This window comes from Bradyrhizobium icense (genome assembly GCF_001693385.1).
Classification (GTDB): Bacteria; Pseudomonadota; Alphaproteobacteria; order Rhizobiales; family Xanthobacteraceae; genus Bradyrhizobium; species Bradyrhizobium icense.
Genome location: NZ_CP016428.1, coordinates 2,715,951 through 2,831,293 on the forward strand (window position 1 = coordinate 2,715,951; position 115,343 = coordinate 2,831,293).

General features: G+C 61.1%; 87 protein-coding genes and 7 pseudogenes (2 of these 94 cut by a window edge). 43 read left to right on the forward strand and 51 right to left on the reverse strand.

Annotated features, from left to right (window positions below):
- Positions 1-820: the 3' end of a PBP1A family penicillin-binding protein gene (locus LMTR13_RS12735; protein WP_065728180.1), read on the forward strand. It extends 1,658 nt beyond the left edge of the window; the window shows 820 of its 2,478 coding nt (coding positions 1,659-2,478); the start codon falls outside the window, past its left edge; it ends in the stop codon at positions 818-820.
- A 163-nt stretch (positions 821-983) separates the two neighbouring features.
- Positions 984-1,588, forward strand: a pseudogene (locus LMTR13_RS43660) (class I SAM-dependent methyltransferase).
- A 322-nt stretch (positions 1,589-1,910) separates the two neighbouring features.
- Here the strand turns inward: LMTR13_RS43660 and LMTR13_RS12750 are convergent.
- Together LMTR13_RS12750 and LMTR13_RS12755 are read right to left on the reverse strand one after the other, a co-directional pair.
- The gene (locus LMTR13_RS12750; RefSeq protein WP_065728183.1) at positions 1,911-4,982 is read right to left on the reverse strand and encodes an efflux RND transporter permease subunit; all 3,072 of its coding nucleotides are present in this window, start codon (positions 4,980-4,982) and stop codon (positions 1,911-1,913) included.
- 6 nt (positions 4,983-4,988) lie between these two features.
- Positions 4,989-6,143 carry an efflux RND transporter periplasmic adaptor subunit gene (locus LMTR13_RS12755; protein ID WP_335622081.1) on the reverse strand — a complete coding sequence of 385 codons (1,155 nt, stop codon included), beginning with the start codon at positions 6,141-6,143 and terminating at the stop codon, positions 4,989-4,991.
- Between the two features lie 1,756 nt (positions 6,144-7,899).
- On the opposite strand from LMTR13_RS12755, the gene LMTR13_RS12760 reads away from it, so the two are divergent.
- The 7 genes and pseudogenes from LMTR13_RS12760 (at position 7,900) to LMTR13_RS12785 (ending at position 14,984) form a co-directional block, all read left to right on the forward strand.
- Entirely contained in the window at positions 7,900-8,256 is a 357-nt protein-coding gene (locus LMTR13_RS12760; RefSeq protein ID WP_156795599.1) for a hypothetical protein, read from the forward strand.
- A gap of 295 nt (positions 8,257-8,551) precedes the next feature.
- Positions 8,552-11,734, forward strand: a complete 3,183-nt coding sequence (locus LMTR13_RS12765) for a formate dehydrogenase subunit alpha (RefSeq protein WP_083219010.1) — start codon at positions 8,552-8,554, stop codon at positions 11,732-11,734.
- Between the two features lie 3 nt (positions 11,735-11,737).
- A pseudogene (gene fdh3B / locus LMTR13_RS12770) lies at positions 11,738-12,313 on the forward strand (formate dehydrogenase FDH3 subunit beta); the annotation flags it as partial.
- Between the two features lie 93 nt (positions 12,314-12,406).
- On the forward strand, positions 12,407-13,639 hold the full coding sequence (locus LMTR13_RS12775; protein ID WP_065728186.1) for a formate dehydrogenase subunit gamma: 1,233 nt from the start codon (positions 12,407-12,409) through the stop codon (positions 13,637-13,639).
- 13 nt (positions 13,640-13,652) lie between these two features.
- Positions 13,653-13,820: a hypothetical protein gene (locus tag LMTR13_RS40695; RefSeq protein WP_156795600.1), complete on the forward strand. Its 168-nt coding sequence runs from the start codon at positions 13,653-13,655 to the stop codon at positions 13,818-13,820.
- 122 nt (positions 13,821-13,942) lie between these two features.
- Entirely contained in the window at positions 13,943-14,392 is a 450-nt protein-coding gene (locus LMTR13_RS39180; RefSeq protein WP_083219012.1) for a DUF3305 domain-containing protein, read from the forward strand.
- Complete coding sequence (locus tag LMTR13_RS12785; protein ID WP_083219013.1) at positions 14,355-14,984, forward strand: DUF3306 domain-containing protein; 630 nt, start codon at positions 14,355-14,357, stop codon at positions 14,982-14,984. Before LMTR13_RS39180 ends, LMTR13_RS12785 begins: the two co-directional genes overlap by 38 nt.
- A gap of 418 nt (positions 14,985-15,402) precedes the next feature.
- On the opposite strand, the gene LMTR13_RS12790 is transcribed toward LMTR13_RS12785, so the two are convergent.
- The 3 genes and pseudogenes from LMTR13_RS12790 to LMTR13_RS40700 all read right to left on the reverse strand — a co-directional run.
- Positions 15,403-15,939 carry a LabA-like NYN domain-containing protein gene (locus LMTR13_RS12790; protein WP_065728189.1) on the reverse strand — a complete coding sequence of 179 codons (537 nt, stop codon included), beginning with the start codon at positions 15,937-15,939 and terminating at the stop codon, positions 15,403-15,405.
- Positions 15,940-16,607: 668 nt separating this feature from the next.
- Positions 16,608-17,099 (reverse strand): PRC-barrel domain-containing protein, encoded by a 492-nt coding sequence (locus LMTR13_RS39185; protein ID WP_083219014.1) that lies wholly within the window; start codon positions 17,097-17,099, stop codon positions 16,608-16,610.
- Between the two features lie 589 nt (positions 17,100-17,688).
- Positions 17,689-17,775, reverse strand: a pseudogene (locus LMTR13_RS40700) (BA14K family protein); the annotation flags it as partial.
- 947 nt (positions 17,776-18,722) lie between these two features.
- On the opposite strand from LMTR13_RS40700, the gene LMTR13_RS39195 reads away from it, so the two are divergent.
- Positions 18,723-19,130: an SPW repeat domain-containing protein gene (locus LMTR13_RS39195; protein ID WP_156795601.1), complete on the forward strand. Its 408-nt coding sequence runs from the start codon at positions 18,723-18,725 to the stop codon at positions 19,128-19,130.
- Positions 19,131-19,202: 72 nt separating this feature from the next.
- Here the strand turns inward: LMTR13_RS39195 and LMTR13_RS12810 are convergent, their stop codons facing one another.
- On the reverse strand, positions 19,203-19,853 hold the full coding sequence (locus LMTR13_RS12810) for a response regulator (RefSeq protein ID WP_065728191.1): 651 nt from the start codon (positions 19,851-19,853) through the stop codon (positions 19,203-19,205).
- Between the two features lies 1 nt (position 19,854).
- Complete coding sequence (locus LMTR13_RS12815) at positions 19,855-21,891, reverse strand: sensor histidine kinase (RefSeq protein WP_065728192.1); 2,037 nt, start codon at positions 21,889-21,891, stop codon at positions 19,855-19,857.
- Positions 21,892-22,107: 216 nt separating this feature from the next.
- On the opposite strand from LMTR13_RS12815, the gene LMTR13_RS12820 reads away from it, so the two are divergent.
- The 3 genes from LMTR13_RS12820 (at position 22,108) to LMTR13_RS12835 (ending at position 24,441) form a co-directional block, all read left to right on the forward strand.
- Positions 22,108-22,905, forward strand: coding sequence for a Crp/Fnr family transcriptional regulator (locus tag LMTR13_RS12820; RefSeq protein ID WP_065728193.1), 798 nt, complete (start codon positions 22,108-22,110; stop codon positions 22,903-22,905).
- 443 nt (positions 22,906-23,348) lie between these two features.
- Positions 23,349-24,065, forward strand: coding sequence for a PRC-barrel domain-containing protein (locus LMTR13_RS12830; RefSeq protein ID WP_065728195.1), 717 nt, complete (start codon positions 23,349-23,351; stop codon positions 24,063-24,065).
- A 163-nt stretch (positions 24,066-24,228) separates the two neighbouring features.
- Positions 24,229-24,441 carry a hypothetical protein gene (locus tag LMTR13_RS12835; protein ID WP_065728196.1) on the forward strand — a complete coding sequence of 71 codons (213 nt, stop codon included), beginning with the start codon at positions 24,229-24,231 and terminating at the stop codon, positions 24,439-24,441.
- 598 nt (positions 24,442-25,039) lie between these two features.
- Here the strand turns inward: LMTR13_RS12835 and LMTR13_RS41690 are convergent.
- Positions 25,040-25,381 carry a folate/biopterin family MFS transporter gene (locus tag LMTR13_RS41690; protein ID WP_197521092.1) on the reverse strand — a complete coding sequence of 114 codons (342 nt, stop codon included), beginning with the start codon at positions 25,379-25,381 and terminating at the stop codon, positions 25,040-25,042.
- Positions 25,339-26,667 (reverse strand): MFS transporter, encoded by a 1,329-nt coding sequence (locus LMTR13_RS12840; protein ID WP_197521093.1) that lies wholly within the window; start codon positions 26,665-26,667, stop codon positions 25,339-25,341. The genes LMTR13_RS41690 and LMTR13_RS12840 overlap by 43 nt, the downstream gene beginning before the upstream one ends.
- Positions 26,668-28,603: 1,936 nt before the next feature.
- Here LMTR13_RS12840 and LMTR13_RS42445 point away from each other — a divergent pair.
- Positions 28,604-29,005: pseudogene (locus LMTR13_RS42445) on the forward strand (four-helix bundle copper-binding protein).
- 134 nt (positions 29,006-29,139) lie between these two features.
- On the opposite strand, the gene LMTR13_RS12845 reads toward LMTR13_RS42445, so the two are convergent.
- From LMTR13_RS12845 to LMTR13_RS42450, 3 genes and pseudogenes are all read right to left on the reverse strand, one after another.
- Complete coding sequence (locus LMTR13_RS12845; RefSeq protein ID WP_418219772.1) at positions 29,140-29,448, reverse strand: hypothetical protein; 309 nt, start codon at positions 29,446-29,448, stop codon at positions 29,140-29,142.
- Positions 29,449-29,577: 129 nt separating this feature from the next.
- Entirely contained in the window at positions 29,578-29,799 is a 222-nt protein-coding gene (locus tag LMTR13_RS12850; protein ID WP_065728198.1) for a hypothetical protein, read from the reverse strand.
- 126 nt (positions 29,800-29,925) lie between these two features.
- A pseudogene (locus LMTR13_RS42450) lies at positions 29,926-30,185 on the reverse strand (hypothetical protein).
- 879 nt (positions 30,186-31,064) lie between these two features.
- On the opposite strand from LMTR13_RS42450, the gene LMTR13_RS43665 reads away from it, so the two are divergent.
- Entirely contained in the window at positions 31,065-31,562 is a 498-nt protein-coding gene (locus LMTR13_RS43665) for a hypothetical protein (protein ID WP_418219794.1), read from the forward strand.
- A gap of 869 nt (positions 31,563-32,431) precedes the next feature.
- Positions 32,432-32,827: pseudogene (locus tag LMTR13_RS39210) on the forward strand (aminotransferase class III-fold pyridoxal phosphate-dependent enzyme); the annotation flags it as partial.
- 48 nt (positions 32,828-32,875) lie between these two features.
- On the opposite strand, the gene LMTR13_RS12870 reads toward LMTR13_RS39210, so the two are convergent.
- The gene (locus LMTR13_RS12870; protein WP_083219017.1) at positions 32,876-34,198 is read right to left on the reverse strand and encodes a tyrosine-type recombinase/integrase; all 1,323 of its coding nucleotides are present in this window, start codon (positions 34,196-34,198) and stop codon (positions 32,876-32,878) included.
- 216 nt (positions 34,199-34,414) lie between these two features.
- Between LMTR13_RS12870 and LMTR13_RS12875 the strand changes: the two genes are divergently transcribed.
- Together LMTR13_RS12875 and LMTR13_RS12880 are read left to right on the forward strand one after the other, a co-directional pair.
- The gene (locus LMTR13_RS12875) at positions 34,415-35,905 is read left to right on the forward strand and encodes an ATP-binding protein (RefSeq protein ID WP_065728202.1); all 1,491 of its coding nucleotides are present in this window, start codon (positions 34,415-34,417) and stop codon (positions 35,903-35,905) included.
- A 71-nt stretch (positions 35,906-35,976) separates the two neighbouring features.
- On the forward strand, positions 35,977-38,913 hold the full coding sequence (locus tag LMTR13_RS12880; RefSeq protein ID WP_065728203.1) for a bifunctional [glutamine synthetase] adenylyltransferase/[glutamine synthetase]-adenylyl-L-tyrosine phosphorylase: 2,937 nt from the start codon (positions 35,977-35,979) through the stop codon (positions 38,911-38,913).
- Positions 38,914-38,944: 31 nt separating this feature from the next.
- On the opposite strand, the gene LMTR13_RS12885 is transcribed toward LMTR13_RS12880, so the two are convergent.
- From LMTR13_RS12885 to LMTR13_RS12895, 3 genes are read right to left on the reverse strand one after another with little or no spacing between them, the layout of a single operon-like run.
- Positions 38,945-39,310, reverse strand: coding sequence for a hypothetical protein (locus LMTR13_RS12885; RefSeq protein WP_065728204.1), 366 nt, complete (start codon positions 39,308-39,310; stop codon positions 38,945-38,947).
- Between the two features lie 28 nt (positions 39,311-39,338).
- Positions 39,339-42,467, reverse strand: coding sequence for an efflux RND transporter permease subunit (locus LMTR13_RS12890; protein WP_065728205.1), 3,129 nt, complete (start codon positions 42,465-42,467; stop codon positions 39,339-39,341).
- A 12-nt stretch (positions 42,468-42,479) separates the two neighbouring features.
- The gene (locus LMTR13_RS12895; protein ID WP_065728206.1) at positions 42,480-44,141 is read right to left on the reverse strand and encodes an efflux RND transporter periplasmic adaptor subunit; all 1,662 of its coding nucleotides are present in this window, start codon (positions 44,139-44,141) and stop codon (positions 42,480-42,482) included.
- A 764-nt stretch (positions 44,142-44,905) separates the two neighbouring features.
- Here LMTR13_RS12895 and LMTR13_RS12900 point away from each other — a divergent pair.
- Positions 44,906-45,100, forward strand: coding sequence for a hypothetical protein (locus LMTR13_RS12900; RefSeq protein WP_065728207.1), 195 nt, complete (start codon positions 44,906-44,908; stop codon positions 45,098-45,100).
- A gap of 33 nt (positions 45,101-45,133) precedes the next feature.
- On the opposite strand, the gene LMTR13_RS12905 is transcribed toward LMTR13_RS12900, so the two are convergent.
- The 3 genes from LMTR13_RS12905 to LMTR13_RS12920 form a co-directional block, all read right to left on the reverse strand.
- A complete protein-coding gene (locus tag LMTR13_RS12905) occupies positions 45,134-45,355 on the reverse strand; it encodes a hypothetical protein (protein WP_065728208.1) in 222 nt (73 codons plus the stop codon).
- A gap of 731 nt (positions 45,356-46,086) precedes the next feature.
- Positions 46,087-46,875: a methanethiol S-methyltransferase gene (mddA, locus tag LMTR13_RS12915; protein WP_083219018.1), complete on the reverse strand. Its 789-nt coding sequence runs from the start codon at positions 46,873-46,875 to the stop codon at positions 46,087-46,089.
- 54 nt (positions 46,876-46,929) lie between these two features.
- The gene (locus LMTR13_RS12920; RefSeq protein WP_065728210.1) at positions 46,930-47,124 is read right to left on the reverse strand and encodes a hypothetical protein; all 195 of its coding nucleotides are present in this window, start codon (positions 47,122-47,124) and stop codon (positions 46,930-46,932) included.
- Between the two features lie 349 nt (positions 47,125-47,473).
- Here LMTR13_RS12920 and LMTR13_RS12925 point away from each other — a divergent pair, with 349 nt between their 5' ends.
- A complete protein-coding gene (locus LMTR13_RS12925) occupies positions 47,474-49,129 on the forward strand; it encodes a winged helix-turn-helix domain-containing tetratricopeptide repeat protein (protein ID WP_065728211.1) in 1,656 nt (551 codons plus the stop codon).
- A 9-nt stretch (positions 49,130-49,138) separates the two neighbouring features.
- Here LMTR13_RS12925 and LMTR13_RS12930 read toward each other — a convergent pair whose 3' ends face one another.
- Positions 49,139-49,984: an HD domain-containing protein gene (locus LMTR13_RS12930; RefSeq protein ID WP_065728212.1), complete on the reverse strand. Its 846-nt coding sequence runs from the start codon at positions 49,982-49,984 to the stop codon at positions 49,139-49,141.
- A gap of 218 nt (positions 49,985-50,202) precedes the next feature.
- On the opposite strand from LMTR13_RS12930, the gene LMTR13_RS12935 reads away from it, so the two are divergent.
- The 3 genes from LMTR13_RS12935 to LMTR13_RS12945 all read left to right on the forward strand — a co-directional run bounded on the left by LMTR13_RS12935 (position 50,203) and on the right by LMTR13_RS12945 (position 54,124).
- Positions 50,203-51,174: an ABC transporter substrate-binding protein gene (locus LMTR13_RS12935; RefSeq protein WP_065728213.1), complete on the forward strand. Its 972-nt coding sequence runs from the start codon at positions 50,203-50,205 to the stop codon at positions 51,172-51,174.
- Between the two features lie 46 nt (positions 51,175-51,220).
- Positions 51,221-53,020: an adenylate/guanylate cyclase domain-containing protein gene (locus tag LMTR13_RS12940; protein ID WP_236843461.1), complete on the forward strand. Its 1,800-nt coding sequence runs from the start codon at positions 51,221-51,223 to the stop codon at positions 53,018-53,020.
- Positions 53,021-53,233: 213 nt separating this feature from the next.
- Complete coding sequence (locus tag LMTR13_RS12945) at positions 53,234-54,124, forward strand: LysR family transcriptional regulator (protein ID WP_065728215.1); 891 nt, start codon at positions 53,234-53,236, stop codon at positions 54,122-54,124.
- Between the two features lie 2 nt (positions 54,125-54,126).
- On the opposite strand, the gene LMTR13_RS12950 is transcribed toward LMTR13_RS12945, so the two are convergent.
- A complete protein-coding gene (locus LMTR13_RS12950; RefSeq protein WP_065728216.1) occupies positions 54,127-56,448 on the reverse strand; it encodes a PAS domain-containing sensor histidine kinase in 2,322 nt (773 codons plus the stop codon).
- Positions 56,449-56,639: 191 nt separating this feature from the next.
- On the reverse strand, positions 56,640-58,019 hold the full coding sequence (locus LMTR13_RS12955; RefSeq protein WP_065728217.1) for a cation-efflux pump: 1,380 nt from the start codon (positions 58,017-58,019) through the stop codon (positions 56,640-56,642).
- A 1,177-nt stretch (positions 58,020-59,196) separates the two neighbouring features.
- Here LMTR13_RS12955 and LMTR13_RS12960 point away from each other — a divergent pair.
- The 5 genes from LMTR13_RS12960 to LMTR13_RS12980 all read left to right on the forward strand — a co-directional run bounded on the left by LMTR13_RS12960 (position 59,197) and on the right by LMTR13_RS12980 (position 66,039).
- Complete coding sequence (locus LMTR13_RS12960) at positions 59,197-61,605, forward strand: AI-2E family transporter (RefSeq protein WP_065732643.1); 2,409 nt, start codon at positions 59,197-59,199, stop codon at positions 61,603-61,605.
- Positions 61,606-61,804: 199 nt separating this feature from the next.
- A complete protein-coding gene (locus tag LMTR13_RS12965; protein WP_065728218.1) occupies positions 61,805-62,647 on the forward strand; it encodes an amidohydrolase family protein in 843 nt (280 codons plus the stop codon).
- A gap of 253 nt (positions 62,648-62,900) precedes the next feature.
- Positions 62,901-63,884, forward strand: coding sequence for a putative zinc-binding metallopeptidase (locus LMTR13_RS12970; protein ID WP_236843368.1), 984 nt, complete (start codon positions 62,901-62,903; stop codon positions 63,882-63,884).
- The gene (locus LMTR13_RS12975) at positions 63,881-64,915 is read left to right on the forward strand and encodes a D-alanine--D-alanine ligase family protein (protein WP_065728220.1); all 1,035 of its coding nucleotides are present in this window, start codon (positions 63,881-63,883) and stop codon (positions 64,913-64,915) included. The genes LMTR13_RS12970 and LMTR13_RS12975 overlap by 4 nt, the downstream gene beginning before the upstream one ends.
- A 125-nt stretch (positions 64,916-65,040) precedes the next feature.
- Positions 65,041-66,039 (forward strand): aldo/keto reductase, encoded by a 999-nt coding sequence (locus LMTR13_RS12980; protein WP_065728221.1) that lies wholly within the window; start codon positions 65,041-65,043, stop codon positions 66,037-66,039.
- Positions 66,040-66,150: 111 nt separating this feature from the next.
- Here the strand turns inward: LMTR13_RS12980 and LMTR13_RS12985 are convergent, their stop codons facing one another.
- The 6 genes from LMTR13_RS12985 to LMTR13_RS13010 form a co-directional block, all read right to left on the reverse strand.
- A complete protein-coding gene (locus tag LMTR13_RS12985; protein ID WP_065728222.1) occupies positions 66,151-66,990 on the reverse strand; it encodes an SMP-30/gluconolactonase/LRE family protein in 840 nt (279 codons plus the stop codon).
- Between the two features lie 3 nt (positions 66,991-66,993).
- Positions 66,994-67,962, reverse strand: a complete 969-nt coding sequence (locus tag LMTR13_RS12990) for a zinc-binding dehydrogenase (RefSeq protein ID WP_065728223.1) — start codon at positions 67,960-67,962, stop codon at positions 66,994-66,996.
- Between the two features lie 31 nt (positions 67,963-67,993).
- Positions 67,994-68,989: an NAD(P)H-dependent flavin oxidoreductase gene (locus tag LMTR13_RS12995; RefSeq protein WP_065728224.1), complete on the reverse strand. Its 996-nt coding sequence runs from the start codon at positions 68,987-68,989 to the stop codon at positions 67,994-67,996.
- Between the two features lie 192 nt (positions 68,990-69,181).
- The gene (locus LMTR13_RS13000) at positions 69,182-69,538 is read right to left on the reverse strand and encodes an Mth938-like domain-containing protein (RefSeq protein ID WP_065728225.1); all 357 of its coding nucleotides are present in this window, start codon (positions 69,536-69,538) and stop codon (positions 69,182-69,184) included.
- Positions 69,539-69,661: 123 nt separating this feature from the next.
- Positions 69,662-70,849 (reverse strand): 6-phosphofructokinase, encoded by a 1,188-nt coding sequence (locus LMTR13_RS13005; RefSeq protein WP_065728226.1) that lies wholly within the window; start codon positions 70,847-70,849, stop codon positions 69,662-69,664.
- A gap of 21 nt (positions 70,850-70,870) precedes the next feature.
- Complete coding sequence (locus LMTR13_RS13010) at positions 70,871-72,016, reverse strand: fructose-1,6-bisphosphatase (protein WP_065728227.1); 1,146 nt, start codon at positions 72,014-72,016, stop codon at positions 70,871-70,873.
- 630 nt (positions 72,017-72,646) lie between these two features.
- Here LMTR13_RS13010 and LMTR13_RS13015 point away from each other — a divergent pair.
- The gene (locus LMTR13_RS13015; protein WP_065728228.1) at positions 72,647-74,116 is read left to right on the forward strand and encodes a type 2 periplasmic-binding domain-containing protein; all 1,470 of its coding nucleotides are present in this window, start codon (positions 72,647-72,649) and stop codon (positions 74,114-74,116) included.
- A gap of 389 nt (positions 74,117-74,505) precedes the next feature.
- Here the strand turns inward: LMTR13_RS13015 and LMTR13_RS13020 are convergent, their stop codons facing one another.
- The 8 genes and pseudogenes from LMTR13_RS13020 to LMTR13_RS40705 all read right to left on the reverse strand — a co-directional run.
- The gene (locus LMTR13_RS13020) at positions 74,506-75,594 is read right to left on the reverse strand and encodes a ketopantoate reductase family protein (RefSeq protein WP_065728229.1); all 1,089 of its coding nucleotides are present in this window, start codon (positions 75,592-75,594) and stop codon (positions 74,506-74,508) included.
- A gap of 158 nt (positions 75,595-75,752) precedes the next feature.
- Positions 75,753-76,184, reverse strand: a complete 432-nt coding sequence (locus LMTR13_RS13025) for a CBS domain-containing protein (protein WP_065728230.1) — start codon at positions 76,182-76,184, stop codon at positions 75,753-75,755.
- A 272-nt stretch (positions 76,185-76,456) separates the two neighbouring features.
- The gene (oxlT, locus tag LMTR13_RS13030) at positions 76,457-77,752 is read right to left on the reverse strand and encodes an oxalate/formate MFS antiporter (protein WP_065728231.1); all 1,296 of its coding nucleotides are present in this window, start codon (positions 77,750-77,752) and stop codon (positions 76,457-76,459) included.
- A 214-nt stretch (positions 77,753-77,966) separates the two neighbouring features.
- On the reverse strand, positions 77,967-79,466 hold the full coding sequence (locus LMTR13_RS13035) for a tripartite tricarboxylate transporter permease (RefSeq protein WP_065728232.1): 1,500 nt from the start codon (positions 79,464-79,466) through the stop codon (positions 77,967-77,969).
- A gap of 33 nt (positions 79,467-79,499) precedes the next feature.
- Entirely contained in the window at positions 79,500-79,997 is a 498-nt protein-coding gene (locus tag LMTR13_RS13040) for a tripartite tricarboxylate transporter TctB family protein (RefSeq protein WP_065728233.1), read from the reverse strand.
- 80 nt (positions 79,998-80,077) lie between these two features.
- The gene (locus LMTR13_RS13045) at positions 80,078-81,028 is read right to left on the reverse strand and encodes a Bug family tripartite tricarboxylate transporter substrate binding protein (protein WP_236843370.1); all 951 of its coding nucleotides are present in this window, start codon (positions 81,026-81,028) and stop codon (positions 80,078-80,080) included.
- 600 nt (positions 81,029-81,628) lie between these two features.
- Positions 81,629-81,766, reverse strand: coding sequence for a hypothetical protein (locus LMTR13_RS41695; RefSeq protein WP_197521094.1), 138 nt, complete (start codon positions 81,764-81,766; stop codon positions 81,629-81,631).
- A gap of 211 nt (positions 81,767-81,977) precedes the next feature.
- Positions 81,978-82,195 (reverse strand): annotated as a pseudogene (locus LMTR13_RS40705) (formyl-CoA transferase); the annotation flags it as partial.
- Between the two features lie 192 nt (positions 82,196-82,387).
- Between LMTR13_RS40705 and LMTR13_RS13055 the strand changes: the two are divergent.
- The 4 genes from LMTR13_RS13055 to LMTR13_RS13070 all read left to right on the forward strand — a co-directional run bounded on the left by LMTR13_RS13055 (position 82,388) and on the right by LMTR13_RS13070 (position 87,887).
- The gene (locus tag LMTR13_RS13055; RefSeq protein WP_065728236.1) at positions 82,388-83,629 is read left to right on the forward strand and encodes a hypothetical protein; all 1,242 of its coding nucleotides are present in this window, start codon (positions 82,388-82,390) and stop codon (positions 83,627-83,629) included.
- 271 nt (positions 83,630-83,900) lie between these two features.
- Complete coding sequence (locus tag LMTR13_RS13060) at positions 83,901-84,416, forward strand: hypothetical protein (protein WP_065728237.1); 516 nt, start codon at positions 83,901-83,903, stop codon at positions 84,414-84,416.
- A gap of 118 nt (positions 84,417-84,534) precedes the next feature.
- Positions 84,535-86,328 carry a type I secretion system permease/ATPase gene (locus LMTR13_RS13065; protein WP_083219021.1) on the forward strand — a complete coding sequence of 598 codons (1,794 nt, stop codon included), beginning with the start codon at positions 84,535-84,537 and terminating at the stop codon, positions 86,326-86,328.
- 50 nt (positions 86,329-86,378) lie between these two features.
- On the forward strand, positions 86,379-87,887 hold the full coding sequence (locus LMTR13_RS13070) for an HlyD family type I secretion periplasmic adaptor subunit (protein ID WP_083219022.1): 1,509 nt from the start codon (positions 86,379-86,381) through the stop codon (positions 87,885-87,887).
- A gap of 32 nt (positions 87,888-87,919) precedes the next feature.
- Here LMTR13_RS13070 and LMTR13_RS13075 read toward each other — a convergent pair whose 3' ends face one another.
- The 5 genes from LMTR13_RS13075 to LMTR13_RS13095 form a co-directional block, all read right to left on the reverse strand.
- Positions 87,920-88,693 carry a helix-turn-helix transcriptional regulator gene (locus tag LMTR13_RS13075; protein WP_065728239.1) on the reverse strand — a complete coding sequence of 258 codons (774 nt, stop codon included), beginning with the start codon at positions 88,691-88,693 and terminating at the stop codon, positions 87,920-87,922.
- 200 nt (positions 88,694-88,893) lie between these two features.
- Positions 88,894-89,502 (reverse strand): hypothetical protein, encoded by a 609-nt coding sequence (locus LMTR13_RS42455; RefSeq protein ID WP_236843371.1) that lies wholly within the window; start codon positions 89,500-89,502, stop codon positions 88,894-88,896.
- Positions 89,503-90,072: 570 nt separating this feature from the next.
- Positions 90,073-91,350 (reverse strand): formyl-CoA transferase, encoded by a 1,278-nt coding sequence (gene frc / locus LMTR13_RS13085; protein ID WP_065728240.1) that lies wholly within the window; start codon positions 91,348-91,350, stop codon positions 90,073-90,075.
- 59 nt (positions 91,351-91,409) lie between these two features.
- Complete coding sequence (oxc, locus tag LMTR13_RS13090) at positions 91,410-93,140, reverse strand: oxalyl-CoA decarboxylase (protein ID WP_065732645.1); 1,731 nt, start codon at positions 93,138-93,140, stop codon at positions 91,410-91,412.
- 66 nt (positions 93,141-93,206) lie between these two features.
- The gene (locus LMTR13_RS13095; protein WP_065728241.1) at positions 93,207-93,902 is read right to left on the reverse strand and encodes a GntR family transcriptional regulator; all 696 of its coding nucleotides are present in this window, start codon (positions 93,900-93,902) and stop codon (positions 93,207-93,209) included.
- Between the two features lie 219 nt (positions 93,903-94,121).
- On the opposite strand from LMTR13_RS13095, the gene LMTR13_RS13100 reads away from it, so the two are divergent.
- The 3 genes from LMTR13_RS13100 (at position 94,122) to LMTR13_RS13110 (ending at position 98,480) form a co-directional block, all read left to right on the forward strand.
- Entirely contained in the window at positions 94,122-96,287 is a 2,166-nt protein-coding gene (locus LMTR13_RS13100) for an acetate--CoA ligase family protein (protein WP_065728242.1), read from the forward strand.
- A 122-nt stretch (positions 96,288-96,409) separates the two neighbouring features.
- The gene (locus LMTR13_RS13105; protein ID WP_065732646.1) at positions 96,410-97,258 is read left to right on the forward strand and encodes an IclR family transcriptional regulator; all 849 of its coding nucleotides are present in this window, start codon (positions 96,410-96,412) and stop codon (positions 97,256-97,258) included.
- A gap of 160 nt (positions 97,259-97,418) precedes the next feature.
- Positions 97,419-98,480 (forward strand): ketopantoate reductase family protein, encoded by a 1,062-nt coding sequence (locus LMTR13_RS13110; RefSeq protein ID WP_065728243.1) that lies wholly within the window; start codon positions 97,419-97,421, stop codon positions 98,478-98,480.
- A gap of 8 nt (positions 98,481-98,488) precedes the next feature.
- Here the strand turns inward: LMTR13_RS13110 and LMTR13_RS13115 are convergent, their stop codons facing one another.
- Complete coding sequence (locus LMTR13_RS13115; protein ID WP_065728244.1) at positions 98,489-99,907, reverse strand: APC family permease; 1,419 nt, start codon at positions 99,905-99,907, stop codon at positions 98,489-98,491.
- A gap of 179 nt (positions 99,908-100,086) precedes the next feature.
- Between LMTR13_RS13115 and LMTR13_RS13120 the strand changes: the two genes are divergently transcribed.
- The 5 genes from LMTR13_RS13120 to LMTR13_RS13145 all read left to right on the forward strand — a co-directional run bounded on the left by LMTR13_RS13120 (position 100,087) and on the right by LMTR13_RS13145 (position 104,623).
- On the forward strand, positions 100,087-100,338 hold the full coding sequence (locus LMTR13_RS13120) for a PepSY domain-containing protein (protein ID WP_156795605.1): 252 nt from the start codon (positions 100,087-100,089) through the stop codon (positions 100,336-100,338).
- 256 nt (positions 100,339-100,594) lie between these two features.
- Positions 100,595-102,394, forward strand: a complete 1,800-nt coding sequence (gene gcl, locus LMTR13_RS13130) for a glyoxylate carboligase (protein WP_065728246.1) — start codon at positions 100,595-100,597, stop codon at positions 102,392-102,394.
- Positions 102,395-102,409: 15 nt separating this feature from the next.
- Complete coding sequence (hyi, locus tag LMTR13_RS13135; RefSeq protein WP_065728247.1) at positions 102,410-103,195, forward strand: hydroxypyruvate isomerase; 786 nt, start codon at positions 102,410-102,412, stop codon at positions 103,193-103,195.
- Between the two features lie 27 nt (positions 103,196-103,222).
- Positions 103,223-104,110: a 2-hydroxy-3-oxopropionate reductase gene (locus tag LMTR13_RS13140; RefSeq protein ID WP_065728248.1), complete on the forward strand. Its 888-nt coding sequence runs from the start codon at positions 103,223-103,225 to the stop codon at positions 104,108-104,110.
- A 129-nt stretch (positions 104,111-104,239) separates the two neighbouring features.
- Complete coding sequence (locus LMTR13_RS13145; RefSeq protein WP_065728249.1) at positions 104,240-104,623, forward strand: DUF1236 domain-containing protein; 384 nt, start codon at positions 104,240-104,242, stop codon at positions 104,621-104,623.
- A gap of 63 nt (positions 104,624-104,686) precedes the next feature.
- On the opposite strand, the gene LMTR13_RS13150 is transcribed toward LMTR13_RS13145, so the two are convergent.
- The 3 genes from LMTR13_RS13150 to LMTR13_RS13160 all read right to left on the reverse strand — a co-directional run bounded on the left by LMTR13_RS13150 (position 104,687) and on the right by LMTR13_RS13160 (position 106,288).
- Positions 104,687-105,040: a VanZ family protein gene (locus LMTR13_RS13150; protein ID WP_065732648.1), complete on the reverse strand. Its 354-nt coding sequence runs from the start codon at positions 105,038-105,040 to the stop codon at positions 104,687-104,689.
- A gap of 76 nt (positions 105,041-105,116) precedes the next feature.
- A complete protein-coding gene (locus LMTR13_RS13155; protein ID WP_065728250.1) occupies positions 105,117-105,725 on the reverse strand; it encodes a thiamine pyrophosphate-dependent enzyme in 609 nt (202 codons plus the stop codon).
- 8 nt (positions 105,726-105,733) lie between these two features.
- Complete coding sequence (locus LMTR13_RS13160; RefSeq protein ID WP_065728251.1) at positions 105,734-106,288, reverse strand: thiamine pyrophosphate-binding protein; 555 nt, start codon at positions 106,286-106,288, stop codon at positions 105,734-105,736.
- Positions 106,289-106,609: 321 nt separating this feature from the next.
- Here LMTR13_RS13160 and LMTR13_RS13165 point away from each other — a divergent pair, with 321 nt between their 5' ends.
- Positions 106,610-107,659: a hydroxyacid dehydrogenase gene (locus LMTR13_RS13165; protein WP_065728252.1), complete on the forward strand. Its 1,050-nt coding sequence runs from the start codon at positions 106,610-106,612 to the stop codon at positions 107,657-107,659.
- A gap of 31 nt (positions 107,660-107,690) precedes the next feature.
- Entirely contained in the window at positions 107,691-108,569 is an 879-nt protein-coding gene (locus LMTR13_RS13170; RefSeq protein WP_065728253.1) for an alpha/beta fold hydrolase, read from the forward strand.
- A gap of 464 nt (positions 108,570-109,033) precedes the next feature.
- Here the strand turns inward: LMTR13_RS13170 and LMTR13_RS13175 are convergent, their stop codons facing one another.
- The 6 genes from LMTR13_RS13175 to LMTR13_RS13200 all read right to left on the reverse strand — a co-directional run.
- Positions 109,034-109,969, reverse strand: coding sequence for a 2-hydroxyacid dehydrogenase (locus tag LMTR13_RS13175; RefSeq protein ID WP_065728254.1), 936 nt, complete (start codon positions 109,967-109,969; stop codon positions 109,034-109,036).
- Positions 109,970-109,984: 15 nt separating this feature from the next.
- Positions 109,985-111,592, reverse strand: coding sequence for an ABC transporter ATP-binding protein (locus LMTR13_RS13180; RefSeq protein ID WP_065728255.1), 1,608 nt, complete (start codon positions 111,590-111,592; stop codon positions 109,985-109,987).
- A gap of 2 nt (positions 111,593-111,594) precedes the next feature.
- A complete protein-coding gene (locus tag LMTR13_RS13185) occupies positions 111,595-112,434 on the reverse strand; it encodes an ABC transporter permease (RefSeq protein WP_065728256.1) in 840 nt (279 codons plus the stop codon).
- Complete coding sequence (locus tag LMTR13_RS13190) at positions 112,431-113,402, reverse strand: ABC transporter permease (protein WP_065728257.1); 972 nt, start codon at positions 113,400-113,402, stop codon at positions 112,431-112,433. Before LMTR13_RS13190 ends, LMTR13_RS13185 begins: the two co-directional genes overlap by 4 nt.
- Before the next feature lie 74 nt (positions 113,403-113,476).
- Positions 113,477-115,030, reverse strand: coding sequence for an ABC transporter substrate-binding protein (locus tag LMTR13_RS13195; protein ID WP_065728258.1), 1,554 nt, complete (start codon positions 115,028-115,030; stop codon positions 113,477-113,479).
- A gap of 59 nt (positions 115,031-115,089) precedes the next feature.
- Positions 115,090-115,343, reverse strand: the final stretch of a protein-coding gene (locus tag LMTR13_RS13200) for a class II aldolase/adducin family protein (RefSeq protein ID WP_065728259.1). Its footprint extends 535 nt past the window's final position; only the last 254 of its 789 coding nucleotides appear in the window; the start codon falls outside the window, past its right edge; its stop codon occupies positions 115,090-115,092.

A 115,343-nucleotide genomic window follows, 5' to 3' on the forward strand; every position in this document is an offset into this window, starting at 1 on the left:
AGCAGTGCCAAGTCTGGCGCTCGGCACTGCCGAGCTGACGCTCGTGGACCTCACTGGCGCCTTTGCATCGGTGCAGGCGGGCCGGCGGGCGGACCCGTTCGGTATCATCGCATTCGGTCCGGAGAAAGAAGGCCTACGTACACTGGGTACACCCACGGGCAAGGCGCTGGAGCATCACCACGAGCTGACGGCGCTCCTGCGCCGGGTTGTGACGAGCGGTACCGGCCGCAGCGCAGATTCCAGCGGCTTTGTCGCCGGAAAAACGGGTACCAGCCAGGATCATCGCGACGCCTGGTTCATAGGCTTCAACGAATCGCTGGTAATTGGGGTGTGGGTCGGCAATGACGACCACTCGCCGATGCGGGGCGTGACCGGTGGGTCCGTGCCGGTGCAGATCTGGCGCCGCTTCGTCGAGGCGGCAGGAGCGGTGGCGTGGACGGGACCGCACATTGCCGCAGAACCAACAGCCGCACCATTAGAGACCGCCGGCACGGACGACCGAGGCAATATGTCTGACCTCCTTGGATTCTCCGGCACCGCCATGCGTGTGTCGCCGGAATGCGATCGTGAGGCCTGCTCCGATGCTTACGAATCGTTCCGCGCGTCCGACTGCACGTATCAGCCGTATCAGGGCGAACGCCAAATATGCAACATTCCGCCAGCGAGAGGTACGCCTGACGCATCGATGGCGCAGATCCCGGCCAACTCGTCTTGTAATGTCGGCGTATGCTCGCGCCGTTATCGTTCGTTCGACTCGACTGACTGCAGCTACCAGCCTTATGGGGGTGGTCCACGCCGGTTCTGCGACGCGGATCAATAGGGGCCAGGCAGCAAGGAAGCGCCCAGCGCAAGAAACTCGACGGCATGGGTGCTGCAAAAAACAATGGTGCCGGATCCTACATGAATCAATCCCGGACCACGGAATGAGCTATGGCTTCCTTTGACAGGATTGATCGGGCTAGAGCGGCATTCGACCGTCAGCAATGGGCCAGCGTCCTCGCCGAGCTGGCGGCGTCCGATCAGATATCGCCGCTCCAAGCCGACGATCGGCGCGCTCGACGAGGCCGCTCGCTGGGCGTTCTGGCTCAGCCTGTCTCATCTTCTCGCTGGCGAACCGGCGCACGGCGTCGAAAGGGTCTCCTAGCGGCCGCCCAACTCAAGCCGGGGAGCGTGTCCTCGAGGTTGCCTGCGGCACCGGAGTTGTCGCCCGCTCAGCGGCCAACGCTGTCGGGCCTACGGAGACCGTTGCCGGCCTCGACGTTAGTCCGGGAATGCTGACCAGGCCCGCAAGCAGGTCCCGTCCGGCAATTCGATCCATTGGTACGAGGCAAGTGCCGAAGCGATGCCACTGCCGGACGATTCCTTCGATGTCGTGCTATGCCAAATGGGACTGCAGTTCATGGCCAATAAACGGGCAGCCATTAGCGAAATGCATCGTGTTCTGGTGCCCGGCGGACGAGCGCTTGTTACTGTACCGGGACCAGAGCCCGATCTCTTTTCCGTCATGGGAGACGCGCTCGGTCGCCGAATCGGTTCCGGAAGTGGCGGCGTTCGAGCGCACCGCTTTTTCGCTCCACGACGAATCTGAGATCTGCAAGCTGTTGGAGGAGGCCGGCTTCGGCAGGGTAGAAGTGGAAGCCGCCACGGCCCGGCTCGAGGTACCTGAGCCGCGGGAATTTCTATGGCAATACCATTACTTCGACGCCGATGATCGGCGGGGTGATGAAGGTCGATGAAGCAACGCGAACCGCCTTCGAGCGGGAAGTGACGAACAAATGGCAACCGTTCCGGACCAACGGCGGCATGAATCTTGAAGTGCGGATCACAACCGCCATTGGCTGGGCTAGCCTCGCCATGGTGGGATCACCGGCGCAGGGGGATCGTCTCCTCGCTCGCGCCGGTACCGTTGATCAGCCAGTCAACTCGGCCGTGCGTCGTTCTTGTGGTGCCTCAACGTGCCTTGCGGCAAGCAGCGTGTAAGTTGCGGGAACGACGAACAGCGTAAACGCGGTTCCGATCAGTAGGCCGCTACCGATCACAAGGCCGATATTGAAGCGCGAGACCGCTCCGGCTCCGCTGGCAAGGACGAGCGGTACAACCCCGAAGACCGTCGCCGCTGTCGTCATGAGGATCGGACGCAAGCGGACCGCGGCCGCCTCCTCAATGGCCTCGCGCTTGGATCTGCCCGCAAGCCGCAGGTCGTTGGCGAATTTGACGATCAGGATCGCATGCTTGCTGACAAGCCCCATCAACGTGACCAGACCAACCTGCGTGTAGATATTGATCGAGGCGCCGCCGAGTCCAATGAAGATGAAGAGCAGTGCGCCCGCAATCGACATCGGCACCGAAACGAGGATGGTGAGAGGGTCCCGGAAGCTCTCGAACAGGGCCGCCAGCGAGAGGTAGATGGTCAGCAGGGCAAACGAGAAGGTCAGGAGGAAGCCGGTGGATTCCTGAATGTACTGCCGGGAGAGACCGCTATAGTCCACACGATAGCCCTGCGGCAAAGTCTCCTTCGCGAGGTTAGTTAGGTACTGCAGTGCATCGGCTTGTGCGACGTTTGGCATTGCGACACCCTGGATCGTCGCACTGTTTAGCTGCTGGAAATGGTCCAGGGACTGCGGTACCGTTTTCGTGACAATACGCGCGACCGACGAAAGGGGGACGGGAATCCCGTTCGTGTTGATCACATTGTAGTCGAGCACCTGGCCGGGATCTTGCCGGAGACTCTGCTTGACTTGCGGTATGACCTTGTAGGAGCGGCGATCGAGCGAGAAGTAGTTGATGTAGCCACCGCTCAGCATGGTGGCCATCGAGCTGCCGATGTCAGCCATCCTTAAGCCGAGTTGCGCAGCCTTGTCCCGGTCGATCTCGACGATGGCTTGCGGGTTGTCGATCTTGAGCGTCGTGTCGAGAAAAATGAACAGGCCGCTCTGCCGCGCGCGCTGCAGGAATTCCTGGGCAATCGCGTTCAAGCGATCGAATGAATCCGTGGTCGTAAGCACGAACTGGACGGGCAGTCCCTGGCTGCCGGGCAGTGGAGGGAGCTGAAAGGCAGCGATACGCGCACCGGCCACATCATTGAGTCTGTCCTGCACAAGCGGCTGCAACTCGTTGCTAGTCCTTTCGCGCTCATCCCACGGCTTCAGCACCATTCCGGCAATCGTGTTGCCGGGAGCGTCGATTTGAAAGACGTGTGCGGTCTCCGGGAACTCCTTGAAGATGTTGTAAACCCGCTCGGCATACAGGAGCTTCTGCGCCAGTGTGGCGTTCGGCGCCAACGTCGAGGAGGCGATGATCACGCCCTGGTCTTCCTGTGGCGCCAGCTCGCTCTTCGCGCCGGCGTAAAGGAAATAGATGCTGGACAATACCAGCCCGGCAAAGGTCAGGGTAACCGGCAAATAGTTGAGGCTCCCATGAAGCAACCGCCGGTATCGGCGACGAATAGAATCGAAGACTCGGTCGATCAATTCAGTGAACCGGAATCCACGCCGCGCAGTCGTCTCCGGGGACCGCAACAGCCTCGAGCCCATCATGGGGGATAGCGTCAGCGCGACGACCGCGGAGATCGTCACTGCACCCGCAAGTGTGAAAGCGAACTCCGTGAACAGAGCGCCGGTCAGGCCGCTCTGGAAGGCGATAGGAACATAGACCGCGATAAGCACGACCGTCATGGCAATGATTGGCGTGCCAAGTTCGCGAGCGGCAAGAATTGCCGCCTGCATCGGCCGCTCTCCGCGCTCCAGATGCCTGTTCACGTTCTCGACGACGATGATTGCGTCGTCGACCACGAGGCCGATCGCCAGAACCAGTGCGAGAAGCGTCAGCAGATTGATGGAGTAGCCAAGCGCCAGCATCATCGTGAAAGTGCCGACCAGCGAGAGCGGTATGGCGACGGCGGCGATGAACACCGAGCGAAGGGAGCCGAGAAAGAGAAACACGACACAGTTGACGATGATCAGCGCCTCGACGAGCGTGCGGAGCACGTCATCAATCGCGCTGTTGACGAAGTCGGTTGAATCATAAACGATCTGGCCGCGAAGTCCGGTGGGAAGCTGGGCGACGATATCCGGAAACACCTTGTGCACGCCGGAAATGACCTCCAGCAGATTGGCGTTGGGCGCCACCTTGATGCCGATGTAGACGGCCGGCTTGGCGTCGAATGCAACCTGCGTGTCGTAACTGTCTGCGCCCAGAACGACATGCGCGACGTCCTTCAGGCGAACGATGGCGCCGCCGGAATGCTTCAACACCAGATTGGCGAATTCCTCGCGTGAATGAAGTCCGGTGGTCGCCGAAAGATTCACCTGAACCATCTCGCCTTTGGTGGTGCCGAGGCCGGAGATGAAATTGTTCTGCGCCAGCGCATTTCTGACGTCCGCCGGTGTCAGGCCGTACGCGGAAAGTTTTGCCGGATCGAGCCAAGCGCGCAGAGCGAAATTCTGGCCTCCGAGAATCTCGGCGGTTTGTACGCCGGGCAGGGCCTGAAGCCTGGGCTGAACGACCCGTGTCAGGTAGTCGGTGATCTGGTTGCGTTCCAGTACCTCGCTGTCGAAGCCCAGATACATGGCGTCGATCGTCTGCCCGATCTCGACGGTAAGGACTGGCCGCTGCGATCGCTCCGGGAGCTGGTTGAGTACCGAGCTGACTTTGGTATTGATCTCCGTGAGCGCCTTGTTGGGGTCGTAGTTCAGGCGGAGATTGATCGTGATTGTACTGACGCCGGTCGTGCTCTTGGAGCTCATGTAATCGATGCCGTTCGCCTGCGCGATCGCGTTCTCGAGGGGAGTCGTGATGAAGCCGGACACCACGTCGGGATCGGCGCCGTAGTAGGTCGTTGTTACCGTGATGACGGCGTTCTCTGTTCTTGGATACTGCAGGATCGGCAACACGCCCATCGCGCGCAGACCTAACGCGAGGATGATCAGGTTGACAACGATCGCAAGGACCGGCTTGCGGACGAAGAGATCGGTGAATTTCATGACCCGCTATTCCTCGGTCAGTTTCGGATTCCGTTCGTCAGGAAGCTGCACCTCGTTGTTGATCTTGACCGGTGAGCCATGACGAAGCTTCATTTGTCCGGCCGTGACGACAGTATCGCCGCTTTCGACACCGTCGAGGAGGGCGACCTCGTTGCCGCGGATGGGTCCGGTCTTGACGAAGGTCTGCCTGGCAACGCCGTCAACCTCGCCTGCCTTTCCCTGCTCGTGCTTCTCGACCAGATACACGATGTCTCCGTACGAGTTGTAGGAGATCGCAGTCCTGGGTAACGTGACGTAGCGCTTGGGTTCTCCCGTTTCGATGGTGACGTTGACAAACATGCCGGGCAGCAGCCGTTCTGAGGCGTTGCCGACGGTGGCGCGAACCAGCACGGTGCGTGTTTCGGTGTCCACCTCCGAGTTGATCGAGGATATCTTTCCGTCAAAGGAAGCGTCCGGATAAGCGTCGGTCGTGACATCGACGGTCTGGCCCACGCTGATGTTCGCAAGCGATTGTTGGGGAAGGTGGAAATCCACGTGGATCGGATCGAGCTGCTGCAGCGTCACGATCGGCGTGCCGGCCGCAATATATTGTCCGAGATCCACGCGGCGAATGCCAAGGCGCCCGGAGAACGGGGCGCGGACGGATTTGTAATCGAGCAGGGCCTGCTGTTCGGCAACCTGGGCCTCGGCGTTCTTCAGCGTCGCCTGATCCGAATCCAGCGTCTGCTGCGTGACCGCATTGGTACTCAGCGAGGAGTGACGTTCATACGTCAGCTGGGCCAGCCGGGCCGTCGCTTTCAACGCATTGAGGCGGGCAATATCCGCGTCCGCGGTAAGTTCGACGAGAAGGTCACCCTTCTTGACGTTGGTCCCGGACCGAAAGTGCAGAGCTGATACAGTCCCGGAAGCCTGAGGACTGACGTCGGTACCGTTGATTGCGCGGACGCTGCCGACGGCGTTCAGCGTGCTTCGCCAGTCTTCGAAATGGGCGACGGTGGTCGAGACCGACTGCGGCGGATTTTGCAGGGCAGCAATAGCCTTTTCGATCATTCGCTGCTTGAAGGCTTGAAAGCCGAACACCGCGGCAAAAACGATGCCCACGGCCACCAGCATGATCAACATTCGTTTAATCATGTCTGCACGACCGAACTGAAGTTCCACACGATGTCGAGCGAATTCTCTCGGATCTGATCCTGTCCTTCACGAGATGATGTCGGCGCACCGGAAAGCTCCACGACACGAGGACTCCGACGATGAACCGGCCCGCAAGATCGTGCAGATCCCCGGCAAATACGCCGTGGCGACAAAATAGTTTCAGTCGCGCTGCGCTGCGGGATGCGGACATGAGCCGTCTTACTTGCTTACTGGACCGGCAACGCTGCCGTAGCCGTGTCGATCCTCGGGAGCAATCACATTTCTCGCCTTTTGGGAGAGAGTAGAAAGACGGTTGAGGAAAGGGGTGGTCTCGTGCGCTGATCGGCTATTCCATTCGGCGTTCGCCGGTACAGACCGGTACAAAGAGCAAGGAACGGTCTGGTCGCGGGCGGTTCTCGCCGCTCTTACGGTCGATCGCAAATGAGCCGGTGGCGCTTTCGACACTTTGCCGCGTTTCTCTCGCGGTCACTAATAGGCCTACGTGCTAAAGTGATCGTGCCCATGTGGGAGGGCTGCTTCCGTGGCTTCTTCTTCCGTTTTCTGCCAGCGTTCGGCGCTCTCCGCTATCCGGTCATACTCCTCAGCAACCCTGAGAAGGTCCACCCTCGAATCGCGATCATAGCGACTGCCCATCTTGGCACGGGTCTACGCGGCGCGCTTACGCCAGAAATTGGGATCACGAACGGGTTCATGTTACGCTCCTCCACACAATTTGCAGTTAGTTAGCAGAATTGTTGCGTATTCGACATTGACTGAGCGGTTCTCGAGCTCGAGAAAATTGCTCGCGCCCGGCTGCAGAGGGGGCCTGCAGGTGGCCTCCCTTGTGAGCGACTGCTCAAAGGTCCCAACGAGCTGTACGCATTAAAGATTGGCTACGCCATAGGCCATGCGTTTCCTTCGCTGTTCTACGATCTCGCGGCCCCTGTTTACATGATGCAGCCGCGGCGATCTTGTCGTCCAGGCCCAGCATGAATTCGCGCATCGCAAGTAGCCACGCTTGATCGCCAGCTCAGAGCTGGCACCCGGGGCGCCAGCTAATAGCTTATTGGAATCTGACGCCGATCAAATCGTCCATTCGCCATATCACCTTGCACCCGCAGCGCAAACCATCGGGTGCGATCTCGAGGATGAATTTCGTTGGGATGCCAGTTGGCTAGCCACCTCCAGCAACCGCTCCAGTCTCGGATTGGCTACGAGTAAGGTAGGTCATTGTGCGCCAGCTGAATTCGATACTCCCCGATTTCAAGTTGCTTCTCCAGCGGGGCCGTCACCTCTTCACGTTATTTCAATCCGACGCATGGTCACGCACCGTCAGTACGCCAGCGGACCAACAAAGCGCTGTCCTGATTTCTCACACAATGGCCAGCGGCGGCCGAGCTGCGTTACCTGGCAAAGGCGAGGTGGGACAACAGGGATTGACGAGATATCACGGCGGCTGCGGCCGTCGCGCCGCGCGATCCTGACATGACTCGTCCTGCTCAACTTTCCTGGCTGATCGGCAGCGCTGCCGCTGGCATCCGAATCCTCGGGAGCGATTATATTTCTCGCCACGCCCGGGAGGATGCAAGAGGTCCGGGAAAAAACGGCTTCAATCGACTGGCTCATCGGGCGTCCGGTTGGTACGGTAACGGCCAATAAAAACTAGGAACGATCTCGGAACGATCTCAACGTGCATAGGTTGAGATCGTGATCGCCTGAGAAAATCAGGGACCGGCTATGCCGCTGACGGGCTGGGTCTCGCCACCTCGTCGGAGGATCGAACATGTACCAGTCCGTCCGATATTGCTTCGTGATCGCGAGTGCCTGCCTCCTGCTAATGACGCATGTCGACGCGCAGACGCAACCCAACAATTCCACGCGGCAGGCGGAGCGAGATGGTGAACTGTGCCGGCAGGACCTCGCGGCGTTGGATCCTCAGTTCGAGCAATACCGCAAATCCAGCGCGAACGCCGGAACGGAAGAGGCGACCAGTCGCTTGCGCAAGTATGAACATCTTCGCGAGGCGGCGCGCATTCTCGGGGAAGATGGCCGTTTCGACGCTTGCCGGATGGTGACCTTCGAAATTCGGGAGATGTGGGATTACGAGAAATCGCCCATGCGAGGCACGAATACGCCATGAAGATGCGAGAACCTTGAAGATGTCCAACAACGATCAAACGGCAGGTCGCGAAAGCCTTGGCAAGGCATGCTCGCAGACTGACACGCACAAAGGCGATCCAAATACAATGGATCGAGGGCGCCGCGGACTCCTCGTAGGGGCGATCGCGGCTAGCGCCTCCGCGACGTTGCCTTTGGTTGAAGGCGTGCCGAACGCAGAGCCCTCGTCCGATCGTCGATCAGTGACCTATCGGGAAACGGAACACATCCGCCAAGCCTATCGACGAATGCGGTTCTGAGAGCCAAGGGGAAGAGTAATGTTGCGCAGAGCAGATTCCGAGCGGAAACGGGCACAAAGGTTGGCCGTCCCCGCTGGTGTGCCTGGTGGTGTATCCCGGCGGGACTTTCTTCGTCGTTCGGGGCTCACCACCGGAACGCTCGCGCTGGCAGGCACCATACAACCAGCCTTCGTCCGCAGGGCAAAGGCACAGGCCGCGCCGACCGGCGGCGGGTTCGAACTCAAGAAGACGGTTTGCCCGTTCTGTGCGGTGGGTTGCTCGATTTGGGCCGAGGTCAAAAACGGTGTCTGGATCGGCCAGGAGCCGACCTTCGAAAGCCCCATCAACATGGGTACCCATTGCGCCAAAGGGGCGGCGACGCGAGAGCTGGTGATCGGCGAGCGGCGGCTGAAGTACCCGACGAAACTCGTCAACGGAAAGTGGGAGCGCATCAGCTGGGATCAGGCGATAAATGAAATCGGCGACAAGCTTCTGCAGATCCGCGAACAGTCCGGTCCCGATTCAGCTTACTGGCTTGGATCCGCCAAGTTCAGCAACGAGCAAGCCTACCTGATGCGGAAGTTCGCTGCCTTCTGGGGCAGCAACAACGTCGATCATCAAGCGCGCATTTGTCACTCGACGACCGTTGCCGGCGTTGCCAACGTGTTCGGCTATGGGGCGATGACAAACAGCTTCAACGACATCCAGAACAGCCGCTCCATTTTCCTGATCGGCGGCAATCCAGCTGAAGCCCATCCGGTCTCCATGCTTCATTTGCTCAAGGCGAAGGAGGACGGCGCGAAGCTCATCGTCATCGATCCGCGCTTTACCCGCACGGCACGCCACGCGAACGAGTACGTTCGGCTGCGCACCGGAACCGACGTGGCATTCATGTACGGCGTGCTTTGGCACATTTTCGAGAATGGTTGGGAAGACAAGGATTTCATCAAATCGCGCGTCTACGGAATGGATGCAGTTCGAAAGGAAGTCAAGAAATGGAACCCGGTGGAGACGGAGCGCGTCACGGGAGTACCCGGGGAGCAAGTGCTGCGGGTCGCCCGCACCATGGCAGAAAATCGGCCTGGAACGCTGATCTGGTGTATGGGGCTCACTCAATCGCACATCGGCAACAACAAGACGCGCGCCGCGACCCTTGTGCAAATGGCGCTCGGAAACATGGGCGTTCCCGGCGGCGGCACCAACATCTTCCGCGGCCACGACAACGTACAGGGCGCGACGGATCTCGGCCTGCTCTGCCATGATCTGCCAGGCTATTACGGTCTCGCCGAAGGCGCTTGGCGGCATTGGGCACGTGTTTGGGACGTCGACTACGAATGGTTGAAGGGCCGTTTCGCCAGCAAGGAGCTTATGGAGCAGAAGGGTATCCCGGTATCGCGCTGGTTCGACGGGGTGATCGAGAACAAGGAGAACGTCGATCAACCCAACAAGATCAGGGCAATGGTTTACTGGGGCCACGCGCCGAACTCGCAGACCCGGTTGCCCGATCTCAAAAAGGGCATGGAGCAGCTGGATCTCATGGTCGTCATCGATCCAGTGCCGACACTCTCGGCCGTGCTGTCGGAGCGGCGTGATGGCGTGTTCCTGTTGCCGGCTGCGAGCACGATGGAGTGCGCCGGATCCGTCACGAACTCGCAAAGGGCACTTCAATGGCGTGAGAAGGTTGTCGATCCTGTTTTCGAATCCAAGACCGACTACGAGATCACGCATCTGCTGGCAAGGAAGCTTGGTTTTGTCGACCAACTCTTCAAGCACATTTCGATGGAAGGAAATCAACCCCTCGCCGAGGACATCACGCGTGAGTTCAATCAGGGTATGTGGACCGTCGGCTATTCCGGACAATCACCGGAACGCCTCAAGCTGCACATGCAGCACCAGGACAAGTTCGACACGCGCACGTCGCTCGGCATGAGTGCACCCGTGGAAGGTGAGTACTACGGGATGCCCTGGCCATGCTGGGGCACAGCCGACATTCGCCATCCGGGCACGCCCATCCTCTACGATGAATCAAAGTCCGTGGCGAAAGGCGGACTGCCGTTCCGCGCCCGCTGGGGCGTCGAGCATAACGGCACGACGCTGCTGGCTGAAGGCACCTACACGAAAGGATCGGCCATACAGGATGGCTATCCGGAAATGACTGTCGCCGTGTTGGAGAAGCTGGGCTATGTATCGCAGCTCTCGGCGCGAGAGAAGGTGATCATCGCTGCGATTGCAATCGACGGTTACGATCCGTCACTGTCGAAAATCACGGAAGAACGCGCACGCCAGCTGCTCGGGCAAATGGAGGCCGCGGAAGGTGGCGCAATCACCAGCAATCCGCAGATTCCCTCGGCCTCGAACTCCAATCAGTTCCCGAATATCTCGACACGAGCGCGAGAGGCCATACGCGCCTATGTTGCCGAGGGTCCCCAGGGGGCCAAGAGTGGCATGCACGCGCGGCAGGATAAGGATCTTGGTGAAGCCGAGTTCGGCAGCCCAGGTGCAGGAAGAGACCAACAGCCCATTCGGGACGGCAAAAATCCCCGAGACAAGGTCCTCAAGGTCAACTGGAAGACTGACCTCTCCGGCGGCATTCAGCGCGTCGCCATTGCTAACGGTCTTGCCCCGTTCGGCAACGGCAAGGCACGCGCGCTCGTCTGGAATTTTCCCGATGCGGTGCCCGTTCACCGGGAGCCGCTCCATACGCCGCGGCGTGACCTCGTCAAGGACTATCCTACCTATAACGACCGCCGCGATTACCGCCTCCCGGTGCTGTACCGCAGCATTCAGGAGCACGATTTCACCCGGGAATTCCCGATGATCCTCACAACCGGGCGGCTCGTGGAGTATGAGGGCGGAGGGGACGAGACGCGGGCTAACAAATGGTTGGCCGAGCTGCAGCAGGAAATGTTTGTCGAGATCAATCCTCATGATGCCCGTTCCAAGGGCGTGAGGGACAAGGATCTGGTCTGGATTCACAGTCCTAGCGGCGGCCGCATCAAGGTGGTCGCGATGGTAACGGAGCGGGTCGGACCCGGCACGGTATTCCTGCCGTTTCACTTTGGCGGTTACTGGATGGGCGAGAGCATCGCCGACAGATATCCCGAGGGAGCCGCGCCCTGGGTGGTCGGGGAATCCGCGAACACTGCCGGCACCTACGGATATGACGTCGTAACCTTCATGCAAGAGGCAAAAGGAACCCTTTGTCGAGTCGAAAGGGCTTAGAAGATGGTACGAATGAAATTTCTGTTGGATGCAGAACGCTGCATCGAATGCAACGCCTGCACGACGGCTTGCAAGAATGAACATGAGGTGCCGTGGGGAATGAACCGGCGACGCCTGGTCACCATCAATGACGGCAGGCCTGATGAGAAATCCATTTCGGTAGCCTGCATGCACTGCACTGATGCGCCGTGCATTGCGGTATGCCCCGTCAAGTGCATCTATCAGACCGAAATCGGCGTCGTCCTACATGACAAGGACATCTGCATCGGTTGTGGTTACTGCTACTACGCCTGCCCCTTCGGTGCGCCGCAGTTTCCCCAGGCGACGATGTTCGGCAGCCGCGGCAGGATGGACAAATGTACGTACTGTGCCGGCGGCCCGGAAGCCGACCATTCTGATGCTGAGTTCGAAAAATACGGGCGCAATCGAATCGCCGAGGGAAAACTGCCGATCTGTGCGGAGATGTGCTCCACGCGTGCGTTGCTGGCTGGAGATGGCGAGATCATCCGCGAGATCTACATGGAGCGCGTTATCAAGCGCGGCTACGGCAGCGGCGCCTGGGGCTGGGCGACCGCCTACTACGGCAGCCGTGCCCAGGACGGCGCAGACGTCGCTCAGAAGACGGAATCGACAACTACAGGCTCCGCTGCGGCGGCTCGATAGGAGAACGCCATGGTTCGGATAGCGGCAGCGATTTGCAGTCTGCTGTTTGCGGCGCTTCTCATCTGGGTGGGTATCAGCACCTTCACCCATCCTGATCCGATGGTGGTGCCGACGAACGGCGTCATCAATGGCGCCGCGGCCGATACGCTGCCGACTGGTCCGCAGGCTCGCCGGGCGCTCGCCGAACGCACGCAACTGCAGCGTTGGCGCACAGAGTCTGGACCATCTCCCGAGGGCCGTTTTACGACAGGCCAGGCGATTTCGGGCGCGCAGATGCCACGTAACGGCGAGACGCCACCAAGTGCGAATCAAACCCTGACGCGGGAATGGCTTGCCGCGCGCGACAACGACTGGCCGGTGCTGATCGACCGCGGATACATTGCAGGTACCTCATCGCTCCCCGCTGCGCGAGACAACGTTTTCATGCAGCCCCAGGGCCGGGATTTTCGACGGCTTCATGAGAGCACGACCTCATATGCTGGCGGCTGGATCATCTTCGGCATTGCGCTTGCAATTAGCTTGTTCTTGCTGGTGCGCGGACGGATTCCGTTGGTGCACGGTTTCAGTGGACGCGAAGTTGAGCGGTTCAGCGGATTGGAACGCGCCAACCACTGGCTCACGGCATCGAGCTTCGTTGTTCTTGCGCTCACCGGCCTCATCCTGATCTACGGCTGGACGCTCCTGCAGCCACTTATCGGTTCTTTAGCCTATGGTTCGGTCGCCAGAGCTAGCCTCTACCTTCACATTGCGTTCGCGGCGCCCTTCTTTCTTGGAATTTGTGTGATGGCGGTGATTTGGTTGCGGCAGAACCTGCCGAGCCGGTTGGACCTGCATTGGATGCGCCGCTTCGGCGGCTTTCTGAGCAATTCCGGAAACAATCCGCCCGCCCGTCGGTTCAATGCCGGTCAGAAACTAGTGTTCTGGGGAGTCGTCATCGGAGGGCTGCTACTGTCCCTGAGCGGCCTCACACTGATGTTTCCATTCTTCTGGACCGACATCCAATGGCTGCAATGGACGCTGCTCGGCCACGCGCTGCTCGCTTTGCTGATGGTCGGCTTGATCCTGGGCCACATCTACATCGGCACGATCGGGATGGAAGGCGCCTTCGACGCCATGTGGAACGGCCGTGTAGACCGCAATTGGGCAGACGAGCACCACAGTCTCTGGCTCGAAGAGCTGGTAAAAGAGGACAGGGCCGGGCGTGCAGAGACTCGGCCGGCCTCGCAGCTCCCGGCCGAATGAAGGGAATTAGATCATGGCGGCGTTTCTCGTCGGACTCGCGGTGGCGGTCGTGGTGGCGGTTGGCAATGTGGTAGCTCTCAACGCCTTCGACAAAAGCACGTCGCAGGCGTTCTACACGCGCTACACGCTCCCGCTCGATTACACCACACCGACGGACGGTCGACTTGACGTGCACAAGTAATGTTCGATGGGAGCCTTGCCGACCCTGTGTTGTTAACTTCTCTACAAATGGGCTGTGAATCCCACAGCGTTTTGAAACTTCGCTTTGGGCACAACCTCAATCGATGAACAAGGGCTTCACCGTTGGTAGTAGAGCTTGGCATTGTGATCGAGTGCAGAGAGCAGGATGGGCCTTGGGGCGGTGTTCTTTGGCGTCCGGTCGCTGTTGTTCCCGGCGGATGGACGAGCCAACAATGGCAGCTCCTGCGCGCTGAAGGTCGGTCCAGTCGCTATTATGCCGGACCTCTCGCACTGGAATTGCATGCGGGAGACGCGGAAGCATATCGGGAAAATCTGGCCGATGCCAATCCATCGGTGTTTGTGGTCTTGCGGCACAACGCAAACTCGGACGAGCCACATGACGTACGACCGGTGCTGGTAACTGCGGCACGATACGAGGCTGAGCTTCATCTTGAGGGTGGCGAGGACGTCATGGAGCCAGTTCCGATGCCTGACCTTTTCGTTCCCTTGATCGAGCAGTTCGTAAGGGATCACCATGTCGAACAACCTTTCATCAAGCGGCAGCGACAATAGTCGCGGCGGGCTTGAACTCGAGGATCATCGTGAAGGCATCCTGACGCGATGGTCGCGCCGTAAGGCCGGAGCTCGACGTGGCGAGCGCATGCTCGATGAAGCTTCCGATGACCCCTCAGGGACGATCGGAACAGGTTCGCACGCGGTCGAACCGACACCTGCTGCCAGGCCCGCACCCGGAACGCCATCTGACCTGCCTGATCCCGAACAGCTCGACATCGCCGCCGATTTCACCGTGTTTCTACGTGACGGTGTAGATCCTCTGCTGCGCCGCGCCGCCCTGCGAAAGCTTTGGACGCTTGATCCGGTATTCGCTTGGCAAGACGGCCTGGTTGAGTACGGCGAGGATTTCACCGACGGCGCCAAGGCTGTGCCGGTAGTGCAAACCGCTTTCCAAGCCTGGGACATGTTATCGGAACTAACGAACAGCGTTCCGAATGCCATCCCTGAATCGTCAAGGCAGACGAGCGAGGCGCTTGTTGCCGAACGGTTAGGCGAAATGGAGCCTCCACGAGATCAAGGGTGCGACCAAGATACCCACGCTGCCGAAAGCGGCGCAAAGAAGTCCCGATCAGCCGGTATGAGGCAGTAAGCGCAACTCCCTCGAGCGCCCCGTGTGCACGCGTTCGCACCGCGATTGCAACGGTCGGGAATGAATCCGGCTGCAGGGCGAACCAATCTGCATCGGCTTTGCGGGCCTGAAGGCGGCAGGTCATTAACGAGTGGCAAAAGCAGAAGCGCGGGTGCTGATCGAGCAGTCCCCGGCTCACAATGGCTACGATCTGAAATTTCCTTCGCCCCGGACCGGCAAGACGATCTGGAGTTTACGGTTCGAGCATTATCATGGGGTATTCTGCCGCTGTATCATAGCGACCAGCCCCACTGCCACTTGTGGCACCGCAACGTCGAATTGAGGATACTGCCCTCAAACAGGAGTTGACCGGGTTAGACACCGGGCCGTAGCACTACGGTACTTGCCGCATTCTCAGCCGGCAGGCCTTCTGCAGAGTTCAAGGGTCGCGTTCGCGCGATTGCAGTGGCCGGCTAATCGAGTTCTTAATTGCAAACAGATCGATAAAACTATCGGCCTGTCTGCGCAGATCGTCGGCGAGCATCGGCGGCTTCGTCCGAATACTCGACACGACGCTGACCTTTGCACCCAATCGTTGAACTCCTTCCACCAGCCGCCGAAAGTCACCATCGCCGGAAAAAAGGAAGATGTGGTCCACGCGGCGGCCAATCTCCAATGCATCGATCGCGAGCTCGATGCCGATACTGCGCGCCGTCCGCCTGCGGCCTTCATGATTTCGGTACTCTTTGATAGATTTCGTCCTAACCGTGAAGCCGTTGTAATCAAGCCAATTAGCTAGTGGCCGAACGGCGTCGAATTCTCCTTCCCTGAAGGTCGTGTAGAAGTACGCGCGGACGAGGGTGTCCGATTTTGAAAACTCATGAAGAAGCTTCTTGTAATCAATCTCGAAGCCAAGATTTTCTGCCGCATATTGCAGATTGGCGAAGTCAATGAAGAGCGCAACTCGATCGGTCATTTCAATTCCTTGAATCCGGGTCCCCCTGGGTTGTAGGAGAATCAGCCTGCGCGCCGTGATCGGTCGTAGGCAGGCCAATGGATATCGTTCCAAACGGACGGTTCCTCCATCCTCGTCGCGGACGGCGGTGTTTGCCGGGAAATGACCGAGGTCGGGCTTGACGGGCCGAACATGATGAGCGCCACCCCCACCAACAATAGCAGGCCCGCGGAAATGGTCGCTGGTACTTCGAAGTCGTGCCGATACTCTCTCAGCTTTGGAGTAATCGTGAGAACAAGGACGAGTATCGTAGCAGGGACAGCGATGCGAAGAATGAAGGCGGATCCATTTGAGCCTACCTGCCACCACCCTCCGACTGTGATGAGGAGGAACGCGAGCAAGTATACCCAAGCGCCCTCAACTCGCCGTCTGCATATAAGTAGACCCGAGACGCTCAGTCCGACGCCGGAGGGGAGATAATAGAGCGGCATGTGCCACACGCCGGCAACGCAGAAGATCGCGCCGACCGAAATCATCACGACCCCGAGGGCGAGTGCGATCCAGTCGGCTGCCGATCTGATTTGAAACATGTGCGAACCTTTGTGACATCGGCTTTGCACAAGCATCGCTATCGGAATGCAGAGACCGCCGGTTCGTTTGTGCGACCACTGCCGGTGCTCGCGATCATGTCAGGTGTTGCTTGGATACTTGAATTCTGGCGCTGCCTTCAACTGCTCGGCGCTAGCATTCATCGTGGCGCGCCATTGATTGTTGGCTCGATCGTAGGTGAGATCGATCGAGGAAGAATGCACCGCGACGTAGCGGCCGGCGATGCCTAAGAACCCGCCGACCGAAAGGATGTAGCCGTCGATTCCGTTCTCGTTGAACGCAATATCCTCGATGGTGGCGATGGCGTCGTCCGCTGTGTTGCGCACTTCGAGTCCGACAATCCTCGAACTCAAGCGGTCTTTCGTTGATATCGCCGTGAATGCGCCGACGGCGTTGCTTACGTCGTTCGTAGGATTGAGCTGATTTTTACCAACTGCCCCGTAATCTGCCGGGTTTCTATGGGTCTGACTAGTCGGCAGCCTTTCTGGAGTGCTGCTGGTCTGCGCAAAAGCTGTTGAAGAAGCGGCAGCAAGGACAGCCGTGGCAATGATGATGTTTCTGTTCATAGTCATCGGTCTACCTCAACTCTTCTTTGTGACTGATACAGTCGAAGTGAAGCTTCGGTGTTGTCAGCGCAGTCATCTGCTTATTTTCAGCCACGCTGCAGTTGGCGCTGGCATACCGATGCACCAAAATGCGCGCAAAATGATTGATTTGCTAGATTGCGTGGTACAGCGCCGTACAGTTTCCGAGCGGCTATCGCGCTGGAAACGAACTATGCGATGCGTCTGCAATCGACGCGACGCGGGTTCTTCCTAAAGCGACTCTGAGCGGTTCAGGCGGGCAGCCCGGAACAGGCGGCCAGATCGGATCCAGGCTCGCTCTCAAGAGTTATCGTCAAGCAAGTTATGGTCAACTGCGAAAGGGAGTCGAACGATGCACGGCAAGGACCAAGGTCAAAAGCCTGAGAAACCCGGACAGCGAGACCCCACGCAACCGCCGCCGCGTCCTAGCCCAAATCCGAATCCGGATGAAAAGAAAAGTTAAAGACCGAATCCGCAAGCGACGGGCTGTTGCCACGAGAGGACTTGACGGCGCCGCCATTCTGAGCCTTGCGGAACGGACGGGCTGCGCTATCTAGCGCACTTCTCCTGCGCGTCCTCAGGGACAAGGATGACGCTGTCCGTCGTAACCGAGATAGGTTCCGGACTGCGGATCGTACGATTTGAACCGTTGCGAACAATAGGCGTCATACTCCCGCGCCTAAGCGCGGCTGTTGGCAATCGCGCTGCCGATAGCACGCCGGCGGCGAAATCTCCGATAGCCGGGCCCCAGCCAAAGTGGCCGCGATGGCCATGTCGCCAATCGTGATGACGCCAGCGTGGTGCCAGCCACGACCGCGCCATCCAACGGTGATGATCGATGAAGAACTTGCGGCCGGTTTGCTGGTTGCGGCTGGAGCTGCAGCCCCGCGTCTCGCATACGGTGCCGACGCAAGAGCGACGACGACTAGTGCGGTCAAGGTGTGCTTCAATCCTATGTAAGTCTCTCATCGGATTCCTGAGAATTTACTAATCCCGCGATACAAAAGAGGTTGCGAATAGGGACGGTGCGAAGGTGTACGCGCACTCCCATTCTTGGAGTTGCATTGTGCCCACTCTTCTCACCGGCGGCGGGAGGTGTCGCTCCGCGATTGATGACCAACAGCGTGTGATCGGCCTTTGTCCAGCGTCAGGAATTTCCCGACCTTCGCCAGAATTGACCCGACTGAAACTGCTGCTGGAGCAGGTGCATATTCGATGAATCCTGATCAGGGAGAGCAGATGCAGGACAGGTACGGCACGAGGGAGACAAGCTAATACATAGATCGTCAATTAAAGCCATAGCGGTGGCGGCGGTTGCGGCCTTGCTATCAGCGACGAGTACCGGTGCACACGGGCCCCGATGATTTTGCGCACATTCAGAAGATGCAACTTATGAGGTTCAAAGGCGAGCGCTGGGAGCTGTTCGGCGACGTGATCGGCGGTGAAGTCAGCGGTTAGGGACCGCGCATGACGGTCGATTGTGCGGAGATTCGCTGGTCATGCCTCTCTGGGAAAGTAGCGGAGCTCCGCACCAGCAGCAAGGAAACTGAAGAGAACGCCCTGCGGAGAACGGGGGCGCCAAGCCGACGTGCAGGTAAGGAGACATTTGAAATGGCGACGCTGGAAGCGGATGCGACGAAGCAAGACGCGAAAGGCCGGCATGATTTCGTTAACAAGGTTTGCGATGCATCCAATCTGCTCGTCGGTGTTGGATTGTTCTTGTCACCATGGCTGTTGGGATTTGGCGCGCCTACGCCGAACGTGCCGTCTCAAAGTGCGGGCGTAAGTGGAACCTTCATCGGCATCCTCTCATTCTCCGCGTTGTATGCTTTCGAAGTTTGGGAGGAGTGGCTGATTCTGATCGTCGCGGTCGGTGCGCTCGCGTCACCCTGGATTTTCAACTTCGGTGGCTTAGCAATGGCCGCTCACCTTTGCGCGGGAGCGCTCTCGCTTCTCCTGGCGATGACGAGGCTTGGGCTGTGGTCGCGTATGTTGAGCCGAGATTCCAAGTTTGGCTGACCACGTCGTGCCAACGAGGAATTCCTGGATTTCCGAGGAAGTGCGCTGTCCAGAGTCGGCGAGTTCAGAGCCTCATTGCAGATCGTCCAGCCAGCGGTGCGCGACACCATAGCGAACGATTTCGGCTCGTGTACGAAGCCCAAGCTTCTCAAGGGCTCTCGCTTTGTGAGTCTCTACAGTCTTGACGCTGACATCGAGACGTCCGCTGATCTCCTTGTTGCTCAGGCCGCGCGAGATCATCTGCAAGACCTCCGTTTCACGTTGACTGAGTTCCGCCAATTGAGGTCTTCCGGTCGCTTGATCAGGCGGTTGTGGAACGACCATCTCCGCTATCGTGGGGTCCAGGTAAAGCCCGCCGCTGGCGATCGCTCTGATCGCTCTGACAAGTTCCTCAGCGGCGGATCGCTTCAACAGATATCCGCGGGCACCGGCCCTCATCATCGGCTGCACATAGGCGCGGTCCTCGTGAACCGTCAGCGCAAGAACCTTGATCTTGGGAAAGTCGATCGCAGCGATCTCGGCGAGTTTGAGGCCATTGATCTCGGGCAATGAGATGTCCAGCACGGCGATGTCAGGATCAGCTTCGCGGAAAACCTCGAGGGCGCCAGGACCTGTCGTAGCCTCGCCAACCACCGTGATGTCTCCGACAGCGTCAAGCAGCGCCTTCATTCCTGCAAGCACAACAGGATGATCGTCAGCGAGCATGACTCTGATGGAGCTCATGTCAGGCTTCCCTTCCCGAGCCCAGGGGGATCGATATGAACAGCGTTGTGCCAACGCCCGGCTCTGATTCTATGGCGATCATACCGCCAATCAAGTTCAATCGCTCGCGCATTCCAGAAAGGCCTAGTCTGCCAGAGGCTTTCCTTTCGTTTTCGGACGGTGCGGCCCCTTCGGGAGAAAATCCGACGCCATCGTCCTCGACCACAGCGCGCAATTCGTGGAGTCGTTGATCGATTACGACGCTGACGTTTTGCGCCTTCGCGTGCTTGAGAATGTTGGTCAACGCCTCCTGGATTGCACGATAGACCGCTATCTCGATGTCCAAGGGGACGGGATTAGGGGGTCCGAGGATCTGAAGGTCCACTTTAATGTGGAATCGGCGGCTCCATTCCGAGCAGAGCGCCTTTACCGCGTCGTGAAGTCCAAGGTCGTCGAGAGCCGTCGGTCGCAGGTCCGTCGCGACCCGATGAAGGTCACGTCCGATTCCGTTAGCCAGAGTTTGGAGCCAGAGAACGCGATCCGCGCGACCACGATCCACGCCTGGTCCAATGCTGTGCTCGAGGTTCTTGAGCCCTAGCAGTAATCCTGTCACGCTCTGTCCGATTTGATCATGAAGCTCGCGGGCAATCCGGCGTCGTTCGTTCTCCTCGGCGACCGAAAGCCGGCGCAGCAACTTGATGCGCTCAATTTCGGCTTGCTTGGCCGCATCGATATCCATGACAACGCCAAAAACGATGTCGTGCATGTCGGGATTGACCTGCGAGGGACGCCCCGTCACCCGACGCCAGCGGACATTATGGTCGACGTCTCGCGTACGGAACTCGATGACTGTTGGCGTCTCATGCACGCTACCCTTCAATGCCTTGGCCACAAGGTCCCTGTCCGACGGATGGATGCCAGCAAGGAACAGCTCATGGGGATAGACGCGATCCCAGCTCTCGCCAAGTCGGGCCGGAAGGTTCAGAAGGTCTTGCGCACGATGCGAAACAAGCACCTCTCCGCTCTTCAAGTTCCAGTTGAAGACGCCCAATTCTGCAGCCTCGATGGCGAACTTGCGACGCTCCTCACTTAGACCCAACGCGATAGCCGCTTGCGCTTCCTGCGCACGACGCCGTTGCGCCAGGTCAATACTGGTGAGCCAGGCTAGGGCGACTGCGAGTGCAATGCTGACGGCGCCGCCACCCGCCAACAGATATTGTGACCTTCGTACTGGTGCATTCAGGGATTCGGTCGGCAGTCCGAGATGAACAGACCATCCGCCCGTTCCAGGAAGCGAGCGATACACTGCGTCGACTTCGACGCCTTCCAGTGTGCGGCCGACGTATGCTCCCTCGGAGCCACGCTGAATGGCTCCCCGAACCGATTCACTGGCTGGCCGTCCAAGCTCGAACTCCTCCTTGATCGTCCGCGCAACGATATTCCCCTTGGCATCGGCGACCAGGCCAACCCAGCCTTTTGGCGCACCAGCGCTGCGGAGGATCTGACTTACAGCATCAGGAACGAGAGCGATCGTCAGGACAAAGGTGATCCGTTCATCCCGCTTGACGGGAGCCCGCAAGGCGACAAGTCGCTTTCCGGAAATAGGACCCAGCGGGCCAATGCCGCCGATTGCAGCCTTTTGCGTCTGCACCACCTTGTTGAAATTCTCCCGGTCGGCCGTTGCTCCCAGTTGGGTCCCCATCGGCCGAAGGAGATTGAGAACCTGCCGGCCCTCGGTATCGACGAGTTCGATCGTTTCCCAGAGCGGATGCGCATCCTTGAGCCGCTTAGCCTCGCGGTAAAACATCTCCAGATCAGGTTGATCCAGCGAAGCGGAAGCAGCCAGCGCTTCCGCCAGTTCGACCTGAGTGGCGAGTTCTGCAGTAACGCGGCTGGCAACACGGTCGAGGGCCTCGAAGGCGGCCAGTCGCGCGGCATTGCGATCTTGCCGCGCATTCAGGAAGGCAACCCAGCCTCCAAACAAAAGTACGGGAATAGCAGCAGCCATCACCAGCAGGATCAGTGACCGGCCTGCCATGCTTGAGGTCGATAGAGCCATGGCGATTCTTCCTGAGCCTGCGACGCAGTAACCGTGCAGTAACCGTTACGACTCATATCGCTCAAAGGATCATCAAGGAAGGCTGTTTGGCTGTCGGAAAGTTCCGCTCGGCTGTAGGGAAAATCCCGACGGTGTGGGTCTGGACCCCGACTTCCAGGCCCTCACTAACCATGCTCAGACTCGCGCGGGAGGGCAGGCGCGGTCACGGAGAACGCTATGCTACTTTCAGAAGGAATGACGGAAACGACTTCGACAAATCGTGCGGTCGCGCCGATCGAAGACAAGGCTGTTTCATCGTATGTGGCCAATGGCATCCTGCGGCAACTTTCCGAGCAGTGTCGCTCCGAAATACTGGCGCGGTCTGAGCACGTTACGCTGGCCAGGAGTCAGATCCTAGCCGAACGGAACGTCCTGCTGCCCTTTGCCTACTTTCTGGAAGGTGGGGCTGTGTCATTATTCGCACGTGCCGGCGCCGATCGCGCTCACGTTGAAGTAGGTACGTTGGGGGTTGGCGATTTTATCGGCATTCCCATTGTCCTAGGAGCCAGAATATCGCCACATCGGTGCATTGTTCAGGTGCCGGGCAATGCTCTGCGCATCAACTCAGATGAACTCGCCGCAGTTCAGGAAGCCTTGCCCGAGCTCCGTCGCGCGTTGCTTGCCTATGTTCATTCAGCGCTCATCCAAAGCTCTCAGCTGCTTGCGTGCAACACAAAGCACTCGCTGCGCGAACGACTCGCAAGATGGTTGCTGGTTACGAGCGACCTGCTGCAGGTGAGTCACATCCCTTTGACCCACGACGTATTGAGTCGGGCTATTGCGGTTCGCCGCGCCGGCGTCACGACCGAAATGGGAAGAATGGAAGAAGCAGGGCTGATCCACAGAGAGCGCGGAAGCATCTCGATACTGGACAGGGAGGGATTGGCGAGCGCTTCATGCAGCTGCTATCGCCTGCTGCGTGTTCCCGCGAAGGCCTGCCAAACAGGTCAAATGATCGATGCGGTCACTCGGTGAGCTGCGATGGAGGTGCGCGCAGGTCAGTTCGCTGTAGATCGCAGTGTACCGCGCCTTCAGGCCTGAACCAGTGACAAACCAAAGAAGTATCGAAGCCTGGTGCGCATCAAAGCAGACGCAAAGGAGCGTCAAATGGAAAGGTTCGACGTCAACTGGCAGGCGCACTCATGGCCGGCCGCGACGCGCATGGGACCAGCGATGTCTTTCCGGCCGAACTCGTGACGCGGCCTGGCGCCAAGCAAACCGACTACCGGCTAAGGCCTGTGAGGCACTGGCCCTGCAGGAACAACATGAGGAAGAACTGGATGGTAGCTAGCTCCGAATGCGTAGGGTGGGCCGACGGCTTTACCGGTCTCATCGGGGCCGTAGCTCGCGGTAGAAGCGAAAAGTTGCGAGCAAGCCGCAAGTTCTCGTGAGGGCATCAAGCGTGAAGGAACGAGAAAATGACAGGATACCGATCATTTGCATGCTGGATGTTAGCCGCGGTAGTCGCACTAGGACTTTGCTCCGGCGCAGGAGCAGATACCGATCAGAAGACGGAGCAGCAGCTGCCGTCGGAGCAAACGCTGTATGCAGGATGGCGCAGTTCCCAGATCCTCGGAAGCCACATCTTTTCGAAGAAAGGCGAGTATCTCGGTAGGGTACGCAACATAGTCGTTGCTGATAATGGCCAGGTGAGAGCGCTCATCGCGGAGGAGGCTGGCATCGGTATCACGCCAGAGTTTGTTTTTCGGCTCCCATGGGAGGACGTGGTCAAGCCGGTGCGTGGAGGCGCACTGATTGCAGATCTGACGGACGTCAGATCGCGGCAATATGGACTGTTTCCCTTACCGCTTGGCGAGCCCGACGAGAATAAGCCGCACGTCGAAGATTTCCTTGTAACGAAAGTGCTTGGAGATTACGCGCGGCTGCAAACCGGAGCGGGCTATGGTCTGGTCAAGGATGTGGTCTTCTCGCAGCATGGCCGGATGCTTGCGGTGCTCATCGCGCGAGATGCGGCCCAGGGCGGAGGTACGCTCGCCTTTCCGTATCCCGGCCGTACTGGACGATGGAGTCCAAGCGCGAGCTACTACGGCCTGCCGTTCGTAACGGCGGAACAGGCGGATCGTGCCGGGCTGCAGGTTGACTCGAAGAGATTCGAGGACCGGGGCGCCGGCTAGTGCGAGTCCAATTCAGGACGCAGGCGAGCGCCTTGACACGTTGCCGCGTCTCGAGTCGCCGCCAGCTGGCGCAGCAACCATGAGCCGCTACGTTGCCGTACAAACTGGCGAGCAAGTACTGTCTTCCACGAAGGGTTAACTTTGCTGATGATGGGTTTGCGCAATGGACACCAAACAGCGTCCCGCTGCGTCTGACACGGATGTCCTCATCGCGTCGATCGAGGAAGCGCAGCGCATCCTTTCCATTTACGCCAGCGGATATCCGCGGCGTGATCAGGACGAGCTGCTCAGAATGCTCGAGTTTATCCTGTGTGAACCGGCCGTGAATCGGGCGGTGCAAACCTTGAAAGCGAGGGCCCGACTGACCGTAGTCTAGTCACAGAGGACCAGTTGCAATCGTTCCGATGCGGCGCCCTCAGCGGTGGAAGACGCAGAGCTTTTCAAGACGCCTAGCCGTTCAGTCCCCATACCCTCTCGATCCAGCCAAATACGAATAGCACAAACAAACTAATGGCAGTGGCAGTGCCACGAGCAGCCACGCTCCGGGGGCGCACGCGATGCCGAGTCCGGCCGGTATCCATACGGTAGCCGCAGTGGTCAGTCCGTGAACAGTATTGGCTTATTGGCTTTTCGATCGCGCAGGATCACTCGTGCACCCATGAATGAACCCCGCTCCGGTAAGGACTGCACCAGCGAATTTGGTTCGAAGCCACTTGTCCGTCATCGTACCGCGCCTGTCGGCTGGCCGTCGGGAGATCTCGGAACGTCTGATTTGACCTCTGGTTGAAGCTTCACGACAGAGACAAACAAGGAGTTCTGCCATGAAGTTCAGCCGCCGATCGGCCGCGCTGGCCACCGCAGCAGTTTGTCGCGCTAGCGGCGGTGGCCGCTCCAAACCTGTAAGGTCAAAGCGCTCATCTTCGCCCTTAAAGGCGATGTTGGCGCCACATTGAGGGAGGGCTCCCGCGCCTCTTTCAATCATCGGTCTGAAGGCGCGATTTCTGCACCAAAAGCACGGTCAACAGTGGCGCCAGTACTCCGATCAAGGCCACAGTGACCAGAAGCCAGCCGAGCTGGCTGTAATCAGCGGGCACCTGGACTGTGCCGGTCGCTCGGTCTTTAACCTCGCGAGTCACCAAGAATATCTGGTTCAAATATTTCGTAAGCAAACTGCTGGCCGTCAGCGCCATATTAGTGAACGAGGCCATCACCGCAAAGAACGTTGCCTTGAGATCGGCCGGTGCATTGCGCGCGATCCAGGTCAACAGGGGGATCATCGCGACCTGGCCCAGGGGAGATTCGAGTGTGGTATCCATAATCGCGATGAAATGCGCATCGACCACGCCGCCAGTAAGGCGTGCAGTCCACTCCTGACGTCGTAGTAAAGCCCGATGTTAGGCAGGGCCAGAACACCGGAGGCAAGCGTCAGCAGAATAACAATATAGGCGATTGATCGGCTCGCCATCAGCGGTCTCAGCAGCACCATGCCTATGAGCGTGAGACAAGATGCAATCAGCGAAAGCACGGACAGGAACTGCTGGTCGAAACGGAGTTGATCGATCATGAACCACGTTGCTCCTGCGCCTGGCAGCGGAACCGCGCGAAACACGAAAATGATAAGCGCAGTGCCGATCAGCGCACGCGCCTTGGCAGGTGGCAGTTTCTGGACCAGCTGGTAGATAAGCATCGTGATAATTGCCATCGATCCACAGAACACGATCTCCTGTGCCAGCGGTGTATCGCTGATGCCGATAGCCAGCGTTAGCGCCACAAATGCGGCGCCCCCACCAAACATCCAGTAGTTGGGCTCTGTTGTTTGACCCGGCGAATAGACCAGCCGCTCGGCGTCATCCGCTTTAAACCCCTGTTCTCGCAGTCGCCTCGCGCGTGCAGCAAGCATTACTTGAGACAGCATCACGCCGCTGACTGACACCAGAGGGATGGCAAGCGCCATTGCGTAGATGCGAGCGTAGACATCCGCCTTCTGGCTTTGTTCAAGGTTCTCCACACCGGCAAACATCACAATATTGAGCAGCGCGACGAACACCAGACCGCCTACTAGCGCGATGCGGCCGAGGGTCTGCATCGTGGTATGGAGCGCCTTGATCTCCACTTCAGACAGCGGTTGGCCGTTGGCGCGGACTCGAGGCACCGCTTCAACCGACATGGCATCCGCAACCGTGTCCTGGACTACATAGCCGGCTGGTGCCAGTAGGCTGCTCACCACGAACCAGGCTTCCACACTCATCAATTCGCGCATTGCCGCAGTATGTATGATGAGTGCGTACATGATGCCGAGGCTTGCGGCGATCAGCGCTGCACCCAAATAGACCAGGAGTGCCTTCCAGCGCCAAACCAAATCGACCAGGTGGCCAAGTGGCATTTTCAACGCCCACGGCAGCCCCGCCCAAAACGTGAGCGCGGCCAAGAACGCGGCCGTAAGCCCGAGGTACTCCTTGACAAAGAACGTTCCGACGATGCCGGTCAACCCGGAAATCCCGGCCGCGAAATAGACCATTAGCGGCGGCAGAAACGACCAGCGCAGTTGTCGAAAAATATCAATGAACGTTCGTTTGAACCACTCTTGTGCCGCCGCCAGCATGTTTCCCATCTCTCTCGGTTCGCCCACCAACGAAGATACGGCAGGACGTAGGTGCTAGCGCCTTCGTCGCAAAGCAGTTTTAGAGTAAGCCTCACCGCCGGAGCCGTGCCAGAATCAGCGGAGACGGGTAGCGAGTTGCCACCACGATCTTACGTCTGTCGAAATCGGCCGCAGCCAATTGCCAGCGAGCACTCCACAGCGAGTTTAACCTTTTCGCTGTGTTCTTGCGACCGCTCAGGAACAGCTTGCGAGCAGCGCGAGCGTAACCGCCCTCCAACTGCACCCAGCGGCAGTGCTCCGAAAGGCGAGCTGGGTTCTTTTTGACAACTTACAAAGTGGCCCTGCCTCATTGGCCTGAAAGGCAACGATGGAATGTCGCACCCGACGCTGGTCGGAAGAACCGGCAATATTCACGCACAGCATGTTGGCAGGGCTGCCGGCGAAGCGACGGATCCGAATGGGACTTGTTCGGCCCGCCAAATGATGCCGCCCAAGCGCGCAATGCGATTCCCTTCGCCTTGCCTGCATAGTGATCGGCGCGTTCGATCACGCCCCGCGCGGAGGGTCTTAGGTCCAGCGCAAGTGCGCGTGCAACTGCCGATGGGATGATGTACTGTCTTTGACGCCATCGGTCTCTCCCACGGCCGAACAAAGCCGACGTACACAGCTCTTACATCAGACGTTCCCATATGCCGGCAATCATGCGGTTGAGCCTGCGAACTCCTCAGCGCGCCACGGCGTGTCCGAGTACCAAGCGGCAGCATCTATCTCCGCTGCTCTTGGCTGGCCTTCATAGGCCGGCATGTTCTCGGCGCGCCCCGTACGGCGCGGCAACGTTGGCTTCAACTCATCGTAGTTGGGGGCGATTTCGCCCTGTGCACCAGCAGCGACGAGAGTGTGACATAGCAAGCAATGGGCGGCTCTGCGGCGCGGATATGCCTACCATCGTTCTGGGTTTGGAGCAGCGCGGGCAGAAAGCGAGCGGGCAGACCTGAGCGTGACGGCGCGCACGGTCGTGCCCGCAGCTATCGACCAAGTTGCCGAATAAGATCACCTGCCGCAAGAGTTTGTCTCACACAAAGCCTCATTGTAACCGCGTGAGCACGCCAGCCATAACGGGCCGTATCCGCGCTCGTTGGGAGTGTAGGCTTCCGGCTGCGTGTTCCCTTTCGCTGACGCGGCTCGCGATGAGGTAGCGACCGACGTCCGGTCGGTCGGCGCGACACAGGCAGAGTTGTCACGCCGACCTAAGCTGTAAGTATGCAGCGGAGCTGGTTGGTACCCGATGTCGCACGCGTTTCGATCCAGAATAGTAGCGCGACATGTTTTTCGGAGCTCGTAGCATTGCGTGGCGCTCAAAGATCGACCGCCGGCTATCGACAGCGAGTTGCTCCCCGAAGCGTGATGCGCTGTTCGGCACAGCTATCGTTCAGGCGGCCATGCGAAGTTCTGGTGAGTTCTATCGGCGGCGCTCTGCCGGACCTTCTGCATTTAAGCGTCGGGAAGAGGGTCTCCCTTCTTTAAGGCTCCCTCCGGCACCCCATCCAGCAGCATTCTTTCGCTCATTGGCCTAGGATTTCGATCCTTGGCGTCATTCATTGCACCGCAGGCCACCTGAACGGCTTTCACTGCCTCAAGCTGTTCACCTCTGTGAGCGTACCACACATCCTGCAGGTGGCTTCGTCGCGCATTTCTGGCCACGTTACCAGCACCGCGTAGCCGGCCGCGAGCTTCTCGAATTCTGGATGCCGGCGAGCGTCTCCTCTGACAAGGATTGGACCTCTAGATTTTGCTAGTCGCCAACAGCGGCGGGCCCTCAATGTTCCTTGTAGCGAGTCATATTCAGTAAGTATTGCACTACTTTGATCGCAAAGAACTTTTTTGATACTTCGAATTTGAGTCCCTATCAAGTAACTCTAGCCCGACGGAGTTCCGCATGCACGTTCAAGAGATGATTAGTACGCACCCTCAAGTGCGCGGCCAGACCAACGACGCCCTGATCCGCTGCATCGAAGAGTGTTACTCCTGTGCTCAGACCTGTACCTCCTGCGCCGACGCCTGCTTGGCTGGGGATAACGTGACATCACTGACCTAATGCATCCGACTGAACTTGGACTGTGCTGATGTCTGCAACATCACGGGGCGCATTGCGACTCGCCGTACCGGCTCAGATGAAGATTATCCGTAGTATGCTGGACGCCTGCGCCGCTGCTTGTCGGCTGTGCGCCGAGGAATGTGAAAAGCATGCCAAATGCACGAACGCTGCCGTATCTGCGCCGAAGCCTGCCGCCGGTGCATGAGCCCATGCGAACAGGCCGCGCAGAGTATGAGGCATTGACATCGGGGACTCGCGCGGATGCCAGCGCTCGCTCTATACGAGCGTCGTGCTGGGAGGTGAAAACAGCGGCTAACGATTTGATGCCCTCGGCGGGCGTTTGATCACAAGACCGAGCCGCGATGAGGTTCGCGGCGTCAGCCGAGAGGTCGGGTTTGTCTGAAATGGAAACCGTTCGGAGTGAACCTGCGGGCCACGGCCCGCGCCTTGTCCTCGCATGTCTCCAACGCGATCTTCTGGGCGAGCATGACATCTCCGATCGGCAGCGCGCCGATCGGCATGAAACACAAGCCCTCCTGCAGGCGACCTCTTTCGTCGATCTCGCACACGTTCACCGAGGCCCCGGCGTGGATCCTGTACCGCTTTCCGCTGTCGCTTCCGACGACCTCAAAGTAGCCCCGTCTGCCGAACTGCTCCAACTGGTTCGGCGACAGCCATTTTCGCAATAGCCGCAGCGATCGGCCCTCCGGCGTACCCTCGGAGCCGTGCCGGATGAAGAGGGCTCGCGTCGCTCTCTTGCGGGAGCGGCCACCTGGCGGCAGCGTTCGAAAGCCGAACATGTCAGAAAGACCCGACTACCCGCCGACCAACCTGGGGAAGAAGACGGTTTCTTCCGCAGTGGGGTCAAAGGATCGGATCCGCGAGATCTGATCGGGACCTGTCCGGATCGCGGCGGTGAACGCGGCCTTCGTCAGTTCATAGAATCGCTGCTCCGCCTTCATCAGTTCTTGTGCGTCGTGGGAGTCGAAAAGATGACGGCTGTCGCCGGTGCGGTTCATCACGATCTGGATCGCCATGATCGTCCTCCTCGGATTGGTGATAGCCAAGGACCCGGTCCAGTATCCGACCACCCTGACGGGTTTTCAAGAGAAGAACATTCCAATCACAAGACGCCATTCGTAGGTCCGATCGCGCAGCCGCACTCAGGCCGGCGGGCACTCCGGGCAGGTGTCGCCGATCGACTCCAATATGTCGCGGAGCCCGGCGATCGCCCTCTGCAGAGACGCCCGTCGGCGGATGCTGACGCGATCGCAACGGCGCGCTCGCGGGCATGCGGATCGGCACGGTCCTACATCCAGCCGTGCTCCTCACACTCGCGGATCGTGCCGGCCTCCTGCAAGACGCAGATGGCACCGCCGCGCAAGGCGCAGATGGTGGGGCATCTTTCCTTGAAAGTCAGCATCGAAGATTGGTCCTGCCCGAGACGAATCTGTGCGGCCGTCCCCGGTTCCGGCCGCTAACACATGGCAGGGATTCCGAATTGCCATGCCCACGTTTTTCCACGGGTTCCGTCGTCAACATGCCCCTACCATTCATGAGCTAGGCGAGTAAGATTGTATCCCGTGTGGCCTCTAATCTTTGGGGGCGCGACAGGTGTCCTCGCCGGACTAATCCTGATCGCGCTGAGCCTACCTCGAGGTCGACGCAGCCGCGAGCACTACGGAAGTTGGGATCACTTCGTGCTCTGAATTGTGCGCCGTAATCGCTTGAAGAAGCTCATGTGTGCTCAGTTGTGCGACTGGTCGTTTGCAATCGCGATTAATGCAGAGACAGCGAGCCCGGCGCGGATGCTCGGTGCCAGGGACCGAGCACGCTTCAAACAGCTACGATCAGCAAATGTCGGTATCGGTGGTTGCGTCTCCCCGCGACAACCGAAAGATCATCGGCTGAAATCAATCCAGCCTCGGGGCCAACCCCAGAATAACCCCGGCTACGCCTGAAACGAACGGGGATAATCGTAAGCGTACGGAACCAAAAATACAGACTTTTCAACGCTGTACGCTGCAATAACCGGGTTCGGGACGCAGGGGCCACTGCCTGCTACTCTCACTATCCTCTCAAGTTCAATATTTGTAGGCGCACTACAGCTATGACCAAGCTGAGCGGGCCGGTGCACACGGTGAGTAGTTGGGAATTGCGGATCTAAGGGCCGACGCCAGTCAGGCCTCGACAATCGGGTCGAGCATGCGGCACTCTACAATTCGTGGGGAATGCCGGTCGGCGGGGCAGCATCATGAATGAGGGTTGGTACTACGAGGACCAAGGTCAATCAGTTGGACCAATGTCGCTTAAGGAGTTGGTTCGGACATTGTCCCGGCTTCGAGACCCAAGTGAAGCAGTAATCTGGAGACCTGGCTTTTCAGACTGGCAGACGGCGGGTTCGGTGCCGGACGTTGCTGCTTGGATCGCTAGACCGCCCGACCTTCAAAATCGCGCAAGTTCAGCGCCTCGGATAGCTATCAATTCACCTGCAAATAACGCAAAGCCAACGCGGATCATACGGACGGAGAAACGCAAGCGCGGTTTCTTTGGTTGGTTGTTTTTGATTTTGTTCCTTTTGTTTAATGGTCTGATGGTTGCGTGGTTATTTTCGTACTGGTCCGCCGTGCTGCCGATGGCGACCACAGGAAGCGAGGCGGGTCGAGCGGGGGCCGCTATAGGAACGACTTTGGGGACTGGGTTCATTATCTCGATCTGGACTTGCGGCAGTATCGTGCTTGGCCTCTTTGTTCTCTTCACAAGAGGCCGCAAAGTGATCGTAGAAGAAGAACGGAGATGACGGGTAAATTTGTCAGGCGCCAACACATGGTCGGCGAGAGCAGGGAAGCACGCACTCTGCGGCTACGTTGCTTTGAGTCCTGAGGCTGGTCTAGAGCACGACTTGCAGATGCGCGGTTCTCCCGGCTAATCACAAGTCGGGCGAGGTTTGCCTAAAAGACAATTCCCAAACGAAATCAAAGGCCGCTAATTAGGCCAGTTTTCCGCCAAGTCATTGTTAGACCTGATGATCTTCGGGACTCTTAATCATCGGGTCCCAGGTTCGAGCCCTGGTGCGCCTACCATCCCAACAATGACTTATAGCTGACGTGCGACGCCATTCCGACAGGCGAGCGCCTATGGCCGCGTAAGTTGCCAAGCATTTGCTCGAAGGAAACCCGAGCTACAGTGTTCCAGTATCCGGCGCGCGCAATAACGAGAGCTTGATCAAGCCCAAAGAAAAACCGGACCGTTATGCAGCAGCCATCTGCATAATGGTCCGGCCTGACTGTTTGTTGCGCGGATATTCTGTTGGCGAAAGCTGCGGCCTGTCCGTGCTGCAAAGGGCGTAACGGACCTCAGATGTTATCCGGATAGTAAGAGGTTTCGCTGAACCGCTACTTCTTTTTCTTCTTGGCTGTCTTCTTTGCCTTTGCCTTTGCCTTCTTCGCTTTCTTGGCCATGTTGCCCTCCGTGATCCCAAAAGTTGGCTCGATGCAAGTCGACAATCGACGTGCAAGATTCAGAATACACCATGGTTGCAAAATTGATACTGTGCGCTTCGAAGAGGGTAAACGACCATCACACAGTCGCAACTTGCAATCGGCCGAAGCGCTCACCTGATGTGTGGACACCGCACGCTTTGACGGATCAAGACGGGAAGAAGTTCTCATGTGGCCGGTAGACGAAGTCGACGACGGCGAGGAGCTACCGGTCCCTGATTTCATCGCGACGGAAGTGCGCATCGGCGCCCACCACTACGAGCCGCTCGGTGTGATTCTGTCGCGCGGCGAAGGCGTCTGGGCGTGGGATTCGCAAGGCAAGCGTTATCTCGATTGCCTCTCCGCTTATTCGGCGGTGAACCAAGGCCACTGCCATCCGAAATCCTGGCCGCTATGGTGGAACAGGCCGGCAAGCTGACATTGACCTGCCGGGCCTTCCACAACGACCGACTGGCCCCCCTTTTACTAACAGATCGTGGAGCATACCGGCTCACACAAGGTGCTGCCAATGAACAGCGGTGCCGAGGTCGTGGAGAGTGCGATCAAGTCCGTGCGCAAGTGGGGCTAAGAGGTGAATCGTATAGGTCGCTCACTGAAATCTTGGTGCGCCTCGTTAGGCGACGAGCTTGAGCCTTTGCCGCTTGCTTTCGGGCGGCTGCTCGCCCGACGTATTCTTGCGCGGCTTGATGAAGTCAGCCCACGCCTGCAGCGCGTCGCGGCGCCGCTGGATCATCTCGCTGTCCCAATACGACAGTTCAGCCTCATCGCCGACACGGTGCGACAGGCAGAACTCAAGCACTTCGCGGCGGAAATTGTGCTCCTTGTTGTCAGCGCCCCAATTTCGGAAGCTCGTGCGGCAGCCATGCATGGTGGATTTGACGGCAGTCCGCTCGATGGCCCCGACAAGCGCGTTTGCCCGGAACGGCTGATGTTGCTCGGCGTGGTCGGAGGGGAACACGTACTTGTCTGTGCGCGGCATCGATTGGATGATCTCGATGGCCTGATCTGACAGCGGGACGAGATGCGGCTTCGGCTCTAGCTCGCCCTTAATCTTCATCTTCTCAGCCGGAACCATCCACGTCCTTGCTTCGAAGTCGAGCTCCGTCCACTCCATCAGCCGGATTTCTTGGCTCCGCGACACGGTGAGGATGCCGACTTCTGTGCAGCGCGCCGCGTTGCCGGCATCATAGCGCAGCCCTGTCATCATTTGCGGCATCTTCGTATATGGCGCGGACCGATGCCCCTTCTTGCGATTCAGCTTGCGGGGCGACGGCAGCAGATGTTTGAGGTTGCCGCGCCATGCGGCCGGGTTCTCGCCCGTGCGCAGTCTCAACGCTTTGGCAGCGTCCATCAGCCGCTCGATCCGCTGGCGCGTCCGTGACGCTGTAACCGGCTTCAAGGTCCAGATCGCCTTGAGCGCTTCCAACACGTGCTCGGTCGTGATCTCCTGGAGCTTCTTGTCGTGCAGGCTCGGCACGTCCCGGATGGAGCGCTGCCACTGCTTCAACTCCTCTTCGGACAGCCCTTGGCACCAAACAGGGTACTGCTCCTCGGCAAACTCCTTGAACGTCTTGCTACCCTGACCGGTGGCCCGCTTCTTGACGCGCGGATCGATGCCCTCGCGCTTCAACGCGACTTTATAGTCGCGCGCCTTCTCGCGCGCGCTGCTTAGGGTCAGAGCGTCACCGCTTGGGCTGTCGCGGTCGCCAGCCTTGGCGAACTCCATCTGCGCCCGCTTGCCTTCGAGGTCGGTAAAGCGGAAGGCCCATACCCGATCACCGCTTTTGCGCACCACCAGATATAGCCCCCCGGCGTCCGCATGAACGCCAGCTTGCAGGGATTTAACTTGGTTCGAATTGAGTGCCACTTTAACGTTCCCCTTCCGCTTACCAGCTACCGTCACGGATGCTTCGCTCGTGTGGGTCAGTTGTTCCAAAATCGGCCTGTTTTGGATATGTGGCAGTCACGGATACTTTAGAAGGGAGAGCCGCGTCAACTTACCATTTTTTCGCCAGAACCGGCCGGCGTTCGGCGATTTTCAGTGAAATCAGACGATAGCAGATGCAGATAACATAATGGAAATAAAAGGAAATAAAAATCATGACGACGATCAGTGATAGCAGACGCGACGCTCAGAATGGATACATGATCCGTGACGGCCTTCGGTAAGCTGATCCGCACCACGGCGTTCCGGCTGACGCTGGTCTATCTGTTCTTGTTTGCGCTGTTTGCGGCGTCGCTGCTGGGCTATTTTGCCTGGAATACGCGGCGGCTGATCAACGAGCAGATCACTGCCACGGTGAACGCCGAAACCGCGGAGATTACCGACATCTATACGCGCCGCGGCCTGCGCGGCCTCGTCTTCACGCTCGGCAACCGGGCGTTGCGGCCAGGCGCCAACCTCTATCTCGTCACCACGCCGGAGGGGAAGGCGATCGGCGGCAATGTCGGCGCGCTGGCGCCGGGCGTGATGGCCACAACCGGCTGGTCGGAGACCGGTTATCGCCGGCTCGACGAGCAGGACACTGCGGATCACCGCGCGCTGGTGCATGTCACCGAACTCACCAATGGTTTCCGCCTGCTGGTCGGCCGCGACCTGGAGGAGCGGCGCCGGCTGTTTGGCATCGTCGCTAACGCCGCGCAATGGTCGCTCCTGGTCGTCATCGTGCTCGGCATCGGCGGCGGTATCTTCGTAGCGCGGCGGGTGCTGCAGCGGATCGACGCCATGACCGGCACCACAAGACGCATCATGGCGGGCGACCTTTCCGGGCGCCTGCCGGTCGGACGCTCCGGCGACGAACTCGACCGTCTCGCGGAAAACCTCAATGCCATGCTGGAGCGCATCGAGGCGCTGATGACGGGGCTGAAGGAAGTCTCCGACAACATCGCGCACGATCTGAAGACGCCGCTGACGCGCCTGCGCAACCGCGCCGAGGAGGCGCTGGCAAGCTCAGGCAGCGAGGCCGAATACCGCGCGGCGCTGGAGCGAACCATCGAGGAATCTGACGGCCTGATCCGCACCTTCAACGCGCTGTTGATGATTGCGCGCGCCGAGTCCGGACAGGCGCGCGGCAACATGGATGATTTCGACGCCGCCGACGTCGCCAAGGGCATCCACGAATTGTATGAGCCGCTGGCCGAAGACGACGGCATGACGCTCCGCGTCAAGGCCGCAAGCGCACGGCTTCACGGCAACCGCGAGCTGATCAGCCAGGCACTCGCCAATCTGGTCGAGAACGCCATCAAGTACGGCAAGCACTCGCCGGTGGTGCAGCCGCTGGACCCCGCCGCAGCGGCGCGCACCCGGGAGATCCTCATCGAGGCGCGGCGCGAGGGCGACCATGTGCTGCTCAGCGTCACCGATCATGGGCCCGGTATTCCTGAACCGGATCGCAAGCACGCGGTCGAGCGGTTCGTGCGGCTGGAGGCGAGCCGCACGCTGCCGGGTTCCGGTCTCGGCCTTAGCCTGGCGTCCGCGGTGGCGACCCTGCACGGCGGCGAACTCAGGTTAGGGGATTCGCATCCCGGCCTGACCGCGACGCTGGTCGTCCCGGCGCTATCTGCCATAGCGTTTTCGAGCGAAGTGGACGCCGGTTCGCGTGAAGAAAACGCGTCAAAACTTAGGGCTGGGGCCCGGTTCTGATCCCATCAGAACCGGGCTCCAGCGGGCGGCAGGCTTGCGGCCCAAACGCAGGATGTGCCACAGAAGGTGGCATGAACTCTTCTGCCTTGGCCGCGCGGTTCGTCAGCGGGCCGCATATCACGGCCACTGGCAACGCCGAACAGCGCCTGGGAGACTGGCTCGCCGAATTGGAGCCGGAGCAATCGGCTGAGATCAAGGCGTGGCTGGATCGCCCGTTCGCCAGGACCATCCTGCTCGGCATCGTCGAGTTCTCGCCGTATCTGTTCGACCTGATCCGGGCCGACGCCGGTCGGCTGCTCCGCTTGCTGGCGTGCGACCCGGAACCGCATCTCACCTCGCTGATCGAGAAAGCCACGCGCGACGTACTCGCTGCCGCGGGCGAGGCCGAGGTGATGCTTCTGCTTCGCCGCATGAAGTCGGAAGCCGCGTTGCTGATCGCGCTGTGCGACATCGGCGGGGTCTGGCCGGTGATGCGGGTCACGGCGGCGCTGACCGATCTTGCAACCGTCTCCGTGCAGGCGGCGCTGCGCTTTCTCTTGCGTCAGGAGGTCGCGCGCGGCCGCATGACGGCGCTCAATCACGACCGGCCGGAAGAGGGCTCTGGTCTGATCGTGCTTGCGATGGGCAAGATGGGCGCGGGCGAGTTGAACTACTCGAGCGACATCGACCTGATCGTTTTCTTCGATCCCGCCGCCACCTCGCTGGTGGCAGAAATCGAGCCGGCGCCGTTCTTCGTGCGGGTGACGCAGGCGCTCGCCCGCCTGCTGCAGCAACGCTCCGGCGAGGGTTATGTGTTCCGCGTCGACCTGCGCCTGCGCCCCGATCCGGCCTCGACGCAGGTGGCGATCTCGACGGAAGCGGCGCTGCATTACTACGAGCGGGAAGGGCGCACCTGGGAACGCGCCGCGATGATCAAGGCGCGCGTTTGCGCCGGCGATGCCAAGGCCGGCGAGACGCTGATCGCGGAACTGTCGCCGTTCGTCTGGCGCAAGCACCTGGATTTTGCCGCGCTCGCCGACGTTCACGACATGAAGCGTCAGATGCAGACCTACCGCGGCCAGAGCGAGATCGCGGTCGAAGGCCATAACGTCAAGGTCGGCCGCGGCGGCATCCGCGAGATCGAGTTCTTCGCGCAGACGCAACAGCTCATTGCCGGCGGCCGCCATCCGGAACTGCGGGTGCGCTCCACGCTCCATGCGTTGCAGGTGCTGGCGACCAGCAATTGGATCGGCTTTCAGGCCTGTGACGAATTGACCGCGGCCTACGAGTTCTTGCGTTGCGTCGAGCACCGGCTGCAGATGATGTGCGACGAACAGACTCACACGTTGCCGGAAGACGCCGAGGCCGTGGAGCGTTTTGCGAACTTCTTCGGCTATGAGAGCCGGGCGGCCTTTGCGAAGGACTTGGTCGGCCACCTCAATGTCGTGCAGGGACATTACGGAAAGTTGTTCGAGGGCGATCCGACCGGCACGGTGAAGCTGCCGCAGCTCAACTATGGCGGCGGGCCTGAGGATGCGCGTCTGCTCGATCACCTGACGACGCTCGGCTTCAAGAAGCCGGTCGCCGTGGCTGGCACCCTGCAGCTCTGGATGCAAGGCAACTTTCGCGCGCTTCGCAACGAGGCGACCAAGGCAGCCTTCATCGAATTCGTGCCCGGCCTGCTCCACGGTCTCGCGCATGCCGAAGACCCCGACGACGCCGTGACCACGTTCGATCGTTTTCTCGGCGCATTGCAACGCGGCGGCCGGCTGATTTCACTGTTGAGCCAGAACCGCGACCTGGTCGCGCTGGTAGCCTTGATCCTCGGCGCAGCGCCGCGGCTCGGCGACATGCTGGCGCGCCAGCCGCAGATCATGGACGGTTTGATCGATCCCCGTTTCTTCGGCGCAATGCCGGACCAGAAGGAATTGTCGGTGCGGCTGGCGGCGACGCTGAAGGACGCAGACTCTTACGAAGACTTCCTCGATCGCCTGCGGCTGTCCGGGCAGGAGAGCCTGTTCTTGATCGGCACGCGGATCCTGTCCGGCACGGTTTCCGCCCAGCATGCTGGCGTCGCCTTCGCCGACGTCGCAGAGGGGATCGTGCACACCGTGCACGGCCTGGTGAGAGACCAGTTCGCGACCCAGTACGGCCGCATCAAGGGACAGGAGACCGCGATCCTCGCGATGGGCCGGCTCGGCAGCCGCGAGATGACGGCATCTTCCGATCTCGACCTGATCCTGCTGTACGATTTCGATGCAGACGATCCCGATTCCGACGGCGAACGATCGCTGCATGGCGCGCAGTATTTTACGCGCCTGACCCAGCGGCTGATCTCGGCGTTTACCACGCGGACCAATTACGGCGTTCTCTATGAGGTCGACATGCGGCTGCGCCCGTCGGGCCGCGCCGGGCCGCTGGCGTCGCGGATCGATTCCTTTTCCGATTATCAGGAACGCGAAGCCTGGACCTGGGAACACATGGCGCTGACGCGAGCGCGGGTGATCTCGGCTTCACCGGCGTTTCGGAAAGAGATCGAGGACACCATCCGCAACGTGCTGACGCGGCCGCGCGATGCGGCCTCTACTGCCGGCGACGTCGCCGACATGCGCCGGGCGATTGCGCTGGAAAAGGGCGAGGACGACATCTGGGACCTCAAGCTCGCCGCGGGCGGCCTGGTCGACATCGATTTCATCGCGCAATATTTGCAGCTCGTTCACGCCTCGGAGAAACCCGAGATCCTCAGCGTCTCCACGCTGCAGGTGCTCGACAACGCCGCACGCCTCGGCGTGCTGCCGCAATCCGATGCCGAGATTTTGCGCTCGGCGGCACGGCTTTATCACGACCTCACGCAAATCCTCAGGCTTTGCGTCACCGGCAAATTCAAACCGGAGGCGTCGGGAGAGAACCTCTTGCGCGTGATGGCGCGCGCCGGCGACACGCCGGATTTCTCGACGCTGGAGGCGAGGGTGCGCGAGACGCAGGCAGAGGTGAGGCGGGTGTTTCAGGCCATGGTGGGCAGGGACTAGGCATTGGCGCGCCGATAGAGCGAAGGGCGCATCAATCAAACCGCGCAGTTGCGGTCTTGCCGTCGGGCGCGGTGAACTGAACCGCTCCTTTGAGATGGGCTGGCAGGGCCGTAGCCGACGTTCCGCTTAGCGCGTTTTTCTCCGAAGGAGCGAGCGTTATGCGCTCTGCCTTTCCTCCCAAGTTGAAGATGGCGACACCTTTGAAGCCCTTCGGATCAATCGGTTTGTCGTCTTCACCCGTCAGGAAGATCTCGATCGTTTTATCCTTCACGACGAGTTCCGCATGGTAAGCGCCGGCATCGCCAACACGCCCCCCATGCGAACCTTTCGGCTCGTGTGCGTATGCCGGAATCCCGGCCAGTAGAGCGGCGCCGAGAGCGAGATATCTGAACTTCATGGGCGGTCTCCTTTCAAGACGTGAGCGATCAATAGGAATGTGAGGCAGCGTGATCCCCGACAGACTCATCGGACTGCCGTTGCATCAGCCGCATCAGCGGCCTTCTGCCAAACATGAGAAATAGCACCGGCGTAATCAGTGCATCGAGCAGGGTCGCGCTGATAAGCCCGCCGAAGATCGTCACTGCGACGGGATGCAGGATTTCCTTGCCCGGCTCGTCGGCAGCGACAAGCAGTGGCAGCAGCGCAAGCCCCGCGGACAGCGCAGTCATCAGCACCGGCGTCATTCGCTCGAGGCTTCCGCGGATCACAAGCTCGGGCCCGAACGGCATCCGTTCCTGCAAAGCAAGATTGATGTAGTGGCTTATCTTGAGAATCCCGTTGCGTGTCGCGATTCCCGTCAGTGTGATGAATCCGACCATGCTGGCGACAGACAGCGGCTGGTCGGTCAGCGCCAGCGCCGCGACCGAACCGACCAGCGCCAGCGGCACCCCGCCCATGATGATCAAGGCCAGCACCGTGGAGCGGTAGCGGCTGTAGAGAATCGCAAAGATCAGCGCGAGCGAAAGAGCGGAAAGAATCCCGATTCTGCGGCTGGCTTCCTCCTGAGCCTGGAATGTGCCTTCAAGGTTCGCGGTGACGCCCTGCGGAAGGCTGGTCGCCTGCAATTCGGCGCGAATGCGGCGCACGATCTCCGCCATGTCGGTTTTGCCGTCGGAGTTCGCAAGCACGACGATGCGCCTGCGGCCGTTCTCTCTCAGGATTTGGTTCGGTCCATCCGTTTCCTTCACATCTGCAATCTGACGTGCCGGTATCCAGCCGGAGGGGGTCTTGATCAGGAGTTCGCCGAGCTTCTCGGTCGTGCGCAGCCGCTCGGGCAGCCTCAAGACCACGTCGTAGCGTTTGTAGCCGTCGACCACGCGCGAAATGACGCGCCCGCTCGACAGCCGCGATAATTGTTCCGTGACGGCGCCGGGCTGCACTCCATACAAGGCAGCGCGCGTGTAATCGACGCGGACTTCGAGCTGCGGAATGCGCACCTGCTTTTCGACCTGGAGGTCCTGAATGCCTTCAATCTTCGCGAGCCTCCCGCGGAGTTCTTCCGCGCTATTTCGCAGCGTGTCGAGGTCGTCACCGAACAGTTTGAGGGCGAGTTCGGCACGAACGCCTGAGAGCAGGTGATCGAGCCGGTGCGAGATCGGCTGCCCGACATTGATCGAAAGCGGCAGCACCGAAAGCCGAGAACGGATATCCGCGACGATCTCGGGTTTTGGCCGGTGCGAGGGCTTGAGATCGACTTCAAGGTCCGAGGAATGGACGCCTTCCGCGTGCTCATCCAGCTCGGCGCGCCCTGTCCGCCGCCCAACGCTGATCACTTCCGGCACATCGAGCAGCAGGCGTTCCGCGACCGATCCCACCCGGCTGGATTCCGAAAGCGACACCCCCGGGGCGAACGCAATGTTGATCGTGAAAGTACCTTCGTTGAACGCCGGCAGGAACGCGCGCTTCAAGGCGAATGCGCCCGCGCCGGCGCCCAACACGGCGAGGGCCGTCAGGCCAAGCAGCAATCCCTTGCGGGCGAAAGCGAACCGAAGCGCCGCATGGTTGGCGGACTTGAGCTTGCGAACGAGCCAGCTCTCCCGTTCTGCCAGCCGCTTCATTCCCGGCAGCAGGTAGTAGGCCAAAACGGGGGTCAGCGTGATCGAAACCACCAGGCTCGCGAGGATCGAGATGATGTAGGCGTGGCCCAGCGGTGCAAACAGTCGTCCCTCGATGCCCGAGAGCGCAAACAGCGGTACGAACACAAGGACGATGATCATCGTGGCATAGACTATACCCGATCGCACTTCGTTGGATGCCGAAACCACCACGTCGAAGACTGAACGGGGGTTACCTTGCTCCCTGTTCTCGCGCAGTCGGCGGAAGATGTTCTCGACATCGACGACCGCGTCGTCGACCAGTTCGCCGATGGCGATAGCAAGTCCTCCCAGGGTCATCGTGTTGATCGACAGACCGAGCAGCGTGAAGATGATGGCCGTGGTCAGGATCGAGACCGGGATCGCCGTAAGCGAGATTGCCGTGGTGCGCCAGTTGAGGAGAAACGCGAACAGGATGGCCGCCACGACGAGCGCTGCTTCGAGCAATACCCGTTCGAGGTTCTGGATCGAGTTTTCAATGAAGTCCGCCTGCCGGAAGATGATCTCGTTGGCTTTCACGCCGGACGGCAGGCTGGGCTCCAGCTCGGCGAGCGCCTGCGTGATCTGTTGCGTCAGCCGCACGGTATCGACATTGGGCTGCTTCTCGACCGAGACGATCACAGCGGGCCTGCTCATATACCCCGCATCGCCCCGCTTGACCTTGGGCGCAAAGTCGACGTTGGCCACCTGGCGCAGCAGAATAGGGCGTCCGTCGACGGTGGTAACGACGATGTTGCGCAGGTCTTCCAGGCTCGTGGTGCGCCCGATATTCCGGATCAGATATTCGCGGGCGTTCTGATCGGTGAACCCACCGCCGGTATTGGTGCCGAACTGCCTCAGCGCCAGCTCGACCTGCTCGTAGCTCACACCGAGTGCGCGCAACGCAGAGGGCAGCGGCGCAATCCGGTACTGGCGGACCTCGCCGCCGATCGGGATCACCTGTGCGACGCCGGGTATGGCGAGCAGCCGCGGCCGGATCGTGAAATCGGCGATCTCGCGGACCTCCATCGGGGAGGCCGTCTTCGACGTCACCGCGACCAGCAGAATTTGACCCATAATCGAGCTGATGGGGCCGATCTGCGGCGTGACGTTCAAAGGCAGTTGGTTCTGCACCTGCGCGAGCCGTTCCGCGACCAGTTGACGGTTGCGGTAAATATCGGTTCCCCAGTCGAACTCGACGTAGACGATCGAGAGGCCGATGCCGGAGACCGACCGCACGCGGCTGACGCCCGGTACGCCATTCATCTGGGTTTCAATCGGGAAGCTGACGAGCTGCTCGACTTCCGGCGGGGCGTAGCCTTCCGATTCCGTCATGATCGTGACGGTTGGACGATTGAGGTCGGGGAACACGTCGACCGGGAGCTGGCGCGCGGTGTAGGCGCCGAGCACAACGAGGATGCCCGCCAGCGCAAGAACAAGGAGGCGGTTGCGGAGGGAGGCGCTGACCAGGAATGTGAACATGAACGTGTTCCTTCAACGTACGTGATCGAGAAGGTCCGCGCCTTGCGACACGATCCGCTTGCCCGGAGCGAAGCCGGACACGATCAGCACACGGTCGCCGTCGAGAGGCTCCGTGCGCACGCTCCTTGCCATGAACCGCTCGGGCGCGACGTGCTCGTACACGAAATCCTGGCCATTCGACCCGCGCACGACACTGCTGCGCGGCACCGCAAGACCCTCCTTTGTTTCGTCGGTGCCGGCCAATACAGTCAGGAACTGGCCGGCCCTGAGCCCCGCCGTGTCGCCCGTTACGGCAAAATGCACCGGCACCGACTGGCTGCGGTCGGCGAAGCCGGTACCCCGATAGATGAGGTCGTAATTCCTGCCCGTATATGTCGAGGCCCGCGCGCCTTGCGAGGGCTCGATGTTCTCGAAGCTGAGCGCTTCGACCCATAGCCGCGCGGGATCGATGATGTTGAATACGATGGAGCTCGGCTGAACGATTTGGCCTGCCACGGCGCTGCCTTCAGCGATGACGCCTGCGACCGGGGCGATCAGCGGTTCGGGTTCGCGGCGCGATTTTTCGATCGATGCGCGCCGCTCGCGCAGCCCTTCCAGCTCCAGCCTTGTATCTTCGAGCTGAGTCCGGGATATGGCACCCGAGGGCGCGAGTTGTTCGTAACGCGCGAACCTGCGTTCCACGATCGAGATTTGCTGATCGAGCTCGCCCTGGCGCTGCCGCATGTCGGAAATATCGATCGCCTGAATCGGCGGCGTGACATAGCCCAGGATATCGCCCTGTTTGACCCGTGTGCCCAGCCGGGGAAAACCCTCCGGCGGCGCGGAAAGCCGGCCGCCCACGGCGGATTGCACATACCCGCTGGCATTGGGATCGGGAATGATCCTGCCTGGAAGTTCGGTGACCTTCCTGTGCTTCGCCTGTTCGGCGACCAGCGTCCGCAGCGCAAATATCCGCTGCACCGTCTTGGGCACGAACACCGTCCCATCCGGCAGGCGCTGGGCGCGTTCTCCTGAAACGGCGCTGATCGCGACCTGCGCCTTGTCTTCCTCATGGCCGTGGCCTTCATGCGCTTTCGTCCCGCGGACGCCCGTGAGCGCCGCAAGGAGGACGACAATGGCCGCCGCTCGCTTCCCGCGAAGTGCGATGGCGGTTAGCAGAGTACCCGCCAGCAGGCCGCCCAGAGCGGGAAGGAACGAAGCCTTGCCGATGTGTTCGCCGTGAGCCGACGCGTCCCCCTGTACGGCACTTTGCGCCGCCTCACGCGCAGTCTGAATGGTCATCGGCAAAATGTCGGTGGCGTCTCCCACCGTAACGGTGAAAATGAGGTCGGTACGTCCGTTCTTTGCCAGCCACGGCGCCGGTAGACGGTATGTGCCATCGCCATTCTCGGTAGCCGTTGCGGAGCCGCCGGGAGTTTCGACTTCAAGTACCGCGCCGGTCACTGGTTCGTTCGTAGCGAACCGGTCGAGATGGATCTCAAGATGGTCGCCGCGGACGACGGCAACGATCTCGAATATGTCGGAATCGGCCTCGCCACGCGGCAACGCGCCTGTCGAGACGGCAGGTTGTTCGCCATGGTCATGACCCTCATGGGCGGAAGCGGGAGCGAGCGCAGCAGACAGAGCTGCGACTGCCGCGAGAGCACGCAGGGCGCGCCCGAAATGGGAAAGCATACCAAAAATCCTTCAGTCTGAATGACCGTCAGCTTCGGACCGTAAGCCGGCCGCGCAAATTCACGGATCGTTTGCGTTCAGATCAAGGATTTGGGAGGGCGCCTGAGGGAATCAGGCGCGCGGTGTGGCGTTATCGGGGATGCGACAAATACCACACGTGTTGTCGACCGGGGGAGGGGGACGAGTTGCACAAAGCTCGGCAACCCGGCCGCACAGCAAGCGGCGCATGTCAAGGTGCAGGCGCCGACGCAATTCCGGTCAGAAGTGGCAGGTGTCTCGGTTTGTCCCCGCTGAGCCTGTTGCAACACTGCTTGCGTCACCGCCCGTTCGGATGGATTAGAGGCGGCATGACCCCGTGGGCCGTGAATATCAGCGGCAGCGTGGTGCGCATGGGCGACATGGGCTTGGGCAACAGAGGGCGCGAATGAAAGCACGATCAGGACGATCGCGGCTCCCAGTGCGCACACAATTAGTTGCTTCAGCATGATCGTCCGATTGTAGCCCAAGTGCGCACTTGATATCGCCGGGGAACCGGGAATTCAAGACCGTAACGCGGCGGTGCCGACATGGTTATTGCCGGCACACTCCAGGTGTGAAGTCGCTCCTAATAAATCGCCGGCTTGCATGCTGGGCACCCCGGAATCGAACAGGGCGCGTTCCTGAGCCCGGTTCCTCGAACGGGATCAGCAGCTTGCCCCGGGAGGCAGGGGAGCGCTTTGGAACTCCTGGGGCCACTATGAATTGTCGCGGGAATAGGAGGCTGGATGCATACCGAGATCAACATTTTCGACAAACCCATCGAGCGCATCAGGAAGACCTGCGAGCTGATGGGCCTTGGTGCCGATTTCGACCGCAAGCTGCCGGAACTCGAAACCTATCTTGAAAGGCTGGTGGCCGAAGGCGAAACCAGCGAGGAACGGCTGACCGTGAGCGGTCTGACCTTCGTCAAGCAGGCATAACAGGGACGCGTGAGGCGCTGGCAAGGCGCGGCATCAGGAGATTTCGTCCGGAAGCTTCCAGGCCGGATCCGGCGCGCAGTACTCTTCCCTGATTTCCTTCACGTGGTAGCGGGCCGGCAGAACCAGCCCGCCTGCTTCGCCAGCAACGGGAAGATCGGAAATCAGGGAAGCATCGAGGGCCTGCTTCCACACCTCTGCCTCGGTCGGCAGGTTAGGCCCGATCTGCCTGTCGTCGGCGAACAGCGCGTAGGGCACAATCCTCTCCCAATCAAAACCCCGCCAGCTATCTGAGATAACTGACGGGGCTTTTGAGCTGATATTTCTGGTGGATTTCTCCTTTCCTGAACTACCTGCTCACTCCTGTAACGCGGGACGATGGATGTCGTTCCCTAATTTTTTCGGCTGCCGGGTGAAGAAATGACGCCGCCCGCGCGTTCGCCTGCCCTTGCTGATTTTTGATGGGAACGGCGTCCCAATGGCGGCTTTCGGAAGTCCGCCTCAATCGCGCGGAACTATTGCCACTTTTTCCTGCTTGTGATGGCATCTCCAACTTGGACGGGACGGCCGATGCGCAAGCTACTATTTGGAATCGCACTCACACTACCAATCGCTTTCATGTCTCCGGCAACGGCAATGCCTCGCGGCTATCCATTGGTCCAGGACTCTCTGGTCAAGGGCGATCTGATCGAAGTAAAGGGCGGGCACGGCCGCGGGCATGGTTGGGGCCGCGGGCACGGTTATCGCCCGTTTGGTTGGAGCCGCGGCCGGAAGGTCGGCTGGCGCGGCCGTGGTTGCCCGCCCGGCCACTGGAAGAAGGGCTGGTGCTGACACCGGATGCCCGGCGGCTTTCTTCCGTATTTCGGCGGATCGGGTGTGCGGCTTGTTCACCGTAGCTGGGCGAGCAAGGCGTAAGCAACATTCCGCAGCAGAACGCGCCCTTCAGGTCTATTCTGATGAGCGCGTCCTGCATGATTGATAGTCGCTTTTCAGAAAATGCCCGGGACCAGCATCGCGACCTTTTCGCGATAGCGCCGGTACTCATCGCCGAACATCGTCACCAGATCGCGCTCTTCGAGGTAGATGCCGACGAAGATGTAAGCCGTCGTCACCGCAGCGAACAGCAGGTGGCCCTGCGTCATCGTCGGCGTGCACCAGAACGCGATGATGAAACCGAGATAGATCGGGTGCCGGATCAGGCGATAGAGGCCCGGCGTCTTGAACTTCATGGGCTCGACCATGCGGCCGGCGAAATGGGAGACCACTTGCGTCAATCCGAACAGCTCGAAATGGCTGATCAGGAATGTGCTGTAGAGCACTGTGAGCCAGCCCACGAAGCCGCCCGCGATCGCGATCCCGGCGAAAACGGGATTCTCTATATGCCAGACCACCGCAGGCATCGGCTGCCATTGCCAGAACAACAGGATCAGCGTCAGGCTCGTCAGCAACACATAGGTTGAGCGTTCGATAGCAGGTGAGGCGAAGCGCGTGAACAATCTCTTGAAACCCTGACGCGCCATGCCGCTGTGCTGCACGGCAAAGATCGACATCAGCACCAGGTTCGTCAGCAAGGCTGTCATCGGCGAAGATGCCGGACCGGTGTTGATGTTCTTCGGTACGACGTACTGCGAGACGAAGCCGACGGCGTAGAGGAACGTGCCGAGGAAGATCAGGTAGACGAGACCGCCGTAGCACAGCGTGAGTAGTCTCGCTGCGAAAGAAACCACCGCCGGCGGCGTTGCAGGACTGTTCGGCCCGGTGTGCATCGTAATGGACATGTTCAATCTCCTTCCGTTTGAAATGGTGATGTCTGGCAATAATCTTGGTGGGCACTATCTGAGGCGGCGCCGCTTGCGTAGCTGCGCTGCTTTCTCGACGGCTTTATCGAGCGGGCCGCGGTAGATGCGCGTCCGATCCAGTTCGTGCCAATCGAGCCGGTGGAACGCGCAGAGCCGGGCCTGCTGCTCGCGATAGGCGGTGGTTGCTGCAGCCCAATGGTTGAAAAACCGCCGCAGGCGCGCGAGCAACAGGAGAGCGCTTCTCCGCAGCCGAGGCGTTGTCGCTGATGAGAATGCAGCAATCGTGGTCATCGGGCGGCCCTCCGGCGAGGGTGACCGGCGTTGGCCGCGCAGCCTTGCGGCATCAAGCCTTCTGGCGAAACATTGGAATTGATGGGAACAAGCAGACAGGTCATGGGGTCTCCGGTTGAACGAGGGTTGACCTGTCTCTAAATTGAGTTGCCCTTCCAAGCTTGGCGGAGTTCTTCAGAACACCTTGGTTTTTCCTTCCTGCAGCGGTTGTTTTTGCTCGATTTGTTTCATTGATTTCTGTGATGGGTGCCAGGGCACGGATCGCATTGCACTAGTAGAGGTGGTAATGCAGTACCGATTTGCCGAGTTCGAGTTGGACCTAAGCCAGCAAGAGCTGCGTCGGCTTGGCGAGTCCGTGCATATCGAGCCCCAAGTGTTTGATCTCATCGTCCACCTGGTGCGCCACCATGACCGCATCGTCAGCAAGGATGAGCTGATCGAGGCCGTCTGGAATGGCCGGATTATCTCGGAGGCCGCGCTTTCCAGCCGCATCAATGGGGCTCGCCGTGCGCTTGGCGACAACGGAATCGACCAGTTCTTCATCCGGACGCTGCACAAGCGGGGGTTTCGTTTCGTCGGCGACGTTCAGGCCATCAGCACGCCGACAACCGACGCGGAGGCGGCCCGGCTGGTTCCCGAGGAAGGTGCTTCAACGGCCGATCCTCCCGTCCGCGTCTCGGTGTCACCAGAAGTATCCCGCCTCGATAACATTGTCTCGGAATCGGTGAAGGCCGAGGCCAATACGCGACCGTCGATCGCGGTGCTGCCGTTCGGGAACATGTCTGGCGATCCCGAGAACGACTATTTCAGCTATGGGCTGACCGAGGACATCATTCGCCTCCTTGCACGCAACCGGTGGCTTTCGGTGATCTCGCGGCACTCGACCGTCGGATTCCAGGGGCGGGTGGTCGATGCCCGTGAAGTCGGTGAGCTGCTCGGCGTCCGCTATGTGTTGGTCGGCAGCGTTCGCAAGAGCCGCGATACCGTGCGGATCACGGCAGAGCTCGTCCGGGCGGCGGACGGCAAGCAGTTATGGGCAGACAAATACGACCTGGAGCTCGAATACATCTTCGATATCCAGGAGGAGATGGCACGCCAGATCGCCGCAACGATCGAGCCGGAGCTTTCGAAGGTCGAGCAGCAGCTTGCCGCCCGCAAGGCGCCGGAAAGCCTGGACGCCTGGGATTGCTACCAGCGCGGCCTGTGGAATCTGTGGCGCTTCACCACGCCGGGGTTCGACACGGCCGAGGAGTATTTCCAGCGCGCGATCGATGCTGATCCGAACTTTGCGCGCGGTCATGGTGCCCTCAGCTATGTCAATCTGCAGCGCGCCTTCATCGACGAGCCGAAGGATCGCCCGGCGCGGCTGGAAACGGCGCTGCGCCAGGCGCGTCATGCGGTGGCGCTCGATGAGCTCGATTGTTTTTGTCACTGTGCGCTCGGACGCGCCCTGTGCCTGACCCATCAGAATGACGAGGCGCTGGCGGCACTCGACGTGTCGCTGGAGCTAAATCCGAGTTTCGCGCAAGCCTATTTCGCGCAAGGATTCAACATGCTGTGGTACGGACGGGAGGTCGAGGCGGAAACGCTGCTCGATCGCGCGACCATGCTGAGCCCGCGCGACAGCCACATTTCTGCGTTCCACCATGTTCGCTCCTGGGCGCACTTCTCCCTCGGCGAGTACGACATCGCGGTTGAGTTCGCCCGACGGGCAACCCGGCAACCCAATGTCACCTATCAGGCCTATGCGTCGCTTGCGGCCTCGCTCGGCCTGCTCGGCGATGCGACGCAGGCGAAAGCGGCGGCGGCCGAGCTTCTGCAGCGCAAGCCGAACTACAGCATCGGGACGGCACGACAGGAGTTCTTCTTCTGCAACGATGTCGGCTTTATCGACCGGTTCGTCGAAGGGCTGCGCGTGGCGGGAGTTCCGGCGAAAGGCTGAGCCTCGCGATCACGGCTGGGGACCGGACAGGTTCATTTCGCGCTCGGCGCGGAACACATTGCTGTAAAGGTTTGCAATCCACTGACGCCCCCTTGAGGTGACGTTGAGATAGCGTATCGCTGTCTGGATCTGCGGAGCCACATTGTTCCAGTAGAACTGCGGATACTTGTAGACGACATCAGCCGGCGTCTCGTAGCCGAGCGTCTTGGTCAGGCCGATCTCCTGAAATTCATAGAACAGGGCATTCGACTTTTTCAGGTAATTGGGGTCGCCGAGCTGCCCGATCAGGTCGGCCGCGCGGAGTAACAATCCTTCCTCATCGACCAGATCGTCGCCCGACGCTTCCGGGTAGGGAAAGCGGGTATATTCAATCGCCCTGGCGATCCGGCTGGCGTCGACTTCTTCCGCCGTGTCGAGGCGTTCGAAGACAAATAGTTTTGAGCGGTCTACATGGTAGGGCGCTAGCGACGCATCGGACGAGCCTCTCGGCAAGCGAATGGTTCGGCCGCTGAGGTCGGCAACATAGGACTCACCGTCATCTCCCTGAACGGTTCCTCTGACATATCCGATGTCGTGGGTCAGGCACGCCAGGATGAAGTTGGCGTAGTCGTCGGGCGTCGTCGGCCGCAACACCGCCCGTCCCATCAGGATGTCGTGGCCGGCCAGGGTGACGAGCAGGGAATGCTCGACGTTGTGATAGAGCGCGTCGCTGTTGCCGATGCATTCCAATGTGAGCCGGGCGGCATAGGGCAGGAACTCCGCCAGGCGGGCGTGCGATGCGCCAAACCGGCTCTTGGTTTCCGAGGTCAGAAATGTGCCCAGGGCCTGCGCTACGAGTTCCGGGATTGTGATCATCTGAACCTCCACATCGGCGTGCGACGTCGCGAGACAGAGCGGGTATCGGCGTGGAATGATACCACATCGCCGCCTACCCGGACGTGACCGGCGTCGCGACGGATGGGCCGGGCGTGACGTCGCCGAGCCGCCCCTGGGAGGCCAAAATCAAGATTATCTGGAGATTATCTGAACATCGGCTCTAAGCGCGGACCGCCGGCTCGCGCCATATTACCTGCATGAAACGACGAGATTTCATTGCATTGCTGGGTGCTGCGGTGGCCTGTCCGGCCGCCGCGCTCGCGCAGAATTCAGGGCGGGTTTATCGCATTTACTGGCTCTCCACGCAGTCCCAGCCCGATCCGTTTTTGGATGGCTTCCGGGAGGGGCTGCGCGCCCGGGGGTATCTCGAGGGCAAGAACGTCGTCCTTGATTTGCATTATGCGATCGGCAACCCGCAGGCGCTGCGCGAGGTGGCGTCGGAACTCAGGCGCGGCAAAGTCGATCTAGCCGTATCGAGCGGTCCGGCGACGCGTGCGATGACGGCGGTTGAGGAAGTGCCGGTGCTGTTTGCCCTGAGCGGCGACCCCGTGGAACTGGGCCTCGTTAAAAGCCTCGGCCAGCCCGGCGGCAATTTCACCGGCTCGACCTTCCTGTCGCTGGAGCTGGCTGGCAAGCGGGTTGAACTGCTGAAGGAAGTCCTCCCGAAGCTGCGCAAGCTTGCGGTCTTCTCGAACGCCAATCATCCGGGCGAACAGTCGGAGTGGCGCGCGACCAGGGAGGCCGCCTACAAGCTCGGCATCGAGCCGATCTACATTCCCTTCTCCGGCGCAAGCGAACTGGACAACGCGCTTGGGAAGGTCGCGGAGACAGATGCGGATGCGTTACTGGTCTTCCCTGACGTTCTCACGATGGTGCACCGGGCCAAAATTGCCGACTTCGCCATCGCGCATCGGCTGCCTTCGATGTTTGGCTGGAGCGAATATTGCGACGCCGGCGGACTTCTGAGCTACGGCGCAAACCAGCGGGCGGCGTATTCCTGGCTTGCGACTTATGCCGACCGGATTCTGCGCGGGGAAAAGCCGGCCAATCTTCCTGTCCTTCAGCCCTCCAAGTTCGAGCTCGTCTTGAATCTCAGGACAGCCGAACGGCTCGGCATTGACCTCGACGAATCCTCCATCCTGTTTCGCGCCAACAGGGTGATCGAATGACGCGTCACACATCGGTTCGAACCGCCTTGCATTGGATTTCCCATTGGTGACTCGTCCGCGCCGCTCGCTGTTCATCAAGTATTTCATCACACTGTTTGTCGCAGTGGTGGTGCCTTTGATGCTGGGCTCTGCGAGCGAAGCGTGGTTCGCCTTTCGTGACAATCGCCTCTACCTCAATGAGATTCTTCAGGTCGAAGCCCGTTCTGCAGCCGACCGGATTCAGGCCTTCACCGATGGAATTCGCGATCAGCTCGGCTGGGTCGTGCAGTTTCCCTGGACGCCGGGTGAGGACGACCGGCGCAGGATTGATGGATTGCGTTTGCTGCAGCAGGTACCGGCGATCGTTTCGCTTTCGATGGTCGACGCGACGGGCACCGAACGCGTTTTCGTATCTCGCGTGAGCATGAACCGAACCGGTCGCGGCGCTGACATGTCGGCAGATCCCGCGGTTATCGGCGCGCGTGCCCACCGGGTCTGGTATGGCCCGGTGCACTATCAACGCGATTCCGAACCTTACATGCGGATCGCGGTCGCGGGAAATCGCGCGGCCGCAGGGATTGTCGTTGCCGATATCAATCTGAAATTGATTTGGGACATCATTGCTGGCATCAAGATCGGCGATACCGGCCACGCGCTCATTGTCGACGACACAGGGCGCCTGGTTGCCCATCCGGACATCAGCCTGGTTCTGCGCAGTGGTGCCGGGGCCGGCGACTTCAGCCGGCTTAAGTCGGAAGTCAGCGCCGCGAACGGATCCGCGGTCACCACGACGGGCGAGGACGGTACGCCCGTGGTTGCGCTTTCGGTGCGTGCCGCCAATGTGGATTGGACGGTGATTGCCGAACAGCCCGTGCTGGAAGCGTTTGAATCGATCCGCGCCGCGCTATGGCGCTCGCTGATACTCATCGTCATCGGCATCGTTTTCGCGTCTGTGCTCGCTTATTGGCGCGCGTGCCGGATGTGGGGACCGATCCGGCAACTCGAGAATGGCGTTGAGCGGATCGGGATGGGACAGTTCGATCATCGCATCACGATCCAAAGCCGCGACGAACTGGAGCAATTGGCGATCCGCTTCAACCAGATGGCGGAGGAGCTCGGAGCCTCGCAGCAGAAGTCCGAGCGTATCAATCGCCTGAAGCAATTCCTTGCCCCACAGGTGGCCGAACTGGTTGAGCATTCCGACCAGCGGCTGCTCGACGCACACCGGCGGGACGTGGTCGCGATTTTCGGCGATCTGCGCGGCTTCACTGCTTTTACCGCGCGTGCCGAGCCCGATGCCATTCTGGCCGTGCTGAAGCAGTACTATGAAGCCGTTGGCGCCGTCACGGCGCGCCATGAGGCGACTTTGATCCGCTTCGCGGGAGACGGCGTGATGGTCCTCGTCAACGCGCCCGTTACTTGTGAGAACCCGGCATACCGCGGCGTTCGGCTTGCGATCGATATGCAGGCTGCGGTGCAATCCGTTGCCGGCACCTGGTCCGCAGGTGGCTGCGCGATCGGCTTCGGCGTCGGCGTCGCGATGGGACACGCGACCGTCGGAACCCTCGGCTATCAGGGGCGCCTCGACTACACGGCAATCGGAAGCGTCGTCAATCTGGCCTCACGGCTTTGCAGCATGGCCGATGACGGACAGATTTTGCTGGACCCAATTATCAACGAACGCGTTAAGGACAGTTTCGCGCTCGCTTCAATCGGAGAGCGGCCCATTAAAGGCTACGATCGCGCGCTCGAGATTTTTGCCGTGACTCGCATGGACGCCTCCGCACCGACCGGGCGCGTCGATCGCGCCGGTGGGTCCGGTGCAGAACGATCGCGCCACGGATTGACGCTGACGGAAACAGCGTAGCAGCGACGACCCACGGCTCGCAATGGCGCGCATTGGCGGACAAGCCGTCGCTTCGCCCATCACAATGCTCCCGATAAGGTTGAGTAATGGGGCGATGTGAGAACCAAATTGCCTCGGAAATCCAGCGCCCCGGCCGCCGTTTTTGACGTGTTGATGGCCGCCGGTCCGTGCTATTTCTGGCCACCATTACCACCAAACCCCGGGGCTATCCCTTTGATCGACAAGCTTGAACTTCTGCTGGCGCTGGCAAAGGAGCGGCATTTCGGGCGGGCGGCGGAAGCCTGCGGCGTCACGCAGCCGACCATGTCGACCAGCCTCAAGCAGCTCGAGGAAATTCTCGGCGTCATGCTGGTGCAGCGCGGCTCCCGCTTTCAGGGTTTTACGCCGGAGGGCGAGCGCACGCTCGACTGGGCCCGGCGCATCGTCGGCGATGCCCGCGCCATGCGGCAGGAGATCAACAGCCTCAAGGACAAGCTCTCCGGCGAAATCCGGATCGCCGCGATCCCGACCGTGCTCGGCATGGTGGCGCAGCTCACGACGCCGTACCGCGCGCGCTATCCCGACGTGCGCTTTCGTATCCAGTCCTGCACGTCGGCCGACGTGCTGGGCCTGCTCGAAAATCTCGAGGTCGATGCCGGGCTGACCTATATCGAGAACGAGCCGATCGGCAAGGTCCGCACCATCCCGCTCTACAACGAGAACTATCGCCTGCTGACGGCGCCCGACGCCATGTTCGGCGATCGCAAGCAGGTCACCTGGAAGGAGGTCGGGCAGGTGCCGCTGTGCCTGCTGACGCCGGACATGCAGAACCGCCGCATCATCGATCGCGCGCTGGCGTCCGTCGGGGCCGAGGCGACGCCGACGCTGACCTCGAACTCGCTGTTGGTGCTCTATACGCATGTGAAGACCGGACGCTGGGCGAGCGTGATGCCGGCCAAGCTTGCGGAGACGCTGGGGCTCGCCGACTCCGTCCGCAGCATCCCGATCGTCGATCCCGTCGTCGACTACAGCATCGGCATGGTGGTCCCGCAGCGCGATCCGATGACGCCCTTGATCGCGGCGCTGGTGCAGGTCGCCCGCGAAGTGGCGCCGACGCTGGCGTAGGATCAGGCCGCCTCGGCCTGGGCCCTTGCTGTCGGCTTCGGCTGCTGCGGTTCGCGCGGCAGCACGATGCGCACGACGGTGCCGGTGCCGAGCTTGGAGCGCAGCCGCATCGCGCCGCCATGCAGGCTGGTCAGCGACCGCGCGATGGCTAGTCCCAGGCCCGAGCCCTGGTAGGTCTTGGTGAGCTGGCTCTCGACCTGCTCGAACGGATTGCCCAGCCGCCGCAGCGAGGCGGGCGCGATGCCGATGCCGGTGTCGGCGATCATCAGCACGATCGAGTTGGGCAGCACGTGGCTGCGCACGGTGACCTTGCCGTCGTCGGGGGTGAACTTCACGGCATTGGACAGCAGGTTGACGAAGATCTGCTTGACCGCGCGGCGGTCGGCCATCACGGAAATGGTGCTTTCGATGTCGGCGTCCAGCGTCAGGTGCTTGTCCTCGGCGCGTCCGGACACCACGCGCAGCGACTCCGCCAGGATCTTCGACAGGTCGAGCTGCTCCATGTCGAGCTTCATGCGGCCGGCCTCGATCTTCGACATGTCGAGGATGTCGTTGATGACTTCGAGCAGGTATTTTCCGCTCGTCAGGATGTCGTGGCAGTATTCCTGGTACTTGTCGGAGCCGAGCACGCCGAACATGCCGCTGCCCATGATCTCGGAGAATCCGATGATGGCGTTCAAGGGCGTGCGCAGCTCGTGGCTCATATTGGCGAGGAATTTCGATTTCGCCTGGTTGGCTTCCTCGGCGCGGTTCTTCTCCTGCGAATATTTCTCCGCGAGGTCGGCGAGCTCCGCCTGCGAGCGCTTCAGGTCGAGCACGTTGGCGCGCAGGCGGGCGTCGTTCTCGATCAACTTCTGCTCGTGCTCCTTGATGCGGGTGATGTCGGTGCCGACCGAGACGTAGCCGCCGTCCTTGGTGCGGCGCTCGCTGATATGCAGCCAGCTTCCGTCGTCGAGCTGCGCCTCGAAGGTGCGGGCTCCCGGCGCTTGCGCGCCGGTCTCCTGCAGTCTGGTGCGGACCTCCGGCATGCTGCCGACCTCGATCACGGTCTCGTACGACGTGCCGGGCGTCACCGCCGTATCGGGCAATTTGTGCAGGCGCTGGAAATGCGAGTTGCAGAGCACGAGCCGGTCTTCCGCGTCCCACAGCACGAAGGCTTCCGGAATGGTTTCGATCGCGTCGCGCAGCCTGAGGTCGGCTTCCACGGTCTTCTCGGCGAGGCTCTTCTGCTCGGTGATGTCGACCGCGATGCCGATCAGGTGCAGCCCGCCATCGGCCGAGGTGTGACTGAGCTCGCAGCGCACGCGCAACCAGATCCAGTGGCCGCCGGTGTGCTGCATGCGGAAGCTCTGGTCGATGTGGGTGATCTGGCCGGCGATCATCTGGTCGGCGATCGCGAACAGGTCGATGTCGTCGGATTTCACCAGCGCGTTGACTTCGCCGAAGGTGAGGAGGTCGTTGCGGGAGTCGAGGCCGAGCATCGTGAACATCGAGGCCGACCAGAAGATCCGGCCGCGCGAGAGGTCCCAGTCCCACAATCCGCAGCGGCCGCGGTTGAGCGCGGTGTCGATCCGGCCGCGCACCGCATCGTTGATCAGGTCGCCCTCGCGGGCGCGGGTCGACTGCCAGTGGAAGGCGAAGCCGAGGATCAGCACGACGAAGCCCGTGGTGGCTGACAGCGTCACCGACAAGGCCGCATCCGAACCCCACAGCGGCTCGTTCTTCTCCTGGATGACGATGACCATGCCCGGCAGCGATTTGACCAGCCGCGAGATCGCCATGGCGCCGTTGCCGTTCGGCAGCGTCATGTCGCTGACGACGCCCTGCTGGCCGGGCGTGACCAGCAGTTGCGCCGTGCTGATGACGTCGAGAATGCGATCGCTGCCGCCAAGGTCGGCTTCGACGGGAACGCGGGCCAGGATCCGGTGATCGGCGCCCGTGATGATGACGTGCCGGCCGCTCGCAGCGCCCCAGGCCGGGATCAGGTCGGGCAGCAGGCTCTGCAGCCGCTCGATATTGGCGGCGCGGTCCTGCCGGACCGCGGCGAAGCGGTCGAGGCGTTCGGCCAGGAGCTCGGTTAGCGCGGAGAGGTCACGCTTCATGGCGGCGCGCTTCTGCCGGCTCTGGTCGATCACCTGCACGAAGGCGCCGAGGCAGATGGTGATCAGGAAGGCGATGATGAGCGTGGGCACGGCGCGGCGCAGCGCCGGCTCTGCGGTGAGTAGCCGGTGGTAGGCAGGTTTTGCGATCGACTGCGCCAATCCTTTGATCGAATCGGATTGGACACACGCGTTCGCCGCATTCGCCGCATGCGCGCGCGCCATGCTTTAGACCCCCGCCGAAGGCTCTTTTGCACATTGTCCGGAAGCACCCCATTACTTCCGAATCATGCCGATTTGAATCCACTTTTTTCGGGCTGTCGAGAGTCAACGATTCGTTAATTCGAAATAAATCTTGTCCAACGCGAAATAAGGCACGCTCGATGCGAGTCCGAAACGGGAACGCGCCCGCAAAGCTACGCGCGCGGCGGTTCGGCATGGCTGATGACGCGCTTGATCGAAGGGAACGCGCGGCGCAGCGCGCGCTCGATCTCGTCGACGTTCTCGTGCACCTTGATGACGCTCATCGATGACGCGGCGCGGCAATGGAAGTTGACGATTTCCCCGGCATCGGTGTCGCGGACCCGCACATTGTGAATGTCATGGATCGCGCCGTTGCCGCCGGCAAAGCGCGACAGCGCGGCCTTGATGGTTTCGACGCGCTCGGGCGCGGCGTCGGTGCCGTGCGGCAACTCCGGCTCGAGCGGCTCGATGTGGGTGTCGACCTCGACGTCTTCGCCAAAGTCCTCGCGGATGCTGCGTTCCAGGTCGTGGGCGATGGCGTGCGCGGCGGTGAGTTCCATGTCGCCGTCGACTTCGAGGTCGATGCTGACCGTCAGCCGGCCGCCGAGATCGTGCACGGTGACATGGTGGACGGCGAGGCCGGAATTGCGGGCGATCACCATGATGCGCTCGCGCACGCTCTCATTGTCCCGCGCGACCGGCACGGCCGTGAAGGTGAGGTCGGCGTCGCCGAGCGCTCGCGTCACCGCGGCTTGCGCGGTCTGCTTGATCGCCTCGACGCGGTCGATCGGGTAGGTGCGCGGCACTTTTGCGATGGCGTCGATGAAATGCGTCGGCCCGACCATGCGCACGCGCACGCGCTCGACGCCGACCACGCCGGGTACCGCGCGGATCGCGGCGGTCGCCTTATCCGAAGCGCCTTCGGGTGCGCGGTCGAGCAGGGTTTCGACGGTGGAGCGCCCGAGCCGCAGGCCGAGGATCGATATCATGACGGCGACGGCAATCGCCGCAACCGAGTCGCCCCAGGCATAGCCGAGCCCGGTCAGCGCCAGGCCGGCGATGACGGCAAGGGAGCCGAGCACGTCGGAAGCAAAATGCAGCGCATCCGCCGCCAACGCCTGGCTCCGCGTTTCGCGTGCCGTGCGATGCAGCGCCCGCGCGCGCCAGAAATTGACCGCGATATCGATCACCAGCACGACGAAGGGGACAGCCGATATCGTCGGCGGGGCTGCACCTTCGCGCAGGCGGCTCCAGGATTCGACCAGGATGCCGCCGGCCAGCACGTAGAGCAGCGCGATGACGAACAGCGCCGACAGACTCTCGAACTTGCCGTGGCCGTAATGATGTTCCTCATCGGCCGGCTGGTCGGACACCCGCACCACCAGCCAGGTGATGATTGTCGCTATCACGTCGACGGAGGAGTGCAGCGCCTCCGAGATCAGCGCCAGCGAGCCGATCGCGATGCCAACCGCGAACTTCGCCGCAGCCATGCCGGCGCTGGCAAAGATCGAGATCGCGGCGACGTTGGTTTTTATGGTTGGGATAGTGGCCATGGGCGGCGGTTTAGCAGGGCGTTGTGTGGGATTAAAGCTGACAGTTGGATGCGCAATCGCCACTCACTTGCAGGAGCGATTTGTTGCGAATTATTCCGAGTTGAGTAAGCGTCATTGCGAGCCAACGGGTCGCGCGAATGCGCGCCCGATGACAGGCTCCGCAAAGCAATCCATCCTTCCGCGTGCGAGGTGACAATGGATTGCTTCGCTGCGCTCGCAATGACGCGGAGATAGCGACGCAGTACTCAACTGTCATCCCCCGCGCATGCGGGGGATCCAGTACGCCGCGGCCGATCGGTTCAATCACTGCTGCCTCTGGAATACTGGGTCGCCCGGTCAAGGCCGGGCGATGACAGTTGGATGTGTGTCCGCAATCTCGCGACACATTGCGCCCGAGCTTTGCAAATTCATTCGCCCAGAAGAAGAGGGCGCAGGGAATGCCGGGGAATGCCGGGTGCCGGCTAGCACCCGCGGTCTCGTGTGCAAATAGCGCAAGAAAAACGCACACGAGCATACAGGTACAGCCGGAGCAGCCCGGCATTCCCTGCGCAGTGGTTTGACGGCTTATGGCGCGCTCTCCCTGGAGACGAATTCCTCTTGCCTCCATCGCTGACGGATTGAAGGATTGTCTCAACCCGGTTGGGTCGACGCACCTCCGTCAGCTTGACACCAGCCACGGGTGCCAGGACCACACGGCTTTGCCGTACGCTTCAGCGCCGTACGTCCTGCGCGCCATGTTCACTCACGGACTAAAGCCCGCCCCGCGAACAATCTTCGCGCCAACGCTGCCGCGTCCACCGCATCCCGCCCCACGTTCGTGACGATGGCCAACGCCCCTCTTGTCGGGGCGGGACGGCGGGATTTGTAGGCGTGATTTGGGTCGGCGGCGAAGCGGAATATTTTTTAAGCGATGACTGGACGGGGCAAATCACGTTGAAGTTGTTGGGGAAAAAAAGTACTCAAAAAATCGATTTTGCACGCGCCCGCTATTTGTTTGAACGAGCCGAACGGCGCCGCACGGCCGATTGCTTGACTTTCGCATCAATAGGCCGAGGGCGGCGCACTGAACGGTGCTGGACTGATTGAACGTTTTGAGCAGCAATCGCTGTATGCTCTGGATCAGACACTCCGATCGTGCGTTTACGTTGGTCATCCCAATATGGGAAAGGCCGCGGCTATGGCGGACTTTGCTCCAGTCTCGCCTCGATCTTCGCCAGCCACTCAGCCCACAGGCTCGCCGATCCTGACGGCCGGCGGTATCGTCCTTGCAATCGGAGGACTTTATTTCGGCCGAGATATCTTTGTTCCCTTCGCCCTCGCCATCCTCTTAAGCTTTGTTCTCACACCGTTGGTAAACTTTCTAGGACGCTGGAGGTTGCCCCGCATTGCCGCGGTGCTGATTGCCGTTACCCTTGCCTTTATCCTGATTACAGGCGTCGCCTTCGTGGTCGGGCGCCAGCTCGTCCAACTCGCTAACAATCTTCCGAGCTACCAGACTACTATCACTCAGAAAATCCGGTCCTTGCAGGAGTCCGCCCCAGGTGGCGGCGTCCTTAATAATATTACCAGAACGATAGAGGATCTCGGCAAGGACATCTCGGGCGACGAGAGGAAGCCTGAAGAGGCACAGCCTCGCGTCGGAACCGGCCCTAAGTCTCCGGAGCCGGTCACCGTGCGCCTAGAGGCACCACGGCCAAAACCCCTCGAGATCATCCGATCCGTAGTCGGCCCGCTGTTAGCGCCGCTCGCCACTGCCGGGCTGGTCGTCATCTTCGTGATCTTCGTGCTGCTAGAGCGGGAGGACCTGCGCGATCGCTTCATCAAGCTCGCAGGGGCCGGAGACCTTCAGAAAAGTACGCAGGCCATCAACGACGCCACCGCCCGGGTCAGTCGTTACCTCCTGATGCAGCTCGTCGTGAATCTGACCTACGGCATTCCGATTGGCATTGCCCTTTACTTCATTGGCGTGCCCAATGCCCCGCTGTGGGGGCTGCTAGCCGCGGTCCTCCGATTCATCCCGTATCTCGGTCCCTTCCTGGCCGCCCTGTTTCCCATTGCCCTTGCAGTCGCCGTTGATCCTGGCTGGACCATGTTATTCTGGGTGGTCGGGGTGTTCCTCGTGGCTGAACTGATCAGCAACAATGTCGTCGAGCCATGGCTTTACGGCGCCAGCACGGGCCTGTCCTCTCTGGCCATCATCATTGCGGCAATCTTCTGGACCATGCTGTGGGGCCCTGTCGGCCTGTTCCTAGCGACGCCCCTGACCGTCTGCGCGGTCGTCATCGGGCGCTACGTCCCGCAACTCGAGTTCCTGGGCGTGCTTCTTGGCAGCGATCCGGTGCTTGCGCCGGAGGAGCAGCTTTATCAACGCCTGCTAGCCGGCAACCTGGAAGAGGCGGTGGAGATTGCTGAAGACTATGTCGACAAATACTCCTCGCACGAGTTCTATGATAACGTGGCCATACCGGCACTGCGCCTTGCGGAAAACGATCGCCAGCGCAGCACGACGGATACCAATTACCGGCGGCTCGTTGCCGACACGGCGATCTCTGTTGTGCGGGAGGTCGAGGATCATATCCGGGAAAAGGCCTCCTCAGCGGCCGAGCGGGGTGAAGATCGCACAGCTGAGCGGCCACCGTGCGTTCTCTGCGTCGCCGGCCGCACTGAGCTAGATCACGCGGCGGCGGAGATGATGGCGCAGGTGCTCGAGGAACGGAGCATCAGCGCCAAGGTCCTGCCGCCGATCGCGGTCAGCCAGGGAGCGCTGGGGCAGCTAGGTCTCGAAGGCATCGAAGTGGTGTGCCTGTCCTATCTGCATCCCCAGCCGCAGGTCTATGCCCGGTACATCTTCCGTCGTCTGCGTCGCCGAGCCCCCCACGTGAAGCTCATCGTCTGCTCCTGGAATCTGGCGCACGGTACGCAACAAACGGAAGAGCTCAACAAGCAGATGGCGGCCGATGCGGTATTCGCCTCGCTTCAGGGCTGTATCAAGCAAGTTGATGAATGGATGTGCCGCCCAGCATCAGGCAGCGGTACGCGGCCGGTCCTTCCTGACGTTAGGCAAGCGCAGGTTGCAGCGCTGCACAGCCTCGGTTTGGCCGCCGCGAAAGGACAGCAGTTCGATGAGGCGTCCAAGAAGATCGCGCAGGCTTTCAATGTCCCGATCGCACTCGTATCTCTGGCTGACGATATTCACCCGGCCCAGCCAGACGCAATAGACCTGTCGCAGGAAAATCAGGCCATCAATCAGGCACCTCATGAGGAGCCGCTCGGCGCATACGTGATCGCGGCAAACGAAGTCCTGGTTTCCGAAGACGTGACCGGGGACCCACGCTTTGCCGACGATCCACGCGTGCTGGAGAAGGGCATTCGCTTTTACGCAGGCGTCCCCTTGCGGACTTCAGCTGGACACGTCGTAGGCTCCCTTTGCATCGTTGACACGCAGCCCCGCGAGTTTGTGGACCGAGATCGCCAACGCCTCGAGCAGATGGCCAACGAATTGATGGGTCAAATCGAGAGCCGCGCCACGGAATCAGCAACGGGCCTTTCGGACCCGGTTGGACCAAGCGCTGCATCCGGGTCTTGATTGTTCAGTGCTTGTGATGCGCATCACCGAACCGAACCATCGGTTTCGGCCCTCCTGCCTTGCGCTCGCGCCGTTGCGATACGTCGGATCAGGTGCTGATCCAGCACACCGTGACACGCATTGCAGCGCGGCGTTCTCGCCATCTGGACACGAGCCGGGTCCATTGTCCAAAATCGCTCGCAACAGAGCGGAGGCGCCGATGATCATTGTCGATTCCCAGGTCCATGCCTACGAGGCGAACAGTCCGAAGCGGCCCTGGCACAGTGTGCCGAACTGGCCCGATCACGTCACGGGTGACGAGATGGTGGCGGCGATGGACGAGGTCGGCGTCGATGGGGCGATCTTCATCTCCGCCTTTTCGTTGTACCGCTACGACGCCAGCTATGCCGAGGAAGTGCAACGGACCCATCCCGGCCGGTTCGCGATCGTCAAGCCGGTCGACCCTGATGATCCTGATGTGGCCGACGTCGTCGCCGACTGGAAGAAGACGCCGGGCACCGTCGGAATCCGCATCATGCTGACGAAGGAGGCCAAGCGCGCGCCTGATGACCCGGGGCTCGACCGGATTGCGCGCGCGGCGGTTCGCTACGATTTTCCGGTCAACATGCTGTGCTGGGACAATCTGGACGCGGGCAGGGCGCTGATCGATCGCCATCCCGACACGCGGTTCATCATCGATCATCTCGGCATCCTGCAGCCGCGCGTGCCGCCGGCGCCGTCCGAACCTTGGGCCGAGCTTCCGAAGGTGCTGGAACTCGCCAAGCGGGCGAACGCCGTGATCAAGGTCAGCGGCGCCTGCACGCTGTCCCGCGAGCCGTATCCATTCCCTGATATCTGGGACCCGCTCGCCCGCGTGTTTGACGCCTGGGGTTTTGAGCGCTGCCTGTGGGGCACGGACTGGACGCGGGCGTTCGCGGTCGTCAACTACGAGCAGGCCGTCGAGCCGTTCCTCAAGACGAGCCGCCTGAGCGAGACCGAGCGGGCCATGTTGATGGGTGGCGCTTGTATCAAGGCTTATGGCTGGTCACCGAAGAAAGGTTAGGGCGTCGGGCGGATTAGTCTTACTGCGTCGTGGGTTTTGGTCGCTTGTATGTGCAGCGGCTGCTCCGCAGCAGGGGTATCGGGGAAGCATTTTGACGAGTGCGCGGATCGCGGGCCGCTGAACAACGGTACGACGACTCAGCGGTTGTTGCCACCAGCATCCTATGACAACATCTAAAGTACCGAATTGTCACGACTTCTAGATGCCTATGCCGCGCCGGAAATATGCTTGGGAAAAGCTATCGGATGAGCAGTTGCTCAAGCAACGCCTCAGTAGCCTGAGGGTTGCGATCGAAGACACCTGGCTCGAGGATTGTCTCAGCACTCTCTATGAAGAGCTCGAAGGGCGGGGCATCCGGCTGCGGCCACACGCATGGATATCGAGCGAATGGTTTAGTCCGGCAAATGTACCCGGCATTGCCATTCCGTTCTATCTCACCCATCCCCGCCTGATGAAGATCGAGAAGAAAATGATGCTCGACGTCGAGGGCGGCACTTGGTCCGAGTGCATGGCCATTCTCCGTCATGAGGCAGGCCATGCCGTGCAGCACGCCTATCAGCTGCACCGCCGTCGGCGTTGGCAGCAGCTCTTCGGCCCGTCCTCGAAACATTATCCGCGCTACTACCGGCCTAATCCGGCTAGCCGGCGTTATGTCCAACATCTCCGGCTCTGGTACGCGCAGAGCCATCCGGACGAGGATTTCGCCGAAACCTTCGCGGTGTGGCTGCGGCCGCGTTCAAACTGGCGGACGCGCTATGCCGGTTGGCCAGCGCTGAAGAAGCTCGAATATGTCGACGAACTGATGGACGAAATCGCCGGGAAGCGGCCGCCAAACACGACGCGGGAGCGTGTCGATCCGCTGCATGAGCTCAGCGAAACGCTTGGCGACCACTACCAAAAAAAGCAGGCGTTCTACGCCTTCAAGCCGCCGAAGACTTACGACCGCGACCTCTCCCGGCTCTTTTCCGCCGATCCACGGCATCGCCGGGAACAACCGGCTTCGGCCTTCATCAGGCGGCACCGCGCCCAAATCAGGCAGCTGGTTGCGCGGTGGACGGGCGAGAACCAACTTACGCTCGATGCCGTGCTTGATGACATGATCTCCCGCTGCCGCGAGCTCGATCTGCGTGCCGTCGGCTCCGACCGGAAGCTTATGATCGACTTCACCGTCCTGTTAACCGCCAAGACCATGCACGCGCTGTTCGGCCCGTCGCGGCGCAAATGGATCGCGCTATGAGACGCCTGCGCATTCTGGTGCTCATGCATCCGGACTTCGTGCCCCCGGACTCGACCGACGGATACACCGCGCGGCAAATCAATGAATGGAAGACAGAGTATGACGTCGTGAGCACCTTGCGCACGGCCGGCCATGAAGTTCGCCCGCTCGGCGTGCAGGAGGAACTAAAGCCGGTGCGCGACGCGATCGAAGGTTTCAAGCCGCATGTGGTATTCAACTTGCTTGAGCAGTTTCACCATGAGCCCGTGTATGATCAGCACATCCCAAGCTATCTCGAGCTGATGCGAATCCCGTATACCGGATGCAACCCGCGTGGCCTGATCCTGGCGCGCGGCAAGGATCTGTCCAAGACGTTGGTGCACTATCGTCGGATCGCGGTACCGGCCTTCGCCGTGTTTCCGATGCGCCGCAAGGTCAAACGGCCAGCGCGCCTGGCGCTGCCGCTGATCGTCAAGAGCCTGAACGAGGATGGATCCTTCGGGATCTCGCAAGCATCGATCGTCGATACGGACGAGAAACTCGCAGAGCGCGTCGCCTTCGTCCACGAGCGGATCGGAACTGCCGCCATCGCCGAGCAGTACATTGAGGGACGTGAGCTTTATGTCGGCGTGCTCGGCAACAATCGGCTGCGAGTTCTGCCGGTTTGGGAATTAAAATTCGGCACCATGGGCGGCCCGAGCGCACGACACATAGCCACCGAAAAGGTCAAACACGATCCCAATTATCAGGAACGCGTCGGAATTGTAGATGGGCCGGCCAAGAACCTTACGCCGGAGGTATCCGCCCGTATTCAGGGAATAGCGAAACGCATCTACCGAACACTGGGGCTCGATGGATACGCGCGCATCGACTTTCGCCTTTCTACCGACGGCATCCCGTATTTCATCGAAGCGAACCCCAATCCCGAAATCGCGAAGAGCCAGGAGTTCGCTACAGCGGCTCGGTATGACGGGCTCGATTACCCGGACCTGCTGCATCGGATTCTGGCTCTCGGACTAAGCCGGGCAAAGGCGGGCGTATCCGTAGGCTGACAGGCAACGCCGGATCCACGCCGATGTTCGCGCTTGAGGGCTAACCGGACATGCGCCAGCAAGTATCAGGGTTGAGCAACGGTAGTTCGACATCCCATAATTCCACCCACTCGGAGGAAACACCAATGCAGTTCCGAACCTTTGGCCGCACCGGCATGCAGCTCTCCATCCTCGGCTTCGGCTGCGGGGCCGTCGGCGGATTGATGGTGCGCGGCGACCCTGCCGATCAGGAGCGGACCATCGCACGCGCAATTGCCGCCGGCGTCAATTACTTCGACACGGCGGTGCAGTACGGCGACGGCGAATCCGAAAAGAACCTCGGCCGCGTTCTGCAGAATCTGAAACCGGCCGACGTCATCGTCGCCACCAAGGTGCGGTTGCCGCCTGACGATCGTGGCCGGATCGATGAGGCGGTGCGGCTATCGCTGGAAGGCAGTCTGGCGCGGCTGCGGCTTGAGCAAGCCGACATCCTTCATCTGCACAATCCGATCACCGAGCAGGGCGGCGGGCCGGCGCTGGGCGCGCGGCAGGTGCTCGACGAGGTGGTGCCGGCGTTCGACCGGCTGCGGCGAGAGGGGAAGATCCGGTTTCTCGGGATCACGGCGCTCGGCGAGACGGCGGCGCTGCATCAGGTGATCGATGCTGGCGTCTTCGACAGCGCGCAGGTCGTCTACAACATGCTCAATCCGTCTGCGGCCGGCGAATTGCCGGTGCGCTATCCGGCGCAGGATTATGGGCGGCTGTTCGATCGCACGGAGGCCGCCGGCGTTGGCGTCGTGGGTATCCGCGTGCTGGCCGGCGGCGCGCTGTCGGGCTCGGCCGAGCGGCATCCGATTGCGGGTGCCGCGCCGGAGCCGATCGGCTCTGCCATGAGCTACGATGCCGATGTCGATCGCGCGCGCCGCCTGATGCCGCTGGTCGAAGAGGGCTTCGCCGCCAGCCTGACCGAGGCCGCCACGCGGTTTGCGATCTCGCATCCGGCGATGGGCACGATCCTGGTCGGCATGGCGACACCGCAGCAGTTCGAGGACGCGCTGGCGGCGGTCGAGAAGGGCCCGCTGCCGCAGGCGGCGCTGGCGCGGTTGTCGGAGTTGCGGCAGGCGTTTTCCGGCGAGGCACGGTGATGAGGTGAGCCATGCGAACTCATCGGCACCGTAAACGTGATTGATGGGTATCGCTTCCGGCCTTCGCTCGTTGAGCTACGGCGGACAAGTCGCTCCACCCATCCTACGATGTCAGGGATAACCGGCGCCGGCGACTTCCACATCGACCGCGTCGATGCGCGCAGATGATTTGCGTTGGCGGAGTTCTTCGTAGGAGGTTGCCGCGCTCAGGCAGAACAGCGTTTTCCGTTCCGCGCCGCCGAGGGCGCAGGCGAGGGCGCGGCGGCCGAGGACTTCGATGCGCTGCAATTCGCGGCCCGCGGCGTCGAGGCGGATGAAGGCGTCTTCTCCGAAGGCTGCGACCCACACGGCGCCGTCCTGATCGAGGCAAATACCGTCAGGAGATTTCATGAATCCGAACCGGCCGCGCAGTTTCAAGTCGCCGTTCGGCTCGATAGCGTAGTCGGCCAGGCAGGCGCCATCCATCTCGGCCACGACGAGCCGGCTGTTGTCGGCCGAGACCGCGATGCCGTTGGGAAACCGTAATCCGTCGGCGACGACGCGGATCGCGCCGTCGGGCATCGCCAGAATGATGCGACCGGGAGCGTCGCGGTCGGGCGGCGGCGGCAGGTCGAAGCCGAGGTCGCCGACATAGGCGCGGCCGAGCCCGTCGACGATCATGTCGTCGATCGTGCCGGTCGCGATCCCCGACAGGTCGGCGTAGAGCGAGAGCGCGCCGTCGCGATAGGCCAGCAGGCGCTTGCGGAACATCGTCAGCACGATCAGCGTGCCGTCCGGAAGCACGCCGAGGCCGCACGGCGTGTCGTCGAATTTCGCATGCTGCTCGCACTCGCCGGATAGTGAGAGGCTGAGCAGCGTGCGCTCCATGCAGTCGACGAACCAGAGCCGGCCCGCATGCCAGCGCGCCCCTTCATAGTAACGTCCGCCGTCGAGCACGCAGCGCAGCGTCATCGGCTACATCGCCACCACGATTTTGCCGAGGTGTTTGTTGGCTTCCATGTGCTCGAACGCTCTTCCGATCTCGGCGAAGGGATAGACCTTGTCGATCGGCAGTTGCAGTTTTCGCGATTCCACGGCCGGCCAGATGTCTTTGCGGACCTCGTCAAAGATCTCGCGGATTTCCTCGATGGTGCGGGTGCGGAAGGTGACGCCGATATAGTGGATGCGGCGGGCGGCGTGGAGGTCGAAATTGAAATCGGCGTGGGTGCCGCCGAGCCGGCCGACATTGACGATGCGGCCCTTGATTTTGGTGGCGGCGAGATTCTGGTTGGCGACCTTGCCGGAAACCTGATCGACGATGAGGTCGACGCCTTCGCCGTTCGTTGCGTTGAGCACCTGATCGACCCAGTCGGGATCGCTGGAATCGATCGCGAGATCGGCGCCGAATTCCTTCAGGCGGCCGCGGCGCATCGCATCCGTCGAGGAGCCGATCACGAGTTTGGCGCCCTTCAGTTTGGCGATCTGCATCGCCATCAGGCCGACCCCGGAGCTGGCGCCCTGGATCAGGACGCTCTGGCCCGGCTGCAGCGCGCCGTTGGTGACGACCGCATTGTGCATGGTGGCGAGCGCGACGGGGAGAGTAGCGGCCTCCTCGAAATTCATGTTCGAGGGCGCGCGGAACAGCCGGCCGTGGTCGGCCAGCGTATATTCGGCGAACGCCGCGCTGCCGGAGCCCATGATCTTGTCGCCGACCTTGACGCCTTTGGCGTCAGGCCCGAGCTCGGCGACTTCGCCCGCCCATTCCATGCCGAGCACGGTGCCGACGCCGCCGGCCGCGCCGTGCACATGGCCCTTGGTCATGCCGAGGTCGGCGCGGTTGAGGCCGCAGGCATGGACCTTGACCAGCACCTGCGTGCCCTTCGGCGAGGGTTTTGCAACGTCTGTGATTTCGGCGCCGTTGGCGCCGTAGACATAGGCTTTCATGGGCTCTTCTCTTGTTGAGCGGACAGACCGTCTATTCGGCGGCCTGACGCTGGGCTCCCGACAGCATGCCTTCGAACCGGCCGCGCATGATCGCTTCGGCGTCGCGCACGATGCGCGACACGAGTTCGGCGCAGCTTGGAATGTCGTGGATCAGGCCCTGGACCTGGCCGGCCGACCAGATGCCTTCATCGGCATCGCCTGACGCGTAGACCATCTTGCCGCGGGCGCCGGCGACGAGTTCGCGCACGTCCTCGAACTTGGCGCCTTCCTTCTCCATTGCCACCACCTTGGTCGAGATCGCGTTCCTGGCAACGCGCGAGGTGTTGCGCATGGTGCGGAAGATCAATTCGGTTTCGCGCTCGTCGTTGGCGACGATGCGCTCCTTCACGAGCTGATGGATCGGACTTTCCTTGGTGCACATGAACCGCGTGCCCATGTTGATGCCCTCGGCGCCGAGCGCCAGCGCGGCGACGAGCCCGCGGCCATCGCCGAAGCCGCCCGAAGCGATCATCGGTATCTTCACCTTGTCGGCGGCGGCCGGGATCAGGATCAGGCCGGGCGTGTCGTCCTCGCCGGGATGGCCGGCGCACTCAAAACCGTCGATCGAGATCGCGTCGACTCCCATCCGTTCCGCCGACAGCGCGTGACGGACGCTGGTGCATTTGTGGATGATCTTGATGCCGTGCTTCTTGAACTCGGTGACATGTTCCTGCGGCTTGTTGCCGGCGGTTTCCACGATCTTGATGCCGGCCTCGATGATGGCCTGGCGGTATTCGGCGTAAGGCGGCGGCTTGATCGCGGGGAGGATGGTGAGGTTGACGCCGAACGGCTTGTCGGTCAGGTCGCGGCAGCGCGCGATTTCCTTTGTGAGATCCTCCGGCGTCGGCTGCGTCAGCGCGGTGATCAGCCCGAGCGCGCCGGCATTGGCAACGGCCGCGACCAGCTCGGCGCGGCCGACCCATTGCATGCCGCCCTGGACGATCGGGTGCTCGACGCCGACGAGCTCGGTGAATCGCGTCTTGATCATGTCTGCCCTCTGGTTTCCCCGGCGCGAAAGGCCGCGCACGTTACTTGTGAGATTTCGGGGAACAGGATGCCGTCACCCCCTGCAAAAGTCTACGGGGGGCTGGCGGTGGTCAGGGCAACGCCATCATGCAAAAGCGCGGCTTGTTTCCGCAGTGCGAACAATTCCGCATGAAGTCCGAGCGGGCCGGCCCAGTTAGCAAGTAATGTGGAAAAGGCCGATCTTCTTTGCATGCGAGTTGTTGAACGTATGAATCGCCTTGGGGGTCGGCTGCAACAGGACCGTGCAACCCTTTTTCGCAAAATACGTCTCAGCTTCCGGCGATAGGTGCACATTGCCCATCTGGCCCGAGCCAAGAATTAGCTGCTCGCATCCGTCCTCATAGACGAACTTCGCTTCGTCTTTGGAGAGGACATGCGAGGTGCCGTAGTACTTCTTCGACAGCTTTTTCTTCCGCTTTGCGATTTCGCCGGAGAGACGAATGATCACGTCGTGTTCATAGGTCTTTCCGTCAATCGTGATGGTGCCGAATGTAGTGCGTTCGATCTCCATGGGCTGTCTCCTTCATTCTCGGCACGAGGCCCTGACTCCGCGTGGGCAGACCCGTCCTGCCCGGTGCTACCTCCGAAGCTACCCCACAGGAGACGTTCTTGGGGGGGGGGGTGCCACTGCCACCTATGACGCGCGATTGAGAAAGATCGGCAGCCCTCGCTTATTGCCGTAGATGGGGCGGTAGCGCTCCGTGTTGTATGTGTTGGCGACGTCCAATTTGCGCGGCCCGAGCTTGGCGTCAGGGATGGGCACGAGGTCGTAGCGCCCCTCCACCAGCGCCGACATGAGGCCGGTCTTGCCTTCCAGGATGGCATCGTAGGCCATGTTACCGAAAGTCAGGGCCACGAGCTTGTCCATGAAGTCCGGATTGCCCGATCGCAGGTCGTAGGTGAGATCGGAGGTGATCGTCTCCTCGCCGGCGCGTCGCTTGATCTCGTCGGCGAAAGATTCCGCCACACTCGCCTTCTTGCGATGACCGTAGGCATCAGGTTCACCGTATTCCTGCACCTCGTAGCCCTCCCACGCGGCGCCCTCGCTGAGCACAACGAGCGAGTAGTTGCTCGGGTTGGCGCGCTTCTCCTCGACGAGCAACTGGATCAGTTTGTCGAGATCGACCTTGTACTCCGGTATGACGCACCGTATCGAGGTGGCGTACGCGGTGTAGAGCGCTGTAAATCCGGCATCGCGGCCAAAGACGCGGAAAATGCCGATTCGCTCGTGCGATCCGACAGTGGTGCGCTGCCGCTGGATGGCGTCGCTGGCGCGGGTGATCGCGGTCGAGAAGCCGATGCAGTACTCGGTGTTGCGGACGTCGTTGTCCATCGTCTTCGGGATGGCGATGATCTTGACGCCGAGGTCGTTGAGCTTGGCTGCGTAACTGAGCGTGTCGTCGCCGCCGATGGCGATCAGATGTTCGATGCCGAGCCCCGAGAGGTTCGCCAGCACCTGGGCAGTAACGTCCCATGTCCTGGTTGCGATGCCGCCCTTGGTGCTGAGCGAGGCTGGAAAATCGTTACTGACGAGATGATCCGGCAGCTTCTTCATCTTGGACGGATTGGTGCGACTCGAGTGCAGCACGGTGCCGCCGCTCCGGTCTATGGTGCGCGTGTTGTCACGGTTCAGCGGGATGATGTAGTGGGACCTGCTGGCCGGGTCCTCGAGGTTTACGTGGGTGAGGGCCTCCCAACCACGGCGGAGACCCACGACCTCGATGTCGTTCTCGCTGCCGCGATATGTCACGCTCTTGATGACTGCGTTGAGACCGGGAACGTCGCCGCCGCCCGTGAGAATGCCGATACGCCTTTTTGCCATACCCACCTCGCAGGCGATCTCTTACTCGGCTGCTTCCGGCTTGCGCTCCTTGCGCACCTGAAAGCGCTTCAGCAGCGAGGACACGGTGTCGCGGAAGCCGCCATACTCCAGCTCGGAATAGGGCAGCATCGCCGCACCGGACCAGCCCTGGCTGCGCATCTCGATTGCCTTGCGCTGGGCGCGCCGGCGGACTTCGTCCCACGCCGGGTTGTCGAAGAAATCGGTAAAGGACTCCGAAAAACGGCCGTCCTTGTCGATCGAAAAGCCGGTGCAGGAAACGATCGGCAGGCAGTACATTCCTGTCACTGGTGTGTTAATTGGCACCGGCATGAGCGGCATCACGTGCGAGCCGCGCGCATCGCCGCCTACGAAGTGCGCCTTTGCGAATGGCGAGACGATTTCTTCGGGCGCCGGGAAAATTCCCTGGTTCCTGACGATCGCGACCGGATCGTCCTTGCCGGTGTACTTGCCTGCGATCGCGTGAAGACGCTGCGCCGAAACGGCGACGGCGACCTCGCCATGGGTCCGGGAAACGATGCGATCAATGCCAAAGCGCTCGTTGTCGCGGAGCAGCGCGGCAATATGGTAGCCATCCGCGGGCGCGTCGAGTTCGATCACGCTGTCGCCGGCCGTGTTGTCCATGTCGATGACATGGAAACGGAATCCCTTGATCATTGGGGGCAGCATCAGCCCGGCGCAATACATGGGATCGGCAAAGGCGAGGTAGAGCGGCAGGTTGTAGGCGCCGGGGCCGCATTTGTCGGCGGCGAACACCATGAAAGACTCCGCAGGTCTCGTGCCCGAGAGGCTGTGGTCGAAGCTGAGCTCGGCGACGCCCGGGCCGGCGCCGCGGACGTTTCCGGACGGTGCGTCGACGAGAAGATCCTGGCCGGCGCCGTAAAGCCCGGAGGTTTTCGCGACCGAGGTGGCCGCAAGGAACGCCTTCCAGGCAAGTTGATGCACCTCGGAGCTCCCTTCGCCCCGTGTGTGCGTCATGATAATCGCAATGTCGTCGCCGGTGTGGCAGACGAAAGCGTCGATCAGCAGGCGGTCGCAGATCGCCTTCGCGACCTCGCCCTCGACGGCCGCCATCATGCGTGTAGATGGCTTCGTGTGGCCGCCGACAGAGCCTATGTCAGCCTTGATGACGGAAAGAGTGAGTCTCATGAGCGTTCCCTCCGACCAGCGCAGCGCACCGCCTCGGCGTCTGCGCTTGCTGCGCCGGGGCGACGGCGCTGCTCATTCGCGCAAAAGAACGTCTGATGTTCCGTTAGGTTCCACAAATGCTCTTCTCGAAAAGTTCGGGCTCATCCGGTAGCCGGGACCATCGATCACCGTGAAGATCATTCCAGAAGCGGTGGGATAACCAGTTCATGCGCCGCCATTTGCTGCGGTGTACGAGTCCGCCATTGACCCCCAACCCGACATAGGTCGAATTGAGATCTCGCAGCGCAGCAGTTTCCTCCGGCGTTTTCGGGTTTGGCCTCGCTGGCGTCTATATGGGAAATTAGATACTGTCGAATTAGCTGCTCAATAAGACGAGATTGCCGATATCTCGAACAAACTGGCAGCGTAATGCCGTCGGCAGGCATTTACTCGGCAGCACACGACGTCTTTTTGGCCGGTGCGAGCGTGGATTTCGCGCGTGCCGGAGCCATGGCCCGATGACGGGAAAAACTTCAGTGTCGCGTCCCTCGCAGACGATCTCGCCAGGCCTGCCAGAAAACCAAATGCGGTTTTCTCATCGCCGCTCACTAGGAGGGCACAGAAATGAAACCAGGGAGAACTCTGTCAGCATTGACCGTTGCTGCATGCGGCACGTTTTTCGGTCAGTCCGCAGCTGCCGACGTCATCATTCCTTACAACGAATACAGCGGCTCCCCGACAATTGGGCGGGGCAACGGCACATCGACCGATCCAAAAAATCCCGGCTATGGCGCCATGAGGATATTCATCCAGAAGGTGATGGATCACACCGATGAGAACGGACCGGATGCATTGCCAATCGGACAGAAGGTCATCTTTCAACGGGATCAGAACACCGGGCGCGCTGTGAATGCGCTCCGGGCCGGCGTACAATTTGCAAATAGCAACGCTACGCCACGTCCGGTGTTTTCAGAACCGAGCTGGGGCTTCATCTACAATTCGGTGCCCTTTGGAATGAACTTCGAGCAGACGCTGGGATTTCTTTACGATGCGAAGCTGGACGAAACCGGAAGAAACGGAATCGAATTGGCGCAATCGATCCTGGATAGCCGAGGGGGAACCCAGATCGTCTTTCCGGTCATCGGCAGCACAATGCAGGGCTCGGGTTACTTCCCGCAGCCTATTGGCAAGCCCGACTGCAATGCAGGAGACACCGATTGTGAAAAACACGGCAATGGAATTGGCTTGACCGGTCTTTGCACGTCAGGCTGGAGAATTCGATACTTGTCCCCGCCGCAAGATGTCGTGGACCGGGCATGCGACATACTGGTGAAAAGAGGCTTTATCCGCAGCAAGACTCTCGTGTTTTATCCGGCCGTAGGCGGCCAATCCGTTCTGTTGCCGATGCAAAGAAATGCAATTCAGGGCTTCGAATACGTCAATCCAAATGACGACCTTCTCGATTTCTTTCCAGTCAAGAATGCAACGCCGGCCCGTCCCCTTGGTGACCCGGATGCCGGAAACCTGGATTGCGCTCCGGCGCTGGCGTTCCCAATTCCGCCCGATACCAAATCCAACTGCACGCAAAATATCGGACAGATTGGCGCACGGTTTGCACATCATCCGTCATGGCATCAACCGTTTCTGTTATCCTGGATGCACGTCGATAAGGCGGCTTGGAATGGCCTGAACGCCGCCCAGAAAGCGGCCGTTCTCAGAGCTGCGAAAGAGTCCGTGACCGAGTCCTTTAATGCAGCCGAGTCGGTCCAGTGCAAAAAGCTGAAAGATATTCTGGATTTCAATCATGGCATCGGTCAGCGGAATCTGGACGGCACCCCGCGATTGATCGCCGGCAAACCCATCCCTGCGGATATGACTATCACCCGGTGGCCCGACGATGCATTGAAGGTCCTGCTTGAAGCCAGAAACGAGTATATGGCCTTCCACGAAGGACCAAGTAATCCGAACGAAAAGACAGACGCGCAAAAAGACTTCTCCATCATATCAATAGCCTGGACGAAGTATGCTGCGAGCGTCGGCGCAGCAAACAAGTTTGATCCCGGTCACTTTCCGGCAAAGACCGGCTTGGTCGCAGGCGAGAAGTGTAACTTGGTTCAATAGACTAAACTTCGAGGACTGGCATTCGGCCTCGATCATAACCTGGCTCGGGGACGTGTGCCTTTTTGCCTCTCGCGGTTGAGGATGTCGTTGGCGGTGACGTCGTCGACGCAGGTCTAGCCGAAGATGAAGTCATCGGCTTCCTCAGTGGAAACGTTGGTGCAGGGCTTTCCGATTGCCGTCCGGCTTAGCAAAAGTCTACCGGGCAGGGGCGATGGGCCCATGCGGCAATGCGGGGATAGCCTCGAATTGGCGTGTCGGCTGTCAATAATCGATCGCGTTTTCGAGTAAAGCGCACACCGGCTCGTCTAAAGAAAACGCTTCGAAACAAGAGGCTAGGGCCTCCTTCTGATTCAATCAGAATCGACAAGGTGCTCAGAACCGATAAGGCTTTACGTCACTGAGACTGGCGCACCTCGCGGCGCGTCGGATGCTTCCGCCACCGTGCTCTCATTCAGTTTCTGATTGACGATCTGGACCGTGCGGTCGATCTCGGCATTGGGTACGCCAAGCTGATGCGAAATCAGCTTCACCAAGAGGTCGACGCGCTCGATAAACGGCGCGCCACCAGCGACCGCCCGGGCCGCCGAGGAGGGCTTGAGAAGGCTTTCCGCTGCTTTGGCGTATTTCTCGAAAGGTACCTGATCGGTGGGATCGGCGCCCAGACGCTGGGCGATGGCATCGACATGGTCGTAGATCGACTGCGAGAGATTGATATCGCCGTGCACCGCGTCGCGGATCGATTGCGGCTCGTGCTGTGTGATGCAGCGGTAATTCCCGGTCAACAGCATCGACCATTTGGCCAGAGGGACGAACATCGAATCGAACACTTTGAGCTTCACCGGAACGTCCTGGCCATCCAGCTTCACCGCATCGATGTCGGCTTCCAGCTCCCGAAGCAGCAGGTTGTGTTTCTCATCCGCAAATGATGCTGCCTTGAAGTTGGTCGGCAGGCCGACATGAAGAACATTCGCCGCCTCTTCCGGTGGACGGAAGGCCTGCGGATCGGGGGAGCAGAGCGATACCAGACCGGGCTCGAACCGTTCCCATACCGCGGCATTGGTATAGGCCTCCTCCAGGTCCATTTTCGCCAGCGCCGGGATCCGTCTGAGATAGGGCAGGGGCGGCATGTTCATGATCGAAAGGCAGGGCAGCTTCGTCTCGGCGATCTTGATCATCAGCGCCTGGATCGCATGGTCGGTGTATTGCGGTTCCTGCATCGCAAGACCGACCAGATCATAGCGGGAGGGATCGACGTCGGCGGGCTCGACCGCGTCCAGGATCCCAGGCAGGTCGCGCGAAAAGATCGGGCGATGGATCGCCTCGTCGCGCAGCTTGATGCGAACTTCGGTGCCGTCGCGATTGATGAGTTCTGCCGTCTGCTTCCGGCAAACCAGGGTCACGTTGTGACCCGCCATCAAGAGCTTTGTCGCCAGCAACGAGCCATACGAGGCTCCAAGGATCAGAATGTTGCGCGCCATGCGCCCTCCCACAGATGTTGCTTCCGGCGCGCCACACCTCCGGCGCAAATTTGCGAGCGCCTGCTTTGCGACAGGAGTTAAGCCGATTTTTTCGGTGCGATACCGTCTTCCCCGGGAGTGCCGCCCCAGAGAATGCCGGCCGAGCTCGAAGCGACCGGTCAGGCCGACGCGACCAGCTTGTAGGGCGTTGCTTCGTCGTCGAACGCGGTCGTGATGTCGCGAATGCTGATGACGCCGATCAGGCTGTAATTGTCGATCACCGGCACGTGGCGGATGTGGTGCTTGCTCATGAGGTGACGGACGTGCTCGAGCGTATCCGTCGACGTGCAGGAGACGAGCTGCTGCACCGAAATGAATTGCGAAACGCGCATATTCACGCCGGCTGCGCCGTACTGGGCAATCGCGCGCACCACGTCGCGTTCGGTGAACATGCCGACCGCCGTGTTGCCTTCGGTACGGACGACATCCTTGACGACCAGCGCGCTGATATTGCCCGAGCGCATCAGTTGCGCGGCAATGGCGACGGTCTCGTTCATGCGGACCGTTGCGACACGGGCGGCTTTCTTGCGCAGAATATCTCCGACTTGCATGGCAACCTCCTTGGGGTGAAACTGTTGCCAGTCTGGTATACATAATGCCAAATGTCAACATGCGGAGGGTTGAATTCTCGCAGCCGAGATCGCGATAAATAGGCAGTATTGCTGACGTTTCTGGAAAGCGCCGTGACATTCCAGGAAGAGAGGGTGTCACTTTTGTCTGTCTCATATGGCGTCAGGTATGCCAGAGCTTCCGCCCCCCCAAAAGAAAACGCGCCCACCCGGAGGGTGAGCGCGTCTCTTTCGGTAAAGCGATGGTGTCGCGATCAGGCCGACACTTGCGATTTGGCGACCACGACCCTGCGCCAGGGCTTGAGCACCGCGATCGCCAGCAGCGAGGCCAGGATATTCGCGCCGGCCGCGACGATGAACACGGCGTCCCAGGTGCCCGACGACTGTTGCATGTAGTTCGCCACCGGCACCAACAGCGCCGCGGTGCCCTTTGCCGTGTAGAGCAGGCCGGCATTGGTGGCCGCGAACTTTGCGCCGAAAGTGTCGGTGCAGGTCGACGGGAAGAGGGAATAGATCTCACCCCAGGCGAAGAACACGAAGCCGGACAAGAGCACGAACCACACCGGATCGTGGCCCAGCATGTACAGGCCCCAGATGCCGATGCCTTCCATGCCGAACGCGATGAACATGGTGTTCTCGCGGCCGATCATGTCGGATATCCAGCCGAAGAAGGGACGTGTCAGGCCGTTGAGGACGCGATCGATGGTGGCTGCGAACGTCACCGCCGTCATCGTCACCGCCATCAGCGTCACGGGCACGCTGTCGACCTTCCAGTCCACCGCGATCGGCTTCAGATTGGCGGTCACCATCAATCCGCCGGCACCGACGATCACGAACATGAAATACATCAGCCAGAAAATCGGCTGACGGATCACCTCGGTCGGCTGATAGTTGCGCCGGGTCTGGATCACGTTGGCGTTCTGCGTCACCACAGGAACCTGTCCCGCCTTGGGCGAGAACATCAGGAAGGCGAGGATGACGATGATGATGCCTTGCCCGAGACCGAAATAGAGGAAGGTGGTCTGGAAGCCGGAGTCCCTGATCATCGCCTGGATCGGCGCGACCGTCAGCGCCGAGCCTGCGCCGAATCCGGCGGCGGTGATGCCGGCCGCAAGGCCGCGCTTGTCGGGAAACCATTTCAGCGCATTGCCGACGCAGGTGCCGTACACGCCACCCGCGCCGATGCCTGCGATGATCATGCCGAGATAGAAGCCGTTGAGCGTGGTGGCGTGAGCGTTGATGGCCCATCCGATGGCGCAGAGAATGCCGCCGATGAGGACGACGATGCGCGGGCCGTATTTGTCGACGAACCATCCCTCGACCGGCACCAGCCAGGTCTCGAACAGCACGAACAGCGTAAATGCCCACTGGATCGAGGCGCGATCCCATCCGAATTTCTGCTGGATGTCGGGGACGAAGAACGTCCAGCCATATTGGTAATTGGCGATCATCACCATCGCGAGCACACCGATGGCTAATTGCGTCCAACGGTAGGTGTCGCTGACGCGAGCCGCCACAGGGGCCGCCGCTCCTTGCACTGTGTCCGTCATCTTTCCTCCTAAGGCTGCTTCTAATCGATACCCGACAGCTGCGGCGGAGTGTGGTATATGTTATGCCAGTAGACAAGGATAAATTTGCATCCATTCCAGGATTTCGTAGCCGGCGCGAACGCGGCGCGAACAGGCACAAAAGAAAAAGGGCCGCGCAGTGCGCGGCCCCCAATTTTCTAAGCTGTTGCTCCGTAACGGCTTAACGCTACACCGCTCAGGCTACCGCAGACCGCAACCGGGTATATCCTTCCTGGATCACCGACCAGAACAACGCGATCAAGCCCAGGATCATGATCGTGCTGACCAGCGGGTTGGACAGGAATACGCCAAGCGATCCCTGGGATCCCAGAAGCGACTGCCTGAAGGCCTCTTCCGCCTTGTCGCCGAGCACGATGGCGAGCACCAGCGGGGCGAGGGGATAGTTGCACTTCTTGAGCAGATAGCCGATCACGCCGAACACCAGCATCAGCATGACGTCAAACGTGCTGCTGTGGACCGAATAGGCACCGATCGCGCATAGCACCAGAATAAGGGGGGCAATGATGCTGAAGGGCACGCGCAGGATAGCTGCGAAAATCGGTACGCAGGTGAGCACGACGAGCAGGCCGACGATATTGCCGAGATACATCGAGGCGATCAGGCCCCAGACGAATTCTTTCTGTTCGACAAACAGCATCGGACCGGGCTGCAGGCCCCAGATCAACAGGCCACCGAGCAACACTGCGGCCGTCGGAGAGCCCGGCACGCCGAGCGAGAGCATCGGCAACAGGGCCGCCGTGCCCGCGGCGTGCGCCGCGGTCTCCGGCGCAACGACGCCCTCGATCTCACCTTTGCCGAAATTTTTGCCGTTCTTGGCCACGCGCTTGGCGATGCCGTAACTCATGAAGGAAGCCGGAGTAGCGCCCGCCGGCGTAACGCCCATCCAGCAGCCGATGAAGCAGGAACGCAGCGAGGTCATCCAGTATTTGGGCAATTCCTTCCAGGTCTGCAGCACGACCCGCAGATTGATCTTGGCGTTACCGCCGCGGAAGGCGAGCCCTTCTTCCATCGTCAGCAGGATCTCGCCAATGCCGAACAGTCCGATCACGGCGATGAGGAAGTCGAAACCGTTCAGCAATTCGGTAAAGCCGAATGTCAGTCGCAACTGGCCTGTGATGGAGTCGAGTCCAACAGCGGCAAGCGCAAAGCCGATCATCATTGCCGCAATGGTCTTGAAAGGCGGCTCCTTGCTCAATCCGACGAAGCTGCAGAACGCCAGGAAATATACCGCGAATTTCTCTGCGGGCCCGAATTGCAGGGCAAAGCTCGCGACCAGAGGCGCGACCAGCGTGATCATCGCCACGGCGAACAGCGCGCCGACGAAGGATGAGGTGAAGGCAGCGGTAAGTGCTTCGCCGGCCTTGCCCTGCTGCGCCATCGGATAGCCGTCGAACGTCGTGGCCACCGACCATGGCTCGCCGGGTATGTTGAAGAGAACCGAGGTGATCGCTCCGCCGAACAACGCTCCCCAATAAATGCAGGACAGCATGATAATGGCCGATGTCGGCGGCATCGAGAATGTCAGCGGCAACAAGATCGCAACGCCATTGGCGCCGCCGAGTCCCGGCAGCACGCCGATGATGACGCCGAGCACGATGCCGAGGACCATCACCATGATGTTGAACGGCTGCAGCGCGACCGCAAAGCCGTGAAAAAGATTGACGAGTTCTTCCATCCCGATAATCCAATCCTGACTGTGCGTCGTTGTTTAGATGCCGAGCCACTCTTCCACGGGTCCCTTTGGAAGCGGAACCATGAACCAGCGCTCGAAAATGAAGTAGGTGACGATAGGCATGCCGAACGCCACCGCCAGAACGGTGAGCCAGCGGTATTTGCCCAGCCATCGCATGAACCATGCGATGAAGATGATGGAGGCGACGTAGAGCCCGATGAATGGCATGGCGCCGACATAGATGGCGGTCGGAATGACGACGCTCAGAACCTGACGAAGCTGTCCCCACTCGGCGAACAGTCGGTCATTGCCTTCGCGCATCCCGTTCCACAGATTGATCGCGCTGGAAGCGACGATGAAAAGTCCGATATAGAACGGGAAGAACCCGGCGCGGGGACCCTCAGCGCCCCAATTGATCCCCGCCTTGAGGCTGCCGACGATCACGATCACTCCGAACAGAGCGATCAGTAGGGTGACGCCTGCTTCCACCAGTTTGTGGGTCGGGCCGGTGTTGCTCGAACTGCCTGTTGTCATCGAAACTCCATGCGCAATCAAGCCCGCGGAAACCGAGCCCGCCGTCTGCGTCGCTACCCCAATAGATCAGTGCTTCTCGGTCAGTTGCTCGGAGCGAGGAAACCGGCCTCTTTCATCAGAGTCTGATGACGCTTTTCCTCGGCCTCGACCCATTTGGCGTACTCTGCGCCGGTCAGGAAGGTCGTGTTGAATGCGCCGCTCTTCATGAATTCCTGCCACTCCGGAGTGGCGCGGATCTTCTTGAACAGCTCGACGTAGTATTCGACCTGGTCCTTGGTGGCCCTCGGCGCCATGAAGATGCCACGCAGCATCAGATATTCCATGTCGAGACCTGCCGACTTGCAGGTCGGAACGTCCTTCCAGCCCTTGCCGTCCGCGATCGGCTCGTCGTAGGCCATCGGCTTTGAGTCAAAAACGCAGAGCGGACGCAGCTTTCCGCCGCGCCATTGCGCGACCGCCTCGATCGGATTGTTGACGGTGGAATCGACGTGGTTGCCGACGAGTTGAACGGCGACTTCGCCGCCGCCCTTGTAGGGAATATAGGTGAACTTGGTGCCGACCGCCTTTTCCACGGCGACAGTGATGATCTGATCTTCCTGCTTCGAGCCGGTGCCGCCCATCTTGATCGAGCCGGCGGGAGCGGCCTTCACTGCGTCGACGTAGTCCTTCACCGTCTTGTACGGCTTGTCGGCGTTCACCCACAGCACAAATTCATCCAGTGCCAGCATCGCGACCGGCGTTAGATCCTTCCAGTTGAAGGGAATTCCGGTTGCAAGGGGGGTCGTGAAGAGGTTGGAGAGCGTGATGATGATCTTGTGCGGATTTCCGCCCGATCCCTTGACATCGAGGAAGCCTTCGCCGCCGGCGCCGCCCGACTTGTTGATGACGACCAGCGGCTGCTTCATCAGATTGTGCTTGGTGACGATGCCCTGGATCGTGCGCGCCATCTGATCTGCGCCGCCGCCGGTGCCGGCGGGGACGATGAATTCGACGGGCCGCACTGGTTCCCACGCCGCAATTGCAGGAGCCATGACGCTGCTTGCGCACAGCGCTGCAATCGTCCCTAACGCAAGTTGTGTAGAACGCCTCATTTGCTTCACTCCCGTCGAACTGTGGTTACGCCGTTCTTCGCCGGCTTATTAAGTTCATTCCCGATCAAAAGATCGAGTCTTCATGCACCCATGATCGTCGCGCCGCAATGGTTGCCTCAACGCGACTCCCGCAGATTCGAATTGTACGAGGGGCCTGATCGGGCGGCATACGCTCCTTTCGGCCAATAGTGAATCTGAGAAGCGCAAGAAGCGGGGGAAGGCACGCTCGCGCTGCCTGTTCCTTGCGATATCGCCTTCGCTGTCCCTTGCGGACTGCACGGCCTGGCTCCCCCCTGGTAATGCGCCCTTGTTTTGGTATGAGCGTTTTCAGTATTGTTGTATATGATATGCCACCATGCAAATGGTTTTTGGTTTCGATGGAAGACTAGGCCAATTTGTCGCAGGTGGCGCCCTGACGGGCAATTGGCGAGCGGAGAACGAAAACGGCCCCGGAAACCGGGGCCGTTGATCGAAATACAACCGAAGATTGCTACTGGATTTCGCGAGCTGCCGCGTAAAAAAGCCCTTATTGTAGAAGCGTCAGAGACCGAAGGGGGGAAGGTCGCCGTTGCGAACCGCAATGCGGCTGCTCGCGATCAGCAAGCGGTCAATGGAAGCCATCAGGCGGCCGAACAGGGTGCCGGAGGGCAGGAGGCCGATGGATGCAGTCTTGGACATGGATGTCCCCTTTCTGAAGTGGCGGAGAAGCTCCGCTTTCGTGATAGGGGATAGTTTATGTATACCAGATACCACTAAACAACGGCATTGTTTGCATAGCAGCAATCGGACGTTTGCATTGCAGCAATAGGTCGACGTGCTGGCACTCCAGAATAAAAAAGGCCGCCGGAAGCCGGCGGCCTTTGTATTCCAGAATCCCAGACTGCTCATTCGCCGCCTGCTTGCGCGGAGGCTCAAGCGCGCCGGAAATCGTGGATTTCGGCGACCTGGTGATCGCTGAAGCCGAGAACCTGGCGGAGGATTTGTCGGTGTGCTCGCCGAGCAGAGGCGAGCGGGTCACTTCGCTCGGTGAGTCCGACAGCTTGATCGGATTGCCGACCGAGATGTACTTGCCGCGGGTCGGTGATCGACCTCGACCACGGTGCCGGACAAGGAATGTTGGTAAGATTTGCCGAGGTGCGAACCACACCCGAACGGGTGTAACTGATATCGTGTCTATCGCCCGAACGTTTGCGATCCGAATTGACGACTCGGCTTCTGGCTTGCCGAGGTGACATTCTCTCTCGAGTGAGGGAGGCGTCCGCCCGGTCGGCGCGAGGCAATTTCGGTAGGGCAACAGTCATGGATCATCGGAGTGTAACGGACCCTGTTCACAGCGTTCCCCTCGGCCGCAAGGATCTGCTCGGGCACGATCTGCCAGGCTCGTTGTGGCTTTCCGCGGATTCATGGTCACGCTTCCCGATCCACACGGGAGATAACAGCGCCGGCGATGGCGGCAGAGGTTATTTTGCCGGGAGCCTGATCCATAGCAGCTACGCTGGTTTCGAGCCGCTCAACGTCGCGTGGCCGGGCGTCCATGCGACAGCCCTCGCTCATCAGACGAACATCGCGTATTTTGATCAGTCCGCAACCCAGATCGCGGGAGTTGGCGGTGATGGCGGCAATTGGAATGCCGCATCGGGCGGAGGCGTCGGCGCGTTCGGGCCCCCCGGCTTTGGCGCGATCGCCACCGGTGGCAACAGCGCCGGCAATGGTGGCGATGGCTACTTCTTCGGAGCGATGGTGCATGCTCCTGTCGCGGTCTATGCACCGATCAACATTGCAGTCGCGGGATATAATTCCAGTGCCCACGCCGATCAGACAAACAATGTGGTGCTCGATCAGTCCGCGTTTCAGATGGCCGGCGTCGGGGGTGATGGCGGGAGCGGCAATGCCGCGATCGGTGGAGGTGTGTCGGTCGTCGGAACTGGCCAGGGCCCCCACCAGCCCATCGGCTGGTCAGGCCTCGCCCACGGCGGGATGGGCTCCAATGTGATCGCGAGCGGCGATAACGACGCAGGCAACGGCGGGGACGGGTACTTCTATGGGGGCATCGTTCACGCGTCGTTTGCATTGTACTACCCGATCAACATCGCGGTGGCGGGATACAATTCCACCGCCAACGCCGAACAGACAAACAACGTGGTGTTCGATCAATCCGCGTTTCAGATGGCCGGCGTCGGGGGCGATGGCGGCAACGGCAATCACGCGATTGGCGGAACTGTGGACATTCTCTCTTCGATCTTCGACTTGATCGGCTCTGACGTCATCGCGACCGGCAACAACAGCGCTGGCAATGGCGGCAACGGCCATTTCTCGGGAAGCATGATCGACATCGACGTGGCGATCTACGTCCCGATCAACATTGCAGTCGCCGGCTACAACTCAACAGCCGAGGCTCATCAGAGCAACAATGTCGTGTTCGATCAGAGCACGATACAGATTGCCGGAACCGGTGGTGACGGCGGCCACGGCAACGCTGCGCTTGGCGGCGATTTCGCCATGCAACTGTTGTCGGACCTTCACTTGCTGGATCACGCCTAGAGCCTCGCCGTTTCGATCTATCGAAACGAAGCGCTGGATTCTCTATTTGACGCGTTTTCCTTCACGCGAACCGCTATCCCACTTCGTTTGAAAACGCTCGGCCGGCATTGGAGCTCACGGGGCTCGGCAACAAGCGGTAGCACTTCGGGCGTACACGGTTCGAAAAGGGTGGCATCAGCTTTGGCGGCTAGACCAATCCGGCATCGAAATCCAAAACTCGTGCTGTCCACATTGGGACACACAGTGTGCAAACCAGCTCAGGGAGACTGACATGGCAAAGGCAAAGGCATTGTTTCCTTCCGACACGATCGCGCTGAAGGTTTCGACCGGCGGCAACAGCGCAGGAAACGGTGGAGACGGCGTGAATACAGGTGACATCACTAGCAAGCCCAGTATCGAGTTTAACCCGTACAACAAGGCTGACGGCGCCGATGTGTACGTCAAGACCGGCGATCAGGTTCATCAGAAGGCCTACTGGGACGCCGGGGGCGCGAATGCGAAGGCGGAGAAGCATTCGAAAGCAGAGGGCGGCAAAGCCGTATCGAATGGCGACCAGGAATCGGACAGCGGCCACAATAAGTCCGACGTGGATGCCAACACTTCGGCCTACCAGAAGAACTACCTCTCTGCGGATATGAGTCAGAACGTGTGGGCCGGCATTGGCGGCGATGGCGGAAACCACAACAAGGCAGAAGGCGGGGACGTTGACATCAAGATCCTGAACGACTCGCTCAACAGCCACGAAACCTACCATATCGACGATTCAGGCATGTTGGCGCACGGCTGATCGGCGACTCTGGAGGGGCAGAGAACCGGCGGCGGGGGCTGCCGGTTCTCACTTCGCCGCAAGGTCGGCGAACAATGGTCCGGGAAGGGTCGGACCTCAGAACTCTGGCGGGAACGCAATGCTGACGCCACCGCTTCGGCTGCAAACAATGTCACCAGCGCGGATGCCGTTGAAAGCGGCCTTGCGGGCCTGCGCAGGATCGCTCGGGCTCGTTTTCGCGTATAGCTGCAGCTATAATCTTCTTCTCCTCGCGCCTTCGATCTATCTGCTTCAGATCTATGATCGGGTCCTGTCGAGTCGCAGCGGCGCTACGCTCCTGATGCTGACGTTGATCGTTGCGTTTACCGTCGTGGTTGGCGGCGTGCTTGACGCACTGCGCCGCGCTGCATTGGGCCGGATGGGCGAGTGGCTTGAAGAAGAACTCCATCCGGCAGCGCTCTCCGCGTGCTTCAAATACGCCTATGAGGCCGATCGGGCGCGGGCGTCGGAAGCCTATCGCGATCTTACGACCTTGCGTCAGTTCGCACAGTCTGGAGCATGCTCTACGCTGCTTGACGCGCTCTGGACGCCGCTTTTCCTCGGCGTTCTCTTCCTCGTGCATCCCTTGCTGGGCGTAATCGGCACACTCAGCGCGTTGGTCCTGCTCGCTCTAGGGCTTGCCGGAGACCGGCTCACGCAAGGCCCGCTGGCGCGATCGGCTGCTGCGCTGACGAGGAGTCACGGATGGTTCGGAACGGCCGTCGGAAACCTCCAAATGATCAGAGCCATGGGGATGCTCGACGGCGCCACACGCCTGATCCGTCAGGCTGCGCAGGATGCTCGGAGCGAGCAAGAGATGGCGCAGCGCCGCCACGAAACCATCATGCTGATCTCCAAACCCGTGCGGGCGCTGACGCAGGTCGTGATCATGGGCACTGCCGCCTGGCTCGTTCTCGAGCAGGACAGAAATCCCGCCATCATCTTTGCCGCGAGTATGCTGTTCGGACGCGCGCTCCCGCCCATTGAAGGGGCGATTGCGGGCTGGAAGGCGTTCGAGATGGCTCTCGCCGCCTACCGCCGGCTCAATGACATCATGTCCGCAGTCACCCCGGCTGCAAGCGTCAGGACTCTCCCGGACAGGCCGAAGGGCGACCTCATCGTCAACAATGTCGGCGCCGTTCTGCCGGGATCGAACCATCTGTTCGTGAAGGGCGTGTCGTTTCGCCTCGCGCCAGGTGAATGTCTTGGCATCATCGGTCCATCGGGCTCCGGCAAATCCACGCTCGGCAAGATCATCGCTGGAATCTCGGCTCCAGCGGCAGGTTCGGTGCTGCTCGATGGCATCGACATTTCAGCCGTGCGCGATTTTGGCGGCGGGCGGCGGCTTGGATATCTGCCGCAGGATATCGAACTCTTCGGAGAAACCGCAAAGGACATCATTGCACGGCTGGACGATGCCGATTTGCAGAAGGTCATTGAAGCAGCAAAGCTGGCCGGCATTCACGAGACGCTCATCCGGCTGCCGCAGTCGTACGACACGGTCGTCGTTGGCGGAGGCGCCAATCTGCCGCGCGGGTTTCGCCAGCGCCTTGGCCTTGCACGGGCGTTCTTTGGCGACCCGCACCTCGTGGTCCTCGACGAGCCTAACTCCAGCCTCGACGCGCTCGGCGAGCGCATGCTGTTCGACGCTATTGAATGGATGAAGGCCACCAATACGACTGTCATCATCATCACTCACCGGATCGGGATTCTCGGCGCAACGGACAAGATTGCCATCATGCAGGACGGTGCTGTCAGCGCATTCGGCGACAGCAGGGAAATTTTCGAGAGGTGCCTGGCCCGTCCCCAGGTCGCCACACAACCCGTGCCCGGTCGTTCCGACCAGAAATGCGAAGGCGGCGTCGGCGCCTGGCCGCGGCCGAGCTTGCCATGATCCGCGGCAAATATCCTCACCATCGCTTTGCCTGAGGGGAATGGGATCTCATGAGAATTTCATTCGCTCACCTCTACATCCGGGCGGTTCAACGGTGGGTGAGAGCGGCGGCGCCAGCGTTCTGCGACAGGCTTGGCGGTGTCACCTCGATCCGTATCTGGCATTTCCAGGGTCTCCTGGCCCGAAGAGGGCGGGATCGTCTGAAAGCTGCAATCGCTCACGCCGAGATCTGGCAGGTCCCGCGGTGGTTGAGATCGGCGCCGCCGGCGCTCCGCGACCGGCTTCGCGGCATCACCTGGACAGGAAACGTGCTGGCTTTCGGCTTTGTCGTTGGTCTCGGTACCTGGTCAACCTATGCTCCCCTCGAGAGCGCCGCGATTGCTGTCGGCACCGTCGAATCCGAGTCGAGCCGCAAGACGATTCAGCACCTTGAAGGTGGCATCATCAGGGAGATTCTGGTCGCGGACGGCGACGTTGTCCGCGCCGGACAGACGCTGATCTCGCTGGAAGACACCAAGGCTCGCGCCGAAGCCCAGAGTCTGCAAGGCCAGTTGTGGGAAGCGGTGGCACGAGAGGCGCGGCTGCAGGCGGAACAGCAGGGCGACTGGCGGGTGTCATTCCCGCCCAGATTGGAGACGGCGCAGAATGCCAGTCCGTCGGTCGCGGATGTGCTTGCGGGCCAGCAAGCCATTTTCGAAACCCGTCGGCAGGTCTTTCAATCGCAAGCGGCCGTAATTCGGGAAAAAAGGTCGCAGGTAGAAAAAGAGATCGAGGGCCTCAGGGCGCAGGAAAGCGCGGCCTCAAGGCGCATCGAAATCGTCCGCGAAGAAGCGACGACCGTCGCCATGCTCGTTAACAGGGGACTTGAGCGGCGTCCGCGGCTTCTGAACCTTGAGCGGGAGATGGCTGACATCGAGGGGCGGCGGGGTGAGGTTGTCGCGCAGATATCGCGCGCCGGGCAGGTTATCAACGAATCGCAGGCAACTCTTCTCAAACTCGAGAACGATCGCCAGAACGAGATCGCGCAGTCGCTGCGCGAGGTGCAAAACCAGATTTTTCAGATACGCGAACGACTGCAGGCGGCCGACGACCAACTGTCACGAACGGCGGTCAAGGCACCCCAGGATGGCGTGGTAACGGACCTGAGGATTCATACTCCAGGCGGCGTCATTGGCGCCGGCGCACCTCTCATGGATCTGGTTCCTCGGCAGGATCGACTCATCGTGATTGCGCGTGTCAGGCCCGAGGACATCGACGTGGTCCGCCCCGGACTGAGCGCCGACGTGAATCTTCTGCCCTACAACCAGCGCCGCGTACCACGGCTCCAGGGGACTGTGACGCACGTTTCTGCCGACCGTCTGGTCGACAAGCGTACCGATCAGCCCTACTACGCAACGAAGATTCGGGTGCAGGACCCGGCAAGCACCGGGATCGATGGTGTCCAGATTGTTCCGGGAATGCCGGCCCAGGTGTTCATCAAGACGGGCCGCGGCACCGTCGCGCTCTACGCTCTCCGGCCCCTGCTCGACAGCTTCCACGGCGCGTTCCGCGAGGATTGAGCTGCGACCAGAACTGCGAGCTCGGGCAGCTCTCAAGAAGACCGCACGCGTGAGGGCTGCGCATGACCGTTGGCTCGCCGGCTCCAGCGAACGACCGCCTCGGTGCGATTATGCGCGGAGCATTTTCGCATGATACGTTGAATATGCATTTTTACAGTGTTTTCCGAAAGGTTGAGCCTGACGGCAATCAACTTGTTCGGAAGGCCGAGCTGCAACGCCTCCAGCACATGTTGTTCGCGTGGCGTAAGGTCGACCATCGCCTTCTCCGGCACAATCCTGGTGCCGCCGTTATCCTCGTTCGTTACGATTGGTTCGGACGCGTCGGGGCATCCCGATATCGCCTTCGACGCTCCATTTTGCCCAACGATCGGTAACGGTCGGTAGACCCCACCGGCAAGGACCAGGCGTAATCCGGCAATAGCGACTTCGACCGGGATCGATGTCGGAAAGAAGCCACGCACTCCGCGTTGCATCGCAGCCGAAGCCGTCGCATCGTCGTCGCGATTTGACAACACGGCAACGAACGCTTTAGGGCAGGTTTCTGCAAGCAGGGCGAGGCTCGCCTCGATCGAAGGGTCAGTGATCTGCTTGTGCCCGATATTCAGCGCAATCAAGCGGATGTCTCTGCCGGATAGCCAGTTCAGGCCACCAGTCGTTGCCATCTCGACGATCTCGAATCCAGTGAGTTCTCTCTTGAGGATATTGAGGATGCACGTACGCGCCAGGACATGTTGCTCGATGATCACGAGCACCGGCGAGTTTTGTGATACCAAGGCGAGTTCTGCGGGATTAGAAAAATCGTCCATGATGTTCCCGAATTCAGAGATTAGCTGTCACTCCACAAGTTTTGATTTCCATTTTCCATGGAGCAAATCTGCCCCACACACTCTGCAGCGAATTTGCTGCTGATCGCGACGTTGCTTCCGACTTTCGAATTCGTGGAACGTCGTCAGAGGACCTTCTGGTCCGTCGCAACAGATCTTGGCAGCGGTTCTGTCGTTCCAGGCTAACTGCTGCAAATATTGCGATAGGCGCTCGCCGCCGCTGAATTCGCGGGACCATCGACGACGAATGCTTCATCTTCCGTCACGAGATATAGAAACGGCCTATCGCCGGTATCTTCGCCCGACGGCTTTTTACCTTTGACACGGCCGCAAATGGTGTCGACGGACTGCCCGAGCGTATTTTTGCGGATGGCCCGTTTCATCTCACCGAACTCGGCAGACGCCGGCTCCTCCAATTTCGCGGCAATCGTGGTCTTCGCCTTGATAATGACCGGATCGGACGTCGCAGCGGGCCGACCAGATGCCGGAGCTTCGACTTTCGCTTCGACCGTGGTGGACTTCGCCTTTTTCTCAGCGAGTTGAGACTTGTCGCGGACGTGGGCAATCGTCGGCTCTTGCGTCTTCGTCGCGATCGTGGCCTTGACTTTTGTTGTTGCGGAATTGGTTTTGGATGGGGCTGACGCGGGCTCAATCGGCCGGCTGGCCGCCATCCCGTTGAGACAGCCGGACCCACTCGCGTCCGTGCATGCTTCCATGCTTGCTTGCGGCGGTAAGAGGCAGCTACAGCCAACCAGGGTCGCAGCCAGAACACCAATGAGAAGCGTTCTCATGCTAATCCCTCATAAAAGGGGCCTGAGGTCCGCTCGCAATTCTTGCGGCGATCTAAGATGTTGCGCTGGTTGTCTATCATTCGCGCAAAAGTCTTAACTGCTTGTTAAACGCCCATCCTTCGCCGCAGCGCGCTCCAGCATCGTTAATTCCGGAGCAACGCAGTTTCGCGGTGGGTGGGCGTTGCGATGATGGAGAGCGTTGCCGGTCCCAAGAGATAGCTGGGAGCGCCGTCATCGATTCGTATGTCGCATGTCCGCCCCTGGGCCCATAGCCGACCTTGCTCTGCTATCCCCGACATCCGCTTGCCGACGTAAAGCTGTCAGTCCTTCAAAGGGCCAAGGATAGAATCGATGGGGCAAGTCTGCGGGCCGTCTGTTGCGGGTCCTTCGCAACCACCACCAAAAGCTGAACAACATTCAGAAGCTCATCTGTACCGCATCTTCGATGCGACTTCCCTGCAAGCGGAAGTGCGGCGGGTGGCCGCCGTACCGACTCAACCTGATTTCCTCTCGCCCAAACAAAAAAGGCCGCCGAAAACCGGCGGCCTTTCGTGTGTTCGGATGGCGTCGTTATTCCGCCGCCTGCTTCCGCGCCGGCTCGAGCGCGCCGGAATCGTGGATTTCGGCGACCTGGTGATCGCTGAAGCCGAGAACCTGGCGCAGGATCTCGTCGGTGTGTTCGCCGAGCAGCGGGGAGCGGGTCACCTCGCTCGGTGAGTCCGACAGTTTGATCGGGTTGCCGACCGAGATGTACTTGCCGCGGGTCGGATGATCGACCTCGACCACGGTGCCGGTCGCGCGCAGCGACTGATCCTCGATGATCTCCTTCATCGACAGGATCGGGCCGCAGGGGATATCGTCTTTGTTGAGAATTTCCATCGCCTCGAACTTGGTCTTGGTCATCGTCCACTGCTCGATGCGTGCGAAGATCTCGTTGAGGCGCGACAGCCGGGCCGGCGGCTTGGCGTAATCCGGATGGGTCTTCCAGCCGGGTTCGCCGATCACGTCGCAGATCTTCTCCCACACCGGCGCCTGGGTGATGAAGTAGAGATAGGCGTTGGGATCGGTCTCCCAACCCTTGCACTTCAGGATACGGCCGGGCTGGCCGCCGCCGGAATCGTTGCCCGCGCGCGGCACGGCGTCGCCGAACGGAATGCCTTCGCCATACTGGCTGTATTCCTTGAGCGGGCCATGGGCGAGGCGCTGCTGGTCGCGCAGTTTGACGCGCGCAAGATTCAACACGCCGTCCTGCATCGCTGCGGTGACGCGCTGGCCCTTGCCCGAGTGGGTGCGCTGATAGAGCGCGGTGACGATGCCGAGCGCCAGATGCAACCCGGTGCCGCTGTCGCCGATCTGCGCGCCGGTGACGAGCGGCAGCCCGTCGCGGAAGCCGGTGGTCGAGGCGGCGCCGCCGGTGCACTGCGCGACGTTCTCATACACCTTGCAGTCTTCATACGGGCCGGGACCAAAGCCCTTGATCGAGGCCACGATCATCTTCGGGTTGATGCTGTGGATCTTCTCCCAGGGGAAACCCATGCGGTCGAGCACGCCGGGGCCGAAATTTTCCACCAGCACGTCGCAGCTCTTGATCAGCGCGGTGAGGACTTCCTTGCCCTTCGGGTTCTTGGTGTCGAGCGTGATCGAACGCTTGTTGTGGTTCAGCATGGTGAAATACAGGCTGTCCACATTCGGGATGTCCTGCAACTGACCGCGCGTGATGTCGCCGACGCCGGGGCGCTCGACCTTGATCACGTCGGCGCCGAACCAGGCCAGCAATTGCGTGCAGGTCGGGCCCGACTGAACGTGGGTGAAATCGAGAATGCGAACGCCCGTGAGCGCCTTTGTCATCGTCTTTGCTCCGTACTGTGTCTGTACTGCGTGATGCAGGATGAATGGATTGAACTCGGTTATTTCTTTTTCAGAACGCTTTGCGGGTTGAGGTTGCCGATGCGGCCGCTCTCCGAGCCTGCCGCCGGATCGATCACGGCGTTGATCAGCGTCGGCTTGCCGGAATCCATTGCCTCGTTGACGGCACGCTTCAGCTCGTCGGGCGAAGTGGCGTTGATGCCGACGCCGCCGAAGGCTTCCATCATCTTGTCGTAGCGCGAGCCCTTGACGAATACCGTCGTCGCCGGATCGGAACCGCCCGTGTTGACGTCGGTGCCGCGATAGATGCCGTCATTGTTGAAGATGACGATGCAGACCGGAAGCTGGTAGCGGCAGATGGTCTCGATCTCCATGCCGGAAAAGCCGAACGCCGAGTCGCCCTCGACCGCGAGCACGGGCTTGCCGGTTTCGACGGCCGCTGCAATCGAATAGCCCATGCCGATGCCCATCACACCCCAGGTGCCGACGTCGAGCCGCTTGCGCGGCTTGTACATGTCGATGACGCCGCGGGCGAGGTCGAGCGTGTTGGCGCCTTCGTTGACGAGGATGGCGTCCGGCCGTTCCTTGATGATGGTGCGCAGTGCGCCGAGCGCGCCGTGATAGTCCATCGGGGAAGCGTTGCTCATCAACTTCGGCGCCATCTTGGCGACGTTGTCGTCACGCTTCTTGTTGACGGTCGAGACCCAGTCGGCTGGCGCGGCCGGCCAGTTGCCGCCCATGCCCTCGAGCAGAGCGGACACGCAGGAGCCGATATCGCCGACCACGGGGGCCGCGATCTCGACGTTGGAATCCATCTCCTTCGGTTCGATGTCGACCTGGATGAATTTCTTCGGCGCATCGCCCCAGGTCTTGCCTTTGCCGTGCGACAACAGCCAGTTGAGGCGGGCGCCGATCAGCATCACGACGTCGGCGTCCTTCAGCACGGTCGAGCGCGCGGCACCGGCCGACTGCGCATGCGTGTCGGGCAGCAGGCCCTTGGCCATGCTCATCTGCAGAAACGGTGCGCCGGTCTTTTCGACCAAGGCGCGGATCTCGTTGTCGGCCTGCGCGTAAGCTGCGCCCTTGCCGAGAATGATGAGGGGACGCTTTGCGCCCTTGAACACGTCGAGCGCGCGCTTGACCGCCGACGGGCTAGGGATCTGGGCGGGGGCTGCGTCAATCACCTTCACCAGCGACTTCGCGCCCGCGCCGGCGTCCATCACCTGGCCGAAAAGTTTCGCCGGCAGGTCGAGATAGACACCGCCTGGGCGTCCCGACACCGCTGCGCGGATCGCGCGGGCGAGACCGATGCCGATGTCGGCGGCATGCAGCACGCGGAAGGCTGCCTTGCAGAGCGGCTTGGCGATCGCAAGCTGGTCCATCTCTTCATAGTCGCCCTGCTGCAGGTCGACGATCTCGCGCTCGGAGGAACCCGAGATCAGGATCATCGGGAAGCAGTTGGTGGTGGCGTGAGCCAGCGCTGTGAGGCCATTGAGAAAGCCGGGCGCCGAGACCGTGAGGCAGACGCCTGGTTTCTTGGTGAGAAAGCCGGCGATCGAGGCCGCGTAGCCGGCGTTCTGCTCGTGGCGGAACGACAATACACGCATGCCCGCGGCCTGCATCATGCGTCCGAGGTCGGTGATCGGGATGCCCGGCACACCATAGATAGTATTGATGCCGTTGAGCTTGAGCGCGTCGATGACGAGATGAAAGCCATCCGTCAGCTCTTGCTCGGTGCCCGGTGCTTCGGACTTGGTCGCGGTATTCAGCATGGGCTTCATCTCCCTGATCGTTTTGGTTCGGACGATTTTTCGTCGTCTTCTGGTGCGAAGGTTCGTCTAGCTAAAAAGTTCCTGCCCGTGCGCTTCAACGTAGGCGGCAAGGCCCAGCGTGTGGTCCCGCGCGCGCTTCTCGGCGAGTTCGGTGTCGCGTGCTTCCAGCGCTTCGATGATGGCAAGATGCTCGGGCAGCGAGGTCGCGGTGCGGTCCTTCCGCCCGATGGTCAATTGCCGATAGCCGCGCACATGCAGCAGGAGATCGTTGGTCAGATCGACCAAGACCGGCGATTCCGAAAGCGAGATCAGCGCCTGATGGAACGCGATGTTGGCCCTGGAGTATTCCTCGACATGATCCTGCGGCAGCCGGTCCTTGCCAAAGTCCTTGAAGAAATCGCGCAGCGCGGTGATGTCCTTCTTGCGCGCGGTGGTCGTGATCAGGCGTGCTGCCATGCTCTCGAGCGCGGCCCAGGCGCGGATCATGTCGACGATTTCGGTCTTGGTGCGGCGGACCACGACGATGCCGCGACGCGGCACGGTTTTGACGAAACCGTCCTGTTCCAGCATCGCGATGGCTTCGCGAATAGGGGTGCGGCTGACGCCGAGGCGTTCGGACAGCGCGCGCTCATCGAGCATCACCTGCTCGGGTGTCGCATAGATATCCATCTTGAGAATAGCTTCCTTCAAGGCCTCGTAGGCCTTGTTCTTGAAGCTCGTCTCAGGCGCAATCCGGACGATTGCGATATCTGCCTCAGCCATGACAGGCGGCGCCTTGGTTTGTTTACGTGCGGGCACGACTCGTCTCCTCCCTGTTTTGGAGACGTCTTCTTAGCAGAAGAAACACCCGAAGATTTTTGGCATACCAAATACCAGTATGTCAAGATGCCCGTGTTTTCGCTGTTTCCGCGCGATAGTTTGTCTTGACAATCTAATCTCTGGCATACCAAATGCCATAAAACTAGCCCCAGGAGGAAGCCAATGTCAAATTCTGCAGATGCGGCCCGCAAGATCGCCGAGCCCAGCGCCCAAGAGGCTGTCCGCCGGGTGCTCGATACGGTGAAAGCCGAGAAGCGCACCAGCCTCACCGCGCCGGAAGGCAAGGTGGTGTGCGATGCCTATGGCATCCCGGTTCCTAAGGAAGGCGTGGCCAAGTCTGCCGCTGATGCATCCAAGATCGCATCCAGCATGGGCTTCCCGGTGGTGATGAAAATCGTCTCGCCGGATATTCTCCACAAGACCGAAGCCGGCGGCGTCATGGTTGGCGTCAAGACCGCGGCCGATGCCGAGAAGGCCTATGACACCATTCTCGCCAATGCGAAGAAGTATAAGGCCGATGCCAAGATCGAGGGCATCCAGGTCCAGCAGATGCTGGCTGGCGGCACCGAGGTCATTGTCGGCTCGATTACCGACGGCTCGTTCGGCAAGCTGGTGGCATTCGGCCTCGGCGGCGTGCTGGTCGAAGTGCTGAAGGATATTACCTTCCGTCTCGCGCCCGCGACCAAGGACGATGCGCTGTCGATGCTCGACGGCATCCAGGCCCACGACATGCTGAAGGGTGTGCGCGGCGGCGATCCGGTCAGCCGCGATGCGCTGGCGGACGTCATTGTCAAAGTGTCGCAGCTCGTCAGCGACTTCCCCGAAATCGTTGAACTCGACCTCAATCCGGTGTTCGCCACCAAGAAGGACGCGATTGCCGCCGACGTGCGCATCGTCGTCGACTTCGATTACAAGCCGCGTCCGGCGCCGCGCCCGACCGAAGAAATCGTCGCGGCCATGAACCGCATCATGCAGCCGAAGGGCGTTGCCGTGATCGGTGCCTCCGCCGAGGACGGCAAGATCGGCAACTCCGTGATGAAGAACCTGATCAACGGCGGCTACAAGGGCGAGATCTATCCGATCCACCCGAAGGCGGCCGATATTCTCGGCTATAAAGCCTACAAGAGCGTCAAGGACGTGCCGGGCGTGATCGACACCGCGGTGTTCGCGATTCCCGCAAAGTTCGTTGCGGGTGCGCTCGCCGAATGCGGCGAGAAGAAAATTCCCGGTGCCGTGCTGATTCCGTCCGGCTTTGCCGAAGCCGGCGCGCCTGAATTGCAGGCCGAGATCGTCGAGGTCGGCAAGAAGTACAACGTCCGCCTGATGGGTCCGAACATCTACGGCTTCTACTATACATGGTCGAATCTCTGCGCTACCTTCTGCACCGCCTACGACGTCAAGGGCCATGCGGCTTTGTCGTCGCAGTCCGGCGGCATCGGCATGGCGATCATCGGTTTCTCGCGCTCGGCGAAAATGGGTGTTTCGGCGATCGTCGGGCTCGGCAACAAGTCCGACATCGACGAGGACGATCTGCTGGCGTTCTTCGAGCAGGACCCCAACACCAACCTGATCGCCCAGCACTGCGAAGACCTGAAGGACGGCCGGGCGTTTGCGGAAGCCGCCAAGCGGGTCTCCAAGAAGAAGCCGGTGGTGGTACTGAAGGCGGGCCGCACCTCGGCCGGCGCGAAGGCGGCCTCGTCGCATACCGGCGCGCTCGCCGGCAACGACAAGATCTACGAAGACGTCTTCAAGCAGTCGGGCGTGATCCGCGCCCGGTCCTTGCGGCAATTGCTCGAATTCGCACGCGGTATGCCGGTGCTGCCGACGCCGAAGGGCGAGAACGTGCTGATCATCACCGGTGCCGGCGGTTCGGGCGTGCTGCTGTCGGACTCCTGCGTCGACAACGGCCTGTCGCTGATGTCGATGCCGCCGGATCTTGACGCCGCGTTCCGCAAGTTCATCCCGCCGTTCGGCGCGGCCGGAAATCCCGTGGATATCACCGGCGGCGAGCCGCCGATCACCTACATCAACACGGTGAAGCTCGGCCTGTCGGATGAGCGCATCCATTCGCTGATCCTCGGCTACTGGCACACGATCGTCACCCCGCCGATGGTGTTCGCCCGCAACATGGTCGAGGTGAAGAAGGAGATGGAGGCGAAGGGCTTTGTGAAGCCGATCGTCGCCTCGCTCGCCGGCGACGTCGAGGTCGAAGAGGCCGCCGAATATCTCTACCAGAACGGTATCCCGGCCTATGCCTATTCGACCGAACTGCCGGTGGAAGTGCTCGGCGCCAAATACAAGTGGGCGCGCGGCGCGGGCTTGCTCTAAGCTTATCAACAACAAATGCCGCTCCGGAAGCCTCCGGAGCGGCATTTTCTCCAAAGAATAGCAAGCGGAAATCCGCCGTTCGACGCGCTGGCACTCTGACTGATTGATGGATGCAGGTCGCGATGAAGAGAGACGTGATCCGGCGGAAGGCCATCGAGCCGAGATCCAGTGCAGACCAGGAGGAGAATGCCCGCGACAGCGGCGTCCAATCCGTCGATCGCGCGCTGTCGATCATCGAGACTCTGGCTGAAGACGACGAAGGCTATCGCCTGAGCGACCTCGCTATCCGCACGGGACTTTCGACCTCAACCGTGCATCGCCTGCTGGGCACGCTGGAAAGCCGCCGCTTCGTGCAGTTCGACCGCACTGAATCGAAATGGCATGTCGGCGCGCGCGCCTTCACGGTGGGAGCGACGTTCGCCCGGCGGCGCAATTTCACGGCACAAGCGATGCCATACTTGCGGAAGCTGCGCGACCTGACGCGCGAGACTGCCAATCTCGCCGTTGTCGACGATGAATTCATCATCGTGCTGACGCGCATGGAGAGCCGCGAGATCATGCGTTCGCTGACCAAGGTCGGCGGCCGCGTCGCCATGGTGGCGTCCGGCGTCGGCAAGGCTGTGCTGGCGACCTATTCGGATGCTGACGTCAGCGCGATCATCCATCATCACGGCATGCCACGGTTGACCGAAAAGTCGATCGTGCGGCCGAGCGACTTGTTCAAGGAGCTCGAAAAAACCCGCCGCCAGGGCTTTGCTGTTGACAACGAGGAGGCCTGCATGGGCCTGCGCTGCATCGCCGCCGTGATCTACAACGACTGCGCCGAGCCCTTAGCCGCGATCTCCGTCTCCGGCATGACCAGCCGCCTGACCGACGAGCGGCTGCCGCAACTCGGGCAGACGGTGCGGGAAGTGGCGGCGGAGCTGACGGTGGCGCTTGGCGGCGTGATGCCGGCGGCGAAAACGGCCTGACTCTCTCCGCGTCGTGCGAGCGAAGCCATCTATGATTATCGGCATGGCACGGCTCCGCTTTTGCCACAAAGCGACCGGTTGGCGCGATGCTCCGATCCGCTAGACTGCCCTCCAACGGACACGCGGACGCAGTTGTGTCGCAGAAGATTCAGGGGGAAGCATGGGCCGGAAGATAGCGATCGTCGGAGCGGGCGCCGTCGGTGGGTATGTCGGCGCCCATATGGTGCAGGCTGGCGAGGATGTCACCTTCATCGATCCCTGGCCCGAGCATGTCGAGCATATGCGCAAGTACGGGCTGCGCGTCACCCACGCGATGGATGTCGCTGAGTTCTCGGTCCCCGTGCGCACGCTTCACATCACGGACGCGCAGCAGCTCGCCAAGGAGAAGCCGGTCGACATCGCCTTCGTTTGCATGAAGTCCTACGACACGGCCTGGGCGACCATGCTGATCGAGCAATATCTGGCGCCGGACGGCTATGTTGTGTCGCTGCAGAACTGCATGAACGAGGAGACCATTGCCGGCGTCGTCGGATGGGGCAAGACGCTGGGCTGCATCGCCAGCAGCATCACCGTAAACCTGCCCGAGCCCGGCCACATCCACCGCGGCGCCGGCAAGGGCGGGGCGGCGCACACGGTGTTTCGCGCCGGCGAGGTGCACGGCCGCATCACGCCGCGGGCGGAAGAAGTTTGCCGTCTGGTCGGCTATTCCGACAGCGCCAAGGTGACGGAGAATCTCTGGGGCGAGCGCTGGTCGAAGCTGGTCGCCAACGTCATGGGCAACGGGCTCTGCGCCTGCACCGGCCTGCCGGGCGGAGAAATTCTGCAGAGCGATCCGCTGCGCCGTTTCTCCACGCGGCTCGGCAGCGAAGCGATCCGTGTCGGACAGGCGCGCGGTTATCGACTGGAGGAGATATTGCATCTGCCTCCGGAGACGATCGCACGCGCCGGCGAGGGCGACGAGGAAGCCATGCGCGTCTGCGACGAGCAGCGCTTCAAGGACTCAAAGCGCACCTCCGCCCAGCAGCGCCCCTCCATGGGACAGGACGTGCAGAAGGGCCGGCGCACCGAGATCGAGTTCCTCAACGGCTTTGTCGTGCGAGAGGGCGAAAAGCTCGGCCTTTCCTGCGCCGCAAACGCTGTGCTGACCGACATCGTCAAACGCGTGGAGTGCGGTGAGTTGAGACCGGACCCGCGGCACATCACCGAATTGCGGATGAATTGAGCGGGCCTCTAGTTCACTGGCCCGCCGCGACCTAAATGTTCCATATCTGGCTCGACTCGCTTCAGCCCGGTCATCCGGTTGACCATGATCGTGATGAGCCAAAGAACGATGCCGACCCCGATCAGGACACCGGCGACCCGGTACTGAACTGTGTCTCGGCCGGTCCAGGGACTGGCGAGGAAAGCGCAAAACAAGGCGCCCAGGATCGGCAGAATGGTCGGCGTGCGGAAATGCTGGTGACTTACAGAATCGCGCCGAAGCACCAGCACCGCAACATTCACGACCGTGAACACGCATAGCAAAAGAAGCGCAGTGGTGCCTCCGAGTGCCGGCACCTCACCGACGAACGTGATCAGGGCAAACGCCAGCAAGGTCGTGAAGCCGATGGCGACGTAAGGCGTCCGCCGCGTCCTGTGTACCTTCCCGAGGGATGGCGGAAGCACATGCTCGCGGCTCATGCCGTACACGAGGCGACTGGCCATGAGCATGTTGATGAGCGCGCTGTTGGCCACGGCGAACATGGTGATGAATCCGAAGATCCAGATCGGAAAATTTGGCGCGCCCTGTTGGACGACTTTCAGAAGGGGAGTTTCGCCTTCGCCCAATTGCTCCGGGGCCACCAGCGTGATCGCCGAGACCGAGACGAGAACATAGATGAGGCCGGTAATCACGAGGCCTGCGAGCAGCACCTTTGGAAAGTGACGGGTTGGATCCTTGCATTCCTCGGCCATGTTGACCGAATCCTCGAAGCCTACCATGGCAAAGAATGCGAGCGTGGTCGCGGCAATCACCGGCCAGAACACGCTGCCGTCCGCGGTAGAGCGAAACTGAACGACACGCGAGACATCGCCTTGGCCCAACCCGATCGCCCAAAGGCCGATCACAATGATGATCAGCAGTCCCGTCAGCTCCACGCAGGTCAGAACGACATTGGCTTTCACGCTTTCGCCAACACCGCGGAAATTGACCGCCGCAACGACAGCCATGAAAGCGAGACCGGTAATCGTAATGGCAAAGGCCGATAGGTTAAGGTCCATTGCGTTCGACATGTTCGCGGCGAAAGCCCGGGAAGCGGTCGATGCCGAGGTGATACCTGAGCACATCACCGCAAATGCAACGATGAACGTGACAAAGTGGATGCCAAAGGCCTTGTGGGTGTAGAGAGCCGCGCCGGCCGCTTTCGGATATTTCGTGACCAGTTCGAGATAGCTGAACGCAGTCACGAGAGCGACCACGAAGGCAACCACAAAGGGCAGCCATACGACACCGCCGACCTGCTTCGCCACTTGGCCTGTGAGCGCGTAGATGCCAGTGCCGAGAATATCGCCGACGATGAAGAGCAAGAGCAGCCAGGGGCCCATCACCCTACGAAGGCTCGGTTCAGCGCTGCTTGAGTGAATGCCGGCGTTCAGGGGGACATCGGTCATCGCGCGTCCTCTTCCATTCTCGGTGGCGCCAGGGCAGTCTACTGGTAGTTGAAGGTCTTGTGCAATAATTCTGCCAAGGGGGTTGGGCAGTGAAGCAGCGAATTGGCTGAAATGCGGAACCATTGCCAAGCGCAGGCATTCAACTGGCTAGCTCGGCCCTCTCACAGGAGGACTTGATCATGCGAGTGGTTACATCTAGCGCGATACTGGCTCTATCGGTGCTTCCTGCGCTCGCCGACCGCGCGGTCACTGAAGACGAGCGCGCAAAGCTTGTCGCTGCGGTCCAGGCCGAGGGATGCTCAGGCGGCGAGTTCGAAATGGATGAAGACGACCAGCAGTTCGAGGTCGATGACGCTGTCTGCGCGGACGGCAAGAAGTATGACCTCAAGTTCGATATGCAAGTGAAGTTGAAGCGAAAGAACTTGGACTGAGTTTTCCGACCTCGGCGCAGCAATGGATTGCTTCCGCCTTCGTTCTTCGAGCTATGGGCGGGCACGTCGTCGCTATCGCTGTTCGCAATGACGGTATTGTCGGATTTCCATCGCGTGCATGAACCAACCGCCTGTTTTGTCGTGACTTTCGCCAATCCCTTCCACTCCGCGGGAAATAAAATCACCCGCGTTGAGATCGCACCTCGCCGCCGCGAAGATCGCTGCCAGAGCCAACACTGTTTGAGCGAGGCGCGACATGGCGAAGATGCGGGCGATCGATGCGGCTGTGCGGATCCTGGAGAAGGAGGGCGTGACCATTGCCTTCGGTGTTCCCGGCGCTGCGATCAACCCGCTTTACTCCGCGCTGAAGAAGCGCGGCTCGATCGGGCACATCCTGGCGCGCCATGTCGAGGGCGCTTCCCACATGGCCGAGGGTTATACCCGCGCCAAATCAGGCAATATCGGCGTCTGCATCGGCACCTCGGGGCCGGCCGGCACCGACATGATCACGGGGCTTTATTCGGCGATCGCGGATTCGATCCCGATCCTGTGCATCACTGGGCAGGCGCCGCGCGCGCGGCTCTACAAGGAAGACTTTCAGGCGATCGATATCGAATCCATTGCCAAGCCGGTGACGAAATGGGCGGTGACCGTGCGCGAGCCGGCGCTGGTGCCGCGCGTGTTCAGCCAGGCGTTTCACATCATGCGTTCCGGGCGTCCGGGGCCGGTGTTGATCGACCTGCCGCTCGACGTGCAGCTTGCGGAAATCGAATTCGACGACGAGACCTATGAGCCGCTGCCGGTCTACAAGCCCGCGGCGAGCCGCAAGCAGATCGAGAAGGCACTCGACATGCTCAACGCGGCGGAGCGGCCGCTGATCGTGGCGGGCGGCGGCGTCATCAATGCTGACGCCTCTGAACTGCTGGTGCAGTTCGCCGAGACGGTCAACGTTCCCGTGGTGCCAACCCTGATGGGATGGGGCGCCATTCCCGACGATCACGTGTTGATGGCCGGCATGGTCGGACTGCAGACCAGCCACCGCTACGGCAATGCGACCATGTTGCAATCCGACTTCGTGCTCGGCATCGGCAACCGCTGGGCCAACCGGCACACCGGCTCGATCGAGACCTACACCAAGGGCCGCAAATTTGTGCATGTCGATATCGAGCCGACGCAGATCGGACGCGTCTTCAATCCCGATTTCGGCATCGTCTCCGACGCCAGGGCGGCACTGGAGTTGTTCGTTTCGGTTGCCAGAGAGTGGCGAAAAGCTGGCAAGCTGAGAGAGCGGCAGGCGTGGCCCGCGGCGTGCCATGACCGCAAGCGTACGATGTTGCGCAAGAGCCATTTCGACGACATGCCGATCAAGCCGCAGCGCGTCTATGAGGAGATGAGCAAGGCATTCGGACGCGACACCTGCTATGTCAGCGTGATCGGATTGTCGCAGATCGCCGGCGCGCAATTCCTCGGTGTCTACGGCCCGCGCAACTGGATCAATGCGGGGCAGGCCGGTCCGCTCGGCTGGACGTTGCCGGCGGCGCTAGGCGTTCGCGCGGCCGATCCGTCGCGCCAGATCGTCGCGCTGTCGGGCGACTATGACTTCCAGTTCCTGATCGAGGAGCTCGCGGTCGGCGCCCAGTTCAAGCTGCCCTACATCCACGTCGTCGTGAACAACTCCTATCTCGGATTGATCCGTCAGGCGCAGCGCGGTTTTGACATGGACTATCACGTCCAGCTCTCCTTCGAGAACATCAACGCCCCCGAGATCGGCGTCTATGGCGTGGACCATGTCGCGGTTGCCGAGGGACTCGGCTGCAAGGCGATCCGCGTCACCGATCCGAACCACGCGCAGGCGGCGTTCGCCACCGCGCGCGAATGGATGGCGGAATTCAAGGTGCCTGTCGTCGTCGAGTTTATTCTCGAGCGCGTCACCAACATCTCGATGGGCACCGAGATCGACAACATCATTGAGTTCGAGGAGGTGCTCGATCTGCCGCTGGACGACACGCCGGCCAAACCGAGCGCGCCGCAATCCGGCATGCTGCTGCCGGCGTAAAGGGAGAATCTGACCGTGCCGAAATTTGCTGCCAACCTCACCATGCTGTTCGGCGAGCAGCCGTTCCTCGATCGCTTCGCCGCCGCCAAGACGGCCGGCTTCGCCGGGGTCGAATATCTATTCCCGTATGATTTCGACAAGGCCGATCTGCGCGAGCAGTTGCACCAGCACGGCCTGACCCAGGTGCTGCACAATCTCCCTGCCGGCAACTGGTCAGCCGGCGAACGCGGCATTGCCATCCTGCCTGATCGCGTCGACGAATTTCGTGACGGCGTCGGACGCGCCATCGATTACGCCAAGGCGCTCGATTGCCGTCAGCTCAACTGCCTCGTCGGCATCGCGCCTGACGGTGCTGATGCGACCGATCTCAACGAGACATTGATCGGCAATCTGCGCTTCGCGGCGGATGCGCTCGCGAAGGAGAAGATCAAGCTTCTGATCGAACCGATCAACACCATCGATATTCCCGGGTTCTTCCTGAACAGGACCGAGCAGGCGCTTCAGCTCATTGCCGACGTGCGCTCGAGCAATTTGTTCGTGCAGTACGACATCTACCACATGCAGGTGATGGAGGGCGACATCGCACGAAGCCTGCAAAAGCATCTGCCGCGCATCGCCCATGTCCAGCTCGCCGACAATCCCGGCCGCAACGAGCCGGGTACGGGCGAGATCAACTATCCCTTCCTGTTCAGACATCTCGACGCTATTGGTTATCGCGGCTGGATCGGCTGCGAATACAAGCCGAGGACGACGACGGTCGAGGGCCTCGGCTGGCACGCGGCGCTGACCGCCGATACCTGAACAAGAATCGAAATAAGGGGAGTTGAAATGATCGATATCGGCTTTATCGGCCTCGGCACCATGGGGCGCCCGATGGCCGGCCATCTGCAGGCCGCTGGCCATCGCCTGTTCCTGCACGACGTCGCGCCGATTGCACCGGAGCTCGTTGCGGAGGGAGGTGTTGTCTGCAAATCCGGCAAGGAGGTCGCCGAGCAGGCCGACGCCGTCATCATCATGGTGCCAGATACGCCGCACGTGGAGGCGGTCTTGTTCGGGCCCGGCGGCGTCGCCGAGGGGCTCTCCAAGGGGCAGATCGTCGTCGACATGAGTTCGATCTCGCCGCTCGCCACCAAGGAGTTTGCAAGGAAGGTCGAGGCGCTCGGCGCCGATTATCTCGACGCACCGGTCTCCGGTGGCGAGGTGGGCGCCAAGGCGGCGAGTCTCACCATCATGGTCGGCGGACCGGAACGCGCGTTCAGCGCGATGAAGCCGGTGTTCGACAAGATGGGCAAGAACGTCACCCTGGTCGGCGCCAATGGCGACGGGCAGACGACAAAAGTCGCCAACCAGATAATCGTGGCGCTGACGATCGAGGCGGTGGGCGAGGCGCTGTTGTTTGCATCGAAGGCCGGCGCGGATCCGGCGCTGGTGCGCCAGGCGCTGATGGGCGGCTTTGCATCGTCGCGGATTCTCGAAGTGCATGGCGAGCGCATGGTGAAGCGCAATTTCGAGCCGGGCTTTCGTATCGAGCTGCACCAGAAGGATCTCAATCTGGCGCTGGAGGGCGCGCGTGCACTCGGCCTTTCCTTGCCGAGCACGGCTTTGGCTCAGCAATTGTTCAGCGCCTGCACCGCGCATGGCGGCAAGGCATGGGACCACTCAGCAATGGTGCGCGCGCTCGAAATGATGGCGAGCCACGACATCGCCAAAGCCTGATCTTTGTTTCTCCCTGTGACTGGAACCGCGCCGAAATTTCGGCGCGGCCCTTTTTGCTGCCGCATTGGAACCGGAACCTTCTCACGCCTCCCGTGGTTGAGATACATCATCAATTTACTGGAGCATGTGATGAATAATCGTTTGGCCGTTTCACTGATTGCGGCTTCGTTGCTGACCTCTGGCGCGGCATTCGCTCAATCGACGACCGCGCAAGGCGCGGCGGACGGCGCCGCCGCCGGCGCTGAAGTCGGTGGCCCGGTCGGCGCGATCGTCGGCGGCACGGTGGGTGCTGCACTCGGCGCGGCCGTGGAAATTCCGAACGCCGTGATCAATTCAGTCCCACGCGACCGTTCTGTCGTGGTTCGTGAGCGGGTGGTGGTGGGCGAGCCGTTGCCACCGACCGTCGAACTGCGCACGGTGCCGCGGCACACTGAATACCGCTATGCCGTGGTCAATGATCGCCGCGTGATCGTGGAGCCGCGCACACGCAGGGTCGTCAGGATCCTCGACTAATTTAACGAACGCAGCTCTTACTGAGCCATCCTCGCGGGCAATCATCCCGCGAGGATTTTCTTGTCACGATGCGCTATGGCGCGGTCGCCTGATCTTCCAGTCGAGAACCGCCGCAGCCGCAAGCCCGACGGATGCCGCCAGCGCGTCGACCACGAAGTCCTCCAATCGAGCATGCCGGCCCGGCGCCCAGAACTGCAGGATTTCGATCAGGCCGGTGAAGCCGATGACGAAGGCCGCCGTGTGCAAGCGGTTACGCGCGTGGGCCAATCCGAAAGCGAGGCCAAGGAGCACGAAGGCAAGCGCATGCTCCCCGTTCTGTCCAAGGTTTGAATGCGGCCGTTGTTCCGCCGGCCCGAGCGTCGCGAAGGCGATTGCCGCAGCAAGGCCCCAGGCGAATAGTCGAAGGATGATCGTCATCGGAATGGCATAGCACGATTTAAGCGCTTGCCATCCCATGCCCGCGGAACTGGCGATGTCTGTGGTTAATCGCCTTTCAGAGCGGCTCCCGTACGCTCATACCGTGCATGAAGCGCTCCCGGATCTGCACGGGATCGCGGCGGGTGGTGCCGACGCCCGGCTTGTCGTCGATGCGGACGCCGATCAGCGTCGGCCCCGCGGCCGACATGGACTGCTCGATCAGGCGTTCGAAATCCTCCTCGTCCGCCGCCCAGGCGCTGTTGGCGAGCCCGCTCGCGACCGCGATAGCGACGATGTCGGCGACGGCCGCACCCGGCGTCGGTTGCGCGCCGGTGATCTGGTAGATGCCGTTGTCCATTACCACCATGGTGAGGTTTTTCGGCGCAAGCGTCGCGATCGTCGACAGCGACCCCAGTTGCATCAACAGCGAGCCGTCGCCTTCGAGCGCGAATACGCGGCGTTCCGGTTGCGCGAGCGCGACGCCGAGCGCGATCGGGAAGGCGAGTCCCATGCTGCCGAGCATGTAGAAATTCTGCGGCCGGTGGCCGGCGGCCCACAGGTCGAAATTGGTGTTGCCGATGCCGCCGATCACGGCTTCCTCGTTCTTCAGCTTCGCCACCAGCCGCGAGGTGAGATCAAAGCGGTTCATGACCTTGGTATTGCGGGCAGGGGTCTCGTTGGTCATGGGATCGCTCACTTGTCAAAAACCTTGCCGCCGGTCAGAAGCGGCGAGAGGATCAGCGCCACCGGCGCCTGCGTGGTGATGGCCTGCTTGATGGAGCGGTCGACGATGAATTCGAACTCGTCGAGCCTTGTCGCGGTGTGGTGCTCCATCGCCAGCGAATCCAGCACCGGTCGCATGGTGCGGCAGACCAGCGACTGGCCGTAGTTGAATTCGCCGAGCGTGCCGCGTTCGGACACGAACATGATCAGCGGGATCTGATAGGGAATCGCCAGTGACGCCAGCACGTTCGCCAGCGTCGCAAATCCCGAAGTCTGCATCAGTACCGCGCCACGCATGCCGCCCATCCAGGCGCCGGAGACGATGCCGACCGCTTCTTCCTCGCGCGCCGTGGGGAAGGTCGTGAAGAAGGGATCGGCGTGCAGGTTCCTGATCAGCGTCGTCAGGACGCGATCGGGCACGTAGGGGACCAGGCGGATATCGTTGCGCTTGAGGGTTTGCAGCACGATGCCGTGCCAGCTCATTTCAGAGATTTCGGGCGAGGTTTTTTCCTCCGCAGCCGCCATTTTGGTCTCCTTTAGCCGCGACGTCTTTCGTTCGCGCTGATCCCTGGAGCGGCGAACTTGACGCCGTTAGCGGGATTGTCAACATGTCCCGATCGTAGCTGGCTCTGCGCCCCGCGGCGCTACACTTGGCATGGGACGATGTGAGATAAGTAAGAAAGATTTCGGGAGGGGGTGCGCCATGGCTGGATATGTCCGGATTGCTGCCGACGTCGCGGCGCTCGCTGCCGCATCTACGCCGCTTTCGCTGAGACCCATTCCCTGATCGGCTTCCGCCGAACAAGACAAGCTCTACGCCTCCCGAACTGAAAGTTGCCAAGGAAAATGACCGTCAACAACAAGCGCGTGTTCTATGTCAAATACCTCGCCCACGAGATCTACGTCGATATCATGAAAGCGCGCGCCGACGTGCGGCTCGACCGGCTGGAGAATGAGAGCCCGGATGCAGTCGCAGCGCCGATATTGTCAGCGGCGCATGCCTATCAGGTCGGCGCGGCGCGCGACGAGATCGCGCGGCACTTTCATGTCGACCAGGATCTGTTGCGGCGGGCGCCGAACCTTCTGATCGTGTCCTCGAACGGCGCGGGCTTCGATCCCGTCGACGTCGATGCCTGCACGGCGGCGGGCGTGCTCGTCGTCAACCAGTCCGGCGGCAACGCCAATTCGGTCGCCGAGCATGCGCTGGGGATGATGCTGACGCTGTCCAAGCGCATCCTCGAATCCGACCGCGCGCTGCGTCGCCAGGCCAATGTCAATCGTAACACGCTGATCGGCAACGAAGTGCAAGGCAAGACGGTCGGCATCGTCGGGATCGGCAATGTCGGCCGCCGTGTCGCCGAGCTCTGCAACGGCCTGCTGCATATGAAGGTGATCGCTTACGATCCTTATCTAAGCGCGGAAGAAATCGCAGCCCGCGGCGGCGAAAAGGTCGAGCTTCACGATCTGATGCGCCGCTCGGATTTCGTCTCGATCTCCTGCCCCCTGACCAAGGACAATCGCCGCATGATCGGCGCCCGCGAATTCGCGCTGATGCAGCCGCACGCCTTCTTCATCACCACGGCGCGCGGCTTTATTCACGATGAGGAAGCGCTGTACGAGGCGTTGCGCGACAAGCGGATTGCGGGAGCCGGCCTCGACGTCTGGGACAAGGAGCCGCCGCCGCCGGAGCATCCGCTGCTGCAGTTCGACAACGTGCTGGCCAGCCCACATACGGCCGGTGTGACGAAGGAAGCGCGGGTGAATATGGGCAAGATCGCCGCCGAGCAGATTCTCGAAGCGCTCGACGGCAAGCGGCCGCCGCGCATCGTCAATCCCGAGGTGTGGCCCGACTACGCCAGGCGGTTCGAACGGACGTTCGGATTCGCGCCGAAATAGGCCATCACCTCCGCGGGAAAGACGGGCCACGATGGTCGAACCGGACGATCGCTTTTACGAGTCGCAAGGGCTGCGGTTGCATTATGTCGACTGGGGCAACGTATCAGCGCCGCCTTTGATCCTTGTCCATGGCGGCCTCGATCATTGCCGCAACTGGGATGCGATCGCGCGAGCACTGCAGCCGCATTTCCATATCATGGCGCCGGACTTGCGTGGCCATGGCGATTCCGAATGGGCGAAGGGAAGCAGCTACAGCCTGTCGGACAACGTCTATGACCTCACCCGGCTGATGCGCTTTGCGGGGCTGCAGGAGGCGGCGATTGTCGGTCATTCGATGGGCGGCATGGTCGCGTTGGCCTATGCCGGTACCTATCCGGAAAGAGCGTCGCGCCTCGTCGTGCTGGATGGCGCGTTCCTGTCGGGCTCGCAGCCCGCGCCGGTCGCCGAGCAGATGTCGCGCTGGATCGACCAGCTCGACCGCATCTCGGAGCATCAAGAGAGCACGTTCCGGACGATCGAGGAGGCGGCGAAGCGGCTGTCTGCGCGCAACAAGCGGCTGACAGCGGCGCTGGCGCTTCATCTTGCCAGCCATGGCGTTCGGAAAGGTGCCGACGGCCTCTATCGCTGGAAATTTGATCATTATCAGCGGGCGAGGGCGCCATACCGGCTGTCGCCGGATGATTATATCGGCTTGTGGTCGCGCATCACTTGTCCGACGCTATTGATGTGGGGCGACGAAAGCTTTCTCCCCGATCCCGAGGCTGCCGGCCTGCTCGCGCGTTTCAGACAAGCCGAGGTGCAGAAGATCGCCGGTGCCGGGCACTGGCTTCATCATGATCGGCTCGATGTGGTTCTGGCGTCGCTGCGACGGTTTCTCGGGGCGCCACAGGCTGCAGAAGCCGCGAAGTGAGGCAGGAAATGTCAGACAGAATTCGCGTCTACATCAACGCTCAGACATTGGCGGTCGATAGCGGCATCACCGGGCTCTGAGCTCAGAACCCGGGAGAAAAATTCATCCGCCGGTGGGTCGATTGCGGCAATAATTCCACTGCAGGACGGCCTCCGGACGAAGCGGGCATTGCTATTTTCTCTGACATCTCGACTGGTTTGCCGCTTGGGACCATTTTCCCTGTGCGCCTTGCCCCCCGGCGCACATGGAAGACGAAGATATGCGACAGGTTCGTTCATTCCTGAGCAGAGCCTCCTCCCGGATCGGGCGGCGGCTTTCCCAGATCGTGGCCATCGCCGCCGCCAGCCTGCCGGCCGCCGGCGCCTGAGGCGCGGGCGTCCTTCATTGCTTCAACATTACGTCCAAGTCTGTCAGAGCCTGATCGAGGTCCTGGACGAGCAGCTCCGCGTGCTTCCAGCAATCGTTCAATAGCCCCGTTGGCGGTTGATCGAGTGCGGTGGGCGCCGGCCGGCCCGTATCGCTTCCGCCGTCGCCCGAAACGTCGCGCCGATCGCCTCCACGCTGACCTCGCAGGCATCGTGCGGCGTGACGACGATGCGAGGATGCCGCCAGAACGGATGGCGCGGCGCCAGCGGCTCGGTTGCGAAGACGTCGAGCGCAGCGCCGGCCAGTTGGCCGTCCTCCAGCGCGGCGAGCAGATCGACTTCGACCAGATGCTCGCCGCGGCCGACTTGGATCAGGTAGCCGCCGCGATACATTCGGGCAAATGTCTTGCGGTTGAGAATGCCTCTTGTCTCCGGCGTCAGCGGCAGCAGGTTCACGAGAACCTCGGTCTGGCCGAGCATGGCATCGAGGCCCGCCGCACCATGGAAGCTGCGCACGCCTTGTAGCGCTGGCTTTGCAGTCCGGCTCCACGCCATCACCGGAAAACCAAGCAAAGCGAGATCGGCGGCGACCCGGCGACCGATCTCGCCAAAACCCAAAATGCTGACCGGCACGTCCTGTGCCCGGCGCTGGCCAAGACGCTGCCAGCGTTCCTCACGCTGCTGCGCCTGATAGGTCGCAAAGCGCCGCTGATGGCCGATGACGTGCCAGGCAACGAAGCCCGACATCATCTGTGCCTGCGCCGGATCGACGACACGGATCACGTCCACGTCGGGCCGCAGGCTGGGACACGCCAAAATGTTGTCGACGCCGGCGCCGATCGAGCAGACCGCCTGCAGGTTGGGGTAGCGTTCGAAGGCGTCATCCGGTGGGTGCCAGGCCACCGCCAGCCGCACGTCCATTGCCGGACCTTCGTGCGGATGGCTGACGATTTCGATACGGTCGGCAGCGCGCATGAATTGCGGGCCGAGATAGAAGCGAAGATCGAGGCTCTTGCTAACCAGGACGCAGCGCATTGTTCACGGTCTCGTTCATGCCGCCTTCGACGACGAGGTTTGCCCGGGTACGGCGGAAAGCAGCTCGCGCGTGTAGGCGTGCTCGGGGGCCGCGAACAGGAGCGAGGCGGATTTGAGCTCGACGATTGAGCCGCGCTGCATCACGGCGATGCGGTCGCAGATCTGCGCGGCTACGCGCAAATCGTGGGTGATGAACAGCATCGACAGGCCCAGCCGCGCCTTCAAGTCTTCCAGCAGGTGCAGGACCTGCGCCTGAACGGAGACGTCGAGCGCAGAGACGGCTTCGTCGGCGACCAGGATCTCCGGATCGAGCGCCAGCGCTCGCGCAATTCCGATGCGCTGGCGCTGCCCGCCGGAGAATTCATGCGGAAAGCGCTCCATCGCACTGGCATTGAGGCCGACGAGGCTGAGCAACTCGCCGGCCCGCTTTCGCGCTGCCGCCGGATCGGCGCCATGCGCGACCGGTCCGTCGGTGATGATGTTCCCGACTTTCCGGCGCGGATTGAGCGAGGCGAACGGATCCTGGAACACCATCTGGATGCGGCGGCGCTGCTCGCGCAGCGCCTTGCCGCCGATCGAGGTGAGATCGACATCGCCGATACGCACGGTGCCGGCATCGGGTTCGATCAGGCGCATGACGAGGCGGGCGACGGACGATTTTCCGGAACCGGATTCGCCGACCAGGCCGAGCGTTTCGCCGCGGTAGATGTCGAAGCTGACGTCCTTTGCCGCTTGCACGCGCCGCTCGCTGCGAAACCATCCGCCGCCGCTGACATAGGTCTTGCCGAGGCCGATTACTTCCACCGCCTTGCTGCGATCGGGTAGCGGCGTCCGCTGCGGCGGCTGCAGCGTGGGAACGGCGGCGAGCAACGCGCGGGTGTAGGGATGTTGCGCGCGGAGCAGCACGTCGTCGGCAGTGCCCTGTTCGACGACCTTGCCGTGTTGAAGCACGACCACGCGATCGGCAATTTCGGCGACGACGCCGAAATCGTGGGTGATGAACATAACAGCCATGTTGCGGCGACGCTGCAGGTCGCGGATCAATTTGAGGATCTGCGCCTGCGTCGTGACGTCGAGCGCGGTGGTCGGCTCATCCGCCACCAGCACGGCGGGTTCGAGCGCCAGCGCCATCGCGATCATGGCGCGCTGGCGCTGGCCGCCGGACAGCTGATGGGGATAGGCGCGCGCCGCGCGCTCGGGATCGGGCAGGCCGACTTCGCGGATCAAGGCGAGGGCTTTCTGCTGCCGCTCCTTCGGCGTCAATAGGCCATGCGCTTCGAACATCTCGGCGATCTGCTCGCCGATCCGCATCAATGGATTGAGCGCCGTCATCGGCTCCTGGAACACCATCGCGATGCCGCGGCCACGGAACGCCAGCCATTCCGCCGCGCTCAGCGACAAGAGGTTCTTTCCTTCGAACAGAATCTCTCCGGATTCGGCCGCCACCGTATCCGGCAGCAGCCCCATCAGGGCATGGGCGCACATCGACTTGCCGGAGCCGGATTCGCCGACCACGCAGAGGATTTTTCCGGCTGATAGTTCGAACGACACGCCATCCACGGCGTAAGCGCGGTCACCGCCCGGCGGCAGCGCCAGCTTCAGGTTCTTGATCACGACGGTCATGCTCAGCGTCCTCCCTTGGCGAGGCGAGGGTTGAGCGCGTCGTTGAGGCCTTCGCCGATCAGGTTCAGTGCCAGTACCGAAAGCAGAATGGCGATGCCGGGGAATACCGTGATCCACCAGGCCTGACGGATCACGGTGCGGCCGGCGCCAACCATGTAGCCCCACGACATCAGGTTGGGATCGCCGAGGCCGAGAAAGGAGAGCGACGATTCCAGGAGGATCGCGGTCGCGACCATCAGCGAGGCCAGCACGATGACGGGCGACAGCGCATTGGGCAGGATCTCGCGCCAGATGATCCACCAGTTGGTCTGGCCGGTTACCACCGCCGCCTGGACATATTCGCGCGTGCGCAGCGACAGCACCTCACCGCGCACCAGCCGCGCCACCGGCGGCCAGCTTACGATGGCGATGGCGGCGACGATCGAGACGATGGACGGCTGCATGATCGCGACCAGCACGATTGCCAGCGCAAAGCTCGGAACGGTCTGGAAAAACTCCGTGAACCGCATCAGCGCGTCATCGATCTTGCCGCCGAAATATCCGGCTGTCGCGCCGAGCGGGATGCCGACCGCGAGCGAGGCCAGTGTCGAGATCAGGCCGACCAGCAGCGAGACTCGCGCGCCGTAGATGATGCCGGCCATCACGTCGCGGCCGAGCGCATCGGTGCCGAGCGGAAAGCCGGCCAGCGTGAACGGCGGCAGGAACGGCCGCTGCACCATGCGCCAGGGCGAGGTCGGAAACAGCAGGGGTCCAATCAGCGCCACGGCGACCGCGATGACGAGGATCGTGATGCCGATCATGCCGCCGGGATTGCGCAACAGCATTCGCGAAACCTGTTTCATGCGGCGAACTCGATGCGCGGATCGACGGAGCGATAAACGAGGTCCGTGATCAGGTTGAAGGCCAGCACCATGGCCGAGCAGACGACGAAGACGCCGAGCAGCAGATTGTAGTCGCGCTGCAGCAGCGCCTCGTACATCAGGCGGCCAATGCCGGGCCAGGCGAACACGGTTTCGGTCAGCACGGCGCCGCCGACGAGCGTCCCGGCCTGCAGGCCAGCCAACGTGACAACCGGCAATAGCGCGTTGCGCAGCACGTGACGGCGCTGGATCACAGCATCCGACAGGCCCTTGGCGCGCGCGGTCTTGACGAAGTCGAGCCGGCTTACCTCCAGCATCGAGGCGCGCGTCATGCGGGCGTAGGTCGCCATGAAGAACAGCCCGATCGTCGTCGCCGGCAGGATCAGATGAGCGGCGACGTCGAGGACATGGGCAAGGCCGGTGTAGCCTGCGCCTACCGTCTCGTAACCAAAACTCGGCAGCCAATCCATCGTGACCGAAAACAACAGGATCGCCATCAGCGCGACCCAGAACAGCGGCGTGGCGTAGAAGATCAGCGCGGCCACCGTAATCGCGGTGTCGGCCCAGGTGCCGGCAAAGCGCGCCGCCAATGCGCCGAACAGGATGCCGAAGGCGAGCGAGATGGCGAATGCCGTGCCCGTCAGCAACAGCGTCGCCGGCAGCCGATCGAGGATCAGCTTCGAGACCGGCATCTGCTGGCGAAACGAAAATCCGAGATCGAGGCTGAGGATGCCTTTGACATACAGGAACAGTTGCACCGGCAGCGGCTGGTCGAGGCCGAACTTCTCGCGCAGTTGGGCGATGAAAAGCTGGTCTCCCGCGCCGGCTTCGCCTGCCATCACCACCGCCGGATCGCCCGGCGCCATCCGGATCAGGAAGAAGTTCATGACGACAAGCGCGAGAAGAACGACGATAGCTTTCGCGATCCGCTGGGCGATGAAGGAGATCATGGGCTGTCGCTTGCGTTGGAGACGCGGGGTAGCCGGGCGTCAGACTTGCGGCCTGACGCCCGATGAGGCGGCGATTACTTCTCGATCCAGGCGTCGCGGAAACCGTCGTTGACGCCGATGCCGGTCGTGATCAGGTTCTTGACGCTGCAGCGGGTGATGGTCGGGAACTGCAGTTCGAGCATCCACGCCACAGGCACGTCCTCGACCAGGATCTTTTGCGCCTTGGCGTAGATCTCTTCACGCGCCTTGTCGGGGAAAGCGACCGCGCCGTCGGCGAACAGCTTGTCGATCTCGGGATTCGAGTAGCCTTCGACATTGTTGAACGGCGAGCCCTTGGCGATCTGGCTGGAGACATAGTTGCGGCCGACGCCGAGCGCGGGATCGCCATACTGGTAGAGATAAGTGAACGCGATGTCGTAGTCCCACTCGGAGACCTTCTGATTCCAGCCGGGGACATCGGTCGCGATCATCTCGACGTTGATCCCGACATCCTGCAGGTTCTGGCGAACCATCTCGGCCCAGCGCTGCCAGGTCTCGCCATAGGGCAGCGGCAGCATGCGAACCTTCTCGCCCTTGTAGCCGGCCTCCTTGAGCAAGGCCTTCGCCTTGGCCGGATCGTAGTCGTATTTCGGCACCGCGCTGGTGTAGTACTTGATTGCCGAGCCCGACGGACCGGTCGCGATCTTGCCGAGGCCGTTCCAGACCACGTCCTTGGCCATGTTGCGATCGATCGCAAACATCAGCGCCTGGCGGAATTTCTTGTTCGCGGTGGGACCGGAGCGGTTGTTAAGCCAGAGCCAGGAATGCGGGCTGAAGAACTCCCAGCCCGTGCCGGTGACGCAGGTGTTTTTCAGCTTGCTCAGGCGCGGGACGTCGAAGTTCTCGACCGAGCCGCCCGGCAGCACGTCGACCTTGCCGGTCTCATACGCGACCGAACGCGCGGCAGCGTCCGGGATGACGTGCCAGTAGATTTCGTCGATGTTGGGCTTGCCCTTGACGTGGTAGTTCGGATTCTTGACGAGGCGGATGAACGAGCCCTTCTGCCATTCCCTAAACATGAAGGGACCGGTGCCGACAGGCGTGTTGTTGGCCGGGTTGGTCTTGAAATCGGTACCTTCGTAGATGTGCTTCGGGATCATCGGCAGCGAGCCGACTTCGAAGATGCCAATGAAGGGGCCGAACGGCTGCTTCAGCGTGAAGACAACGGTCGAATCATCCGGCGCCTCGACCTTGTCGAGTTGCACGAGATTGCCACGCGCACGCGCATGGGTCTGTTTCAGGAATTCGATCGAGAACAGGACGTCGGCCGATGTGAACGGCTTGCCGTCATGCCAGGTCACGCCCTTGACGAGCTTGAAGGTGTACACCTTGGCGTCCTCGCTGATCGACCAGCTTTCGGCGAGGCCGGGCAGCGGATCGAGCTTGGGGCTGTAGCGCAGCAGGCCTTCATAGATATTGCCGGCCACCATCTGCGTCGGACCGTTCTGTACGAGACCGACCATCAGGCTCGGCGGCTCGGGTTGGATCACCGCATTGACGACGCCGCCTGCTTTCGGTCCCTCGGCCACCGCCGCGGTGCTCAGCATGCACATCGCAGCAAAGCTCATCAAAATCTTACGCTTGGACATCGCATACCTCGTTCAAGGAAAAGGGTTTCGGCGCTCTCAAACGGTCGAGGGCGGGTTTGTCAGTTGGCAAAGTCGGGATCGGTCCGCTCAAGCATTCGCTTGAAGGCGGCCCATTCGCTGTCGGGCACGCCGTTTGTTTCAATCGCGTCGTAGAAGCTTGCGTACTGACCGGCCGTCTTGCAGGCCACGGCTGCAGATAGCTCGATGACCTCAGCCCCCGATGACTGGATTGCCAGTTGGGCGCGGCAGGAGCGCTCCAGATTGTGCATCAGCTTGAAGGCTTCGGCGACCGAGCGCCCGCAGGTCAGCATGC

What these genes read in the sequence shown, in the direction of transcription:
- LMTR13_RS12960 (WP_065732643.1), top strand. Translation starts at nt 59,197, where the DNA reads ATGGCGGACTTTGCTCCAGTCTCGCCTCGATCTTCGCCAGCCACTCAG.
- LMTR13_RS13120 (WP_156795605.1), top strand. Translation starts at nt 100,087, where the DNA reads ATGCGAGTGGTTACATCTAGCGCGATACTGGCTCTATCGGTGCTTCCT.
- LMTR13_RS12810 (WP_065728191.1), bottom strand. Translation starts at nt 19,853, where the DNA reads ATGAGCTCCATCAGAGTCATGCTCGCTGACGATCATCCTGTTGTGCTT.
- LMTR13_RS13010 (WP_065728227.1), bottom strand. Translation starts at nt 72,016, where the DNA reads ATGAGACTCACTCTTTCCGTCATCAAGGCTGACATAGGCTCTGTCGGC.
- LMTR13_RS12880 (WP_065728203.1), top strand. Translation starts at nt 35,977, where the DNA reads ATGAACTCTTCTGCCTTGGCCGCGCGGTTCGTCAGCGGGCCGCATATC.
- LMTR13_RS13145 (WP_065728249.1), top strand. Translation starts at nt 104,240, where the DNA reads ATGAATAATCGTTTGGCCGTTTCACTGATTGCGGCTTCGTTGCTGACC.
- LMTR13_RS12830 (WP_065728195.1), top strand. Translation starts at nt 23,349, where the DNA reads ATGACAGGATACCGATCATTTGCATGCTGGATGTTAGCCGCGGTAGTC.
- LMTR13_RS13070 (WP_083219022.1), top strand. Translation starts at nt 86,379, where the DNA reads ATGAGAATTTCATTCGCTCACCTCTACATCCGGGCGGTTCAACGGTGG.
- LMTR13_RS13025 (WP_065728230.1), bottom strand. Translation starts at nt 76,184, where the DNA reads ATGCAAGTCGGAGATATTCTGCGCAAGAAAGCCGCCCGTGTCGCAACG.
- LMTR13_RS13095 (WP_065728241.1), bottom strand. Translation starts at nt 93,902, where the DNA reads ATGGCTGAGGCAGATATCGCAATCGTCCGGATTGCGCCTGAGACGAGC.
- LMTR13_RS13185 (WP_065728256.1), bottom strand. Translation starts at nt 112,434, where the DNA reads ATGAAACAGGTTTCGCGAATGCTGTTGCGCAATCCCGGCGGCATGATC.
- oxc (WP_065732645.1), bottom strand. Translation starts at nt 93,140, where the DNA reads ATGCTGAATACCGCGACCAAGTCCGAAGCACCGGGCACCGAGCAAGAG.
- LMTR13_RS12980 (WP_065728221.1), top strand. Translation starts at nt 65,041, where the DNA reads ATGCAGTTCCGAACCTTTGGCCGCACCGGCATGCAGCTCTCCATCCTC.
- LMTR13_RS13060 (WP_065728237.1), top strand. Translation starts at nt 83,901, where the DNA reads ATGGCAAAGGCAAAGGCATTGTTTCCTTCCGACACGATCGCGCTGAAG.
- LMTR13_RS12850 (WP_065728198.1), bottom strand. Translation starts at nt 29,799, where the DNA reads ATGGCGATCCAGATCGTGATGAACCGCACCGGCGACAGCCGTCATCTT.
- LMTR13_RS13005 (WP_065728226.1), bottom strand. Translation starts at nt 70,849, where the DNA reads ATGGCAAAAAGGCGTATCGGCATTCTCACGGGCGGCGGCGACGTTCCC.
- LMTR13_RS42455 (WP_236843371.1), bottom strand. Translation starts at nt 89,502, where the DNA reads ATGAGAACGCTTCTCATTGGTGTTCTGGCTGCGACCCTGGTTGGCTGT.
- LMTR13_RS13035 (WP_065728232.1), bottom strand. Translation starts at nt 79,466, where the DNA reads ATGGAAGAACTCGTCAATCTTTTTCACGGCTTTGCGGTCGCGCTGCAG.
- oxlT (WP_065728231.1), bottom strand. Translation starts at nt 77,752, where the DNA reads ATGACGGACACAGTGCAAGGAGCGGCGGCCCCTGTGGCGGCTCGCGTC.
- LMTR13_RS43665 (WP_418219794.1), top strand. Translation starts at nt 31,065, where the DNA reads ATGTCGCTTAAGGAGTTGGTTCGGACATTGTCCCGGCTTCGAGACCCA.
- LMTR13_RS13160 (WP_065728251.1), bottom strand. Translation starts at nt 106,288, where the DNA reads ATGGCGGCTGCGGAGGAAAAAACCTCGCCCGAAATCTCTGAAATGAGC.
- LMTR13_RS12930 (WP_065728212.1), bottom strand. Translation starts at nt 49,984, where the DNA reads ATGATCACAATCCCGGAACTCGTAGCGCAGGCCCTGGGCACATTTCTG.
- LMTR13_RS13065 (WP_083219021.1), top strand. Translation starts at nt 84,535, where the DNA reads ATGCTGACGCCACCGCTTCGGCTGCAAACAATGTCACCAGCGCGGATG.
- LMTR13_RS12895 (WP_065728206.1), bottom strand. Translation starts at nt 44,141, where the DNA reads ATGCTTTCCCATTTCGGGCGCGCCCTGCGTGCTCTCGCGGCAGTCGCA.
- LMTR13_RS39195 (WP_156795601.1), top strand. Translation starts at nt 18,723, where the DNA reads ATGGCGACGCTGGAAGCGGATGCGACGAAGCAAGACGCGAAAGGCCGG.
- LMTR13_RS13055 (WP_065728236.1), top strand. Translation starts at nt 82,388, where the DNA reads ATGGATCATCGGAGTGTAACGGACCCTGTTCACAGCGTTCCCCTCGGC.
- LMTR13_RS12950 (WP_065728216.1), bottom strand. Translation starts at nt 56,448, where the DNA reads ATGGCGCGCGCGCATGCGGCGAATGCGGCGAACGCGTGTGTCCAATCC.
- LMTR13_RS12990 (WP_065728223.1), bottom strand. Translation starts at nt 67,962, where the DNA reads ATGAAAGCCTATGTCTACGGCGCCAACGGCGCCGAAATCACAGACGTT.
- LMTR13_RS12760 (WP_156795599.1), top strand. Translation starts at nt 7,900, where the DNA reads ATGTACCAGTCCGTCCGATATTGCTTCGTGATCGCGAGTGCCTGCCTC.
- LMTR13_RS12965 (WP_065728218.1), top strand. Translation starts at nt 61,805, where the DNA reads ATGATCATTGTCGATTCCCAGGTCCATGCCTACGAGGCGAACAGTCCG.
- LMTR13_RS13195 (WP_065728258.1), bottom strand. Translation starts at nt 115,030, where the DNA reads ATGTCCAAGCGTAAGATTTTGATGAGCTTTGCTGCGATGTGCATGCTG.
- LMTR13_RS13110 (WP_065728243.1), top strand. Translation starts at nt 97,419, where the DNA reads ATGGGCCGGAAGATAGCGATCGTCGGAGCGGGCGCCGTCGGTGGGTAT.
- LMTR13_RS13000 (WP_065728225.1), bottom strand. Translation starts at nt 69,538, where the DNA reads ATGGAGATCGAACGCACTACATTCGGCACCATCACGATTGACGGAAAG.
- LMTR13_RS13140 (WP_065728248.1), top strand. Translation starts at nt 103,223, where the DNA reads ATGATCGATATCGGCTTTATCGGCCTCGGCACCATGGGGCGCCCGATG.
- LMTR13_RS12935 (WP_065728213.1), top strand. Translation starts at nt 50,203, where the DNA reads ATGAAACGACGAGATTTCATTGCATTGCTGGGTGCTGCGGTGGCCTGT.
- LMTR13_RS39185 (WP_083219014.1), bottom strand. Translation starts at nt 17,099, where the DNA reads ATGACTATGAACAGAAACATCATCATTGCCACGGCTGTCCTTGCTGCC.
- LMTR13_RS13155 (WP_065728250.1), bottom strand. Translation starts at nt 105,725, where the DNA reads ATGACCAACGAGACCCCTGCCCGCAATACCAAGGTCATGAACCGCTTT.
- LMTR13_RS12790 (WP_065728189.1), bottom strand. Translation starts at nt 15,939, where the DNA reads ATGACCGATCGAGTTGCGCTCTTCATTGACTTCGCCAATCTGCAATAT.
- LMTR13_RS12820 (WP_065728193.1), top strand. Translation starts at nt 22,108, where the DNA reads ATGCTACTTTCAGAAGGAATGACGGAAACGACTTCGACAAATCGTGCG.
- LMTR13_RS13175 (WP_065728254.1), bottom strand. Translation starts at nt 109,969, where the DNA reads ATGCGCTGCGTCCTGGTTAGCAAGAGCCTCGATCTTCGCTTCTATCTC.
- LMTR13_RS12785 (WP_083219013.1), top strand. Translation starts at nt 14,355, where the DNA reads ATGTCGAACAACCTTTCATCAAGCGGCAGCGACAATAGTCGCGGCGGG.
- LMTR13_RS12890 (WP_065728205.1), bottom strand. Translation starts at nt 42,467, where the DNA reads ATGTTCACATTCCTGGTCAGCGCCTCCCTCCGCAACCGCCTCCTTGTT.
- LMTR13_RS12975 (WP_065728220.1), top strand. Translation starts at nt 63,881, where the DNA reads ATGAGACGCCTGCGCATTCTGGTGCTCATGCATCCGGACTTCGTGCCC.
- LMTR13_RS12995 (WP_065728224.1), bottom strand. Translation starts at nt 68,989, where the DNA reads ATGATCAAGACGCGATTCACCGAGCTCGTCGGCGTCGAGCACCCGATC.
- LMTR13_RS12925 (WP_065728211.1), top strand. Translation starts at nt 47,474, where the DNA reads ATGCAGTACCGATTTGCCGAGTTCGAGTTGGACCTAAGCCAGCAAGAG.
- LMTR13_RS12765 (WP_083219010.1), top strand. Translation starts at nt 8,552, where the DNA reads ATGTTGCGCAGAGCAGATTCCGAGCGGAAACGGGCACAAAGGTTGGCC.
- LMTR13_RS12775 (WP_065728186.1), top strand. Translation starts at nt 12,407, where the DNA reads ATGGTTCGGATAGCGGCAGCGATTTGCAGTCTGCTGTTTGCGGCGCTT.
- LMTR13_RS13170 (WP_065728253.1), top strand. Translation starts at nt 107,691, where the DNA reads ATGGTCGAACCGGACGATCGCTTTTACGAGTCGCAAGGGCTGCGGTTG.
- LMTR13_RS13045 (WP_236843370.1), bottom strand. Translation starts at nt 81,028, where the DNA reads ATGGCTCCTGCAATTGCGGCGTGGGAACCAGTGCGGCCCGTCGAATTC.
- LMTR13_RS12900 (WP_065728207.1), top strand. Translation starts at nt 44,906, where the DNA reads ATGCATACCGAGATCAACATTTTCGACAAACCCATCGAGCGCATCAGG.
- LMTR13_RS13040 (WP_065728233.1), bottom strand. Translation starts at nt 79,997, where the DNA reads ATGACAACAGGCAGTTCGAGCAACACCGGCCCGACCCACAAACTGGTG.
- LMTR13_RS13165 (WP_065728252.1), top strand. Translation starts at nt 106,610, where the DNA reads ATGACCGTCAACAACAAGCGCGTGTTCTATGTCAAATACCTCGCCCAC.
- LMTR13_RS12840 (WP_197521093.1), bottom strand. Translation starts at nt 26,667, where the DNA reads ATGCTGGCGGCGGCACAAGAGTGGTTCAAACGAACGTTCATTGATATT.
- LMTR13_RS12835 (WP_065728196.1), top strand. Translation starts at nt 24,229, where the DNA reads ATGGACACCAAACAGCGTCCCGCTGCGTCTGACACGGATGTCCTCATC.
- LMTR13_RS12885 (WP_065728204.1), bottom strand. Translation starts at nt 39,310, where the DNA reads ATGAAGTTCAGATATCTCGCTCTCGGCGCCGCTCTACTGGCCGGGATT.
- LMTR13_RS12750 (WP_065728183.1), bottom strand. Translation starts at nt 4,982, where the DNA reads ATGAAATTCACCGATCTCTTCGTCCGCAAGCCGGTCCTTGCGATCGTT.
- LMTR13_RS12815 (WP_065728192.1), bottom strand. Translation starts at nt 21,891, where the DNA reads ATGGCTCTATCGACCTCAAGCATGGCAGGCCGGTCACTGATCCTGCTG.
- LMTR13_RS41690 (WP_197521092.1), bottom strand. Translation starts at nt 25,381, where the DNA reads ATGGATACCACACTCGAATCTCCCCTGGGCCAGGTCGCGATGATCCCC.
- mddA (WP_083219018.1), bottom strand. Translation starts at nt 46,875, where the DNA reads ATGTCCATTACGATGCACACCGGGCCGAACAGTCCTGCAACGCCGCCG.
- LMTR13_RS12985 (WP_065728222.1), bottom strand. Translation starts at nt 66,990, where the DNA reads ATGACGCTGCGCTGCGTGCTCGACGGCGGACGTTACTATGAAGGGGCG.
- LMTR13_RS13075 (WP_065728239.1), bottom strand. Translation starts at nt 88,693, where the DNA reads ATGGACGATTTTTCTAATCCCGCAGAACTCGCCTTGGTATCACAAAAC.
- LMTR13_RS13180 (WP_065728255.1), bottom strand. Translation starts at nt 111,592, where the DNA reads ATGACCGTCGTGATCAAGAACCTGAAGCTGGCGCTGCCGCCGGGCGGT.
- LMTR13_RS41695 (WP_197521094.1), bottom strand. Translation starts at nt 81,766, where the DNA reads ATGTCCAAGACTGCATCCATCGGCCTCCTGCCCTCCGGCACCCTGTTC.
- LMTR13_RS12955 (WP_065728217.1), bottom strand. Translation starts at nt 58,019, where the DNA reads ATGGCCACTATCCCAACCATAAAAACCAACGTCGCCGCGATCTCGATC.
- LMTR13_RS13115 (WP_065728244.1), bottom strand. Translation starts at nt 99,907, where the DNA reads ATGACCGATGTCCCCCTGAACGCCGGCATTCACTCAAGCAGCGCTGAA.
- LMTR13_RS40695 (WP_156795600.1), top strand. Translation starts at nt 13,653, where the DNA reads ATGGCGGCGTTTCTCGTCGGACTCGCGGTGGCGGTCGTGGTGGCGGTT.
- LMTR13_RS13105 (WP_065732646.1), top strand. Translation starts at nt 96,410, where the DNA reads ATGAAGAGAGACGTGATCCGGCGGAAGGCCATCGAGCCGAGATCCAGT.
- LMTR13_RS13190 (WP_065728257.1), bottom strand. Translation starts at nt 113,402, where the DNA reads ATGATCTCCTTCATCGCCCAGCGGATCGCGAAAGCTATCGTCGTTCTT.
- LMTR13_RS13150 (WP_065732648.1), bottom strand. Translation starts at nt 105,040, where the DNA reads ATGACGATCATCCTTCGACTATTCGCCTGGGGCCTTGCTGCGGCAATC.
- LMTR13_RS13020 (WP_065728229.1), bottom strand. Translation starts at nt 75,594, where the DNA reads ATGGCGCGCAACATTCTGATCCTTGGAGCCTCGTATGGCTCGTTGCTG.
- LMTR13_RS13100 (WP_065728242.1), top strand. Translation starts at nt 94,122, where the DNA reads ATGTCAAATTCTGCAGATGCGGCCCGCAAGATCGCCGAGCCCAGCGCC.
- frc (WP_065728240.1), bottom strand. Translation starts at nt 91,350, where the DNA reads ATGACAAAGGCGCTCACGGGCGTTCGCATTCTCGATTTCACCCACGTT.
- gcl (WP_065728246.1), top strand. Translation starts at nt 100,595, where the DNA reads ATGGCGAAGATGCGGGCGATCGATGCGGCTGTGCGGATCCTGGAGAAG.